The sequence below is a fragment of the Nocardia jiangsuensis genome, assembly GCF_042650385.1.
Classification (GTDB): domain Bacteria; phylum Actinomycetota; class Actinomycetes; order Mycobacteriales; family Mycobacteriaceae; genus Nocardia; species Nocardia jiangsuensis.
The window spans coordinates 223,459-313,909 of the sequence record NZ_JBHSAX010000022.1 but is presented as its reverse complement, the minus strand read 5'-3'; the positions used below and the strand labels follow the sequence as shown (position 1 = coordinate 313,909).

60 protein-coding genes, 3 pseudogenes and 2 riboswitches (1 of these 65 cut by a window edge) are annotated in these 90,451 nt (G+C 72.9%); of the genes and pseudogenes, 37 read left to right on the top strand and 26 right to left on the bottom strand.

What is annotated here, in order from left to right; translation table 11 throughout:
• The 3 genes and pseudogenes from ACFO0B_RS27475 to ACFO0B_RS27465 all read right to left on the bottom strand — a co-directional run.
• A partial coding sequence (locus tag ACFO0B_RS27475) for a type I polyketide synthase (RefSeq protein ID WP_378615862.1) occupies positions 1 to 11,542 on the bottom strand: 11,542 nt, incomplete at its 3' end.
• Between the two features lie 325 nt (positions 11,543 to 11,867).
• Positions 11,868 to 22,604: pseudogene (locus tag ACFO0B_RS27470) on the bottom strand (type I polyketide synthase); the annotation flags it as partial.
• Positions 22,605 to 22,679: 75 nt separating this feature from the next.
• Positions 22,680 to 23,738: pseudogene (locus ACFO0B_RS27465) on the bottom strand (beta-ketoacyl [acyl carrier protein] synthase domain-containing protein); the annotation flags it as partial.
• 1,037 nt (positions 23,739 to 24,775) lie between these two features.
• On the opposite strand from ACFO0B_RS27465, the gene ACFO0B_RS27460 reads away from it, so the two are divergent.
• From ACFO0B_RS27460 to ACFO0B_RS27435, 6 genes are all read left to right on the top strand, one after another.
• The gene (locus ACFO0B_RS27460) at positions 24,776 to 25,375 is read left to right on the top strand and encodes an ABC transporter permease (protein ID WP_378615860.1); all 600 of its coding nucleotides are present in this window, start codon (positions 24,776 to 24,778) and stop codon (positions 25,373 to 25,375) included.
• Positions 25,372 to 26,106, top strand: coding sequence for an ABC transporter ATP-binding protein (locus ACFO0B_RS27455; protein WP_378615858.1), 735 nt, complete (start codon positions 25,372 to 25,374; stop codon positions 26,104 to 26,106). Before ACFO0B_RS27460 ends, ACFO0B_RS27455 begins: the two co-directional genes overlap by 4 nt.
• A gap of 531 nt (positions 26,107 to 26,637) precedes the next feature.
• A complete protein-coding gene (locus tag ACFO0B_RS27450; protein WP_378615856.1) occupies positions 26,638 to 29,304 on the top strand; it encodes a hypothetical protein in 2,667 nt (888 codons plus the stop codon).
• A gap of 10 nt (positions 29,305 to 29,314) precedes the next feature.
• Positions 29,315 to 30,226, top strand: a complete 912-nt coding sequence (locus tag ACFO0B_RS27445) for a phosphotransferase (protein ID WP_378615854.1) — start codon at positions 29,315 to 29,317, stop codon at positions 30,224 to 30,226.
• Positions 30,227 to 30,263: 37 nt separating this feature from the next.
• Positions 30,264 to 30,992, top strand: a complete 729-nt coding sequence (locus tag ACFO0B_RS27440; protein WP_378615852.1) for a 2OG-Fe dioxygenase family protein — start codon at positions 30,264 to 30,266, stop codon at positions 30,990 to 30,992.
• 83 nt (positions 30,993 to 31,075) lie between these two features.
• Complete coding sequence (locus ACFO0B_RS27435; protein ID WP_378615850.1) at positions 31,076 to 32,152, top strand: hypothetical protein; 1,077 nt, start codon at positions 31,076 to 31,078, stop codon at positions 32,150 to 32,152.
• On the opposite strand, the gene ACFO0B_RS27430 is transcribed toward ACFO0B_RS27435, so the two are convergent.
• Positions 32,153 to 32,521: a hypothetical protein gene (locus tag ACFO0B_RS27430; RefSeq protein WP_378615848.1), complete on the bottom strand. Its 369-nt coding sequence runs from the start codon at positions 32,519 to 32,521 to the stop codon at positions 32,153 to 32,155.
• Between the two features lie 91 nt (positions 32,522 to 32,612).
• On the opposite strand from ACFO0B_RS27430, the gene ACFO0B_RS27425 reads away from it, so the two are divergent.
• Complete coding sequence (locus ACFO0B_RS27425; protein ID WP_378615846.1) at positions 32,613 to 33,284, top strand: winged helix-turn-helix transcriptional regulator; 672 nt, start codon at positions 32,613 to 32,615, stop codon at positions 33,282 to 33,284.
• A 93-nt stretch (positions 33,285 to 33,377) separates the two neighbouring features.
• On the opposite strand, the gene ACFO0B_RS27420 is transcribed toward ACFO0B_RS27425, so the two are convergent.
• Positions 33,378 to 34,322 (bottom strand): methylenetetrahydrofolate reductase, encoded by a 945-nt coding sequence (locus ACFO0B_RS27420; RefSeq protein ID WP_378615844.1) that lies wholly within the window; start codon positions 34,320 to 34,322, stop codon positions 33,378 to 33,380.
• 84 nt (positions 34,323 to 34,406) lie between these two features.
• A complete protein-coding gene (gene metE / locus ACFO0B_RS27415) occupies positions 34,407 to 36,665 on the bottom strand; it encodes a 5-methyltetrahydropteroyltriglutamate--homocysteine S-methyltransferase (RefSeq protein WP_378615842.1) in 2,259 nt (752 codons plus the stop codon).
• Positions 36,666 to 36,800: 135 nt separating this feature from the next.
• A riboswitch (cobalamin riboswitch) is annotated at positions 36,801 to 37,006 on the bottom strand.
• A 208-nt stretch (positions 37,007 to 37,214) separates the two neighbouring features.
• On the opposite strand from metE, the gene ACFO0B_RS27410 reads away from it, so the two are divergent.
• The 3 genes from ACFO0B_RS27410 to uca all read left to right on the top strand — a co-directional run bounded on the left by ACFO0B_RS27410 (position 37,215) and on the right by uca (position 42,213).
• The gene (locus ACFO0B_RS27410; protein ID WP_378615840.1) at positions 37,215 to 37,556 is read left to right on the top strand and encodes a hypothetical protein; all 342 of its coding nucleotides are present in this window, start codon (positions 37,215 to 37,217) and stop codon (positions 37,554 to 37,556) included.
• A 337-nt stretch (positions 37,557 to 37,893) separates the two neighbouring features.
• Positions 37,894 to 38,607: a GntR family transcriptional regulator gene (locus ACFO0B_RS27405; RefSeq protein ID WP_378615838.1), complete on the top strand. Its 714-nt coding sequence runs from the start codon at positions 37,894 to 37,896 to the stop codon at positions 38,605 to 38,607.
• 3 nt (positions 38,608 to 38,610) lie between these two features.
• On the top strand, positions 38,611 to 42,213 hold the full coding sequence (gene uca / locus ACFO0B_RS27400; RefSeq protein WP_378615836.1) for an urea carboxylase: 3,603 nt from the start codon (positions 38,611 to 38,613) through the stop codon (positions 42,211 to 42,213).
• A gap of 123 nt (positions 42,214 to 42,336) precedes the next feature.
• Here uca and ACFO0B_RS27395 read toward each other — a convergent pair whose 3' ends face one another.
• Positions 42,337 to 43,293, bottom strand: a complete 957-nt coding sequence (locus ACFO0B_RS27395; RefSeq protein WP_378615834.1) for a DUF808 domain-containing protein — start codon at positions 43,291 to 43,293, stop codon at positions 42,337 to 42,339.
• A gap of 529 nt (positions 43,294 to 43,822) precedes the next feature.
• On the opposite strand from ACFO0B_RS27395, the gene ACFO0B_RS27390 reads away from it, so the two are divergent.
• Positions 43,823 to 44,719 carry a phosphotransferase enzyme family protein gene (locus ACFO0B_RS27390; RefSeq protein WP_378615832.1) on the top strand — a complete coding sequence of 299 codons (897 nt, stop codon included), beginning with the start codon at positions 43,823 to 43,825 and terminating at the stop codon, positions 44,717 to 44,719.
• On the opposite strand, the gene ACFO0B_RS27385 is transcribed toward ACFO0B_RS27390, so the two are convergent.
• On the bottom strand, positions 44,714 to 46,051 hold the full coding sequence (locus ACFO0B_RS27385) for a helix-turn-helix domain-containing protein (RefSeq protein ID WP_378615830.1): 1,338 nt from the start codon (positions 46,049 to 46,051) through the stop codon (positions 44,714 to 44,716). The genes ACFO0B_RS27390 and ACFO0B_RS27385 overlap by 6 nt on opposite strands.
• A 366-nt stretch (positions 46,052 to 46,417) precedes the next feature.
• On the opposite strand from ACFO0B_RS27385, the gene ACFO0B_RS27380 reads away from it, so the two are divergent.
• The 8 genes from ACFO0B_RS27380 (at position 46,418) to ACFO0B_RS27345 (ending at position 52,260) form a co-directional block, all read left to right on the top strand.
• Positions 46,418 to 46,594 carry a hypothetical protein gene (locus tag ACFO0B_RS27380; protein ID WP_378615828.1) on the top strand — a complete coding sequence of 59 codons (177 nt, stop codon included), beginning with the start codon at positions 46,418 to 46,420 and terminating at the stop codon, positions 46,592 to 46,594.
• 2 nt (positions 46,595 to 46,596) lie between these two features.
• Complete coding sequence (locus ACFO0B_RS27375; protein WP_378615826.1) at positions 46,597 to 46,782, top strand: hypothetical protein; 186 nt, start codon at positions 46,597 to 46,599, stop codon at positions 46,780 to 46,782.
• A 90-nt stretch (positions 46,783 to 46,872) separates the two neighbouring features.
• Entirely contained in the window at positions 46,873 to 47,277 is a 405-nt protein-coding gene (locus ACFO0B_RS27370) for an ATP-binding protein (protein ID WP_378615824.1), read from the top strand.
• 649 nt (positions 47,278 to 47,926) lie between these two features.
• Positions 47,927 to 48,529, top strand: coding sequence for a TetR family transcriptional regulator (locus ACFO0B_RS27365; protein ID WP_378615822.1), 603 nt, complete (start codon positions 47,927 to 47,929; stop codon positions 48,527 to 48,529).
• Between the two features lie 154 nt (positions 48,530 to 48,683).
• The gene (locus ACFO0B_RS27360) at positions 48,684 to 50,192 is read left to right on the top strand and encodes a nitric oxide reductase activation protein NorD (RefSeq protein ID WP_378615820.1); all 1,509 of its coding nucleotides are present in this window, start codon (positions 48,684 to 48,686) and stop codon (positions 50,190 to 50,192) included.
• Positions 50,193 to 50,217: 25 nt separating this feature from the next.
• Positions 50,218 to 51,021, top strand: a complete 804-nt coding sequence (locus tag ACFO0B_RS27355) for an AAA family ATPase (RefSeq protein ID WP_378615818.1) — start codon at positions 50,218 to 50,220, stop codon at positions 51,019 to 51,021.
• Between the two features lie 118 nt (positions 51,022 to 51,139).
• Positions 51,140 to 51,847: a hypothetical protein gene (locus ACFO0B_RS27350; RefSeq protein ID WP_378615816.1), complete on the top strand. Its 708-nt coding sequence runs from the start codon at positions 51,140 to 51,142 to the stop codon at positions 51,845 to 51,847.
• Positions 51,848 to 51,861: 14 nt separating this feature from the next.
• Positions 51,862 to 52,260, top strand: a complete 399-nt coding sequence (locus ACFO0B_RS27345) for a hypothetical protein (protein ID WP_378615814.1) — start codon at positions 51,862 to 51,864, stop codon at positions 52,258 to 52,260.
• Positions 52,261 to 52,273: 13 nt separating this feature from the next.
• Here ACFO0B_RS27345 and ACFO0B_RS27340 read toward each other — a convergent pair whose 3' ends face one another.
• The 7 genes from ACFO0B_RS27340 to rnhA all read right to left on the bottom strand — a co-directional run bounded on the left by ACFO0B_RS27340 (position 52,274) and on the right by rnhA (position 57,455).
• A complete protein-coding gene (locus tag ACFO0B_RS27340; RefSeq protein WP_378615812.1) occupies positions 52,274 to 52,873 on the bottom strand; it encodes a DUF6069 family protein in 600 nt (199 codons plus the stop codon).
• Positions 52,874 to 52,999: 126 nt separating this feature from the next.
• Positions 53,000 to 53,773: an ABC transporter ATP-binding protein gene (locus tag ACFO0B_RS27335; RefSeq protein ID WP_378615810.1), complete on the bottom strand. Its 774-nt coding sequence runs from the start codon at positions 53,771 to 53,773 to the stop codon at positions 53,000 to 53,002.
• A complete protein-coding gene (locus ACFO0B_RS27330; protein WP_378615808.1) occupies positions 53,766 to 54,587 on the bottom strand; it encodes an ABC transporter permease in 822 nt (273 codons plus the stop codon). The genes ACFO0B_RS27335 and ACFO0B_RS27330 overlap by 8 nt, the downstream gene beginning before the upstream one ends.
• Positions 54,565 to 55,584, bottom strand: a complete 1,020-nt coding sequence (locus ACFO0B_RS27325; protein ID WP_378615806.1) for an ABC transporter substrate-binding protein — start codon at positions 55,582 to 55,584, stop codon at positions 54,565 to 54,567. Before ACFO0B_RS27325 ends, ACFO0B_RS27330 begins: the two co-directional genes overlap by 23 nt.
• Positions 55,581 to 56,309 (bottom strand): TenA family protein, encoded by a 729-nt coding sequence (locus tag ACFO0B_RS27320; protein ID WP_378615804.1) that lies wholly within the window; start codon positions 56,307 to 56,309, stop codon positions 55,581 to 55,583. The genes ACFO0B_RS27325 and ACFO0B_RS27320 overlap by 4 nt, the downstream gene beginning before the upstream one ends.
• Positions 56,278 to 56,373: riboswitch (TPP riboswitch) on the bottom strand. It overlaps the preceding gene by 32 nt.
• Positions 56,374 to 56,446: 73 nt before the next feature.
• Positions 56,447 to 56,866, bottom strand: coding sequence for a hypothetical protein (locus ACFO0B_RS27315; protein ID WP_378615802.1), 420 nt, complete (start codon positions 56,864 to 56,866; stop codon positions 56,447 to 56,449).
• Positions 56,867 to 56,996: 130 nt separating this feature from the next.
• A complete protein-coding gene (rnhA, locus tag ACFO0B_RS27310; protein ID WP_378615800.1) occupies positions 56,997 to 57,455 on the bottom strand; it encodes a ribonuclease HI in 459 nt (152 codons plus the stop codon).
• A gap of 336 nt (positions 57,456 to 57,791) precedes the next feature.
• Between rnhA and ACFO0B_RS27305 the strand changes: the two genes are divergently transcribed.
• The 3 genes and pseudogenes from ACFO0B_RS27305 to ACFO0B_RS27295 all read left to right on the top strand — a co-directional run.
• Positions 57,792 to 58,238 (top strand): hypothetical protein, encoded by a 447-nt coding sequence (locus tag ACFO0B_RS27305; protein ID WP_378615798.1) that lies wholly within the window; start codon positions 57,792 to 57,794, stop codon positions 58,236 to 58,238.
• A 72-nt stretch (positions 58,239 to 58,310) separates the two neighbouring features.
• Complete coding sequence (locus ACFO0B_RS27300) at positions 58,311 to 58,949, top strand: maleylpyruvate isomerase family mycothiol-dependent enzyme (protein WP_378615796.1); 639 nt, start codon at positions 58,311 to 58,313, stop codon at positions 58,947 to 58,949.
• 61 nt (positions 58,950 to 59,010) lie between these two features.
• Positions 59,011 to 59,277 (top strand): annotated as a pseudogene (locus tag ACFO0B_RS27295) (class I SAM-dependent methyltransferase); the annotation flags it as partial.
• Between the two features lie 38 nt (positions 59,278 to 59,315).
• On the opposite strand, the gene ACFO0B_RS27290 reads toward ACFO0B_RS27295, so the two are convergent.
• Positions 59,316 to 60,035 carry a hypothetical protein gene (locus ACFO0B_RS27290; RefSeq protein WP_378615794.1) on the bottom strand — a complete coding sequence of 240 codons (720 nt, stop codon included), beginning with the start codon at positions 60,033 to 60,035 and terminating at the stop codon, positions 59,316 to 59,318.
• Positions 60,036 to 60,289: 254 nt separating this feature from the next.
• Between ACFO0B_RS27290 and ACFO0B_RS27285 the strand changes: the two genes are divergently transcribed.
• The 8 genes from ACFO0B_RS27285 to ACFO0B_RS27250 all read left to right on the top strand — a co-directional run bounded on the left by ACFO0B_RS27285 (position 60,290) and on the right by ACFO0B_RS27250 (position 73,614).
• Positions 60,290 to 61,261: a FecCD family ABC transporter permease gene (locus ACFO0B_RS27285; protein ID WP_378615792.1), complete on the top strand. Its 972-nt coding sequence runs from the start codon at positions 60,290 to 60,292 to the stop codon at positions 61,259 to 61,261.
• A complete protein-coding gene (locus tag ACFO0B_RS27280; protein WP_378615790.1) occupies positions 61,258 to 62,316 on the top strand; it encodes a FecCD family ABC transporter permease in 1,059 nt (352 codons plus the stop codon). The genes ACFO0B_RS27285 and ACFO0B_RS27280 overlap by 4 nt, the downstream gene beginning before the upstream one ends.
• Positions 62,317 to 62,324: 8 nt before the next feature.
• On the top strand, positions 62,325 to 63,152 hold the full coding sequence (locus ACFO0B_RS27275) for an ABC transporter ATP-binding protein (RefSeq protein ID WP_378615788.1): 828 nt from the start codon (positions 62,325 to 62,327) through the stop codon (positions 63,150 to 63,152).
• Positions 63,153 to 63,283: 131 nt separating this feature from the next.
• Positions 63,284 to 70,285, top strand: a complete 7,002-nt coding sequence (locus ACFO0B_RS27270) for an amino acid adenylation domain-containing protein (RefSeq protein WP_378615786.1) — start codon at positions 63,284 to 63,286, stop codon at positions 70,283 to 70,285.
• Between the two features lie 47 nt (positions 70,286 to 70,332).
• Positions 70,333 to 71,319 carry an ABC transporter substrate-binding protein gene (locus ACFO0B_RS27265; protein WP_378615784.1) on the top strand — a complete coding sequence of 329 codons (987 nt, stop codon included), beginning with the start codon at positions 70,333 to 70,335 and terminating at the stop codon, positions 71,317 to 71,319.
• On the top strand, positions 71,316 to 72,545 hold the full coding sequence (gene entS, locus ACFO0B_RS27260) for an enterobactin transporter EntS (protein ID WP_378615782.1): 1,230 nt from the start codon (positions 71,316 to 71,318) through the stop codon (positions 72,543 to 72,545). The genes ACFO0B_RS27265 and entS overlap by 4 nt, the downstream gene beginning before the upstream one ends.
• The gene (locus tag ACFO0B_RS27255) at positions 72,542 to 73,375 is read left to right on the top strand and encodes a siderophore-interacting protein (RefSeq protein WP_378615780.1); all 834 of its coding nucleotides are present in this window, start codon (positions 72,542 to 72,544) and stop codon (positions 73,373 to 73,375) included. Before entS ends, ACFO0B_RS27255 begins: the two co-directional genes overlap by 4 nt.
• A 2-nt stretch (positions 73,376 to 73,377) precedes the next feature.
• Complete coding sequence (locus tag ACFO0B_RS27250; protein WP_378615778.1) at positions 73,378 to 73,614, top strand: phosphopantetheine-binding protein; 237 nt, start codon at positions 73,378 to 73,380, stop codon at positions 73,612 to 73,614.
• A 46-nt stretch (positions 73,615 to 73,660) separates the two neighbouring features.
• Here ACFO0B_RS27250 and ACFO0B_RS27245 read toward each other — a convergent pair whose 3' ends face one another.
• Positions 73,661 to 75,301 (bottom strand): (2,3-dihydroxybenzoyl)adenylate synthase, encoded by a 1,641-nt coding sequence (locus tag ACFO0B_RS27245; RefSeq protein ID WP_378615776.1) that lies wholly within the window; start codon positions 75,299 to 75,301, stop codon positions 73,661 to 73,663.
• Between the two features lie 98 nt (positions 75,302 to 75,399).
• On the opposite strand from ACFO0B_RS27245, the gene ACFO0B_RS27240 reads away from it, so the two are divergent.
• The 3 genes from ACFO0B_RS27240 to ACFO0B_RS27230 are packed head-to-tail and all read left to right on the top strand — an operon-like array spanning position 75,400 to position 78,051.
• Complete coding sequence (locus tag ACFO0B_RS27240) at positions 75,400 to 76,221, top strand: SDR family oxidoreductase (RefSeq protein WP_378615774.1); 822 nt, start codon at positions 75,400 to 75,402, stop codon at positions 76,219 to 76,221.
• A gap of 18 nt (positions 76,222 to 76,239) precedes the next feature.
• Positions 76,240 to 77,355 (top strand): isochorismate synthase, encoded by a 1,116-nt coding sequence (locus ACFO0B_RS27235; protein WP_378615772.1) that lies wholly within the window; start codon positions 76,240 to 76,242, stop codon positions 77,353 to 77,355.
• Positions 77,356 to 77,400: 45 nt separating this feature from the next.
• Positions 77,401 to 78,051 carry an isochorismatase family protein gene (locus tag ACFO0B_RS27230; RefSeq protein WP_378615769.1) on the top strand — a complete coding sequence of 217 codons (651 nt, stop codon included), beginning with the start codon at positions 77,401 to 77,403 and terminating at the stop codon, positions 78,049 to 78,051.
• A 98-nt stretch (positions 78,052 to 78,149) separates the two neighbouring features.
• On the opposite strand, the gene ACFO0B_RS27225 is transcribed toward ACFO0B_RS27230, so the two are convergent.
• Positions 78,150 to 78,860, bottom strand: coding sequence for a TIGR03943 family putative permease subunit (locus ACFO0B_RS27225; protein ID WP_378615767.1), 711 nt, complete (start codon positions 78,858 to 78,860; stop codon positions 78,150 to 78,152).
• Positions 78,857 to 79,846 (bottom strand): permease, encoded by a 990-nt coding sequence (locus tag ACFO0B_RS27220; RefSeq protein ID WP_378615765.1) that lies wholly within the window; start codon positions 79,844 to 79,846, stop codon positions 78,857 to 78,859. The genes ACFO0B_RS27225 and ACFO0B_RS27220 overlap by 4 nt, the downstream gene beginning before the upstream one ends.
• Positions 79,847 to 79,945: 99 nt before the next feature.
• Between ACFO0B_RS27220 and ACFO0B_RS27215 the strand changes: the two genes are divergently transcribed.
• Positions 79,946 to 80,815 (top strand): class I SAM-dependent methyltransferase, encoded by an 870-nt coding sequence (locus ACFO0B_RS27215; protein WP_378615763.1) that lies wholly within the window; start codon positions 79,946 to 79,948, stop codon positions 80,813 to 80,815.
• On the opposite strand, the gene ACFO0B_RS27210 is transcribed toward ACFO0B_RS27215, so the two are convergent.
• From ACFO0B_RS27210 to ACFO0B_RS27200, 3 genes are read right to left on the bottom strand one after another with little or no spacing between them, the layout of a single operon-like run.
• Entirely contained in the window at positions 80,816 to 82,018 is a 1,203-nt protein-coding gene (locus ACFO0B_RS27210; protein WP_378615761.1) for an aminotransferase class V-fold PLP-dependent enzyme, read from the bottom strand. It abuts the gene before it with no gap.
• Between the two features lie 5 nt (positions 82,019 to 82,023).
• The gene (locus ACFO0B_RS27205; protein WP_378615759.1) at positions 82,024 to 83,343 is read right to left on the bottom strand and encodes a pyridoxal-phosphate dependent enzyme; all 1,320 of its coding nucleotides are present in this window, start codon (positions 83,341 to 83,343) and stop codon (positions 82,024 to 82,026) included.
• On the bottom strand, positions 83,340 to 84,785 hold the full coding sequence (locus tag ACFO0B_RS27200) for a Y4yA family PLP-dependent enzyme (protein WP_378615757.1): 1,446 nt from the start codon (positions 84,783 to 84,785) through the stop codon (positions 83,340 to 83,342). The genes ACFO0B_RS27205 and ACFO0B_RS27200 overlap by 4 nt, the downstream gene beginning before the upstream one ends.
• Positions 84,786 to 84,979: 194 nt before the next feature.
• On the opposite strand from ACFO0B_RS27200, the gene ACFO0B_RS27195 reads away from it, so the two are divergent.
• Positions 84,980 to 85,369, top strand: a complete 390-nt coding sequence (locus tag ACFO0B_RS27195) for a VOC family protein (protein ID WP_378615755.1) — start codon at positions 84,980 to 84,982, stop codon at positions 85,367 to 85,369.
• Between the two features lie 4 nt (positions 85,370 to 85,373).
• Here ACFO0B_RS27195 and ACFO0B_RS27190 read toward each other — a convergent pair whose 3' ends face one another.
• Together ACFO0B_RS27190 and ACFO0B_RS27185 are read right to left on the bottom strand one after the other, a co-directional pair.
• Positions 85,374 to 87,002, bottom strand: coding sequence for a class I adenylate-forming enzyme family protein (locus tag ACFO0B_RS27190; RefSeq protein ID WP_378615753.1), 1,629 nt, complete (start codon positions 87,000 to 87,002; stop codon positions 85,374 to 85,376).
• 52 nt (positions 87,003 to 87,054) lie between these two features.
• The gene (locus tag ACFO0B_RS27185) at positions 87,055 to 87,867 is read right to left on the bottom strand and encodes an acyl-CoA thioesterase (RefSeq protein ID WP_378615751.1); all 813 of its coding nucleotides are present in this window, start codon (positions 87,865 to 87,867) and stop codon (positions 87,055 to 87,057) included.
• A gap of 134 nt (positions 87,868 to 88,001) precedes the next feature.
• Between ACFO0B_RS27185 and ACFO0B_RS27180 the strand changes: the two genes are divergently transcribed.
• The gene (locus tag ACFO0B_RS27180; RefSeq protein ID WP_378615749.1) at positions 88,002 to 88,385 is read left to right on the top strand and encodes a hypothetical protein; all 384 of its coding nucleotides are present in this window, start codon (positions 88,002 to 88,004) and stop codon (positions 88,383 to 88,385) included.
• A 160-nt stretch (positions 88,386 to 88,545) separates the two neighbouring features.
• On the opposite strand, the gene ACFO0B_RS27175 is transcribed toward ACFO0B_RS27180, so the two are convergent.
• Positions 88,546 to 89,064 (bottom strand): MaoC family dehydratase, encoded by a 519-nt coding sequence (locus ACFO0B_RS27175; RefSeq protein ID WP_378615747.1) that lies wholly within the window; start codon positions 89,062 to 89,064, stop codon positions 88,546 to 88,548.
• A gap of 66 nt (positions 89,065 to 89,130) precedes the next feature.
• On the opposite strand from ACFO0B_RS27175, the gene ACFO0B_RS27170 reads away from it, so the two are divergent.
• Complete coding sequence (locus ACFO0B_RS27170) at positions 89,131 to 89,832, top strand: ArsR/SmtB family transcription factor (protein WP_378615745.1); 702 nt, start codon at positions 89,131 to 89,133, stop codon at positions 89,830 to 89,832.
• Between the two features lie 42 nt (positions 89,833 to 89,874).
• Here ACFO0B_RS27170 and ACFO0B_RS27165 read toward each other — a convergent pair whose 3' ends face one another.
• On the bottom strand, positions 89,875 to 90,451 hold the 3' portion of the coding sequence (locus ACFO0B_RS27165; protein ID WP_378615743.1) for a crotonase/enoyl-CoA hydratase family protein. Its footprint extends 185 nt past the window's final position; 577 of the gene's 762 nt are visible here — the last part of the coding sequence; the start codon falls outside the window, past its right edge — the gene reads right to left on this strand; its stop codon occupies positions 89,875 to 89,877.

Genomic DNA, 90,451 nt, shown 5'->3' with positions numbered 1-90,451 from the left:
CCATCCGCGCCGCGAAGACCGGCGACGACACCAGCAGCTCACGCCCCATCCCCGCCCACTGACCACCCTGACCCGGGAAAACAAACACCACACCGGACTCCGGCCCCGCCGAACCGGTCACCACGCCGGGATGCGGTACACCGGCCGCCGCGGCATCGAGCCCGGCCGCGAAATCGGCGCGGTCCGTGCCGATCACGACCGTCCGATTCTCGAACAGCGTCCGGGTCGCCAGCAGGGACCGGCCCACCTCGGCCACGCCGTGTTCCGGATGCGCGCGCGACCAGCCGGCCAGCCGGGCCGCCTGCGCGGCCACGGCGGGTTCGCCGCGGCCGGAGATCACCCAGGCCACCGGGGCGCCCGATTCGGCGCGGCCGGGCCCGGCGTGGTCGTCGGGCGCCTGTTCCAGCACGACGTGCGCATTGGTGCCGCTGATCCCGAAGGAGGAGACCGCCGCCCGGCGCGGATGCCCGTTGACGGGCCACTCCCGCGCGCTCGTCAGCAACTCGACCGCGCCGGACGTCCAGTCGACGTGCGGGGTCGGCTCGTCCGCGTGCAGGGTGGCGGGCAGCACCTCGTGCCGCAGCGCCATGATCATCTTGATCACCCCGGCGACACCGGCGGCGGCCTGGGTGTGGCCGATATTGGACTTCACCGAACCCAGCCACAGCGGGTGCTCCGGCGCGCGGTCCCGGCCGTAGGTGGCGAGCAGGGCCTGCGCCTCGATGGGGTCACCGAGCGCGGTGCCGGTGCCGTGCGCCTCAACCACGTCCACATCGGCCGTGGTCAGCCCGGCGCTCGCCAGCGCCTGCCGGATCACCCGCTGCTGGGACGGCCCGTTCGGCGCGGTCAGGCCGTTGGAGGCACCGTCCTGGTTCACCGCGCTGCCGCGCAGCACCGCCAGCACCCGGTGCCCGTTCGCCCGCGCGTCGGACAAGCGCTCCAGCACCAGCACACCGACGCCTTCGGCGGGGCCGAAGCCGTCCGCTCCGGCACCGAACGCCTTGCAGCGCCCGTCCGCGGCGAGGCCACGCTGCCTGCTGAAGTCGAGGAAGGTGCCCGGGGTCGCCATCACCGTGACGCCACCGGCCAGCGCCAGCGAGCACTCGCCGCGCCGCAGCGCCTGGCCCGCCAGGTGCAGCGCCACCAGCGACGACGAGCACGCCGTGTCCACGGTGACGGCCGGGCCCTCCAGCCCGAGCGCGTAGGCGATGCGCCCGGAGACCACGCTGCTCGCGTTGCCGGTGCCGAGGAATGCCTCGACCCCGTCCGGCACCGCGGTCATCTGCGTGGAGTAGTCGTGGTACATGACTCCCGCGAACACGCCGGTGTCGCTGCCGTGCAATGCCTTCGGGTCCATTCCGGCGTGTTCGATCGCCTCCCAGCCGGTCTCCAGCAGCAGCCGCTGCTGCGGGTCCATCGCCAGCGCCTCGCGCGGCGAGATCCCGAAGAAGCCGGCGTCGAAATGTCCGGCGTCCGGCAGGAATCCGCCCGAGCGCCCGTAGGTCTTCCCGACGGCCTCCGGGTCCGGGTCGTACAGCCCGGCCAGGTCCCAGCCGCGATCGGCGGGGAACGGCGTGATCCCGTCGCCTTCGCCGAGTACCAGCTGCCACAGCTCCTCCGCCGAGCCGACGCCGCCGGGCAGCCTGCACGCCATGCCGACCACCGCCACCGGCTCGTCCGCGGCGAGCACCGGGGTGGCCGGTGCGGCAACGGGTTCGTCCCGGCCGCCGAGCTGATCCAGGATGTGGCCGGTGATGCGCTCCGGGGTCGGGTAGTCGAAGATCAGGGTCGCGGGCAGCCGCAGCCCGGTCGCGGCGCCGAGCCGGTTGCGCAGGTCGATGGCGCTGAGCGAGTCGAATCCCAGCTCCCGGAGGGGCCTGCCGATCGTGATGCCCGCGGGGTCGGCGTGCCCGAGGACGCCGGCCACGTGCCCGGTCACCAGCTCGGTGACGATCCGGTGGCGCTCGGCCGGAGCCAGCCGGGCCAGCCGAGCGCCGAAGTCGTCGCCGCCGGCGTCGGTGCGGGCGCGCCTGCGCGGCACCCGGATCAGATCACGGAAGACGGCGGGCAGCGAGCCGTTCTCGGCGTTCGCGCGCAGGGCACCCCGGTCCAGCTGGACCGGAAGCAGATGCGGCTCGGGCATCGCCGTCGCCGCGTCGAACAGCGCGAGCCCCCGCTCGGTGCCGAGGCCGATCGCGCCGCGGCCGGTCAACCGGGCGCGGCCGCGCCCGCCCATCCGGCCGGTCATGGCGCTGGTCTCGGCCCACAGCCCCCAGCCGAGCGAGATGGCGGGGAGGCCGAGGGCTCGGCGATGGTGGGCGAGCGCGTCCAGGTAGGCATTGGCGGCGCCGTAACCGCTCTGGCCCGCGTTGCCGAGGGCCCCGGTCGCCGAGGAGAAGAGCACGAAGTCGGTGAGCGCTGTCCCGGCTGTGAGCTCGTGCAGGATCCAGGCCGCGTCGGCCTTCGGGGTGAGCACGCCGAGCAGCCGCCGCTCGTCCATGGCCTCGACGGTTCCGTCGTCGAGTACCCCGGCCGCGTGCACGACAGCGGTCAGCGGATGCTCGGCCGGAACGGTGTCCAGCAGCGCCGCCACCGCACCGCGATCCGCCATGTCGCAGGCCACGACGTCCACGTGGGCGCCGAGTGCGCGCAGCCGTTCGGCCAGTTCGCCCGCGCCCGGCGCCTCGATCCCGCGGCGCCCGGTGAGCAGCAGCCGGCGGGCGCCGCCGGCCACGAGGTGCCCGGCCAGCGCGCCGCCGAGCACGCCGGTGCCGCCGGTGATCAGGACGGTGCCGGACAGCGCCCAATCCCGGTCCGGCGCGTCCGGCGCGCGCACCGCCGGGCGGACCCGCGGCACCAGGAGCTGCCCGTCCCGGAACGCGAGCTGCGATTCGCCGCCTGCCGGCAGGTCGGCCGGCAATGCGGCGTCCTCGGTATCCCGATCGGCATCGAGCAGCAGGAAGCGGCCGGGGTGCTCGAGGTCGGCGCTGCGGAGCAGCCCCCACACCGCGGCCGCGGCCGGATCGCGCACCTCGTCGCCCGGGGCTGCGGCGATCGCTCCCCGGGTGAGCACGGCCAGCCGGGTCGCGGCGAGTTCGGGGGTGCGCAGCCACCGTTGCACCAGCGCGAGCACGGGGGCGACGAGGATCGCCGGACGGCCGTGGTGGCCGGTGCCGGAGAGCGGGAGGACCACCAGCTCCGGGGGTGCGGCGAGCAGGGTATCGATATCGGTATGTACCGGCGGGTTGCCCGATGCCGCGCTCAGTTCGGCGGCGAGTGCGGCACCGAACTCCGGAATCGCCAGCAGTGCGATGGAATCGGCGGGGTGGGGCGCGGGGGCAGGGTGTGCTGTCCAGGCCAGGGTGTAGAGGTCGCGGGTGGTGCCGGTGGGCAGCCGGTCGGCATCGATCGGGCGCAGGGTGAGGCTCCCGATCGAGATCACCGGTGCGCCGGAGGGGTCGGTGGCGGTGAGGGCGACGGTGTCGCCGGTGGGATCGGTGCGACGCAGCCGGACCCGCAGCGCGCGGGCGTCGGTGGCGTGCAGCTCGATTCCGGTCCAGGCGAAGGGCAGCAGCGCGGTGCCGCCGCCGATGCCGGTCTCACCGATCGCGTGCAGCGCCGCGTCCAGCAGCGCGGGATGCACGCCGAATCCGGCGGTGTCGCCGGGCAGGGCCACCTCGGCGTAGATGTCCCCGGCGTGCCGCCATGCCGCCCGCAGCCCGCGGAAGGCGGGGCCGTAGCCGAGTCCCGCGCCGTCCAGCCGGTCGTAGAGCTCCGCCGTCGGCACCGGTTCGGCGCCGGGCGGAGGCCAGTCCCCCGCCGGTTCGGGCGCAGCGGCCGGGTCGGCGGCGAGGGTGCCGGTGGCGTGGTGCGTCCACGGCTCGTCCTCGTGCGGCCGGGAGTAGATGTCGACGGCTCGCTCGGCGCCGGGCCGGGTGACGACGACCTGGAGATCGCGGGCGGCGCTCAGCTCCAGCGGGGTGTGGATGATCAGCTCCGCCACCCGTGCGTACCCGATCCGGTCGGCCGCGCAGAGCGCGAGCTCGACGAAGGCGGTGCCGGGCAGCAGGATCGACCCGTTGACCACGTGATCGGCCACCCACGGCTGGGTGCGCGCCGAGATCCGGCCGCTCAGCACCACCGTGCCGGTCTCGGCGAGCTCCGCCGCCGCACCGAGCAGCGGATGCGCCACCGTGCCGAGCCCGAGGCTGCCCGCGTCACCGCCGCCCGCGTCGGTCGACTCCAGCCAGTACCGCTGGTGCCGGAAGGCGTAGGTCGGCAGGGGGACGTACCGTCCGTCGGCGGCCCCCGTTGCCACATCGATCGGCGTACCGGTGACGAACAGCCGCGCCGCCGCCGTGAGCAGTTGCAGCCGTTCGGGTTGATCGCGGCGCAGCGACCCGGTCACCACACCGCCGCCGGGAAGATCGTCGAGGGTCTCCTGGAGAGGCGCCACCAGCACCGGATGCGGCGACACCTCGAGGAAGGTGGTGTGCCCGGCGCCGATCGCGGCGGTCACCGCGGCGTGGAAGGCGACGGTGCCGCGCAGGTTCTCGTACCAGTACCCGGCGTCCATCGCGGTGGTGTCGAGTACCTCCGCCGTCACCGTCGAGTACACGGGGACCCGCCCGGCCTGCGGGGCGATCCCGGCCAGCGCGCCGGCCAGCTCGTCGCGCAGTACCTGCACGGCGGGCGAGTGCGAGGCGTAGTCCACCGGCAGCCAGCGGGTCCGCACCTCGGCGTCGAGCCCCGCCTCCGCCTGCCGCAGGGCATCGGCCGGGCCGGAGAGCACCACCGCCGCCGGGCCGTTCACCGCCGCGACCGAGACCCGCTCGTCGAGGGTCAGCCGCTCGACCGGCAGCGCCACCGAGAGCATCGCACCGGTGCCGCCGAGCGCCCGCAGCGCGGCGCTGCGCACCGCGACCACCCGCGCGCCGTCGGCCAGGCTCAGCGCACCGGCGACCACCGCGGCGGCGATCTCACCCTGGGAGTGCCCGATCACCGCGGCGGGCCGCACGCCCCGCGCCTCCCACACCGCGGCCAGCGAGACCATCAACGCCCACAGCACCGGCTGGACCACGTCCACCCCGGCCAGCAGCTCCGCGTCACCGGACTCGATCACCGCGCGCAGCGACCACTCCACCCACGGCTCCAGCGCCGCCTCGCACTCGGCCATCCGCTCCGCGAAAACCGGGGTGGTGGCGAGCAGTTCGCGCCCCATCCCGGCCCACTGGCCGCCCTGGCCCGGGAAGACGAACACCACGCCGGAGGCGGCGCCGGCCGACCCGGTCAGCACGCCGGGATGCGGCACGCCCGCGGCCGCGGCGTCCAGCCCGGCGAGCAGCGCCGCGCGCTCGTCGCCGACCACCACCGCGCGGTCCTCGAAGAGCGATCGGGTGCCGAGCAGCGACCGCGCCACCTCGGCCGTCCCGGACTCCGGATGCTCCCGCAACCACTCGGCCAGCCGCCCGGCCTGCGCGGCGACGGCATCCCGGCCGCGCCCGGAGACCACCCAGGCCACCGGCTCCCCCGCGTCGGCGGGGTGCTCGGGAACAACCTCGTCGGGCGCCTGTTCCAGCACGAGATGCGCATTGGTGCCGCTGATCCCGAACGACGACACCGCCGCGCGCCGGGGCCGGTCACCGTCCGGCCACGCCCGCGCCGCCGTGAGCAGCTCGACCGCGCCGGAGGCCCAATCCACGTGTGGCGTCGGCTCGTCCACGTGCAGCGTCGCGGGCAACACCCGGTGCCGCAGCGCCAGCACCATCTTGATCACCCCCGCCACCCCGGCGGCGGCCTGGGTGTGGCCGATATTGGACTTCACCGACCCCAGCCACAGCGGGGCCACCCGGTCCCGGCCGTAGGTGGCCAGCAACGCCTGCGCCTCGATCGGATCACCCAGCGCGGTCCCGGTGCCGTGCGCCTCGACCACATCCACATCCGCGGTGGTGAGCCCGGCCGCCGCGAGCGCCTGCCGGATCACCCGCTGCTGGGACGGGCCGTTCGGCGCCGTCAGCCCATTGGACGCACCGTCCTGGTTCACCGCGCTACCGCGCAGCACCGCCAGCACCCGATGCCCCTTCGCCTGCGCGTCCGACAGCCGTTCCAGCACGACCACCCCGACGCCCTCGCCCCAGCCGGTGCCGTCCGCGGCGCCGGCGAAGGACTTGCAGCGGCCGTCCGCGGCCAGCCCGCGCTGCCGGGAGAATTCGACGAACATCTCCGGTGTCGACATGACAGTGACGCCGCCGGCCAGCGCCATCGAGCACTCGCCCCGGCGCAGCGCCTGCCCGGCCAGGTGCAGCGCCACCAGCGACGAGGAGCACGCGGTGTCCACCGTGAGCGCAGGCCCCTCCAGCCCGAGCACGTAGGCGAGGCGCCCGGAGACCACGCTGCCCGCGTTGCCGGTGCCCAGGTATCCCTCGACCTCCGGCGGAACGGCGTCCAGCCGGGTGGCGTAGTCGTGGTAGCTGGCCCCGGCGAAGACGCCGGTGTCGCTGCCGCGCAGCGATTTCGGGTCGATCCCCGCGTTCTCCAGCGCCTCCCAGCCGGTCTCCAGCAGCAGCCGCTGCTGCGGATCCATCGCCAGCGCCTCGCGCGGCGAGATCCCGAAGAATCCGGCGTCGAAGCGTCCGGCGTCGTGCAGGAATCCGCCGTCGCGCGCGTAGGTGGTGCCCGCGGTCTCCGGGTCGGGGTCGTAGAGCGCGTCCAGATCCCAGCCGCGATCCTCGGGGAACCCGCCGATGGCGTCGCCGCCCTCGGCGATCAGCCGCCAGAACTGTTCCGGCGATGCCACGCCGCCCGGCAGCCGACAGGCCATGCCGACCAGCGCGAGCGGCTCGTCGGAGGCGGTGCGGTGCCGCGGGCCGGGTTCGTCGCTCTCGATGTCCGGGAACAGCTTCCGCACGATGAAGCCCGCGGTGGCGGTCACCGTCGGATAGTCGAAGACCAGCGTCGACGGCACGGCCACCCCGGCCGCCCGGCTCAGCTCGCCCGCGAGCTCGATCGCGGTGAGCGAGTCGATGCCCAGCTCCCGGAAGGTGCGGTCGGCGCCGACGGAATCGGGGCTCCGGTGTCCCAGAACCCGGGCGGCGGCCGCGCGCACCAGGTCGAGCACGGCCCCGTGCCGATCCGGGGCGGAGGCTCCGGCCAGGTGCGCGAGCTGTTCCGAGCCGCCCGCTCCGGGGTCGCGATCCGCTCCGGCGGGGATCGCCGCCACCTCCGGGATGCCGCCGAGCAGGGGTGCGGGCCGCAGCGCGGTGAAGTGCGGGTGGAATCGCCGCCAGTCGACATCGGCGACGGTCACGGTGACGTCCCCGCCGTCGACGGCGTGTCCGAGGGCGCGCAGCGCGGATTCCGGCGGCAGCGGCGTCAGCCCGTGGCGATCCAGTCTGTCGCCGAGATCGCCTGCGGCCATGCCCGTTTCGGCCCACGGACCCCAGGCGATGGCGGTCGCGGGCAGCCCACTGTGGTGGCGGTACTCGGCGAGCGCGTCCAGGTAGGCATTGGCGGCGGCATAGCCGCCCTGCCCGCCCGACCCCCAGACGCCCGCGGCGGAGGAGAACAGCACGAAGGCCGAGAGCGGCAGCTCCGCGGTGAGTTCGTGCAGGTGCCACGCCCCGGTGCGCTTGACCGTCAGCACGGTCGCCAGGCGCTCCGGGGTCAGCGCGTCGACCGTGCCGTCGTCCAGCACCCCGGCGGTGTGCACCACGGTGGTGAGCGGATGGTCGCCGGGCACGGCCCCGAGCACCGAAGCCAGGGCGAGGCGATCGGTGATGTCGCAGGCCACGATCTGGACCGGCACGGTGGGCGCGATGGTGTGCAGCTCGGCGCGCAGGTCGTCGGCGCCGGGGGCGGCCGGGCCGCGGCGGGAGAGCAGCACGAGCCGTTCCGCGCCGTGCGCGGCGGCCCAGCGGGCGACGTGTGCGCCAAGCGCGCCGGTGCCGCCGGTGATCAGGACCGTGCCGCGCAGGTCGGTGGCCGGGGCGGTCGCGGCCGGTGCGGGGGTCAGGCGGCGCAGGAAGACCCCCGCCGAGCGGATCGCGACCTGGTCCTCACCCGCGCTGCCCGCGAGCACCGTGGCCAGCGCCTGCTCGGCGCGGGTGTCGAGCACCTCCGGCAGGTCGATGCTGCCACCCCAGCGCTCGGGGTGCTCGAGCGCCACCACCCGGCCGAGGCCGCTCACCATGGCCTGCACCGGCGCGACGACCTCGGCCGGGGCGACCGCCGCCGCGCCCCGGGTCAGCGACCACAGCGGCGCGCCCACTCCCGCGTCTCCCAGCCCCTGCACCAGGGCCACGGTGCTCGCGAGCCCCGCCGAGACACCGCTCGCGGAATCGGTTCCCGGCGCCGGATTTTCGAGTACTCCGAGCAGGGACAGCACCCCGGCGGGCCGATCCTGCACCGCGTCGCCCAGGCGGGCGGCCCAGGCGTGCCGGTCGGCCGCCGGGTCGGCGTCGAGCACGAGCGCGCTCGCACCGTGCCCGGCGACAGCCCGCGCGCACGCCGCCGCGAGATCACCGTGCTCGGGTGCGGCGACGATCAACCATGTTCCGCGGAGCCGGGCGGGCCCGGCCGGAGCCGGGGCGGGCTGCCACCGCACCCGGTAGCGCCAGGCGTCGAGCCGCGACCGCGCGCGGCGGGCGGTTCGCCACTCGGTCAGTGCCCGCAGGACCGGATTCCACTGCGCCGCATCGTGCTCGGTGTCCGGTGCCAGCTCACCGACGGCACCGGCTTCGACCAGCCGCCAGAAGTCCGCGTCGACCCCCGGCTCGGCCGGAGCGCTGTCGGGTTCGAGCCAGTACCGCTGCCGCTGGAAGGCGTAGCTCGGCAGCGCGACGCGCTCCGGCGCCGACCCGGAATACAGCGCGGCCCAGTCGACATCGACGCCGGCGGTGAAGAGCCGGGCGACGCCGAGCAACACCGCCTCCGCCTCGCGCTCGCCGCGCAGCAGCGCCACCCCGGCCGCGCCGGTCAGGCTCGCGAGGCCACCGTCACCGAGCTCGAGGAAGTGGCCGGTGCCGCGCTCGGCGAGCCCGGCCAGCGCGTCGGCGAAGAGCACGGTCGCGCGGACGTGCCGGACCCAGTACTCGGGCGAGGTCGCCTGCTCGGCGGTCAGCGGCTCGCCGGTGCTGTCGGAGATCACCGGGATGGCGGGCGGCCGCAGCTCGACCGCGGCCAGCACGGCGCGGAACTCGTCGAGCATCGGCTCCATGCGCTGCGAGTGGAAGGCGTGCGACACCGTCAGCCGCCGGGTGCGGCGCCCCGCCGCCGACCAGTGCTCGGTGATGGCGGTGACCGCGTCCAGATCGCCGGAGATCACGACCGCGTCCGGGGCATTGACCGCCGCGATCGACACACGGTCACCGACATCGCCCGCGGCGGAGAGTGATTCGAGTACCTCGCGGTGCCCGGCCCGGATGGACGCCATCGCGCCACCGGCGGGCAGCCGCTGCATGAGCCTGCCGCGTTCGGCGACCACGCGGGCCGCGTCCGGCAGCGACAGCACCCCGGCCACGTGCGCTGCGGCCAGCCCGCCGATCGAATGGCCGAGCAGGTGATCGGGGGTGACCGACCAGGATTCCAGCAGCCGGAAGAGCGCGACCTCGACCGCGAAGAGCGCGGGCTGGGTGTAGCCGGTGTCGTGCAGCAGCGCGGCGTCGGGCGAGCCCGGCTCGGCGAACAGCACCTCCCGCAGCGGCCGCGGCAACCAGCGGTCGAGCTGCAGGCACGCCTGCTCGAGCGCGTCGGCGAAGACCGGGAAGGTGGCGGCGAGCGCCTTTCCCATCCCGGCGCGCTGGGCGCCCTGTCCGGCGAACAGGAAGCCGATCCCGCTCCGCGCGCCGGCGGGGAGCACGGCGTTCGGGTGCGGCACGCCCGTGGCCACGGCGTCCAGCCCGGCCAGCAGCGTCGCGCGGTCGTGGCCGATCACCACCGCGCGATCCTCGAAGACCGCGCGGGTCGACACCAGCGACCAGCCGAGATCGGCGGCGCCGCGGGAATCCGCGGCGAGCTCGGGGCGCGCCAGCAGCCGGTCGCGCAGCCGCGCGGCCTGCCCGGCCACCGCGTCCCGGCCGCGTCCGGAGATCACCAAGGACACCGGGCCGTCGAAGCCGGGCCGGTCGGTCTGCTCGGTGTCTTCGCGGGGCGCCTGCTCCAGGATCACGTGCGCGTTGGTGCCGCTGATCCCGAACGAGGAGACCGCGGCCCGGCGCGGCTGCCCGTTCGCCGGCCACTCGGTGGCCTCGGTGAGCAGCTCGACCCCGCCCGCGCGCCAATCGACGTGCGGGGTCGGCCGATCCACGTGCAGGGTCCGCGGCATCAGCCCGTGCCGCATGGCCTGCACCATCTTGATGACGCCCGCGACGCCCGCGGCGGCCTGGGTGTGGCCGATGTTCGACTTGATCGAGCCGAGCCGCAGCGGATTACCCGGCTCCCGGTCCCGGCCGTAGGTGTCGAGCAACGCCCGTGCCTCGATGGGATCACCGAGCGCGGTGCCGGTGCCGTGCGCCTCGACCACATCGATATCCCGGGTGGTCAGCCCGCTCGCGGCCAGGGCCCGGCGGATCACCCGCCGCTGCGAGGGGCCGTGCGGCGCGGTGAGGCCGTTGGAGGCGCCGTCCTGGTTGACCGCGCTGCCGCGCAGCACCGCCAGCACGGTGTGGCCGTTGGCGGTGGCGTCGGCGAGCCGCTCCAGCACCACCACCCCGACGCCCTCGCTCCAGCCGGTGCCGTCGGCGGCCGCCGCGAACGATTTGCAGCGCCCGTCCGCGGCCAGGCCGCGCTGGCGGGCGAACTCCACGAAACCGGTCGGGGTCGACATGATCGCGACCCCGCCCGCCAGCGCCATCGAGCACTCGCCCCGGCGCAGCGCCTGCCCGGCCCAGTGCAGCGCGACCAGCGACGACGAGCACGCGGTGTCGACGGTCACCGCCGGGCCCTCCAGCCCCAGCGCGTACGCGACCCGGCCGGACAGCACGCTGCCCGCGGTTCCGGTCAGCAGGTAGCCGTCGGCGCTGTCCGCCGCGCGCTGCGCGACCGCCTCGTAGTCCTGGGCATTGCTGCCCAGGAACACCCCGGTATCGCTGCCGCGCAGCACCGCCGGATCGATACCGGCGTCCTCCAGCGCTTCCCAGCTCGTCTCCAGCAGCAGCCGCTGCTGCGGATCCATCGCCAGCGCCTCGCGCGGCGAGATCCCGAAGAAGGCTGGGTCGAATTCCGCGGCGTCGTGCAGGAATCCGCCCTCGCGGGTGTACGTCGTCCCCGCCCGGCCCGGTTCCGGGTGATAGATGGCGTCGATATCCCAGCCGCGGTCGGCCGGAAATCCGGTGACGGCGTCGCCGCCGTCGACCACGAGCTGCCACAGTTCTTCCGCCGAACGCACGCCGCCCGGGTACCGGCACGCCATGCCGACCAGGGCGAGCGGCTCGGTGTCGCGCCCCTCCAGCTCCGCCACCCTGCGGTTGCTCTCGCGCAGGTCGGAGGTCACCTTCCGGAGGAAGTACCGCAGTTTTTCTTCGTTCGACTTCTCGTCGTTCGACATCGGGAAACTACTTTCGATAGCGCGCCACGAAAGCGCGGCCGGGTCGCCCCGGCTGCCGTGCGGATGTCCGTGGCTAGGAGATGTCGAATTCGTCGGCCAGGATGTCGAAGACCTCGTCGTCGGTGGCCGCCATCAGGTCGGCGGGGTCCGCGTCCGGTTTCGGTGCGCGGGATCGGTGCGGTAGCAGCAGCTGCTCGAGCCGGGCCAGCGCCCCGTCGAAGAGCTCGCGGTCCTGGGAGAGCGACGCGAGTTCCCGTTCCAGTGTCGTCACTATCGTCATGACGTGCTCCTTTCCACTCCGGAGCTGCTCCCCGATGTAGTCGGCGAAAACCTGCGGAGTGGGGTGGTCGAACACGACCGTGGGTTCGAGTTCGAGTCCGGTGATCGAGTTGATGCGGTTGCGGAGCTCCACCGCGGCGAGTGAATCGAAGCCGAGGTCGCGGAAGGCGCGCTCCGGCCGGATTCCCCCGGTCCCGGTGTGCCCGAGCACCGTGCCCGCTTCGGTGCGGACGAGGTCGATCAGTACGGCGCGGCGGTCGCTGCCGGTCGCGGTGCCGAGCCGGTCGAGGAACGGCGTCCGGACCTCCGGCGGTGCCGGTTCGCTCCCGGCCGCGGCGATGGCGGCGACGGCCGGGATCTCGTGCAGGAACGGCCGGGGCCGGGCGATCGCGTAGGCGGGGTAGAAGCGTGACCAGTCCATGTCCGCGATGGTGATCGCGGTGTCACCGAACGCCTCGGCCAGTGCCGGGACGGCGGATTCCGGTGGCATCGAGCGCAGGCCGCGCCGATCCATGGTCTCGCCGACCTCGCCCGCGGCCATGCCGCCCTCGGCCCACGGCCCCCAGGCGACGGCGGTCGTCGGGAGCCCGAGCCCGGAGCGGTGTTCGGCGAGCGCGTCCAGGTAGGCGTTGGCGGCCGAGTACGCGGCCTGCCCGCCACCGCCCCACACCCCCGCCGCCGAGGAGAACAGCACCAGCCGCGCGGCCGGGCCCTCGGCGCCGAGCAGCCGGTGCAGCACCGTGGCGCCACCCACCTTCGCCGCCGTCACCGCGGCCAGGGCCGTGGCGTCGAGCTCGGCGACGGTGCCCATGGTGCCGACCCCCGCGGTGTGCACCACCGCGGTCAGCGGGTGCTCGGCCGGGATCGCGGCGAGCACGGCGGCGACGGCGTCGAGATCGGTGATGTCGCAGGCGATCGCCTCCGCCCCGACCTCCGGTGCCAGCGCCCGCAGCTCGGCGATCAGAGCGCCCGCACCCGGCGCGGCGGGGCCGCCGCGGGAGAGCAGCAGCAGCCGCGCGGCCCCTTCGCCCACGGCCCACCGGGCGACGTGCGCGCCGAGCGCGCCGGTGCCGCCGGTGATCAGGACCGTGCCGCCGGTGAGCGCGAGGGCGCCGTCGGCAGCCGCCGGTGCGGGCACCAGCCTGCGCAGGAACGTCCCGGCCGAGCGGATCGCGACCTGATCCTCCGCGCCGGTGCCGGACAGCACCTCGCACAGGGCCCGCGCGGCGCGGGCATCCAGCGTTCCGGGCAGGTCGACGAGCCCGCCCCAGTTCTCGGGATGCTCGAGCGCCACCACCCGGCCCAGCCCCCAGACCATGGCCTGCAGCGGCGCGGTCACCGCGTCCGACGGCCCGACCGCGACCGCGCCCCTGGTGGCCGACCACAGCGGTGCCCGGATCCCGGCGGCGCCGAGCCCCTGCACCAGCGCCGCCGTCGCCGCCGTGCCGAGTTCGGTGTCGAGCAGCCCGAGCAGCGACAGCACGCCGGAGACCGGCGCGGTGAGCTGTCGCTCCCACGCCTCGCGGTCGGCGATCCGGTCGAGTTCGGGCGCGAGCACGACGGTGTTCGCGCCGTGCCCGGCCAGCGCCTCCGCGCAGGCGGCGACGAGCCGCTCGTGCCCGGGTGCCGCCGCGATCAGCCAGGTGCCGGTGAGCCTGCCCTCACCGAGCGGTGCGGTCGTTGGCCGCCACCGCACCCGGTAGCGCCAGGAGCCGGTGACGGGCGGAGGCGGTGGCCCGGAGTCGAGCCAGTAGCGCCTGCGCCGGAAGGCGTAGGTGGGCAACGCCACCCGCGTGACGTCGCGGCCGGCGTAGACCGCGCGCCAGTCGACGTCGACCCCGGCGGTGAACAGCCGGGCCACACCGGTCAGCATCGCCTCGGCCTCGTTCTCACCCCGCAACAGCGCCACCCCGGCACCGCCGGCCAGACTCGCCAGGGCACCCTCGCCCAGCTCGACGTAGTGCGTCACGTCCTGCTCGGCCAGGTAGGCCAGCGCACCGGCGAACCGGACCGTGTCGCGCACGTGCCGCACCCAGTACTCGGGCGAGGTCGCCTGCTCGGCGGTGAGCAGCGCGCCGGTGCTGTCCGAGACCACCTCGAGCAGCGGCGCCCGCAGCTCGATCCGCTCCAGCACGGTGCGGAATTCGTCGAGCATCGGATCCATCCGGTGTGAATGGAACGCGTGCGACACCGTCAGCGGCTTGGTGCGGTACCCCGCCGCCGACCAGTGCTCGGCGACCGCCGTCACCGCGTCCAGATCGCCGGAGATCACCACCGCGTCCGGGGCGTTCACCGCGGCGAGCGCCACCCGGCCCGCATCGGCTCCGAGCACCGCAGGCAGCGACGCCGCGACCTCGGCTTCGTCGGCGCGGATGGAGACCATCGCGCCGCCCGCAGGCAGCCGCTGCATGAGCCGCCCGCGCTCGGCGACGACCCGCGCCGCGTCCGGCAGCGACATCACCCCGGCCACGTGGGCCGCGGCGAGCCCGCCGATCGAATGTCCCAGCAGCAGATCGGGGGTGAGGGCGAACGATTCGAGCAGCCGGAACAGCGCCACCTCGACCGCGAACAACCCCGCCTGGGTGTAGTGGGTCTCGTTCAGCAGCAGGGCGTCCGGGGAGTCGGGCGCGGCGAACAGCACCTCCCGCAGCGGGCGCGGCAGCCACCCGTCCAGGTGCGCGCAGACCTCGTCCACGGCGGCGGCGAAGGCCGGGAAGGCGTCGGCCAGCTCGCGGCCCATGCCGATCCGCTGCGAGCCCTGCCCGCCGAACAGGTACGCCACCCGGCGGTCGGCCCCGGTCACCGACCCCGCGACCACCGCGGGATGCGGTGTGCCCGCGGCGGCGGCGTCCAGCGCGGCAGGCAGTTGCCCGGCGTCGCGGCCGAGCAGCACGATCCGGTCCGGCAGCATCGACCGGGTGGTCACCGAGGACCACCCCACGTCGGCGGGGTCCTGCCCGGGATGCTCGCGCAGCCAGGCGGCCAACCGGCCCGCCTGGCCGGCCGCCGCGTGCTCGCCGCGCCCGGAGAGCACCCAGACCACCGGCCGATCGGTGCGGTCCGGTGTCGCGGCGGGCTCGGCGGGGAGCGGGGGTGCCGCCTCCAGGACGAGGTGGGCATTGGTGCCGCTGATCCCGAACGACGACACCGCCGCACGCCGGGGGCGGCCGTGCTCCGGCCAGTCCCGTGCGGTGGTCAGCAGCCGCACCGCTCCGGACTCCCAGTCCACGTGCGGGCTCGGCTGGTGCACGTGCAGCGTCGCGGGCAGCACCCCGTACCGTAGCGCCGAGACCATCTTGATCACGCCGGTCACCCCGGCGGCGGCCTGGGTGTGGCCGATATTGGACTTCACCGACCCCAGCCACAGCGGGGTCTCCCGATCCCGGCCGTAGGTGGCAAGGAGCGCCTGCGCCTCGATGGGGTCACCCAGCGCGGTCCCGGTGCCGTGCGCCTCGACGACGTCCACGTCCGCGGTGGTCAGCCCCGCGGCGGCGAGCGCACGGCGGATCACCCGCTGCTGGGCGGGGCCGTTCGGCGCGGTCAGGCCGTTGGAGGCGCCGTCCTGGTTCACCGCGCTGCCGCGCAGCACCGCCAGCACCGGATGGCCGTTGGCCCGCGCCTCCGAGAGCCGTTCCAGCACAACAACACCCGCGCCCTCGGCGGGGCCGAAGCCGTCCGCGGCGGCGTCGAAGGCCTTGCAGCGGCCGTCCGCGGCGAGACCCCGCTGCCTGCTGAGATCGATGAACGGCCCCGGCGTCGCCATCACGGTGACGCCGCCGGCGAGCGCCATCGAGCACTCCCCCGAGCGCAGCGCCTGGCCCGCCAGGTGCAGCGCCACCAGCGAGGACGAGCACGCCGTATCCACCGTCACCGCCGGGCCCTCCAGCCCGAGCACGTAGGACAGCCGTCCCGACACCACGCTGCCGGAGGTGCCGGTGAGCAGGTACCCCTCGACCTGTTCCGATACCCCCGCGGTGCCGAGCCGCGGACCGTAGTCCTCCGGCATGGCGCCGACGAACACGCCGACATCGCTGCCGCGCACCGATTCCGGGGCGATACCGGCGTTCTCCAGCGCCTCCCAGCCGGTCTCCAGCAGCAGCCGCTGCTGCGGATCCATCGCCAGCGCCTCGCGCGGCGAGATCCCGAAGAACTCGGCGTCGAAATCGGCGGCGTCGTGCAGGAATCCGCCTTCCCTCGCGTAGGACTTGCCCGTGGCGTCCGGGTCGGGGTCGAACAGGTTCGCCAGGTCCCAGCCGCGGTCGGCGGGGAAGGCCGTGACGGCGTCGCCGCCGTCGAGCACCAGCTGCCACAGCTGCTCGGGGGTGCTGATCCCGCCGGGCAACCGGCAGGCCATGCCGATCACGGCCAGCGGTTCGTCGTCCGGCCCGGCCCGCCGCACGGGCTCCGGCTCGGCGGGGTCCTCGGTACGGACGAGCCGCAGCAGGTGAGCGGCGACGGCCGCGGGCGTCGGGTGGTCCAGCGCGATCGTGGTCGCCAGTTCGAGGCCGGTGATCTCGATGAGTTTCGCGCGCAGCTCGACCAGGGTCAGCGAATCGAAGCCCAGATCGCGGAAGGCGCGATCGGCGCCGATGCTGCCTGCGTCCGGCTCGCCGACGACGGCCGCGGCCCCGGCGCGGACCAGGGCGAGCACCCGCCGGTCCTGTTCGGCGCGCGGCAGCCCCGCGAGCCGTTCCGCGAGCACCGATCCCGATCCGTCCGGCCGCTCGTTCGCGGGCTCGGGCCGCACGCCGGGCAGGTCGTGCAGCAGCGGCCGCGGGCGTGCCAGCGCGAAGGTGGAATGGAACCGGGGCCAGTCGGCGTCGACCACGGTGACCGTGCGCTCCCGGTGGTCGACGACCTGCTGCAGCGCCTCCACCGCGAGTTCGGGCGGCATCGCCGTCAAGCCGCTGCGCGCGAGCCTGCCGCCCAGCGCACCGGCGGCCATGCCCCGCTCCGCCCACGGCCCCCAGGCGATCGCCGTGGCCGGCAGCCCCGCTGCGCCGCGCTGTTCGGCCAGGGCGTCCAGGTAGGCGTTCGCGGCGGCGTACGCGCCCTGCCCGGCACCACCCCAGATGCCCGCGCCCGAGGAGAACAGGACGAACAGGCGCAGCTCGGGGCGGCCGGTGAGGAGTTCGTCGAGCACCGAGGCGCCGAATGCCTTGGCACCGAGGGTATGCGCGAGGGCTTCGAGATCGGTGTCGGCCAGCGGCAGGTCGCAGTCGGTGCCCGCGGCGTGCAGCACGGCGGAGATCGGGATATCGGCCAGCACCGCGGTGAGGGCGGCGCGGTCGGCGGTGTCGCAGGCCAGGATCCGGACCTCGCAGCCCGCGTCCCGCAGCTCGGCACCGAGTTCCGCGGCGCCGGGGGCACCCTGGCCGCGGCGGCTGAGCAGCACCAGGTGCCGCGCACCCCGGCGCACGGCCCAGCGCGCGAGGTGCGCGCCGAGCGCGCCGGTGCCACCGGTGATCACCACCGTCGCCGCCGTCCAGCCGTCGTCGGCGACCGGATCGGCCAGCGGCGGAGCCTGCACGAGCCGCCGCACCAGGATTCCGGCGCGGCGCACCGCGATCTGGTCCTCACCGGTGCCCGACGCCATGGCGGCGCAGACCCGATCCCAGCTCGCGGCGTCCGGCTCGGCCGGCAGGTCGATCGATCCGCCCCATCCCCCGGGGTTCTCCAGGGCGGCGACCCGCCCCAGACCCCACACCGCGGCCTGCGCCGGATGCCGGACCGGGTCGGACGGGCCGGTGCCGACGGCTCCGCCGGTGAGGCACCACAGCGGAGCCGCGATTCCGGCATCGCCGAGCCCGTGCAGCAGCGCCAGCGTGGCGGCCGATCCGGCCGGGACCGCCGGGTATCCGGGATGCGGATGCTCGTCCAGCCCGAGCAGCGAGACGACGCCGGCGATGTCGCCGCCGAGCGCGTCCACGGCGGCGCGCCAGTCGTCGCGCTCCGCCCCGGGCGGGCGCAGGCGTTCGACCGTGGCGCCGTGCCGTTCGAGCGCGGCGACGCACTGCTCGGTCCACGAAGCGTGCTCTCCGGCGACCAGCCACCGCCCGGTGAGCGCCGCCGCCGGGAAGCCGTCCGGGGCGGGCTTCCAGACGACCCGGTGCCGCCAGGAATCGATCCGCGAGCGCCGCCGGTGGGTCTGCCGCCAGGCGGCCAGGCCGGGCAGCACCGCGGCCCAGGCGGCGGTGCCCGCGTCCGCGGGGGCGATCGTCTCGTTCAGCTCGCGGACGTCGCCGCGGTCGATCAGCTCCCAGAACCGGGCGTCGTCAGCGGCTCGGACGGTGGCGGGGGTCGTTTCGAGCCAGTACCTCCGGTGCTGGAAGGCGTAGGTCGGCAGCTCCACCCGATGCCCGCCGCGCTGCTCACCCGTGGTCAGGTCGACCGGTGTGCCGGTGACGAACAACTGCGCGGCGGCGGTCCGCAGTTGCCGCTGTTCGGGCTGGTCGCGCCGCAGCGATCCGACCACGACGCCGGTGCCGGCGAGGGTCTCCCCGATGGCGGTGGTGAGCACCGGATGCGGCGAGACCTCGACGAACCGGGTGAACCCGGCATCAATGGCCGCGCCGACCGCGCCGTGGAACGCGACGGTGGCGCGCAGGTTCTCGTACCAGTACTCGCCGCTCACCGCGTCCGGATCGAGCACGCTCGCGGTCACCGTCGAGTACACCGGCACCCGGCCGCGCGCCGGGACGATTCCGGCCATGGCCCGCACCAGTTCGGTGCGCAGCACCTCGACCGCGGGTGAGTGCGACGGGTAGTCCACCGGCAGCCACCGGGTCCGCACCTCCGCGCCCAGCCCCGCGACGACCCGCTCCAGCGCGGCGCCGGAGCCGGAGAGTACCACCGACGCCGGGCCGTTCACCGCGGCGAGGGCGACGCGCCCGTCGGCCAGCTCACCGGCGAACCGCTCGCGCACCTCGGCCACCGGGACACCGGCCGAGAGCATCGTCCCGGTACCGGCCAGCGTCCGCAGCGCGGCGCTGCGCAGCGCCACCACCCGCGCGCCGTCCTCCAGGCTCAGCACCCCGGCCACCGCCATCGCGGCGATCTCGCCCTGCGAGTGCCCGATCACCGCCGCGGGCCGCACGCCGCCCGCCTCCCACACCGCCGCGAGCGAGACCATGACCGCCCACAGCACCGGCTGCACGACGTCCACCCTGGCCAGCAGTTCCTCGTCCCCGATGGCAGCGCGCAACGACCACGAAACATAGGGTGCGAGTGCGCTTTCGCACTCGGCCATCCGCTCCGCGAACACCGGGGAGGTGGCGAGCAGCTCCCGGCCCATACCGAGCCACTGGCCGCCCTGCCCCGGAAAGACGAACACGACACCGGAATCCGCGGCCACGGCGCCGGACACCACGCCCGGGTGCGGCACCTCGGTGGCGGCGGCGTCGAGCGCCGCCAGCAGTTCGGCGCGGTCGGCGCCGAGCACGACCGTCCGGTTCTCGAACAGCGACCGCGATTCGAGCAGCGCGCGGCCCGCGTCGGCCAGCCACGCCCGCGTCGTCACCGTCTCCGGTTGTGCTCGCAGCCATCCGGCGATCCGCTCCGCCTGCGCGGTGGCCGCCCGGCGGCCACGACCGGACACCACCCATGCCAGCGGGGTCTCGACCGGTCCGGGATCGGCGCCCGGCGGCTCCGGGATGTCCGGCGCCTGCTCCACGATGACGTGCGCGTTCGTCCCGCTGATCCCGAACGACGACACCGCCGCCCGGCGGGGGCGGCCGGTCTCCGGCCAGTCCCGCGCCGCCGTCACCAGCTCGACCGCGCCGGCGGCCCAGTCCACCTCCGGCGTCGGTTCGTCCACGTGCAGGGTCGCCGGCATCACCCCGTGCCGCAGCGCCAGCACCGCCTTGATCACCCCGGTCACCCCGGCGGCGGCCTGGGTGTGGCCGATATTCGACTTCACCGAGCCCAGCCGTACCGGCTCGCCGCCGTGCCTGTCCTGCCCATAGGTGGCGAGCAGCGCCTGGGCCTCGATGGGATCGCCGAGCGCCGTTCCGGTGCCGTGTGCCTCGACCAGATCCACATCGGCGGTGGTCAATCCGGCCGCGGCCAGCGCGCGGCGGATCACCCGCTGCTGCGCGGGGCCGTTCGGCGCCGTCAGCCCGTTCGAGGCGCCGTCCTGGTTCACCGCGCTGCCGCGCAGCACCGCCAGCACCCGATGCCCGTTCGCCCGCGCCGCCGACAACCGCTCCAGCACGAGGACGCCGACGCCCTCGGCCCACCCGGTGCCGTCGGCGGCGCCGGCGAAGGACTTGCACCGCCCGTCCGGGGCCAGCCCGCGCTGCCGCGCGAAATCCACGAAGATGCCGGGGGTGCCGAGCACGGTCACCCCGCCGGCCACCGCCAGCGAGCATTCCCCCGAGCGCAGCGCCTGCCCCGCCAGGTGCAGGGCGACCAGCGACGACGAGCACGCGGTATCCACCGTCACCGCCGGGCCGTGCAGCCCCAGCGCGTACGCCACCCGGCCGGACACCACGCTGCCGGCCGAGCCGGTCAGCAGATACCCCTCGACACCGTCCGCGGCGTCCTGGCTTCCCAGCCGAGGGCCGTAGTCCTCCGGCATCACTCCGACGAAGACGCCGGTATCGCTGCCGCGCAACGATACCGGGTCGACGCCGGCGCGCTCCAGCGCCTCCCAGCTCGTCTCCAGCATCAGCCGCTGCTGCGGGTCCATCGCCAGCGCCTCACGCGGCGAGATCCCGAAGAAACCCGCATCGAAATCGCCCGCACCGTCCAGGAATCCGCCCTCGCGGGCGTAGGACTTGCCCGCGGCGTCCGGATCGGAGTCGAACAGGTTCGCCAGATCCCAGCCGCGGTCGGCCGGGAAGGTGGTCACCGCGTCGCCCTCGTCCAGCAGGAACTGCCAGAACCGGTCGGGGTCGGAGATTCCGCCGGGCAGCCTGCACGCCATGCCGACCACCGCGAGCGGTTCGGCGGCGGGCATCGGCGGTGCGGTGTGCTCGGTACCGAGGTCGGCGCCGCCGCGCAGGAATTCCGCCACCGCGAGCGGGGTCGGGTGGTCGAAGACGAGGGTCGCGGGCACCGCCGCGCCCGTGGCCTCCGCGAGCGCGCGTTGCAGCCGCGTCGCCATGATCGAGTCGAAGCCGAGGTCGCGGAAGGTCAGGTCGACGGCGACACCGCTCGGGTCGGTGTGGCCGAGTACGACCGCCGTGTGCTTGCGTACGAGCTCGAGTGCGTCGCCGGCTCCGGCGATCGGGGCTACAGGCCGCGGATCGGCCGCTGCCGCGGGCGCCGGAATCGGACCAGGCTCGGCGCCGACAGTCTCCGCCCAGAAGGACCGGCGCTGGAAGGCGTAGGTCGGCAGCCGCACCCGCCGCACGTCCGGGCCGTACACGGCGGCCCAGTCGATCACGGTGCCGGTGACGAAGAGCTGGGCCGCCGCGAGCAGCAGCTGCGCGCGCTCGGGCTGATCGCGTCGCAGCGACCCCACCACCACCCCGGTGCCGCCGAGTGTCTCCTCGAGGGCCCCGGCCAGCACGGGATGCGGCGAGACCTCGACGAACCTGGTGAATCCGTCGGCGGCGGCCGCGGTCACCGCATCGTGGAAAGCGACCGTGCCACGCAGGTTCTCGTACCAGTATCCGGTGTCCATGCGGGTGGTGTCGAGTACACGGGCGGTAACCGTCGAGTACACCGGCACCCGGCTCGCTACGGGCGTGAGCCCGGTCAGGGTCCGGGTCAGTTCGTCGCGCAGGATCTCGACGCCGGCGGAGTGCGAAGGGTAGTCCACGGGAAGCCACCGGGTCCGCACCTCGGCTCCGAGGCCGTCCACGACCTGCTGGAGTTCGGGCTCGGGGCCGGAGAGCACCACCGAGGCGGGGCCGTTGACCGCCGCGATCGCCACCCGGCCCCCGGTCAGCGGGTCGGCGCAGTGTTCGCGTATCCGGTCGAGCGGCAGCGCGATCGAGAGCATGGTTCCGGTACCGCGCAGAACACGCAATGCGGTACTGCGCGAAGCCACCACCCGGGCGGCATCCGGAAGGCTGAGCGCACCGGCGACGACCGCCGCGGCGATCTCGCCCTGCGAGTGCCCGATGACAGCGGCAGGGCGCACGCCGTGCGCCTCCCACACGGCCGCCACGGAGACCATGACCGCCCACAGCAACGGCTGCAGCACATCCACCGGCCGCACGGTCGCTTCGTCACCGGATGCGAGCACCTCGGACAGCGACCACGGCACCCAGGGCGCGAGCGCCGCCTCGCATTCGGCCAGCCGGCGGGCGAAAACCGTCGAGGTGGCGAGCAATTCCCGGCCCATGCCGAGCCACTGCCCGCCCTGCCCCGGAAAGACGAATACCGCACCGCGCTCGCCCGGCGCCACCACACCGGTGACCACCGCCGGGTGCGGCTCGCCCGCGGCCAGCGCCGCGACGCCGGACCACAGCGTTGCATGATCACCGCCGACCACAACGGCCCGATTCTCGAACCGCGTGCGCGTCGAGGCCAGGGACCATCCGGTGTCCCGAATATCGGTGCCGGGATTTTCCCCTGCCCATTCCGACAGCGCCGCCGCCTGGGCGTGCAGCGCGGCCTGCCCCCGTGCGGAGAACACCCACGGCACGGGCCCCTCCGGCTCGGGGCGTACGACCGGTTTCCGCGCCCGGGTGCCGGGTGCGCCGGACAGCACGACGTGGCAGTTGACACCGCCGAAGCCGAACGATGACACGCCGCCGTGAACAGGGGTGTCACCATCGCCGAGCGCGACAGCCGAACGCGCGACCGCAATGCCGGATCCCGCCAGATCCATGCTGGGATTCGGTTTCTCGAAATTAAGGCTCGCGGGATACTTGCTGTTCTCGATACTCAGCGTCGCTTTGATGAATCCGGCTATTCCGGCGGCACCGTCGAGGTGGCCGATATTGGTTTTCACCGAGCCGACCAGCAAAGGTTCGGCACGTCGCGGAAAATCTCTCGATACCGCCCCGAGCGCGGCCGCTTCGACGACGTCCCCGATTGCGGTCCCGGTACCGTGCAATTCGATGAAATCGATATCCGCAGCGGTGACACCGGCGCGCAGGAGCGCATTCCGGATAACTTTCTCCTGCCGTTCGGCACTCGGTGCCGTCAACCCGAAAGTGGCACCATCGTTGTTCACGGCACTGCCGCGGACAACGGCATAGATATGGTCACCGGATTCGAGCGCCGCATGGAGACTTTTCAGAACGACGACACCGGCGCCTTCACCGGGCACGAAACCGTTCGCGCGGGAATCGAATGTGAAACATCTGCGGTCGGGTGAGATGACACCGAGTTCGTTCAGCAGTCGATGTCGCCGAGTGGTCAGGTCGATGTTCACCCCGCCGGCGACGGCGGTGTCGGATTCGCCGGTGCGAATGCTCTCGCACGCCATGTGCACGGCCACCAGCGACGAGGACTGGGCCGTGTCGACGAGCAGGCTGGGCCCGGTGAGGTCGAGGAAATACGACAGCCGGTTCGCGACGACAGCCCGGCTACCACCGGTTATGGCGTAGTGACCGTGCCTGGCGACGTAGTCGTCACCGGAAACGCCGAGGAAGACGCCGACCGGTTCCCCGGCCAGTGCCCCGGGAACGATACCCGCGTCCTCGAAGGCCTCCCAGGCGGTCTCCAGCATCAACCGTTGCCGCGGATCCATCGCCGCGGCTTCGTTGGGCGAAATACCGAAGAACTCCGGATCGAAAGTATCGACCCGCTTCAGATAACCCCCGTCCGGTAATACCGAATCGGTGAGATTACAGAGCAGAGTGCGCGAATCCGACGGTGGACCCACCCCACTCGACGCCGTCGTCAACATTTTCCATAGAGCAGCAACACTATCGGCGCCGGGGAATCGGCAAGATATTCCGACTACAGCGACAGGGTCTGAGTCGAGCAATATAGAAACTCCTCCACCGCTGCACACAGTCGACAGACCGCAGCAATTCCCGTAAATACTGTCCCGATCCCCCTCTCGCACTTCGACGGTAACCCCCGTCTACGGGGCTGTCAACCGGAGAGGCAATCATGCAGCAGACGTGAAAGATGGCTTTCCGTTACGGGTGTCACCGAACGGGGTTTGCCTTCAGCGCACCTCGCTCGGGATTGCGAAAAAATAGCCCTATGATTCCGCTGGCTCCCGAGCGCGGCGTGGCACCCGCCCCCAGCTACCTCCAGCTCATCGAACGGCGCACTCGACCAATTTGAAGGTAAAGTCACCTGCAAATTTATATGCACGGCAGTTACCGGGCGAGCACCCTCCTCGCCCGCGAAGGTTTACCCACTCGGAACGCGCGCCCGAGCCGGGACGCCCGCGGTGGTGGCAGCGGGATGCCGATCATTCTCGGGGCAGAGCCATAGCTCACGGATTGCGGATCGCCGGTCGGCCATCCCGGAGGACTCCGCGCCGCCGAGTCAATCGGCATCCTCCCGCGATGAACCGTTCACAGCAGATTGATTCCTGTCCGTGGTGCCGCCTCCGCTCGACGTACCAGCCACCGACGTCCCGGTGATCGGGATCCACGGCCCGAGCTCGGTCACGGATCACGGGCGTGGCGATGCGAATCGTCGCCTCGCGAGACGACCGGAAACCGGTCGCGGCCGACGCGCTACGTGGATCCTCGCGGGAGGTGCTGCTGCGCTCGACACTGAGCGCGGCGGGTATCGACCCGGACCGCGGCCTCACCCTGATCGACCTGACCTTCGCCGACATGACCAATGCCTACGCGGGTAGGCAGATCGACGCCTTCTCCTCGGCCGAACTCGGCCCGTCGGTCGCCGAGCAGCGCGGCGCGCACGACATCGTGAGCCCGGGCGACACCCCCCGTCGGGAAGGTCGATATCGGGCTGGCGACCACGCAGCGGGTGATCGACACCGACCCCGCACTGGTGAGCGCCGTGGTCGCCACGTACCGGGAAGCCCTGCGGCACATGGACACCGACCGCGAGTAGCGGCGGCAACGGGTGGTCGGACATTTCGGCCACGACTGGGCCGTCGCCACGACCGCCGTCGCCAGCACCTGGCCACCCGCGGACCTCGCCGAGCAGTACGTCACCCCGCTGCCGCGCCGGCTCCGACCGGCAAATGCCTGGTCAGCCCGCTCTATTGCGGTCGCCGATCTCGCGGTGGGTTCCGGCGAGGCGACCAGCGGCACGCTGTGGCGGCACTACGCGGCCAGCGCACTGCGGGTGCTCAACGGGTTCCTGATCGCAGCCGCACTGGCGATCCCGCTGGGGCTGCTCATCGGCCGAATCCGGGTGGTGGAGCGGCTGCTCGACTCCACGGCCGGGCTGCTGCGCCCCATCCCGGTGACCGCGTGGGCGCCGCTGGTGCTGCTGCCGATCGGCTTCGGCGACCGCTCCACCATCTTCCTGATCGTGCTCGCCGCGTTCTTCCCGATCCTGGTCAACACCATCGCGGGCGCTTCCACGGTCTCGCCGCGGCTGCTGGAGGCCGCCGCCATGCTCGGCACCCCCGCCTGGAAGAGCTTGACCCTCACCTGCGCGCGGCCACCCGCAACCGCCCCGGGCTCGTCTGAGCCCCGCGGAGGAGCACCCTCATGACCAGCACCGTCCGCCTCGGCGCGCCGATCACCATCGCCGCGCTCGGCAAGCAGTTCCCTTCCGAACAGGGCCCGGTCACCGCCGTCGCGGACCTGGACCTCGATATCGCGGCGGGCGAGTTCATCGCCGTGGTCGGCGCCAGCGGCTGTGGCAAGTCCACCGTGCTGCGCATGCTCGCCGGCTTCGAGACCCCGACCTCGGGGCGGCTCGAGGTCGCAGGCGCGCCCGTGCGCGGGCCGGGCCCGGACCGCGGCGTCGTGTTCCAGGACTACGGCCTGTTCCCGTGGCTGACCGTGCAGGAGAACGTCGCCTACGGGCCGAGGCAGACCGGCGCCTCCCGCCGCGACGCCGCCGCGCGGGCCGCCCGCTACATCGAGCTCGTCGGCCTCACCCGGGTCGCGAAACGCTTCCCGGAGCAGCTCTCCGGCGGAATGCAGCAGCTCATGGGCGAGCCGTTCGGCGCGCTCGACGCCCTCACCCGCGGTTCGATGCAGCGCGAGCTCGAGCGGATCCATCGCGAGACCGGGACCACCACGTTGTTCGTCACGCACAGCGTTGAGGAGGCGGTGTACCTGGCGGATCGGGTGGTGGTGATGAGCGGCGGGATCTCGCACGGGACGCCGGGGCACGTCAAGGCGGTGGTTCCGGTGGAGCTGGATCGGCCGCGGGATGTGAACGATGCGGCGTTCACCGATCATCGGCGGCGGATCAGCGCGCTGATCGAGCACTGAGCGGTCCCGCAGGGTCGCACCGCTCCGGCGTGCCGGACTCCAGTAGTGTTCGCCGGTTCTGTCCGAATCTGTTGTGGGAGCATACCTGTCGGTGTACGCGCTCGCCGTGAACCTGCCGGCGCGCGCCGCTCGTTCCGAACTCCGCCTGATCCGGTGGCGCCTCCGCAGGGCGGAGCATCTCCTGCTGCAACTTGCAGTTCGTTGTCACGCCCCGGTTCCGCGCTGCCGCTCTGTCGTCCAATTCCTTTCCGCCGTCGAAAGCGGCAATCGGACACGTTGACCAATTCGGTTCGGCCGAGCCGGAGTCGACAGGGTGGCTGCGCCGCAGCTGAAGGCACGCAGCGTGCGCGAACGTCGAAGATCGCCACCTGGAGCCTCCAGCGGACCGCACCTTCGGAGCATGCTCGCAGCTACTTTGCGGCGAGTCCGAAGAGACTGAGCAGCAACAGTATTCGCCGTATTATTCGGGGTTGTCCCAGCACTCTGTTCGCGCTGACGCGGGCGGACTCGCCCCCGAGGATTCGGAGCCCGATGCCACGTCGAGACCTGCACGCCGTTTTCCGGTCGAACGATCCGGACTTGCGGGCGGTCGATGTGTTCACCAACCGGGAGAGCGAATACGAGGCGGTCGTCCGCAGCATCAGGACCGTCCGCGCGGAAACGGACTCGCAGTCGTTCGATGTCGAGGACATGGAACAGCCGCGGCGCAACGTTCTGGTCTTCTACGGCGTAGGCGGAATCGGCAAGACGACGCTGTCGAAAACGCTGACCGCCTGGCTGGCCGACCCCCGGACCGGGCCGTCCCAGTGGCAGCCCCCCGAGCAGGCGTTACCCCGCACCGTGCCGATCCGGGTCGATCTGGCTCGGAGCCGCGCCGTCGACATCGAATCGATCGTGCTCACGGTGCGCGCGGAACTCTCGGTCCTCGGACGCCCGATGCCCGCGTTCGATCTGGCTCTGCAGCGCTACTGGGAGCACAACCGGCCGGGTGAGTCGCTGCAGGCGCACCTGGCGAGCCACTCCGGACTGCGCCGATTCGCTGATTCGCTCCCGGCGCAGATCGATTCGGCGATCGGCGATGCCGCGCAACTTCTCGGACTTCCCGGCACCGTGGGCCTGCTGGCCGGCCGGGGCATCGCGGCCGCGATCCGCGGGCTGCGTCAACGCCGCCGCAGGCACCACGCGCTGGCGTGCCGTCGCCTGCCCGACCTGCTCGATGCCGACCCGGACATCGAAGCCCTGAGCTTCTACCCGCATCTGCTGGCCTGGGATCTGGCGCACCTGCCCGGCGGGCGCTCGGCGCTCCCGGTCATCATGCTCGACACCTTCGAAGACGTCGGTGACCGCACCGACCGTGAACGGGAACGCCTGCTCCAGCGCCTGGTCTGGCTGATGCCCAACGCCGTGTTCGTCATCACCGGCCGGAACCGCCTGCAGTGGGACGACGAACGCTTGAACGACGTGCTGGACTGGGCCGGCACCCGCTGTTGGCCACAGCTGGGCACCCAGGCCGACGGTGAGCCGCGGCAGCATTTGGTCGGGTACCTGTCGCCGCAGGACTGCCACGACTACCTGGCCCGGCGCATCACCCACCTCGACGAACCCCTCATTCCGCCGCATATCCGGGCGATCATCGCCACCCGGTCGGAGGGATTGCCGCTCTATCTCGACCTGGCGGTCACGCGCTACCTCACGCTGTATCGCAGGCTGGGTACGATGCCCGCCATGCGCGAGATCGATCACGACTTTGCCGCGCTGGTCGACCGGATCTTCCGCGATCTCACCACCGAAGAACGCCATATGGCTCGGGCGGTCAGTTTGTTCGACTCGTTCTCGGTGGACCTCGCAACCGCTACGGCGGGGCTCGAACGCGACGGGGTCGCCCTGCGTCTGATCGACCGGCCGTTCATCGAACATGATTCGACCGGACTGTGGCCCTACCGGCTGCACAATCCGGTGCGTTCGGCACTGCGCGACGCCGACCACCGCGGCGAGGACAGCTGGAGCGCCGCCGACTGGCGGCGCGCTGCCCAGCGCGCCTTCGACGCCCTCGGCACCGGCCGGGATCGCACCGCCGCTCGCGGGGACCGCCGCATTCTGGTCAACTGTCTGACCCAGGGGCTGCGGCTGGCTCGCGATTTCGACCTTCCGTTGGATTGGCTCATCGATGCCGCCTTCGCCTACGTCGGCGATTCGGTGTGGGACTCGCTCGAGGTCGGCGATCCCCTGCTGCCGAGGGGCTTCCCGCCACCGACCGGCGGCGCGGCGACAGCACTGATCACCACCCTCGGAATCATCGCCCGACGCAACCGCGTTCCCCGGCACCGGACCGCCGACGAACTGCGCGCGGTGCTGGATGCCGGGCATCTGCCCCCTGACCTCGTCGAGCTTCCGCGCTACTACCTGGCGATGTGCGAACGCGACCTCGGGCATCTGGCCGCCTCCATGAACGGTATGCGGCTCGTCGCCGACGCCGGCGGGCGGTTGTCCGCAGACGCCGCACGCGGACTGTTCCACCTGGCCCGGCGGCTCGGGCGCTTCCGCGATGCGCTCACCACCGTGGAAACCCTCGGCGACGACGGCAAACAACATCGCGCCCGCGGTGAACTCTGGTGGTCGCAGGGCGATATATCCATGGCGTGCGCCTGCCTCGCCCGTGCCCGTGACGACGCCTTCCGAGCCGGGTTCAGCGGAGAAGCCGCGCTGTGCCAGGCCTACCTGTCGTTCTCCGCCGCTTTCGAGGACCGGCCACGCGCGCTGGAGCAGATCGACCACGCGACGAACCTGCTCGGCGCCGCGCCCGTCGGCTGGGCCACACTGCAGGTCGAGGTCGCCCGCCTGGTGGCCGACGCGGGCCACGATCCCGAGTTACCCGGCCGCGCCCGTGCGGTCGCCGCCACCACGCGGGCAGCCGGGTTGAGCTCGCTGTGCGCCTACGCGTCCCTCGCCGCCTGCTTCCATGCCGCCGTCCTCGAGTCCGATACGCTGACCGAGCAGGCCCGTAGCTGGTTGTACGACTGCGTTCACGGTGACGAGTTCGCCTATCTCATCGAGATCGCGCACATGTTCACCGGCTCGAATCTCCCCCCTGATGTCGCACGAGCCGACTGGATCGAAGGGCAACCAGCTGCCCGAAATCGCTGGCGCCTGCTCGTCTCGGAACGGCGCAGGCAACTCATGACAACCGAAAGGACGTGACTCGCAGCCGATGGCCGACTACACCACGATCGACGACGTGGACCTCGCACGTGTCAGCACCGACTACGGTCTGCACAACCCGTCGATCCGTGTTCTACCCGGTGGCGCCGCCAACTCGAGCTTCACCGTCGGCACCGACACCGACACCTACGTGCTGACCGTCCTGGACAACCACGACCCGGTCACGGCTCACCGACTCGTCCAGGTCACCACGGCACTGTTCGAGCACGGCCTTCCGACTGCCGAGATCGTGCCCGCTCGCGACGGCCGGACGGTGACCGAGGCGAACGCCCGCCCGGCCGTCCTGAAACGGTGGATCGAAGGTACTGTTCACGATTCGCTGCCGGTCCCGCTGCTCGGTGACGCCGGCGCCACACTGGCCTCGCTGCACCGCGCGCCCGTCGACCTGCCCAGCCTGCCGCGACACACTCGGCGTCTTTCGGAGCAGCAGGAAGCCGAGATCTCCCGGTTCACCGACCACGAGTTCGCCGATTGGCTGCGGACCCGCCTGGATCGGTTGCGCGGCGATCACGGTACCCGGCCCGACACCATCACGCACGGAGATCTGTTCGCCGACAACCTGATCGAGCGGCCCGACCACACCCTGGCGGTCATCGACTGGGAGACCGCGTCGCTGGACGACCCGCTGCTCGACCTCGGAATGGCCGTCGTCGGACTTGCCCGCCTCGACGACCACATCGACATCGAACGGACGGAGCGCCTCGTCGAGGGCTACCACGCCGTGCTGCCGCTGACCGAGGACGACCGCGCGATCCTGCCGCGTCTGGCCGAGTACGCCGCCCTGGTGATCGCCTTCCACCGCTACTACCGACACAACGTCCGTTTCCCGAATCCGGCACGCGCACAGAGTCATCGGCCGATGATGCGCCTGGTCGACAACATGCGGGCGATCCGGGTCTGACCCGCTCGGGGATTCGCTGGCAGAGGGTGGGGCGACGATGTCGGTGTTCTCCGGTACCGAACGGGACAGCGCGGCCGACATCGCGAGAATCGCCCGCAAGGTTCAGCACGACGGATTCGCCTTCGAAGAATCGGCGACCATCCTGCGTCACGTCGGAGCCGGTCCCGGATGGGACCGGCTCCACCGCGCCTGGGACGACCTCCCGCTCGACCACTATCTCCATTCCGGTCACCGCTTCCGGCGACGCCGCTACGGCCGATTCCACACCACCCAGGGCGGCGACCTGCGGCCACGCCCGCACGGGCCCTATTTCCAGACACCGGAGACCAACCCCTACGCAGGTGGGATCGATCGGCACTACCAGCCGATCATGACTCCGACCTGGCAGAGCGGGCTGTTCCAGGCGCTCGTCGCGCTCGACACCGAGATCGTGTCCACCGCACTGGCAGAGCCCAGCGCCTGGAACGCCGATGTCCATCTGTTCCGCATCGAGGCATCCGAAGGCGAACCCGCCTCTCCCACACCGGAGGGGATCCATCGCGACGGTAACGTCGCGTTCGCCGTCCACCTGTTCGACTACCGCTGCCGCGGCGGCCGCACCTCGTTGTACCGGGGTGACGAGGTCATCACCACAACTCTCGCCGAGCGCGGCGACACCCTGATCGTCGATGATCGCCGCCTCCTGCACTGCGTCTCCGACATCCTGCCCGCGAGCAACCAGGTCAGCGGTTCCCGCGACGTGATGATCGTCGACTTCTACCGTTGAGTGTGTTCTCCTCGAGGTCCGGAAGTGGTCCCTACGACTTCCGGTTTGGTTCGGACCCGACAGCACGTCTTGAATGTCTCGACGTGACGACAGACGAAGCGCCGAGCGGCGTCGATCAGGAGCACGGCGAGCCGCGGGTCGTTCTCGGCGTGGTGGCGGCACCCGGCCCGGCAATCGAACTGGCCCGCCGGCACCTGGGCGACCCCGCCTTCGCCACCGGACTCGGCACCCGCCTGGCCGGAGCCGAGTGGGAGGTCGACCTGGTCGAAGACCGCCTGGTCACGCCCCCGGCCGGCGACGGCGAGATCGTGGCGGCCGCGCGAGAGATGATGCTGGCCCGCGGCTGGGACGTGGTCCTCGACGTCACCGACCTCCCGCTGCACGAACGCCGGCGCCCGGTGCTGGCCCACGCCAGCCCGCTGCACGGCGTCGCGGTGATCTCGATCCCCGCGCTCGGCCCCCGCGGCCGCGGCAGGCGCCTGAACGAGATCGCGGCCGAACTCGTGGCGCGCCTGCTCGGCGACGACCCGGACGATCCCACCGAACTGACCCACCGGGTGCGCGAACTCGGCACCGACACCGAGCCGGGCGCCTCGGCCTTCACCGCCCGCGTCCTGACCGGCAATCTGCGGCTGATCACCGGCATGGTGCGGGCCAATCAGCCGTGGCGGCTCACCCTGCGGCTCTCGCGGGCGCTGGCGGCGGCCGCGGCGGCAGGGGTGTTCGCGCTGATCACGTCGGATATCTGGCGGATGGCGGACACCTTCGGCGCGGTGCGGTCGTCCTTGGCGACGGTCGGGTCGATCGTGGCCATCGCGGCCACCCTGGTGATCGGGGCCGACCTGTGGGAGCGGGCGCCGCAGCGGCGGATGCGGGAGCAGGTGGCGATGTTCAACATCGCGACCATCGCCACCGTGCTGATCGGGGTCGGCGCCTTCTACCTGGCGCTGTTCGGGTTGGCGGTGCTGGCGGCGGCGTTCCTGGTGGTGCCCGCCGGGTTCGCCGAGGCGCTGGGGCATCCGGTCGGGATCGGGGACTACCTGGAGCTGGCCTGGCTGACGTGTTCGCTCGCCACGGTGGGCGGCGCGCTCGGGGCGGGGCTGGAGGACGACGACACCGTCCGCGAAGCGGCGTACGCCAGGCACAGCGACGCCGGATAGCTATCGCACGCTCAGCCGAATCGCCTCGGCTACGGCGTATGCGCCGGTCAAGGCGACCAGGGGCCACGCCGTCCGCGGCGAGATATCCCCCCGCCGCACGTTCCCGAGACCGGCCACGGTGTCGCTGACGTCGATCAGCAACCCGAGCCGCAGCCACCGCGCCCGCTCCCGCGGACCGGCGGTGAGATAGCCGAAACCCATGGCCAGCGCCCGGATCCCGTACACGCGCATCAGATACAGCGACTCCGGCGTACTGCGCGCCCCGAAGGCGCGGTTCAGCGCGTGCGGCGCACCCAGCGAGGCGGCACCGAGCAGTACCCGGCCCACCGCCAGCGCGACCGGAACGGTCGTGCCCTCGTTCGACACCATGAGCGAACTCCCCTCTCGACTGTTCTGAATTGAGAAGTTAGCACTTACGATTTCTGAAGTACAGGGTTCGGAAGGTTAAGCTTCCGGAACCATGGCCAAGCGCTCCTACAACCAGTACTGCGGCATCGCCCACGCTCTCGACCTGCTCGGCGAGCGCTGGTCGATGCTCATCCTGCGCAACCTGCTGCTCGGCCCCAAGCGCTACACCGACCTGATCGACGGCCTCCCCGGCATCGGAACCGGCCTGCTCAGCCAGCGCCTGAAGGAACTCGACGCCGCGGGCGTCATCACCAGGACCACCCTGCCGCCCCCCGCTGCGTCGACCGTCTACCAGCTGACCCCCGACGGTGAGGCGCTGCGCCCGGTCTTCCACTCGCTCTCCCGCTGGGGCCTGCCCAGGCTGGGCGCCCCCGAGCCGACGCAGCACCTCGATCCCGAGCTGGTCGCCCTTGCCATGGAGGCCAGGTTCCGATCGGCGCCGGGGGCCGACGGCGTCTACGAACTCCGCACGAGCGGAGCGGCTTTCCGCTTCACGATCACCCAGGAGCGGATCGAGTTCCGCGCACTGCCCGCCGAATCGCCGCGCGCGGTGCTCGCCGCCGACATCGCCGTCCTCACCGAGCTCGCCAACGGCACGCTCGCACTCGGCACCGCCATCGAGACGGGCGCGCTCGGCATCACCGGCGACCTCGCCGCCGCGGCCCCGCTCGCCGCCGCCTTCGGCCTCGTCGCAGACCGGATCCCCCGAGCTCAGAGCTCGTAGCCGAACCGGCCGCGCAGATCGGCGGTACGGCGCACTTCACGGAGTGCCGGTGATCTCCGGACCGGCCGGCTGGACCGATCGGGTGCGGGCAGATTACGGCCCGGCGGTCGCCCGGTAGCCGAAGTTGGCGAGCACCTCGGTCGTGGCCTTGGCGAAGTTGAGGGTGACGAAGTGCAGGCACGGCGCACCCTCGTCGATGAGCCGCTGCGCCAGCTCGGTGGCGATCTCGATGCCTGCCGCGCGCACGGCGGCACGGTTCTCCTCCGGGCCGTCGCCCGCGGCCCCGTGCAGCCGGTCCAGGACCGGCGCGGGCAGGTCGCGCCCGCACAGCTCCACCGCGCGGCGCACGGTGCGCAGCGAGGTGATCGGCATGAGCTCGGGGATGATCGGTTTCGCGCCCTCGACCGGGTCGTGCGCGGCGAGCCGGTCGCGCAGCCGCAGGTAGTGCTCGACGCCGAAGAACATCTGGGTGATCGAGTACTCCGCTCCGGCCCTGAGTTTCGCGGCCGGATACGCCGTGTCGGTCTCCAGGTCCGGTGAGCGGTGGTGGCCCTGCGGGAAGGAGGCCACCCCGACGTCGAAGTCGCCGAGGTCGCGGACCATGCGGACCAACTCCTCGGCGTACGTGACCCCGGCGGGGTGCCGGTGCCAGTCGCCGAGCGGGTCGCCCGGCGGGTCGCCGCGCAGGACGAGGATGTCGCGGATGCCGCTGTCGGCGTAGGTGCCGACCAGCGCGCGCAGCTCGGCGCGGCTGTGCCCGACGGCGGTCAGGTGCGCCACCGGGAGCAGCGTGGTCTGCTGGGCCAGCTGCCCGGTGATACGGGCGGTGCGGTCCTTGGTGGAGCCGCCCGCGCCGTAGGTCATCGAGACGAAAGCCGGGTGCAGGCGCTCGAATTGCCGGACGGCGCGCCACAGCCGGGTTTCGCCTTCGGCGTCGCGCGGCGGGTTGAACTCCACGGAGAACGGGACGGGGGCGGTGGCGTCGGTACGCAGGTTCGCCACGACCGAGCGGGCGGCGGGCGTGGTTCGGACGGTCATCGTGCCGCCCGCGGGAGGTTACGCATAGTGGCCTCGGGGCTGGAAGGGACACCCCGGGGCGGCAAGGAGCCGCCCCGGGGCGGGTCAGCGCAGCGCCTGCGCCGCCGCGACGAGGTTGCGCAGCGAGGCGGTCACCTCGGCGGTGCTGCGGGTCTTGAGCCCGCAGTCCGGGTTGACCCACAGCCGTTCGGCCGGAACGGCTTTCAGCGCCAGCTCCAGCGACTTCCGTACCTCCTCCGCGCCGGGAACCCGCGGCGAGTGGATGTCGTAGACACCAGGGCCGACGCCGAGGTCGAAGCCGATCGCATTGAGGTCGTCGAGCACCTCCATGTGCGAGCGCGCCGCCTCGATCGAGGTGACGTCGGCGTCCAGGCCGTGGATCGCCCCGATGACCTCGCCGAACTCCGAGTAGCAGAGGTGGGTGTGGATCTGGGTGGCGTCGGCGACGCCGGCGGTGGCGAGCCGGAACGCCTCGACCGCCCAGTCCAGGTAGGCGGCCTGGTCGGCCCGGCGCAGCGGCAGCAGTTCGCGCAGCGCGGGCTCGTCCACCTGGACGACACCGATGCCCGCCGCCTCCAGATCCACCGTCTCGTCCCGGATGGCCAGTGCGATCTGCCGCGCGGTGTCGGCGAGCGGCTGGTCGTCGCGGATGAACGACCAGGCCAGGATGGTGACCGGGCCGGTCAGCATGCCCTTGACCGGCTTGGCGGTCAGCGACTGGGCGTAGGTGATCCACTCGACGGTCATCACCGCCGGGCGCGCCACGTCGCCGTAGACGATCGGCGGGCGCACGCAGCGGGTGCCGTAGGACTGCACCCAGCCGTTGACCGTCGCGGCGAAGCCGTCGAGCTGCTCGGCGAAGTACTGCACCATGTCGTTGCGCTCCGGCTCGCCGTGCACGAGCACGTCCAGCCCGATCTCCTCCTGCAGCGCGATGACCTCGGCGATCTCGGCGCGCATGCGGGTGTCGTACTCGGCCCGGTCGATCTCGCCGCGGCGGAATTCGGCGCGGGCCACCCGGATCCGGCCGGTCTGCGGGTAGGAGCCGATGGTGGTGGTCGGCAGCAGCGGCAGGTTCAGCCGCTCCTGCTGCAGGACGCGGCGCTCGTCGGCGGGGGCGCGACGGGTCGCGGCCGCGTCCAGGTCGTCGAGGCGCTCGCGCACCGAGTCCACGCGCAGGCGCGGGTCGGCCCCGCGGTCGGCCACCGCGGTGCGCGCGATCTCGAGCTGGTCGGCGACCGCGCTCTCGCCCTCGGTGAGCGCGGTGGCGAGCACCCGGATCTCGGCGAGCTTCTCGTCGCCGAAGGCGAGCCAGCCGCGCAGCCGCTGGTCCAGGTCGGTCTCCGGGGCCAGGCCGTAGGGGACGTGCAGCAGCGAGCACGAGCTGGAGACGGCGACGGCCACCCCGGCGTCGCGCAGCTCGGTCAGCCGCGGCAGCGCGTGGTCGGGGTCGGCCCGCCAGATGTTGTGGCCGTCGATCACGCCGGCGACGATCAGCTTGTCGGTGATCGACCGGGCCGCGGCGACATCCGCGTCCCCGCCCGCGACCAGGTCGACGGCGATGCCATCGATCCCGGTCTCCGCCAGCGCGGGCAGCGCCACGCCGAGGCGGCCGAAGTAGGCGGCCACCAGGATCGCCGGACGCACCGTGACCTCCGAGAGCCGCCGGTAGGTGCCGCGCACCGCCGCCAGCTCGGCCTCGGTGAGATCGGTGACCAGCGAGGGCTCGTCCAGCTGGACCCACTCCGCCCCGGCCTCGGCGAGCAGCCCGAGCAGCCGCTCGTACAGCGGGATCAGGTCGGGCAGCCGGTCGAGCAGGTCGCTGCCGTCCACCGACTTGGCCAGCTTCAGGAAGGTGACCGGCCCGACGACCACCGGCCGAGCGGGCACGCCGAGCGCCAGCGCCTCCTGCAACTCGGCCAGCGGCTTCTCCGGGTGCAGCGCGAAGGCGGTGTCCGCGGCGAGTTCGGGCACCAGGTAGTGGTAGTTCGTGTCGAACCACTTGGTCATCTCGAGCGGGGCGACCTCGGCATTGCCGCGGGCGGCGGCGAAGTACCGGTCCAGCTCGTCGGCGATCCCGGATACCCGCTGCGGCAGCGCGCCGAGCAGGACGGCGGTGTCGAGCACCTGGTCGTAGTAGGAGAAGGTGCCCACCGGCACCGAATCGAGCCCGGCGTCGAGGGCCGCCGTCAGCTGCGCGGTGCGCAGCTCCTTCGCGACGGCGTGCAGGGCCTGGGCGTTGGTGCGACCCGCCCAGTAGGACTCCGTGGCGCGCTTGAGTTCCCGGTTGGGGCCGACGCGCGGGAACCCCAGCACGGTCGCGGTAAAGGTGGTGTTCGACATCGATGAGCTCCATCAGCAGCAGCCAGGACCGCCGCCCATTCGAAGCGCACGCAGGTGGAGCCCGTGAGCATTGTTCCCGTGCCCGGGTCCACTCGGCGTAGCGCCCGATCCACGAGGCGACGACCACCGGGGACGGCGTCCCCGGTACAACGGGCAGGTCTTCGGACTCGTGGGCGTCGACCCGAGATCGGGTCGGCCCCGGGGGCCCGGGGCTGGTCCTACCGACCGTCGCTTCCCAGGCGGGTGCCCAGTGCGGGTGACGGCTGTCGTTCCCACTCACCGCTGCGGGACAGTCCCGGATTTCCACCGGGTTCCCTCTCACCCGGGGAATCGCTCTCCGGGCTTCGACGCAGGCGGGCGGGTCAGGGGCTCCTTCGACTCCGCCGCCGGCGAACCAGCTGCACCGACGAATATAGCGGATCACCGGGGAACGGGTGCCCGCGCACGACACTCACGGTCCACAGATCAGTGAACATTGATGTTCGCAGCAGTTATGGTCGTTCCACGAGGCTTCGAACGCTCCTCGCCGCCGCCCTCGCCGTGCCGGGGATGCAGGCCGCCGCCGCGCAACCGGGCGACAGCACCGTGTATTTCAGTTACGGCGGGTCCAACTGCGCGATCCGAGCCAACGGGGATGTCGGCTGCGATATCCCGGGCGGCACGAACCTCTTCGGCTTCACCGTCTACGACCTCGCCATCGACCTTCCCTTCCTGCCCGCTCACCCGACCTTCGGGCTCTTCGGCCCGCACGGGCGCGCGGGCAGCCCGCCCATCGACGGCACCCTGAGCAACGGCGGCGCCAGCTGCATCGGCGGCGGCAGGGGCGCGCTGCTCTGCACTGCCAAGGGCCACAGCTTCAGCTTCGGCTGGTCCGGAACCCAGATCAGCTGACCGACCGGACGTCACCCGGCCGGGTGTGCGCAGGTGTCGACCGGGTAGCGTCGGGCAGGTCGGCGTAGCGCCCGTCCGGGAGGCGACGGCCGCCGGACACGGCGTGTCCGGCACCGCGGGCAGGTCTGCGGGACAGTCCCGAATTCCCACCGGGTTCCCTCTCGCCCGCCGCACGATGTCGCCCGGCGGGCTACGACGTCCTGCGGCCGCGAAACGAACCATCTGCACAGGTCGGACTCCGCGCCCCGCGGCAAGGTCGCCGGGGTCCGGAATTCGCTTACCCGGCGGTTACGCGCGGTGATCTCGCGGAAACCGCGGATTCCTAGCGTATACAGCCATGGCGACACCGGTGCGCACCCGCACGTCCACCCCGCCCGGCTCACTCCGCGACACCGTCTACGCGGCGCTGCGCGACGACCTCATGAACGGCCGCATCGGCTTCGAGCAGCGGCTGACCGAGCCGAAGGTCTCCGCGCGCTTCGGCATCTCGCGCACCCCGGCCAGGGAGGCGCTGGCCATGCTCTGCGCCGATGGTCTGCTGCGCCGCGAGGAGGTCGGCTTCGCGCCGGTGCGGCCGAGCATTCCGGTGGTTCGCGACCTCTACGAGCTGCGGCTCACGCTGGAACTCTCCGGCATCCAGCGCGCCATCACCAACCCCGCCGTGGTGCACGACCGCGACGCCCTGCTGGCGGAGCGGGAGCGCTGGCGGGTGCTGCGGGCCGACCCGCCCGAGCAGCAGCCCGGCTTCGTGGTGGTCGACGAGGAGTTCCACGTCGCCCTGCTCACCGCCGCGGGCAACGGTGAACTGGTGCGCGCGCTGACCGCGGTGAACGCGCGGATCCGGCACGTCCGGATGTTCGACTTCATGGTCAACAACCGGATCGAGGTGACCATCGCCGAGCACCTGGCGATCCTCGACGCCGTGCTCGCCGGTGAGCTCACGCAGGCGCACGGACTGCTGCACCGGCACATCGGCGAGTCGCTCGATGTCGTCCTCGACCGCGTCACCCGCGCCGTCGTCGCCATGTCCATGGCAAGCGAACAGGAGTAACCGGTGACCTCGAGTTTCGACACCGTACTGATCGCCAATCGCGGCGAGATCGCGGTGCGGATCATCCGCAGCGCCCGCGACCTCGGCCTGAAGTCGGTGGCGGTCCATTCCGACGCCGACCTCGGGGCCGCGCACGTGCGGATGGCCGATGCCGCGGTCCGGCTCGGCCCCGGCCCTGCCGCGGAGTCGTATCTGCGCGCCGACGCGGTGATCGAGGCCGCGCTCGCCACCGGCGCGGGCGCGATCCATCCCGGGTACGGATTCCTCTCCGAGAACGCGGATTTCGCGACTGCGGTGGCCGATGCGGGGCTGGTCTTCGTCGGGCCGACGCCGGAGCAGCTGCGGGTCTTCGGCGACAAGCACACCGCCCGCGAGGCCGCGCGCGCCGTCGGCGTCCCGCTGGTGGCGGGCAGCGGCATCCTGGAGTCGGCCGCGCACGCGGTCGCCGAGGCCGACCGGATCGGCTACCCGGTGATGGTCAAGGCGGTCGGTGGCGGCGGCGGTATCGGCATGCAGGCGTGCTTCGACGCCGACGCGGTGCGCGCCGCTTTCGACCGGGTGCAGCGGCTGGCGGTGGCGAACTTCTCCTCGGCGGGGGTCTTCCTGGAGCGGTTCGTGGCGCGGGCGCGCCATATCGAGGTGCAGGTCTTCGGGGACGGTCAGGGCCGGGTGATCAGCCTCGGCACCCGCGACTGCTCGCTGCAAAGGCGCAACCAGAAGGTGATCGAGGAGGCGCCAGCCCCCGGCCTGCCCGCAGCGCTCACCGAGGAGCTGCTGGCGACCTCACGCGCCCTGGCGGGCTCGGTCGGCTACCGCTCGGCCGGCACCGTCGAATTCGTCTACGACACCGAGCGCGGTGCGGCGTCGTTCCTGGAGATGAACACCAGGCTGCAGGTGGAGCACCCGGTCACCGAGGCCGTCACCGGCGTCGACCTGGTCGCCTGGATGCTGCGGCTGGCCGGTGGCGACGCGACCGTGCTCGACGCCGTGCCGGACGCGGGCCCGCCGCTGCGCGGCTGGGCGGTCGAGGCGCGCGTCTACGCCGAGGATCCGGCGCACGACTACCGGCCCAGCGCCGGGCTGATCACCGAGGCGCGCTTCCCCGCCGATATCCGGGTCGACAGCTGGGTCGAGACCGGCACCGAGGTCAGCCCGCACTACGACCCCATGCTGTCCAAGCTGATCACCCACGCCCCGACCCGCGCCGAGGCGTTCGACGCGCTGGAGACCGCGCTGACGAGCACGCGCATCCACGGCGTGCGGACCAATCTGGCGCAGCTGCGGGCCGCCGCGGCGGCACCGGTGGTACGGGACGGCGCGCACATCACCGCGACCATGGCCACGCTCGCCGCCGACGAGCCGCGGCTGGATGTCCTGCGGGCGGGGACGATGACGACCGTGCAGGACCACCCGGGCCGAATCGGGCTGTGGGAGGTGGGTATTCCGCCGTCCGGGCCGATGGACGACCTGTCGTTCACCCTGGCCAACACCGCGGTCGGCAACGCGCCGGGGGCGCCGGGACTGGAGTGCACCCTGCAGGGGCCGCGCATCCGGTTCTCCGATCCGGCGGTCGTCTGCGTCACCGGGGCTCCGGCCCCGGTCACCGTCGACGGCGAGCCCGCGCCGATGTGGGAGCCGGTCACCCTGGCCGCGGGCGCGGTGCTCGATATCGGCGCGCCCGCCGACGCGGGGCTGCGCACCTACCTGGCGATCCGCGGCGGCATCGACGCCCCGGAGTATCACGGCAGCGCCGCGACCTTCACCCTCGGCGGGTTCGGCGGCGTCACCGGCCGGGCGGTCGCCGACGGCGACGTTCTCACCCTCGCGGGTGCGGCACCGGCCGGGCCGCCCACGGCGGTACCGATCGGTGACCGGCCGGCGTTCACCCACGAGTGGCGGCTGGCGGTCGGCGAGGGCCCGCACACCGCGCCCGCCTACTTCACCGATGCCGACATGGCGCAGTTCTACCGGCACCCCTGGCGGGTCGGCGCGCACGCCAACCGCACCGGTATCCGCCTCGAGGGGCCGAAGCCCGAGTGGTCGCGCGCCGACGGCGGCGACGCCGGGCTGCACCCGTCCAACCTGCACGACACCCCCTACAGCGTCGGCGCGCTCAATGTCTCCGGCGACACCCCGATCCTGCTCGGCCCCGACGGCCCCAGCCTCGGCGGCTTCGCCTGCCCGCTCACCGTGATCTCGGCGCAGCGGTGGAAGCTGGGGCAGCTGCGGCCCGGCGACACGCTCCGGTTCGTCCCGGTGGCCGACGGCACCGCCACCGCGCTGCGCACCTCACCCGCCGCGCGGGCGGGCAGCGTCGATGTCATTGCGGCACCCAGTGATCGAGGAGTTCTCGCCACGCTGGAAGCGGAGGGCGATCGTCCCGCGGTGGTGTACCTGCGCGGCGGCGACGACAACATCCTCGTCGAGTACGGCGACATGGTGCTCGACCTCGGGCTGCGCATGCGCGTGCACGCCCTGGCGCAGGCGCTCGCCGAAGCAGCCCCGGCCGGGCTCGTCGACGTGACCCCCGGCGTCCGCTCCCTGCACCTGCACTTCGACCCCGACATACTCGACCAGCACCGGCTGCTCGGCCTGCTCACCGACCTCGAACAGCAACTCCCCGCCACCGGCGACCTGGTGGTGCCGAGCCGCACCATCCGGCTGCCGCTCTCCTTCGACGACCCGTCCATCGCCGAGGCGATCGACCGCTACCGCAGCGGGGTCCGCGACTCCGCGCCGTGGCTGCCGTCGAACGTCGAGTTCATCCGCCGGATCAACGGCCTGGACAGCGTCGAGCAGGTGCGCAGCGCGGTCTTCGACGCCGAGTACCTGGTACTCGGGCTCGGCGACGTGTACCTGGGTGCGCCGCTGGCCGTTCCGCTGGACCCGCGGCACCGGCTGGTCACGACGAAGTACAACCCGGCCCGCACCTGGACCCCCGCCGACGCCGTCGGGATCGGCGGCAAGTACCTGTGCGTCTACGGCATGGCCTCCCCCGGCGGCTATCAGCTGATCGGGCGCACCGTCCCGATCTGGTCCGGGTATCGCCAGCACCCGCCGTTCGAGCCGGGCACGCCGTGGCTGTTCCGGTTCTTCGACCGGATCGTCTGGGAGCCGGTCAGTCCCGAGCAGTTGCTCGAGTATCGGGCTGCCGCCAGGGCCGGACGGTTCGACGCCGAGATCGCCGATGGGACGTTCGCGCTCGCCGAGCATCGGAAGATGCTGCGCGACAACGCTGCCGCGATTGCCGACTTCGAGACCAGGCAGAGCGCCGCCTTCGAGGCGGAGAAGCGCGCGTGGCACGCCGCGGGCGAGTTCGACCGGACCGTCGCCGCCGCGCCGCCGGTCGAGGAGTCCGACGATGTGCTCGCGGGCTTGCCGCCGAACGCCACGGTCGTCACCGCGCCGATGGCGGGCAATGTGTGGCGAATCGACATCAGTCCCGGCACGGTCCTGCGCGAGGGCGAGACGGTGGCCGTGCTCGAGGCGATGAAGCTCGAGCTGCCCGTCCCGAGTCCGGCCGCTGGCACGGTGCTTCGGGTGTTGGCCGCACCCGGGAGCGCCGTGCGCGCCGGAACCCCGATCGCGGTGCTCGGGGCACGATGAGCCACCCGGCCACCGGGCCTCGTGATCACGTCGAACCGGTCAGACCACACATACGGCCCAGCGCCCCGATCCGGGGCTCCGTGCTACGCCGGCAACGGCCGCGGCAGCGGCACCTTGCGCGGGTCAGTGCGCAGTATCTTCCTTCGCTTTTCGCTTCGGAACGACGTGCATGATGAGCACGACCAGAGCTCCGACGACCAGCCCGGCGAGTGCGGAGGCGACCGTCCCCGCGGTCCAGGACAGGACACCTCCGAACCCGCCGTGAATGAGGTCTCCGGCCCAGTGTTCGAGGTCGTGGAGGCGGTCGGCGGGCCAGTGGAATCCGGCTTCGCCGACGTTGACGAGCAGGATGTGGCCGCCGACCCACAGCATCGCGGCGATCCCGACGACGGTGAGAACGGACATCACCTTCGGCATCGCGGTGACGAGTCCGCGACCGAACCGCTGACTGAACGACGACTTGCGCGCGGCGAGGGCGAGTCCGACGTCGTCCATCTTCACGATCGCCGCGACGACGCCGTAGACCAGGGCGGTGATGAGGAACGCTACGGCGATCAGCACCAGCAGCCGGGTCACGAAAGGTTCGGTCTCGACCGAGGAGAGGGCGATCACCATGATCTCGGCGGAGAGGATGAGGTCGGTGCGGATCGCACCGCTCACCATGGCCTTCTCGTGTTCGGGTCCGCTCGATGCCGTGGGTGCGTCGCCGGCGTCGTGGTGACCGCCGGTGAGCGCCTCGTACACCTTCTCCGCGCCCTCGTAGCACAGGAACAGGCCGCCCGCGATGAGCAGGTAGGGCAGCGCCTGCGGCAGAAACTCGCTCAACAGCATCGCCACCGGCAGGATGACGAGGAGCTTGTTGCGGATCGACCCGATCGCGATCTTGCGGATGATCGGGAGTTCGCGTTTGGGCGAGAACCCGTGCACGTAGCGGGGGGTGACCGCGGTGTCGTCGACCACCACGCCCGCGGCCTTGACACCGGCCCTACCCGCCGCGGCGCCGATGTCGTCGATCGACGCCGCGGCTACCTTCGCGATCGCCGCGACGTCGTCCAGCAGGGCGACGAGACCACCAGCCACGGAAACCTCCACTTCGAACGGACCGAGCAGATCGAACAGTACGCGTATCGAGCGGTGCCAGCCCTGTTGTGGTCGGTTCACCGTTCTGGGTTTACGTTGATCTCGGCGAGCTGAAGCGGGCCGAAGCCGCAGACGCGATCATCGCGCGGATCAACCGGGACCCGTTCTTCCCGACCTACCTGCCGCACGGGAACCCGGAGTTCGAGTACGTCCACATCAGCCAGGACACTTCAATCCACGGCGGTCCTTCACAGCCTCGCAGGACTCACGGGACAGCGTTCACGCACCGTGCGGCGGCAGGAAACGCAAGGCAACCGTCTGGCCCGCGGCGGTGCGCTCGCGTGTGATCACCGGTCCTGGCGCCGCGCCAGGTCGATCATGGTGGCGCTGCGTCGATGGCGATGACGTGCGCGCCGCGGGCGAGCAGTTCGGTGACACAGAGACCGGGCTCAGGGCCCGCCGTCCAGCGTTGGTTCGCCCAGGCCATTCGGACCAGTCTGTGTCCTTCGGCCGGATCTATGGTGGTCGTGTGGCCGGATCTCCGACGTTTCTGCCCAGTACGGCCGAGGCTGTACTGGATGCGGCATGCCGGTCGGCGGGACTGGACTCGTCCGGCGCGACGATGATGCGGGTCGGGGAGAACATTCTCTACCGGCTGTCGTCAACGCCTGTGGTGGTCCGCATCGGCCGCGACGCGGGGCACAGGCCGGACGCCTGCAAGGAGCTCGCGGTGTCCGGCTGGTTGGCGGCGCAGGGCTTCCCCGCAGCACGGGTCTTCGAGGTCGATTGCCCTCAGCCGCTGGATGTCGGCGGTCATCCGGTGACCTTCTGGCGCTTTCTTCCCGGCCGTCCCGCCACCACCGATGAAGCAGGTGTCCTCGGTGCTCTGGTGCGTCGATTGCACCAGTTGCCCCGGCCCGCGATCGATCTGCCGCCGGTGCGTGCGTTCGATCATGTCGCGGCGAGGCTGGCGGTGGCACCCATCGCACCTGCTGACCGGGAATTGCTGCACGAGCGCGTAGAGGTGCTGTCGGGGCAGTTACTCGCCGTCGAGTTCGCCCTCCCGGAGGTCGCGCTGCACGGGGACGCGCACATCGCGAATGTGATGATCGACGACGGTGCGCCGACCCTGATCGATTTCGAGGCATTCGCCTGGGGTCCGGCCGAGTGGGACCTGGCCAAGACCGCCGCCGAGGCAAGCATGGGTATGGTGCCCGATGCCGACTACCGGGCCTTCGCCGATGCCTACGGCCGCGATGTCACCGAGTGGTCGGGCTGGCCCGTCCTGCGCGGCATCCAGCAGCTCAAGATGGTCAGCTGGCTCGCGCAGAACGTCGACCATTCGAGCAGGATCCGCGCCGAGTACGACAAGCGGATCGCCACGATCCGCACCGGGGTCCTGACCGAGCCTTGGCGGGGACTATGAGCGTGATCCGGTCAGCGATGCATCATGTGCGCGCAACAGGTCGTGGTATTCCGCGAAGGCGGGATGCTGCGCGGCCGTCGAGGGCAGCCGGTCGTGGAAGTCGCGCACGTAGCATACGAAGCGCGCGGACCGCAGGTCCGCGCCATTGGTCAGTGCCGAGGTCGCCAGCGACGCGGCCTGTTCGAAGTCGCCGGCGATAAGGGCGGCGTCACCGGCCACCATCTGGATGAACGCGGCGGTGCGGGCCGGTGTGGCCGGTGTGAGAGCCGTGTCGATGAACTCGCGTGCCTGCGCGGCGTCGTCCAGGTCGCGGAAGCAGTGCGCGGCGTCGCCGGCGAGTTCGGCGCCGTCGTAATAGCCGATCCAGGTCGGCTCGGCGTCGGTGCGACGCTCGAATGAGGTTTCCGCGCGCCGGATCGCCGCCGTCGTGCCCGCGCGGTCGGCTCGGCCGGCCAGGCCGCGGGCCTCCATCATCACGCACATCGTCTCCACGGCAGGGGTGCCGTGCCCGCGCAGCGCGGACTGGGCGGCGCGGGCGTACATCACGGCGTCGCCGAAGCGGCCGGTGAAGTTCGCCTGGTGTGACAGGTTCGCGAGTAGTCGCGCGCCCATGAGGTGATCGCGGGCCTCCTGCGCGAGTCGCAGGCCCTGGACGAAGTACCGCCCGGCCGCGGCGTGGCGTCCCGCGTCGTAGGCGCTCCATCCGAGCAGCTGCGCGGCTTCGGCCGCAGCGGAGAAGATCTCACGTCTGGCGAGTCCGGGATGTACGGCGTGCAGTTGCGGCACGACCTCGGTTCGGACGTAGCGAAGCAGGGTTCGGCGGACGTGCCCGCCGCCGCGCTGGAAGTCCATCGACATCATCGACGCGACGGTCGCACGGATCTGCTCGGCCAGCGCGACACCGAAGACCGGCTCCCCGGCGACGGGAAGTACCGACGTGTCCCCGAACAGGTAGCTGGTGACCACCTGCGCGACGAGCGGACTCGGAAGCGCATCGACGGCGCTCAGCGCCGCGACATCATCGTGGTCCTGCTCGGCGAGGGCATCGATCATCGCGATCGCGGCGCCGATATCCTGCTGGAACTCGAGGCCGCGCTCTACCGGGTCTCCGCCATAGGGGAGGCACAGCACTCCGGCCAGCAACGTGGCATGGAAGTCGTCCGGGCGCACCTTTCCGTTCTCCCACCGCGAGATCGCGACCCGCAAGCTGGCGGCTCCCATGACCGTTCGCCCCTCGCGGGCCGCAGCCTCGGTCAATGCCGCGATCAGCGTGGGCGCGGACCAACCGCGCGCTTTCCGGGCCGCCCGGATGTCCTCGCCTTTCACGCCCACCTCGACTTCCGTCGTGCCCCGCCCCACCCGCGTGCCGGTGCTACCAGCTGCTACCTGGCGACACGCCGGACTGCTCCACCACGGTGATGCCGTAACCGTACCCGCCTCGCACATGATTCGGAGTAGTGCCGCAATGATCAGTGCCGCTGCTGATTTCACCCGGCAACATCGAGCGGAGACCAGCGTCGACGCTGGAATACGCGCGGCCACGGACCAGCCGGATCCGCTGAATCCGCACATTGACCGCGGAAGGCCATGCAGGACGCCTCCAAGACCCGTGATGCACTCGCCGCGCGACCCGAGAAGACCGCTCACCGGCTCGCCGGTCCGTCCCTCATCCGACAACGCACAGGGCAGGGGCGCGTCTTGGTGACAGTGGACGAGCGATGGCTCGATTGCGGCTTCGATCCCGACCACCTGACCCCACAAGCCGCCGAGCTCATCCTCCGCTGGCACCGGCACGCCCCCGGCCACCACTGCATCCCGGAAATCGCAGCACTCGCCTTCCTCTCCGAACCCGCCGCCGGGTACGACTGGGAGTAGCCGTGGACAGGCACATACGGATCGCGTTCGCAGCCGGGCCGACCTTCGACTACCGGGTCAGCGACACCGCAGCCGAACACCTCGAGCGCACCCTGCGGGACTGGGCCCCGGATGCCGAGATCACCGTGGACGACCACGTGACCCACACGCTGCCCGCGATCCCCTGCGCATCCCTCTGGGAGCCGTGACGTGGTGGGAGCAGTACCCAGCCGGGTGTGGACCGACTACGGTCGGGTACCACCCCCGCACACCCGCGGTGAGGTCCGGAAGGTCAGGCGATGAACGCTACCGGCGATACCCCCAGCGCCCTGCGGCAGGAGTTCCCCGCCGCGGCCGAAGAGCTGGCCGGGGTCCGCACCAGGCTGCGCGAGTGGCTGGCCGGTGTGCTCACCGACCCCGCACACGCCTACGACCTGCTGCTGGCCGCCATCGAAGCGTGCACCAATGCGGTCGAGCACGGGCACCATGAGGACCGGCGGCCCATCCTGCTCGAGGCGCGGGTGCAGCGGGACATGGTCCGGGTGACCATCACCGATCACGGGACGTGGAAGACACCGGCCACGGGCGCCACGCATCGGGGCCGGGGGCTGGCGCTGATCGGCGCCCTCGTTCCCGAGTCCCGCATCACCTCGGGCGACACCGGCACCGTCGTCGAACTCGCCGCACCCCTGCTCGCCACCTGAACCGGGGGCCGAGTCATTCAGCGTTCCGGGGGTCAGGTCGACTTCATCGGCCCCGTCGCGGGTGCCTGCACCGCCGTACTCGCGGCCGGACTGGTAGCCGCCGGGCCGGTCATCGCACTGACCAGCGATTCGCTGTGGGACGCGCTGTGCCCGGCCCTTGTCACCTTCCCGATCGGCCTCGCCCTCGCGGTCCAGACCTACCGCTGGCGCCGCACCGCCCGGCGCTTCGACACCGCCGCCGTCCCGGCCGAGGCCGAGATCCTCGCGGTGCGGATCCGGGCGGGCGGCGAGAACCCCGATGTGGCCGAACTGCGGGTCACATCAGCGGCCCCGGCTTCGACGCCTTCGAGGCGGCGTGCGAGATACCGACCGGCGTGCCGCACCCGCGCATCGGCGACCGCCGCCGGGTGCTGGTCGACCCCGCGGACCTGAGCTTCGCCATCGGGTACGACCACCTGTTCGACGAACAGTAAATCGGCCGATACACATCCCGTTACCCTTTCGGTAAACAACCCATTGACGAATGTCGATGACATATGTCAGTCTGATTCCGCAGTCGGCAGCGCGGAGAAGCTGCCGCCCAACCTCTTCCACTCGCCACCCCCACCCGCCGTCGACGCACGTCAGCGGTACTGCTGGGATCGAGGTCATGACCGATGCATCCGGAAAACCCCAGGGGCGCGAAGCCCAGCGGTTGCGCACGCGGGACCGCGTGCTCGACGCCGCGATCACCGAGTTCGCGCGCACCGGCTCGGCGGAGGCCGATATCGCGGCCATCGCCGAGGCCGCAGGCGTCGCGCGCGGCACCTTCTACTTCCACTTCCCCACCAAGGAGCACGTCCTGCTGGAGCTGGAGCGCCGCGAGGAGACCCTGCTCGCGCAGAAACTCGGCCGCTTCCTGCGCGGCGAGCACGATCTGCGCGCCGCGCTCGCCGAGACCGTCCGGCTGGTGCTCGCCCTGGAGCGCAGGCTCGGCAACACCCTGTTCCGCGAGCTGCTCGCGGTGCACTTCTCCCCCAACCGCGGCGACGGCGACCCCAGGGACTTCCCGATGATCGCCACCGTCGCCACCGAGATCGAGAACGCCCGCGACCGCGGCGAGACCAGGGACGGCATCGACCCCTACCACGCCGCGCTGTTCTTCCTGCTCGGGCTGTACGCGCTGCTCGCGACCACCCCGGACAACCGGGCCATGCGGGCCGCGATGCTCGACAGCTACCTCACCACCGCGCTGCACAGCATGGAGCGCTGATGACCCTTCTCGAACGGAGCGAACCTCATGTGGCTGGATCTCGTGCGCATCATCGCGGCCTGGGTGCTCGTCTGCGGCATCATCGGCTTCTGGTACTGGGTCATGAAGAACATCGGCACTTTCTGATCGGCCGCCCGCCCGACGGAGCCCTCCCGTGAACCCCCGCGCGCTGGAGCGCGGCTGCGCGCTCACCGCGGTCGCCTTCTCCGCGCGCCGCCGCGCGAACGCCCGCCTGCTCACCGGCGCGCACCGCGGGTTCGGGCTGAACGCGGCGGGCACCGTCGTCCAGGTGCCCTACCCGCCCGCCCCCGGTTGGACCCGCACCACCCTGACCTGCGGCGTCGCCCTGCAGTGCGCGCCGTCCAAGGACGCACTCGCCCGCTACGCCCTGCACGAGCTCTCCCCCCGCGAACGCGGCGCGCTCACCCTGATCGAGGGCGGCGTCGCGGCGGGCTGGATCGCCGACCGGCTCCCCGGCCTGATCCCGGAGCTGCGCCTGCGCCTGCCCGACCTCCCCTTCGAACCCGACCTCGACGTCCCCGCCATGCTGGAGCGCGCCGACCGCTTGGCCCGCTCCGGCACCCCGCTCCCCGCCCATCCGCTGCTCGGCACCCTCCCGCTGAGCGCCCCCGGCCGCAGCGCCCTCGCCGCGGCGGTGCACCGCACCTACGGCCGCATGCCGTGGACCAGCAGGCGCAGCGACGCGAAGCGCGTGCTCTCGATACCGGTCGGCGGTGACGGCGGCGCCCGCACGAGCAACCTGCCGCCCCCGAGCCACCCGGACAACGAGGACCTCGACCTCCGCGCCGACCGGCGCGCGGGCATCCCGTACCCGGAGTGGAACATGTGGACCGAGAGTTTCCTCCCGGACCACGTCGCGGTCCTCGAACGCACCGACCCCACCCGCGGCGGACCGGCCCGACCGGTCGGTGCCGACCTGCGGCGCTGGTTCGAGCAGCGCACCCATCGCGCCCTGCGTGGCGGGCTCCCCGACGGCGCCGACCTGGACGTGGACCGCTACGTCGCGCACCGCCTGGACGCACTCGGCGGCCCGGTGCCGGAGCCGCGCGTCTTCCGCGACCTGCTGCCGACGACCCGCGACGTCACCACCGCGGTCCTGCTCGACGGCAGCTCCTCGCTCGGCAGCAACGGCGGCCGTGCCTTCCGGCTCGAACTCGCCTGCGCCGACGCGCTCTCTCGCGCCATGGCGCTGGCCGGCGAGCGGCACGGCCTCTTCGTCTTCACCGGCAACACCAGGCACCGGGTGGAGGTGCGCTGTCTCAGAGACTTCGACGACCGGCACTCCGTCGACCCGGGCGGACTCGGGCTCATGGCAGGCGGCTACACCCGGCTCGGCGCGCCGCTGCGGCACCTGACGCACCGGCTCGCCGAGCGCCCCGCCGAGCGCAGGCTGCTGCTGGTGATCGGCGACGGCCTGATGTCCGACGAGGGCTACGAGGGCCGCTACGCCTGGGCCGACGTGGCGCACGCGCTCACCGAGGCGGACGAGGCCGGGATCACCGTCTACTACATCGGCGTCGGCCCGGTCCGCGTCGATCCGCTGCCCGAGGTGTTCGGGCCGCGCCGGTCCTGCCGGATCCACCGGGTCGAGCAGCTCCCCCGGGTCCTCGGTGCCGTGCACCGGACCCTGGTCGCCGCCTGACCCCAGCACAGCGAGGAGCACCCCGGTGCGAGATCTCTACCACGCCACCGGCGACGAGGTGCGGCTGTTCGAACAGGCGCACCGGCAACGACTTCCGGTCATGCTGACCGGCCCGACGGGCTGCGGCAAGACCCGCCTGGTCGAGCACATGGGCGCGCTGCTCGGCCGCCCGGTGCTCACCATCAGCTGCCACGACGACCTGACCAGCGCCGACCTGGTCGGCCGGTTCCTGGTCGCAGGCGGCGACGTGGTCTGGCAGGACGGCCCGCTCACCCGCGCCGTGCGCACGGGTGCCATCTGCTACCTGGACGAGGTGGTCGAGGCCCGCCACGACTCGCTGGCCGTGCTGCACTCGCTCACCGACCACCGCCGCACCCTCTACCTGGACCGCTCCGGCGAAGAGCTCACCGCGCCACCGGAATTCCAGCTGGTGTGCTCCTACAACCCCGCCTACCGCAGCTCGCTCAAGGAGCTCAAGCCCTCGTTCCGGCAGCGCTTCGTCACCCTCGGGCTGGACTACCTGCCGCCCGAGCACGAGATCGCCGTGATCGCCACCGAATCCGGCGTCGATACCGCCGTCGCCGGGCGGCTGGTCGGCTGCGCGGGCATGATCCGCCAGGCCGACGCGGCCTTCCACTTCGAGCCGCCCTCCACCCGGGTACTGGTCACCGCCGCCCGCATGATCGCCGCGGGCGCCGCCGAGCTCGCCGCCGTGCAGGCCGCGGTGCTCGCGCCGCTCTCCGGTGACGGCGCCCTCTCCGACGGCCTGCGCGAGATCGCGGCCGCCGCCCTGCTTCCCCATCCCGCTACCGAGAGGACGGCTCCGTGAACGACCAGGACCGCAGACGAAAGCGCGCGCTCATCGTCTTCCAGCTCACCATCTACGGCTTTCTGCTCGCCATGTTCCTCATCCAGCTCAGCATGTGCGCGACCAGGGACTGGTAGCCGTGAACCTTCCCACCTTCCGCCGCGCCGCCGCCCCGGCGGGCTCGGCCTACGACGAGCACCACGAGCAGAGCAGGCAGGCCCAGCGCCGCGCCGACGTCTGGCTCACCGCGGGCACCGCGCTCATGGGCACCTTCATCTTCGGCTTCGCCGGGCTGCCGATCTTCCTGCGCGGGGTCTGGCTGCAGCGGAAGGCCCAGCGCGACGGGCTCTCGGTGCGGCCCATCATCGTCACCCTGATCGGCTACCTGGTCATCCTGGACGCCTTCCTCAACAGCATCGGCTGGGTGCTCGACATGCTCGCCAGCCACACCCTGGTGACCCGGGTCTTCTTCACCGCCTGGGGCAACTTCGTCGACAACGGCTACTTCTGGCACTACAACGAGCTCTTCATCGGCGGCGCGGGCGCACCCGGCGAGAAGGGCTGGGAGGTCGCGCTCATCCTGGTCGTCTTCCCGATGCGGGTCGCCGCCGCCATCGCCTTCCTGCAGATGAAGCGCTGGGGGCACCAGTGGCTCATCGTCACCTGCTGGTTCGGAGTCGTGATCTGGGTCGGCTACGTCGTGAACATGACGGTCTACGCCGACATCCGCTTCGACGGCACCGTGCTCCCGGTCATCGGCTGGTGGCTCTACGACATCTTCTACATCACGCCGTTCCTCGCGATCCCGTACCTGCACACGGTGAACCGCGAGATCTTCTCCGACTGAGCCTGGAGCACCGCATGACGACCACCGAACTTCCCCCCGGAACCACCCCCGCCTTCGCCGGCATGCACAAGTGGCTGCGCCGCGGCATCTTCGTCTGCCTCTTCGCCCTGGTCATCGAGGGTGCCTTCACCGTGCCCGCGCTGGCCGTGTGGTACGGCTGGCCGACGCTCTCGCTCACCGAGATCTGCAGCGAGCTCATGAAGGTCCGCTACAGCGACGACACCCTGGAGTGCGAGCACCCCGCGCCCTTCAACGCCCCGCCGCTGGGCGGGCAGGCCGAGGGCGCGGGGCAGCAGACCGCCCGCGACCAGTGGGGCGTGCAGCCCAAACCGGACTACGGGCGGATCGGCTTCCGCGAGCTGATCCGCATCCACGAGGACCGGATCGCGCGGGAGGAGGCAGCCGGACGCTGATCGCCCGGCGGCCTCAGTACTGCTGCTGGGGCCGCCGGATGATCGCGCTCGCGCCGACGCCGCCGAGCAGCGAGATGATGCAGAGCCCGGCGATCAAGTTGATCGCGGCCGTCGCGATCTTCGCGTCCACCCCGGCGACCAAGGTGAACGGCACCAGGGTCGCGAGCGCGGTGAGCAGCCCGGTGATCCAGTAGAAGAACTGCATCGGGCTCGGCATGAGCGCGAGCAGCAGGTTCAGCAGACCAGCGGCGGCGATCGCGGCGGCGGCGCCGGCCACGGCGTACGAGGTGGTCGAGACCGTCCCGTAGGCGCCCGCACCCTCGGGCGAGAGCACGGCGATCTTCAGGATGCCGCGGATCAGCATGATCAGCACCACGATCACCAGCGCGACCACCGCGGCGGTGCCGACGGCGCCTGCCCACAGCCTGCCGAGGTTGATCTTGGGCTCGCGCCGCTGCTGCTGGGGCCGCTCGGCCTCGCGGTAGTCGTCCGCCTGGTACTCGTACCCGGGCTGCCCGGCATACCCCTGCTGCTGCTGGGGGTAGGCCTGGGTGCGCGGGTACTCGCGGCCCTGCGGGTCCTGGCGACCGTAGTTGTACGACGGATCCGTCATAGGCAGAAAGTACCCGCTCCGGGCGGAACGACCCACTCGAATCGAGGGCATGTCCATCCGGGTGGCACATCCGGTCCGCCCGGCGCGCCCGGTGCGACCCGTACTCGGCGCGGGAATCGCATCGGCTCAGCCGCCGTGCAGTACGTCGAGCAGTTCCTGTTCGACCGCGACGAACTCGGGTGCAGCGAGCATCGACAGGTCGCGCGGGCGCGGGAGGTCGACGCGGACCTCCCGGCGCACGGTGGCCGGGCGCGGCGAGAGCACGACGACGCGGTCCGAGAGGTAGACCGCCTCGCGGATGTCGTGGGTGATCATCAGCACCGTCCACCGGTACCGCTGCCAGACCTCCTGCAGCCAGGACTGCATCTCGGTGCGGGTCAGCGAGTCGAGGGCGCCGAACGGTTCGTCCAGCAGCAGCAGGTCGCGTTCCTGGACCACCGTCCGCAGCAGCGCCGCCCGCTGCCGCATCCCGCCGGAGAGCTGCGCGGGGCGGGCGTCCTCGAAGCCGGAGAGCCCGAAGACGGGGAACAGCTCGCGGGCCCGGCGCCTGGCCTCCGGCCGCGGCACGCCGCGGACCAGCAGCCCGAGGGTGGTGTTGTCGAGCACGGTGCGCCACGGGAACAGCAGGTCCTTCTGCGGCATGTAGGCGCAGTGCGGACCGGCGGGTCGGCCGTCGTGCCTGCCGAAATGGACACTGCCGGAGTCCGGGGTGTCCAGCCCGGCGAGCATCGAGAAGACGGTGCTCTTGCCGCAGCCGCTCGGGCCGATGACGGAGACGAACTCGCCGCGCCGCGCGGTGAACGACACCCCGGCCAGCACGTTCCGGGGCGGCAGGCCGCCGGGGAGCGGGAAGGACTTGGTGAGCGAATCGACGACGATCACGCCGCCGGGGTCAGCCATGGTCGCTCCTGCTCGCCCACGGGGCGACGACCCGTTCGATCGCGAAGGTCAGCAGGTAGAGCCCGATGCTGAGCGCTGCGGTGACCAGCACCGCGGCCAGCACCAGATCGGTGCGGAACGAGTTCTTCTGCAGGCTCATGTAGATGCCGAGCCCCTCCTTCGCGCCGACGTACTCCGCGAAGACCGCGCCGACGACCGCGTAGGTGACCCCGATCCGCAGGGCCGTGAAGAACCGGGGCAGCGCCGACGGCAGCCGGACATAGCGGAAGACCTGTCCCCGGGAGGCGCCCATGCTGCGCAGCAGCGCGCCCGCGTCCCGGTCGGCCGCCGCGAAACCCTCGATCAGCCCGATCGCCATCGGGAAGAAGGTGACCAGCGCGACCACGAGCACCTTGGGCAGCAGCCCGAAACCGAACCAGATCACCATCAGCGGCGCGATGGCGATGATCGGCAGGGTCTGCGAGGCGACGAACAGCGGGACGAAGGCGCGGCGCAGCCACGGCGAGAAATCCACCAGCACGGCCAGTGCCCAGGCCAGGGTCAGCGAGACCGCGAAACCGACCAGGGTCACCTGGAGGGTGGCGGCCGCATGGTCGTAGATCTCGCCGCGGTGCGCCCAGCCCTGCTGCGCGACCCGCAACGGGGACGGCAGCAGCTGCGGGCGGATACCGCTGACCTCGACGTAGCCCTGCCAGAGCGCCACCAGCACCGCGACCGTGACGACCGCGGGCAGCAGCCGCCGGAGTCCCGCCCCGCGCGGGCTCTCCGGCGGCTTCGGAACTCCCGAGAGGTCAAGCGGGAGCGAGGTAGTCATTGGTGAAGTACCGCGACCAGTCGGGCTCCTCGATCAGCGGCTTGCCGTCGGGGCCGGCGAGCAGCCCCTTCCGGTAGAGGAAGCCGGAGTTCGCGGCCCACTGGTCGAGCGCCTGCGGGCCCACCCGGCCGTCGGCGCCCTTCATGAACTGGCTCGCGAGCATCCGCTGGCTCTCGAAGACCAGGCTCTCGTCGTTGAAGGCACCGGGGTTGGCGGCGATGAGGTCGCGGGCGGCGGCATCCGGGTCGTCGGCGGCGGCCTGGTATCCGCGCTGCAGCGCCTGCACGAACTTCGCCGCGCGCTCCGGGTTCGCCGTCAGCCAGTCCTCGTTGCCGTCGATCAGGATGGCGTAGGAGTCGGGGAAGCCGAAATCGGTGTACCGGAGGTACTTCATCGGGGTGCCGTGGTGTTCGGCCTCGATCCCCTCCCAGGCCAGGTAGGAGACGGTGAAGTCGGCCTGCCCGGAGTAGACGGCCTCGTAGGCCGAGGTGCCGAGGGTGACCGCGGTGAAGTCGCCGGTGCCGCCGTCGTTGCGGATCACCTGCTGCAGGATCTCGATCTCGCCGGGTTCGCCGAATCCGGCGTAGGTCTTGCCGTCGAGATCGCGCGGGCCGGTGATGTCGGCGCGATCGGCCCGCACCCCGATCCCCGTCGCCCAGTGCCGCAGCGGCGCGAGGACCGAGACGGTGTGCGCGCCGGACGCCCGCGCGAAGGTCGACTGCCCCTGGGTGCTGATCCCGAACTCGGCGTTCCCGGCGTCGACGACGGTGCCGACGGCGGTGTTGGTGTACGGCAGCACCTCGACGTCGAGCCCGGCGTCGGCGAAGTAGCCGCGCTGCAGCGCGACGTACAGCCCGGTGTGGTTGGTGTTCGGTGTCCAGTCCAGGGCGAATCGGATGGTCTGCCCCTGGTCGGCGCTCGAGCAGGCGGTGAGCGCGGACAGCGCCGCCACGGCGGCGACGGCGCAGGCGAGGGCGCGGCGCAGGCGGCCGCTCATCCGGCGGGCCAGGGCTGCGGGTGCAGGGCGGTGTCCCAGAACATCAGTTCGTAGCGGGTGGCGATGACGAATGCCGTCTCCATCGCCGCCAGGTCTTTCGCGCCCGCGGTCGCGGCGGCCGCGTCGACCAGTGATCGGGCCGTGGCGGCGGACTCCTGGAACTCCGCCGCACCGTAGGTGGAGACCCACTGCGCGTACGGGTGCTCGGGGTCGGCGGCGAGCACCTCGGCCGCCGTCGCGGCCAGGTCGCGGCCCACCTCGGCATAGATCCAGAAGCACGGCAGTGCCGCCGCCGCGCCGACGGCGTAGGACTCGGTGGCGGCGGTGGCGATCAGGTAGGAGACGTAGGCCAGGCAGGCCGTCGAGTGCTCCGGCTCGTCCGTCCGCTCCGGGATGCGCCCGCCGGTGAGCAGATCCTGGTGCAGCGCGGTCTCCACCGCCACCGCCGACCCGGCGGACTGCGCCCAGAACCGCGCGGTCTCCGGATCGGGCGATTTCGCCGCCAGCAGGGACAGCGTCTTCGAGTAGCCGGCCAGATACAGCGAATCCTGCTCCACGTAGGTGCGGAAGACCTCGAGCGGCAGCGTGCCGTCGCCGAGGCGGCGCAGGAATTCGAGCTCGTCGATGGCGCCGCGCAGTTCTTTCGTCCGATCCCACAGGTGGTCGGTGAAGCGTGCGGTCTCGGATGGTCGCGTGCGCAAACCAGGACATCCCTTCGTCAGCATTACCTGAACAGGTTCTCGGGTCTCATCTCAGCCCCGCTCGCGCGAAGCACCCCGTGTCGTACGGTTTCCGACCTTAGCAGCGAAGGATCCCCCGGTGGGAGGGCTCCTTCGCGACCAGCGGTTCCTCGGTGCCCGGCTCACTCCGCCGGGGGCAGGTCGCCGTCGCGCTTCTCGATCCGGCGCGGCCGGGCGATGCGCGGCGCGTTCGGGCGCCTGCGCTGGCGGGCGCCGAACTCCACGATCTGCGCGTCCCGCCCGGCCTCGCCCGGCTCAGGGGCGGGCGGCGGGGGCGGCCAGGCGCCGGTCTCGGCCTGCAGCTCCGAGCGGGTGACCGGGCGGGTGGGGGGCGGGTCGCCGGCGCGGCTGTTCTCCGGGCGCCACGGTCTGGGGTGCTGGCCACCGGGTTCGTCGGGTACGCGCCGGGGGCGGCGCGGAAGCCGGACGACGTTCGATGAGCCGTCGTCGTCGCGGGCGGGCTTGATGCCGTCGAGCTTGCGGCGCAACTGGTCGCGCATGCTGCGCTTGCCGCCGCCGCCCGGCGCTTCGTCGTCCGACATGCCGCTAGGGGTCGAGCTGAGGGCTGATCATGTCACTCACGCCCGTATTGTCCCTCGAGATGGCCGCCGGCGTTCCCTCCCGGAACAGTGCGGATCGGTCACGGTGCCGCCATGGCCCGGGTCGGTAGCGCTACCCGCCCGGCTGGCGGGCCGCACCGCCCGCTTCGCGGGCGCCGCGCACGGCGAGCTTGTCGGCGCGCTCGTTCTCCGGGTGCCCGGCGTGGCCCTTCACCCATTCCCAGGCGACCTCGTGGCCCGCGCACGCCTCGGAGAGCCGCTGCCACAGGTCGGCGTTCTTGACCGGCTCCCGCTTCTGGGTGAGCCAGCCGTTCGCCTTCCACTTCGGGATCCAGGAGAGGATGCCGTTGCGGACGTAGGTGCTGTCGGTGTAGACGCGGACGGCCGAGCGCCTGGTCAGCGTCTCCAGCGCGCGGATCGGGGCCATGAGCTCCATCCGGTTGTTGGTGGTGGGGCCGGGATCGCTGCCGTAGAGCTCGCGCTCGTGCGCGCCGTAGCGCAGCACCGCGCCCCAGCCGCCCGGGCCGGGGTTCGGGGCGCACGCGCCGTCGGTGTAGATCTCGACCTCCACGCGGTGAGACTACTGGCTCACCCGACGAGCCGGCCGGCGGCTGCCTGCCGCCGGTCAGGGGTGCGAGCCGCCCGGCCACGGACCGCGACCATCTCCGGCGGCCACGTCGACGACCGCGCTCTCGACGCGGTGCCACCGGTCTTCGCCCGCACCGAGCTGTGGTCGACGCCCGCAACCCGCCCCCCTGCACAATCGTGCCCGCATCGACACCGGAACCCCTGTGTCCCGGGCGATTTCACGGCAGATCGGTGTAGTAAGCTGCACTCCTACGCTGGGGGGCGGGCCGGTTGCCGGTTCGGTGGGGTCGCGCTTCCCGGCTCGATCAGGAAGACGACCGTGCCGGACCCGCACTCCCCGCAGCAGCCGTACAACGCCTCTACCGTGCCCGGCGCGCCGCCGCCGTTCTACCGGCCGTACCCGGTCGCACCGCCGCGCATGCCGGGATCGGTGCGGGCCGCGCAGATCATCGCGTTGCTCATGGGTATCGCCGGGGTCGTCGCGATCGGCGCGGCGATCGCGGTCGGCCGGGCCGAGCTCGCCGGTCAGCTGACGGCCGGTTTCCTGCTGCCGATCGTGCTCGCGGCGATGGCGTTCGCCTTCGGCTCCGCCGGGAACGGCCTGCGGGTCACCGCGATCGTGCTCGCGAGCCTGCAGGCCCTGCTGAGCTTCGGGGCGGCGGCGAGCAGGCAGCCGCCCGGATTGCTCGGCGTGATCTCCGGCGGCGCGGTCCTCTGCCTGCTCGCGCAGCAGACGGCCAAGCACTGGTTCGAACGTCCCCGGTGAATCCCGTGCGCCGATGATTTCGGTCGGCGGGCGCCGTCTTCCCTGGAAGACATCGACGACAGGAGCGCAACCATGCCCGCCCCCGCGAACAGAACGGTGCTCTGGGCCATGATCCACGCCGAGCGCCGCGCGCTCGCCGACGACCTGGCCGAGTTGAGCGCGGCGCAGTGGGCGGCGCGATCGCTGTGCTCGGCGTGGACGGTCGAGGAGGTCGTCGCACACCTCACCGCCGCCGCGAGCACCGGCCCGGTGCGCTGGATCCGCAGCATGGCGGGCGCCCGCTTCGACCCCGCCGTGCACAACGCCCGGCTGATCGCCGGGCACCGCGGCACCGGCCCGGCCGCCACCCTGGCGCGATTCCGGGAGGTGCTGGACAGCACAACGGCGGCCAGCGGCCACACCCCCGCCTGGCTGGGCGAGATCGTGGTGCACGCCCAGGACATCCGGCAGCCGCTCGGCCTCCCCACCCGGCCCGGGCTGGAGGCCTGCACCGAGGTGGCGCGCTTCTTCGCGTCCCGCAATTTCGCGGTGAACAGCAAGGACGCGGTGGCGGGGTTGCGGTTGGAGGCCACCGATGGACCGTTCACGGCCGGTGCGGGCGCACAGGTGACCGGGCCCACCCTCGCGCTCGTCATGGCCATGGCGGGCCGCACCGCCTACTACACCGAACTCGCCGGACCCGGGGTGGCGGAACTGCGCGGCCGCCGGTGATCGGCGTGCCGGGGCGCCCCGCTCAGTGGAACACCGACGGCGCGATCACCTCCGGAAGGTGATGCACGAAGGGGGAATCACCGTGCACGACGACGCCATCGCCGACAACCGGGCGAACTGGGACGACCGAGCCGACGTCCACGCCCGATCCGAGCTCTGCGACGTGGCGGGGTTCCTGGCCGATCCGGCCCGCATCTCGTCGGTCGTCGGCAACGACCTGTCGACCCTTCAGGGGCACCTGCCGCCCTCCGGCGTTCGTGGCCGATCACTGCTGCACCTGCAGTGCCACATCGGAATCGACACGATCTCCTGGTCCCGCGCGGGCGCCGACGCCGTTCCACCAGTGGTGGAACGGCGTCCGCCGGCCTACTTCGGCGCCTGCCCCTGCCTGTTCGGTAGCGGCTCGTTGATCGTGGTGAAGTACTGCACCGCGGCCGCGATGGCGACCGGTGCGGTGACCAGGATCTGCCCCGCCAGGGTGCCGAGCGCGCCGACGGCGAGGATGCCGCCGGCACACCCGACCGCAGCGGCCGGGATGAACGGACCGAAGAGCCCGACGATGCTCGCCGAGGCGACGGTGGCGCCGGCGATCCCGCCGAGCACACAGCCGACGGCGCCGCCGCCGATGCCGCCGACCAGGGTGCCGATTCCGGCGCCGAAGCTGATGGTGCCGGTCATCCGGGACCAGGCGGCCTGCTCCCGGTCGTACTCGTTCTTCCACGGCGCCTGATCCTGGAAGGGCAGTGCGACCGGCTGGTAGACGGCGTGTTCCAGGTCGAACCGCGGGGTCAGCGTGGCCGTGCGGCCGGTGATCTCGGCGGCGATGGGGAACACGAAATCGTCGACCCGGAAGGACAGCTCGGTTCCGGCGAGGGTGCTGCCGTCGGGCGCCTTGATGGCGAAGACACCGTTCTCCGCGGTCATCGAACCGGCATCGGTGCTGATCACCGTCGCTCTCTCGGTGGGTGTCGCGGTGTAGTTCACCGCGTTCTCCGGGGCTGCCGGGGCAGCGCTGACCGTCCCCGCCGCGAGGCCGACAGCGGTGGTGACGGTGGTCGCCAGGAGCGCGAACTTCGTGAAATGCACGGTGGATGAACCTTTCTGGGCGCGACAAGCTACCGGCAGCCCGACGTTTTTCGGCTACCGGCTGCTGGGTGAGTTTTCAATCCCCTTGTACAGCAGTGTGATTCGCGAGATATCTGCACCCTTTTCGGTCAGGGGCTTGCGAACCGGACACGTCGTCACAGTAGGGTAAGTAAGGCAAGGCTTTCAATACCTAGGTAAGCCTAAGTTAATTATCTGGACGGGGGTTTCGAGTGGCGCGATCGCGGGTAGCGAGGTTGCTGATCACGACATCAGCGCTGGTCAGCGCCTGTGTGCTGAGTTTGCTCGTCGGCACGAAGGCGATCCCCGTCCTCGACGTGTGGCAGGCCCTGTGGGGCGGAGCCGCCCCCGACGATCGGCTCACCGTCGTCGGCTACCGGCTGCCGCGCACCCTCGTCGGCCTGCTGGCGGGCGCCGCGCTCGGCGTGGCCGGCTGCCTCATGCAGGGGCTCACCCGCAATCCACTGGCCGACCCCGGGCTGCTCGGGGTGAATGCGGGTGCCGCGTTCGCGATCGCCCTCGCGATCGCCTTCCTCGGAGCGTCGGGGGTGGGTCAGTACGTCTGGTTCGGCTTCGCCGGCGCCGCGGCGGTCTCGCTGGCGGTGTACCGGATCGGCACGGCGGGGCGCGCCGGCTCGGACCCGGTGCGGCTCACCCTGGCGGGGGTGGCGGCAACCGCGGTCCTCACCGGGCTGACCAAGGGGCTGATCCTGCTGCACGCGAACGCCTTCGACGCGCTGCGCCACTGGGACTCCGGCGCGCTCACCGGCCGCGGCTACGACGTGATCGGGGAGACCGCGCCGTTCGTGGCGGCCGGGCTGCTCGCCGCGCTGGTGGCGGCACGTTCGCTCAACGCGCTGGCGCTCGGCGACGACCTGGCCCGCGCACTCGGGGTGCACGTCGGGCGGGCCAGGCTGCTCACCGCCGGGGCGCTGGTGCTGCTGTGCGGCACCGCCACCGCCGCGATCGGGCCGATCACCTTCGTCGGGCTCGCCGTACCGCACATCGCCCGCAGGCTGGCGGGCCCGGACCAGCGCTGGATCGTGGGCTTCTCGATGCTCCTGGCGCCGGCCCTGGTGCTCGCCGCCGACGTGCTGGGACGCATCGTGCTGCGGCCGGGGGAGATACCGGCCGGGCTGATCACGGCGTTCCTCGGCGCGCCGGTGCTGATCTGGCTGGCCCGGCGGCCCCGGGTGGGTGCGGTGTGAGCGCGGGCATCGACTTCGGCCGCCGGGTGTTCGCCGTGCGGAGCCGGGGCGGGCGGGTCTCGACGTTGGTCGGGCTGCGCCCGGTGCTGGTCTGCGCGGTGCTGATCGCGGCCGCGCTGGCGGTGGCGGTGCTGGTGCTCGGCAGCGGCGACTACCCGATCCCGCCGCTTCGGGTGCTGCGCGCGCTGAGCGTCGGCGATATCCGCTTCGACCGGCTGGTGGTGTGGGAGTGGCGGGCGCCGCGGGTGCTGCTGGCGCTGGCGCTCGGCGCCGCGCTCGGGGTGAGCGGGGCGATCCTGCAGACGGTAACCGGCAATCCGCTGGGCAGCCCGGACCTGATCGGGTTCAATACCGGCGCCTACACCGGGGCGCTGATCGTCATCCTGCTGCTCGGCGGCGGGCACTACCCCACTGCGGCGGGTGCGCTGGCCGGCGGGCTGGCCACCGCGGCCGTCGTGCAGCTGCTGGCGCTGCGGGACGGGCTGAGCGGGCTGCGGCTGATCATCGTCGGCATCGGAGTGAGCGCCATGCTCGCCGCGGTCAACACCTGGCTCGTGCTGCGCGCCGACCTGGCCGCCGCCATGTCCGCGGCGGCCTGGGGCGCGGGCACCCTCGACGGCCTGAGCTGGGCGCACGTCACCCCCGCGCTGGTCGTGCTCGCCGTGGCGGCGCTGGGGTTGATCCCGGCGGCGCCCTGGCTGCGCGCGCTCGAACTCGGTGACGACACCGCCCGCGCGCTCGGGGTCCGGGTGGACCGCGCGCGGCTGCTGCTGGTCGGGCTGAGCGTGGCGTTCACCGCGCTGGCCACCGCGGTGGCCGGGCCGATCGCGTTCGTCGCCCTCGCCGCTCCGCACATCGGCCGCAGACTGGCCAGGGCCCCGGCCACCGCACTCGGCCCGGCGGCCGTGACCGGCGCGCTGCTCCTGGCGACCTGCGACTGGCTCGCGCAACGGGTCTTCGCCCCCACCGCGCTCCCGGTCGGTGTCGTCACCGTATCGGTCGGCGGGCTCTACCTGGCCTACCTGCTCATCCTCGAAACCCGGCGGACCGGATAGGAGCGACCGTGCCCGAGAAACCCGAAATTCAACCGCCTTCCGCGCGGCTGCGGGCCGTGAGGGCGCGGCTCGGCTACCGCGGCCGCACGATCAGCGACGAGCTCTCGGTGGACCTCCCGGACGGGGCGTTCACGGTGATCATCGGCCCGAACGCGTGCGGCAAGTCGACGCTGCTGCGCGCGCTGGCCCGGCTGCTCGCCCCGGAAGGCGGCGCGGTGCTGCTCGACGGCCGCGAGATCGGCACGTATCCGGCCAAGGAGGTGGCGCGCCGGATCGGGCTGCTGCCACAGAGCTCGGTGGCGCCGGAGGGCATCCGGGTCGCGGATCTGGTGGCGCGCGGGCGGTTTCCGCACCAATCGCTGCTGCGGCAGTGGTCGGACGCCGACGCCGAGGCGGTCGCCGCGGCCATGGCGGCCACCGGGGTCACCGAGCTGTCGGCCCGGGCGGTGGACGAGCTCTCCGGCGGCCAGCGCCAGCGGGTCTGGATCGCGATGGTGCTGGCCCAGCAGACCCCGGTGATCCTGCTGGACGAGCCGACGACCTACCTCGACATCGCCCACCAGATCCAGGTGCTCGAGCTGTGCCGGGAGCTGAACCGGGAATCCGGGCGCACCATCGTGGCGGTGCTGCACGACCTGCAGCACGCCGCGCGCTACGCCGACCATCTGATCGCGATGCGCGCGGGCCGGATCGTGGCCACCGGAGCGCCCGCGCGGGTCGTCACCGCGGAGCTGGTCCGGGAGGTCTTCGCGCTGGACTCCCGGGTGATCGCCGATCCCGAGACCGGCACTCCGCTGGTAATCCCTTTGGCGCACAACGCCGCTCGAATGCGGTAATCGCTCAGGGAAGCATCCCCGATCGGATGCTTGTTATGTTAGCCTAAGCTTGCTTTACCCCCTGGAGGACCTCCACGCCGCGGCCGGGCAACCGGCCGACGCCGAACGCCCCCGAAGGTGAAGGAGTCGCCGTGCCAACGGCCCCACCGGCCCGCCCGTCGGCCGAAGATCCCGCCCTACCCCTGACCGGTCCGCAGCAGGGCATCTGGAACGCCCAGCGTTTCGACCCGGACTCCGGCCGCTACCTGGTCGGCGAGGTCATGGAGATCACCGGCCCCGACCCCATCGACACCGGCCTGCTGGCCGAGGCCATCCGGCGCACCGTCGCCGAGGCGGAGAACATGCGGCTGCGCTTCCACGACCGCGAATCCGGGCCGGTGCAGGTGGTGACCGAGGCCGCGGCCGAGCTGCGGCCCCCGATCGACCTGCGCGGCACCGCCGATCCGCGGGCGCTGGCGCACGAGGCCGTCGCGCTGGAGCGGCACGCCGCCACCGAACGCTGCCGCGGCATGGTCGATCGCCAGCTCTACAGCTACACCCTGATCCGGCTGACCGACCGCGAGGTGTGGTGCGTGCAGCTGTACCACCACCTGATCGTCGACGGCTACAGCGCGGCCATGCTCTCCCGCCGGGTGGCCGCGCACTACACCGCGCTGCGCCGCGGAAAGCCCGCGCCGAAGCGGGTATTCGGCACCGTGGCGGCGCTGGTGGATGAGGAGCGCGGCTACCGGGGCGGCCCCGAGTTCGACCGGGACCGGGCGTTCTGGCGGGACCGGCTCTCCCCGTGGCCGAACCTCGACGGCCGCGGCAGCCACGTCGGTGGCGCGGTGGAGCGCACGGTGCGCGCGGAGGCGACGCTGCCCGCGAGCGCGGTGGCGACGCTGCGCGACTGCGCCGAGCGCTACGGCATCACCTGGGCCGACGTGCTCGTCGCCTGCTACGCCGCCTTCCTGCAGCGCCGGCTCGGCAGCGACGACGTGGTGCTCTCGGTGCTGCTGATGAACCGCATGGGCCGTGCGGCGCTGACCACCCCGGCGATGGCGGTCAACGTGCTGCCGCTGCGGATCCCGGTGCGCTCCGGCGACCGGATCGGCGAGCTCGGGCCGCGCACCGCGGCGGCGCTCACCGAACTCCGCGAGCACCAGCGCTACAGCGGCAACGACCTGGCCCGCGACTTCCCCGGCTACGGCGCCGCCGAGCTGCTGCACGGCGCGGGCATCAACCTCAAGATCTTCGATGTGGCGCTGAACTTCGACGGCGCCCGCGGCGTGCTGCGCAATGTGGCCGGTGGGCCGCCGGAGGATCTCGGGCTCACCGTCACCCCGCTGCCGGGGGACCGGCTGCTGCTCGGCTTCGAATGCGACGCCCGCACCAACGAACCCGAGGCCGCGCACCGGCGGATCGCCGCACTCGTCCGGGTGATCGCGGATTTCACCGGAAGCGACGAGGTGGCGGTCGGCGCGCTCACCCTGCTCGAGCGCGGGGAGGCCGATCGGATTCTGGCGCGGCGCGCCGGGCCGCCGGCTCCGGAGCCCATCGGAGTGCCCGCGGCGCTGGAGCGGCTGGTCACCGAGCGGCCCGCGACGGTCGTGCTCACCGACGGTGCGGCGAGCTGGACAGCCGCGGAACTCGGCGGCCGGGTGGCGCGGCTCGCGCGCTGGCTGCGCACGCGCGGCGTGCGCTCCGGTGCCGTGGTCGGGATCGCGCTGCCGCCCACCCCTGAGTTCGTGGCCGCGCTGTTCGCGGTCTGGCGGGCCGGGGCGGTCGCGCTGCCGCTCGACCCGGAGTACCCGCTCTCGCGGTTGCGCGCCACGGTGCGCGATGCCGCACCGGCCCTGCTGCTCGGCACCGGGAGCGTAGCCGCCGAGCTCGGCGCGATCGATCTGCACAGCGAGGTGGTCGGTACCGAGCTCGGCGGCTGCTCCGACGCTCCCCCGGACGATCCGCTGCCCGCCCCGGCCCTGGCCGCGCACCTCGTCTACACCTCCGGCTCCACCGGCGTGCCCAAGGGTGTGCTGGTCACCCACGGTGCGCTGGCCGCGCTGCTCGCCGCGCACCGCGCGGAGCTGTTCGCCGACGCGGCGCGGCCGCGGACGGTCGCGCACACGACCTCGTTCGCCTTCGACGCCGCACTGGACCCGCTGTTCTGGCTGCTCGACGGGCACCGGGTGCAGCTGTACGACAGCGTGCTGCGCCGCGATCCGCGCGCGCTGGTCGCCGCGTTCGGCCGCGACGGTGTGGACGTGGTGGACGGCACCCCGGCGCTGATCGGCACGCTCCTGGAGCACGGCTTGGCCGCGGTGGCGCCGCGGCTGGTCGTCCTGGGCGGTGAGGCCTGCTCCCCCGCGCTGTGGCGCGAGCTCTGCGCGGCCGGGATCCCGGCCCGGAATCTGTACGGCCCGACCGAGGCCACCGTCGACGTGCTGGGCGCGCCGCTGGACGGCGAGCAGCCGCACATCGGCGGGCCGCTGTCGGGCAACCGGGTGTACCTGCTGGACAACGGATTGCAGCCGGTGCCGGACGACACCGTCGGCGAGCTCTACCTGGCCGGGCCCCAGCTCGCGCTCGGCTATCGCGGCCGCGCCGCCGCCACCGCGGACCGCTTCGTCCCCGACCCGTTCGGCCCGCCCGGCACCCGCATGTACCGCACCGGCGACCGGGCCCGCTGGCTCCCCGGCCGCGGCTACGCCTACCTCGGCCGCGCCGACGGCCAGGTGAAGATCAGGGGGCACCGGGTGGAGCTGGGCGAGGTCGAGGCGGCGCTGGGCGCGCTGCCCGGCGTGCGTGCCGCCGCGGCGGACATCCGCGAACTGGCGGGGCGGCCCGCGCTGGTCGGCTGGGTGCTGCCCGCCCGGTCCGCGGGCGCCCTCCCGGGCGGCTCCCCCGCGCCGGATGCCGCGGCGCTGCGCGCGCTGCTGGCCGAGCGGGTGCCCGATGCCCTGGTTCCGGCCCGGCTGGTCCTCGTCGAGGCGCTGCCGCGCACGGTCAACGGCAAACTCGACCGAGCCGCGCTGCCCGCGCCACCTGCCGAGTCCGGCGGCCGCGCACCGGCCACCGGGGCCGAGCACCTCGTGTGCGCGGTCGTCACCGAGGTGCTCGGCGCCGACGCCGATCCCGACGACGACTTCTTCGGCGCGGGCGGTGACAGCATCGGAGCCATCACGGTCTGCGCCCGGCTGCGGGCGCGCGGGCTGATCCTCACCCCGCAGCAATTGCTCACCCGGCGCAGCCTGGCCGCGCTGGCCGCCGCGGCCGAACCGGCCGCGGCCGCCGAGCCCGAGCGCCCCGCCGAGCGCCCCCCGGTCCCGGTGCCCGCCGCGCTCACCGAGATCCACGGCCCGGTGGCCGCCGTGCTGCGGCTCTCCCCGCTGCAGGAGGGGCTGCTGTTCCACGCCCTGCGCGACGGCGACGACGACATCTACACCATGACAGCGCGTTTCGGGCTCACCGGGATCGTCGACGCCGACCGGCTCGGCACCGCCTTCGCCCGGGTGATCACCCGGCACCCGAACCTGGGCGCCGGCTTCCACCACGCCGAGTTCGACCATCCGGTGCAGGCGGTGCCGCACACGCCGCGGGTCTCGTGGCGGGTACTCGACCTGCGCGGCAACGCCGCCGCGGCCGACGCCGCCGAGCGCGCCGCCGCGGCCGAGCCCTTCGACATCGCCCGCCCGCCCCTGCTGCGCGCACTCCTGATCCGCACCGGCGACACCGCGCAGCGGCTGGTCCTGGTCGCGCACCACCTGCTGGCCGACGGCTGGTCGGTGCCGCTCATCCTGCGCGAGACCCTGGCGCTCTACCACGGTGATCCGCTGCCCGAACCGGCCCCCTACGCCGCCTACACCCACTGGCTGGCGGACCGCGACACCGACGGCGCGCGCCGGCGCTGGCAGCGGTACCTGGCCGGGCTCACGGCGCCGAGCCTGGTGGGGACGGCCGGGAAGCGGGCGCCCACCCTCGGCCGGGAGATCGCGCTCGGCGCCGAGCTCCCCGGTGCGCTCGAAGCGCTGGGCCGCGCACACGGGCTGACGCTGAACACCCTGGTCCAGGCGGCATGGGCACTGGTGCTCGCCGATCACCTCGGCCGCCCCGACGTGGTATTCGGGGCGGTGGTGTCCGGGCGTCCGGCCGAGCTGCCCGAGGTCGAGCGCATGGTGGGGCTGTTCAGCAACACCGTGCCCGCCCGCCCCGAGCTGCGCCCGGAGCGGCCGCTGCTCGCGCAACTCGCCGCCTTCCAGGACACCGCGCTGGATCTCCAGCAGCACGGCTACCTCGACCTGGCCACCGTCGAGCGCGCGGCCGGGCTCGGCAGGCTCTTCGACACCCTCGTGGTGTTCGAGAACTTCCCGAGAACCGGTATCAGGCAACCGGATTCGCACGAGTTGCGGGTGGACGCGGTGGCCGTGCACAGCCGGACCCACTTCCCGATCACCGTCACCGCGCTGCCCGGCGAGCGGTTCGCGCTGCTGCTGCACCACGACCCCGCCGCCGTGCCCGCCGCGACCGCCACCCGGCTCGCCGAGCGGCTGGCGGCGACCATGGCGGTGCTCGCCACGGCCGGACCGGAGAGCACCGTCGCCGAGCTGACCGCGGCGGCGCTGCCCGCGGAGTTGCGCGGCACGACACTCGCCGACTGGGGCACCGCCGTCGACCCGGCGACCCCCGCGCTCACCGGGGACGGAACCACCCTCGACTACCAGCGCTTCGACGCCGATGCGCACCGGCTGGCGCGCTGGCTGATCGGGCGCGGCGTCGGCCCCGAGGTGGTGGTGGCGGTCGCCATGGAGCGCGGAATCGACGCGGTGCTGGCGGCGCACGCGGTGAGCCGGGCAGGCGGGGTGTACCTGCCGATCGATCCGGCCCAACCGGCCGCCCGGGTCGGCGCCGTCCTGGATGCCGCGGCCCCCGCGCTCGTGCTGACCACGGCCGCCGATGGTTTCACGACCGACCGCGCGCCGGTGATCACGGTGGCGGAGCTGGATCTCACCGGCTTCGCCACCACCGCGATCACGGACGCCGAGCGGAACGCGCCGCTGCGCCCGGCCAACGCCGCCTACCTGCTGTTCACCTCCGGCTCCACCGGGGTGCCGAAGGGGGTCGCGGTCTCGCACGCCGCGATCGTGGCGACCTTCGCCTGGCTGTACCACCGGCACCGGTTCGGCCCGGACGACACCGTGCTCTACCGCACGCCGGCGACCTTCGACGCCTCGCTGCTGGAGCTGTACCTGCCGCTGCTGGTCGGCGCCCGGGTGGTGCTCGCCCGCCGCGACGGCCACCGCGACCCCTTCTACCAGGCCGCGCTCATCCGCACCGAGCGGGTGACCACGGTGCAGTTCACCGCCTCCATGCTCACCGCGCTCGCCGAGGAGGGCGACCTCACCGGCTGCGAGTCGCTGCGCTGCGTGCTCACCGGCGGCGAGCCGCTGCCGCCGGGCACCGCCGAGCGCATGCGGTCGCGAACCGGCACCCAGGTGAACAATCTCTACGGCCCCACCGAAGCCGCGGTCTGCATCACCTACCACGAAACGGTCGACGCCGATATCACCGCGGTGCCGATCGGGCGCCCCGCCACCGGCTCCGGGGTCCGGGTGCTCGACGACGACCTGCGCCCGGTCGAGCCGGGCGTGCTCGGCGCGCTGTACCTCACCGGTGCCCAGCTGGCGCGCGGCTACCTGGGCAGGCCGGGGCAGACCGCGGGCACCTTCGTCGCCGACCCGGACGGCTCCGGCGAGCGCATGTACCGCACCGGCGATCTGGTGCGCTGGAACAGCAACGGCGAGCTCGACTACATCGGGCGGGCGGACAGCCAGATCAAGCTGCGCGGGCAGCGGATCGAGCTCGGCGAGATCGAGACGGCGCTCACCGGGTGCGCCGGGGTCGCGCAGGCGGCGGTGCTGTTGCGCGAGGACACGCCGGGCGATCAGCGGCTGGTGGCGTACCTCATCGCCGCCGCGGGCGCGACGCTGGACAGCGCGCTGGTGCGCGCGCAGCTCAGCGGGTTGCTGCCCGCGTACATGGTGCCCGCTGCCTTCGTCGTGCTCGACCGGATTCCGCGGACCGCCAGCGAGAAGATCGATCGCAAGGCGCTGCCCGCCCCGGAGACCGCCCCGGGAACGACGAGTGGCGCGGCACAGCAGCTCGCGGAGCAGCGTCCCGCACCGCGGGTGACCGGTGACAGCGCGGATCCCGAGCGGGTCGAGCGGGTGCGCGCCGCCATCGCGGCGGTTCTGTCCCGCCCCGAACTCGGCCCGGACGAGGACTTCTTCGCCGCGGGCGGCCACTCGCTCACCGCGGTCCGCCTGGTCGGCCGGCTGCGCCGCGACGACCTGCCGATCGCCCTCGACGACGTCTTCGCCGCACCCACCGCGCGCGGGCTCGCCACCCGGGTCCGCGCCGACGGCGGCGGCACCGGGTTCGGCTCCCGGCTCGGCCACGTGCTGCCGCTGCGCGAGCGGGGCCGCGCCGAACCGCTGTTCTGCGTGCACCCGGTCGGCGGCACCGCCTGGCAGTTCACCCCGCTCGCCCGCGAACTGCGCGCCGACCGCCCGCTGATCGGGCTGCAGCTGCCCGGGCTCGGCGCGGACGGCCCGGCCGCCGCCGATCTCGACCAGCTGGCCGCGCAGTACGTGCGCACCGTCCGCGAGATCCAGCCGCACGGCCCGTACCACCTGCTCGGCTACTCGCTGGGCGGCAATATCGTGCACGCCATGGCGGCCGCGCTCACCGCGGCCGGGGAGCGGATCGCGTACGCGGGGCTGATCGACGCGCACCCGCTCGCCCACCTGACCGAGCAGGCAGGCGGCTCACTGGCCGACCCCGCCGCGCTGGCCGAGCTGCTGCCCGAGATCCCCGAGGACGCACCCGAACTGGCCGCCGTGGTGCACACCGCGGCGACGACGCTGCTCGGCCTGGTCACCGCCTCCACACCCCCGGCACACCGCGGGCCGTTCGCGCTCTACGCGGCGGGCGCACCGGAGGACGGCCGCGCCGACCAGCAGCTCGCCGGGTGGCGCGCGGCCGGAGTACAGGTCACCGCGCGCCGCCTGCCGTACAGCCACGTCGGCATGGTCTCCGCCGACGGCTGGCGCGAGGTGGCGGCGCTGCTCGACGCCGACCCCGCGCTGCGCGCGTGACCGCCGGCGCCCCGATGTCCCCGACCGAGAAGAGGTTCACCGTTCCCATGCACAGATCGATCGCACGCACCCTGCTCGCCCTGCTGGCGGCCGCGCTGCTGGCCCTGTCGGCCGGTTGCGGCGGCGGGGCGGGCACCGGATCCGGCTCCGGCACCCGCGATATCGCCACCGAGCGTGGCACGGTCGCGGTCCCGGCCGACCCGCAGCGGGTGGTGGTGCTCAACGGCGCGCTCGCCGGGTACCTCTACGACCTCGACGTCCCGGTGACCGCCGCCGACCCCCGGCTGCTCGGGGTGAACAACCGCACCGGCGAGTTCCCGGAGGCCTGGGCCGCTGATGCCCGCGCGCAGGGCACCACCGCGCTGCCGATCGGCCAGAGCATCAACCTGGAGCTGATCGTCGCGCAGCAGCCCGACCTGATCATCGGCGGCGGGCAGGGTTTCACCGCGCAGCAGTCCATCGATGCCTACGACCAGCTCAGCGCCATCGCGCCGACGGTGCTGGTGCCCGCGTCGGCGAGCGGCTGGCAGGAGCAGCTCCGGCTGCTCGCCGACGTCGCAGGCCGCGGTGACCGGGTGGACGGGCTGGTCGCCGCCTACCGCGACAAGGTGGGCGAGGTGCGGGCGCGCATCCGCCCGCCGCAGGGCGCGGCGGCCTACCTCCAGTCGCGCCGGGACAACACACCGACCGTCGTGCTGCCCGGAGCCGCGCTGCCGAGCCTGCTCGCCGAGGTCGGCATCCGGGCCGACGACGCGGTCGCGGCCAAGGCGGGCAACCCCGCGCGCAGCGGAGCCGCCGCCGACTGGCTCGAGTTCAGCCCCGAGCTGCTGACCAGAGTGGTCGACGCGCCGGTGGTGTTCGTCGTCCCGCTCAACGACGGCCGCGACGCCACCGCGCTCGGCGCCGACCCGGTCTATGCCCAGCTGCCCGCCTTCCGCGGCGGCACCGTGTTCGACCTGCCCGCCACCTCGCTGCGCCCGGACTACCGCGGCGTCATGCGGACCCTCGACCTGATCGCGGAGCGGTTCTCGTGACCGCCGTCGGCGGACTGCTGCTCGACGTCTCGCCGCTGCGCACCAGCCGCGCCTTCCGCTGCGCCTTCGCCGCCCGGCTGGTCTCGGTGCTCGGCATCGGGCTGCTCATGGTGGCGCTGCCGGTGCAGGTGTACGGGCTCACCGGCTCCTCGCTGCACGTCGCCGGCGTCGCCACCACCACCGCGGTGGCGCTGTTCGCGGGCAGCATCGCGGGCGGCGTGATCGCCGACCGCTACGACCGCCGCGACGTCATCCAGTGGTCGCGCACCACCGCCGGGCTCGGCTTCCTCGCGCTCGGGATCAACGCGCTGCTGGAGAACCCGCTGCTCGGCGTCGTCTACGCGGCCTCCGCGCTGGACGGGCTCGCCGGCGGCGTCAGCGGCACCGCCCTGATGGCGCTGGTGCCGCTGCTGGTGGGGCGGGAGAAGATGGCCGCCGCGGGCGCGCTCACCGCGCTCACCTCCGATATCGGCACCATGATCGCGCCCGCGCTCGGCGGGTTGCTGATCGCGGGCACGGGGCTGTGGGCGGCCTACTTCCTGGCCGCCGCGGCGACCGTGGCCACCGTGACCCTGATCCGAGCCATCGGCCCGGCCCCGCCGCCGCGCCGCGAGCTGCAGAATCCGCTGCGCGAGCTGGCGATCGGCGTCGGCTTCGCGCTGCGGCACCGGGTGATCCGGCTGGTGCTGCTGATCGGCTTGGTGGCCATGCTGGTCAGCGGCCCGCTGGTGCTCTTACCCGCGCTCGCCGACACCGAACTCGGCGTCGGCGCGACCACGCTGGGGCTGCTCTACGCGGCACCGGGCGCCGGCGCCGTGCTCGGCTCGCTGACCAGCGGCTGGATGGGGCGCACCGGGTATCCCGGCCGGGCCCTGCTGCTCTCGCTGGTGGCGCTGCCGATCGGGGTGATCGTGGCCGGGCTCTGGGCGCACCCGCTGGTGGTGCTGCTCGGCTTCGCCGGATTCGGCGTCGCGCGCGCGGTGAACCTGGTGCTGCGCTTCACGGTGCTGCAGCTGCACGCCCCCGACGAGCTGCGCGGGCGGATGTCCGGGCTGCTCATGGTGCAGTCGGTCGCAGGCACCGCGGTCGGCTCGATCGTGGCCGGGCTGGCCGGGCAGTTCTTCGCCCCCGGCACCGCGCTGGTGATCTACGGCGCCGCGGTCCTCGTGCTCGCCCTGATGCTCACCGCGGCCGCCGCACCGCTCTGTCGAAAGGACCCGCGATGAGGGATCGAGCCGCCTACGCCGAGCACATCGCCGAGGTGCTCGCCGGGCCACACGGCGCCAAGGTCGGATATCCGATCGGGCTGCGCGAACTCCGGGTGCTGCGGCGCGCGGCGCTGAGCTCCGCGCTGCTGCGGCTGACCTTCGGCGGTCCCGAACTCGACGGCTTCCACAGCTACGTCCCCGACGAGCACATCCGGCTGATCTTCCCGTGCGCCGACGGCGTGCTGCGGCTACCCCGCCGCGACGGGCTCTCGCTGGAGTGGGGCGACCCGCGCCCGGTCTCGCGCGAGTACACCGTGCGCCGCTACGAGCACGGTGAGCTGGACGTGGATTTCGCGATCCACCCCGGCGGGCTCGCGTCGGAGTGGGCGCTGGCCGCCGAGCCCGGCGCCCGGATCCACATCGCGGGCCCGCCCGGCGGGGTGGTGGTACCGCCCGGCTACGACCGCTACCTGTTCGCCGGCGACATCACCGCGCTGCCCGCCATCGCCCGCTGGCTGGAATCGCTGGCGCCGACGGCCCGCGGCTGGGCCGTCGTCGAGGTGCGCGACGAGAGCGAGCGGATTCCGCTGCCCGCCCCGCCCGGGATCGAGGTGCGCTGGGCCTACCGGGGCGGCATCGCGCCCGGCTCCGGGGACGCCCTCGAGCGGGCGGTGCGCACGGTGCGGCCGCCCGCGGGCGAACGGATCTACGTGTGGATGGCCGCCGAGGCCGGTGTGCTGCGCCCGCTGCGCCGCTGGGTGCGCGGCACCCTCGGCGTCGGCCCGAAGGACTGTCTGATCGCCGGCTACTGGAAGCGCGGCGTTGCCGATTTCGATCGCGAGGAGTGAGCATGACGAACGAGACGACGGTGAGCGCGCGCGAGCGGGTCACCGGGGACGTGGCCGCCGCGCTCGGTATCGGCCCCGGTGAACTCACCGACGACACCAACCTGCTCGACGCCGGACTGGATTCGGTGCGGATCATGGCGCTGATCGAGAAGTGGCGCCGCGCCGGGCACGAGGACCTGGATCTGCCGGTGCTCGCCGAGGACCCCGTGCTCGGGTCGTGGATCGCGCTGCTGGAGTAGCGCGGCCGCGAATCCGGGGTGGCGCGGTGCGCGCCACCCCGGGCCGTCAGTTCCGAAGCTCCCCGTCGACCAGTGCCCGCCGCAGCTCGCGGCGGCTGGTCTTGCCGACTCCCGTCTCCGGGAAGCGGTCGACGACCACCACGGTGTCCGGCATCTTCCACGCGGCCACGCCGCGTTCGCGCACGAACGCGCGGACCGTGGCCAGGCTCGGCCGGACCTCTGGGTCGGCGGGCTGAACGAAAGCGCAGATACGTTGTCCGAGAACAGGATCGGGCGTGCCGACGATGACCGCGTCGCGCACGTCCGGATGAGCGAGCAGGTGCCCCTCCAACTCCTCGGCGGAGACCTTCTCCCCGCCCCGGTTCACCCAGTCGCCGCCGCGGCCGTGCACCACCAGGTTGCCGTCCGGGCGCACCGACACCACATCGCCGGTGCGGTACCAGCCGTCCGCGGTGAAGCTGCGCGCGTCGGCCTCCGGGTTGCCGTGGTAGCCGCGAATCGTGTACGGCCCCTCGGTGATCAGGTTGCCGACGGCGCCGGGCGGCAGCCGGTTGCCGTCGTCGTCGACGACCGCGATCCGGTCGTGCTCCGACATCGGCCTGCCCTGCGTGCCGACCACCACCTCGAGCGGATCGTCGAGCCGGGTGTAGCAGACCAGCCCCTCGGCCATGCCGAACACCTGCTGCAGGGTGGCACCGAGCGCGGGGCCCGCGCGGCGGGCGAGCTCGTCGGGGCAGCGCGCCCCGCCGACCTGCACCACCCGCAGGCTCGCCAGCTCCGGCGCGGGGCCCGCTTCCGCGCGCTCGACCCACATGCGCAGCAGCGGCGGCACCAGCCCGGTGATGGTGACCCCGAATCGCTCGATCGCGCGGAACGCGGCCGACGGTGTGGGGTCCGGGGTGAGCGCCACGGTGCCGCCCGCCCAGAGCGCGCCGAGGATGCCGGGCGAGCTCATCGGGAAGTTGTGCGCCACCGGCAACGCCGCGAGATACACGGTGTCGCTGCCGAGTTCGCAGAGCTCGGCGCTGCGGCGCACGCTGTAGAGGTAGTCGTCGTGGGTGCGCGGGATGAGCTTCGGCACCCCGGTGCTGCCGCCGGAGAGCTGCAGGAAGGCGACCGCGGCCGGGTCGGTGCGTGGCAGCGGGCCGGGCTCGTCCCGGAAGTCGTCGAGTGCCAGTGTGCCGTCGGCGAACTCGCCCGGATCGACGACCAGCACCCGCCGCACCGACGCGACCCGCTCGCGCACGGTGCGCGCCAGCGCCGCGTAGTCGAAGCGGGCGTGCGTGCCGCAGGTGATGATCGCGGTGGCGCTCGCGGATTCGGCGATCGGCACCAGCTCGGCCTGCCGGTGCGCGGGCAGGCAGAAGACCGGAAGCGCGCCGATGCGGAACAGCGCGAAGATCACCTCCACGAACTCGGCGCGGTTCGGCAGCTGCACCAGGACCCGGTCGCGCTCGCGCAGGCCGAGCCGCAGCAGCCCGGTGGCCAGCGCATGGGAACGCCGGTCGAGTTCGGCGTAGCTCCAGCGGTGCCGTTCGTCGACCACCGCGAGGGCATGCGGACTTTCGGCGGCGCCGCGGTCGAGCAGATCGGCGAAGGTCTCGCCGCGCCAGAGGTTTTCGGCTCGGTACGCGGCGGCCTGCGCGGGCGGCCACGCGGCGGTGCCCGGAAGCGGAGCAGAGGACATCGGACATACCTCTTTCGGGGAGTTCGGGGTCGGGTGCTCGGGCCGGGAGCCGTGGGCGTGCCCACCGAACCAGGCCCTAATAAGGTTAGGCTAACCTTATGTCTTTGAGCCAGCCGGGGCCCGGCACAGTCCTCGTGACCGGCGCCGCCGGCGGTATCGGCGCCGCCGTCGCCACCGCGCTCGCACCCGGCGCCGCGGTACTCGCGCTCTGGGATCGCGATCCGCGCGTGCGCGAGGTGGCCGCGGCGCTCACCGCGGCTCCGCCGCACCGAGCCTCCGCCCGCCCGCTGATCACCGCCGCCGAGGTGGACGTGGCCGATCCGGACGCCGTCGCAACGGCATTCGACGCGCTGACCGCCGCGCACGGCGCCCCGGACGTGGTCGTGCACGCCGCAGGCGTGCACAACGGCGAGTCCGCGCTCGAGGTCACCGCGGCGGCGTGGCAGCACACGCTGGCGGTGAACGCCTCCGGCACGATGCACGTCGCCCAGCGGGCCGCCCGCGCCATGGTGACCGCCGGACGCGGCGCCCTGGTCGTGGTGACCTCGAACTCCGCGGCGACCCCCCGCGTCGGCATGGCCGCCTACGGCGCGGCCAAGGCGGCCGCCGCCGCCTACACCAAGGCGCTCGCGCTGCAGGTCGCCCCGCACGGGGTCCGGGTCAACCTGGTCTCCCCCGGCTCCACCGACACCGCCATGCTGCGCGGCATGCTCGCCGACGGCGCGCCCCCGCTCGACGACACCGCCCGGCGCGGGCTGCTCGACGGCGATCCCGACGCCTACCGGCTGGGAATCCCGCTGCGCCGCATCGCCGACCCCGGCGACATCGCCGCCGCCGTCCGCTTCCTGGTGTCCGACGACGCCCGCCACATCACCATGCACGACCTGCGGGTCGACGGTGGCGCCACGCTCGACATGTGAAACGAAAGGGTGACCACGATGATCGACTCCCCCGCACCGAGCTTCGCCCTGTGCCGCCCGGACCGCACCGTCGTCGCACACGGCGGCGGCGCGGTCTTCCGCAGCGCCGCCGAGGCCGCCGCGGCACTGCGCTCCGGCCGGGTCGGGTACGTGGTGGGCGCCCTGCCCTTCGCCCCCGGCGCCCCGGCCGCGCTCTGGGCACCGCGGTACGTGACGATCAGCGACGACGCGCACCGCCCCGCGCGACCGGAGCTGCCCCGCTTCGAATTCGCCGCCGCGCTGCCCGCCCCCGAGACCCATGTGCGCCGGGTCGCCGAGGCGATCCGGGTGCTCGCCGATCCGGCGGAACGGCTGCGCAAGGTGGTGCTCGCGCGCGCGGTCCTGGCCCGCGCCGAGCGCCGGGTGGCACCCGCGGAGCTGCTGGACCTGCTGGTCGCCACCGACCCGCTCGGCAACGGGTTCCGCACCGAGCTCTCCGCCGCGGGCGGCGCCTACCGCGGCAGGCATCTGATCGGCTCCAGCCCGGAGATCCTGGTGCGCCGCGACGGCGCCACCGTGCTGAGTCACCCGCTGGCCGGCTCGGCCCGCCGCGTGCCCGACGACCCGGCCACCGACCGCGCCGCCGGGCGAAACCTGCTCGGATCGGCCAAGGATCACCACGAGCACCGCTTCGTGGTGGATCACGTCGGCGCGGTCCTGCGCCGCCTCTGCGGCACCGTGCACGTGCCGGACGGACCGGAACTCACCGGCACCCCGGAGATGTGGCACCTCGGCACCCCGATCACCGCCACCGGCGGCCCGTCCGCGCTCGAACTCGCCGCCGCGCTGCACCCGACCCCGGCGATCTGCGGCACCCCGACCGAGGACGCGGCCCGGCTCATCGCGCGGCTCGAAGGCGACCGCGGCTTCTACGCGGGCGCCGTCGGCTGGTGCGACGCCGCGGGCGACGGCGAGTGGATGGTCGCCATCCGCTGCGCCGAACTCGCCGCCGACCACCGCACCCTGCTCGCCCACGCGGGGGGCGGCATCGTCGCCGAATCCGACCCCGCCGCCGAGCTCGCCGAGACCACCGGAAAGTTCCAGCGCGTACTCGGCCCGCTCGGCCTCGCCGATACACCCGTCCCCGTCTCCTGACCCGGAACCCTGCCACACCCACCTCGACGACCTGGGAGTACCGAGATGCCCATCCCCCCGATCGCCCCGTACCCGATGCCGCTACCGAGCGAGGTCACCGACAACCGGGTGTCCTGGACGGTCGAGCCGCACCGCGCCGCCCTGCTCGTACACGACATGCAGCGCTACTTCCTCTCCGCCTACGACACCGACCGCGATCCGGCCGCCACGCTCATCAGCAATATCGCGCGGCTGCGCGCCCACTGCCACGAACTCGGCATCCCGGTCGTCTACACCCGCCAGCCCGGCGACCAGCACCCCTCCCGGCGCGGCATCCTCGCCGACCTCTGGGGCACCGGCATGTCCTCCGGCCCGGACACCGAGGTGGTCGCCGAGCTGGAACCCGACGCCCGCGACATCCAGGTCACCAAGTGGCGCTACTCCGCCTTCCAGCGCACCGACCTCCGCGAACTGCTCGGCTTCCACCAGCGTGATCAACTCCTGGTCACCGGCGTCTACGCGCACATGGGCTGCATGCTCAGCGCCGCCGACGCCTTCATGAGCGACGTATGCCCCTTCCTCGTCCTCGACGCCACCGCCGACTTCAGCCGGGACGAACATCTCATGGCGCTCAATTACACCGCCCGCCGCTGCGGGGCGGTGCTGTCCACCGACCAACTGGTCGAGCAGCTGGACCGGGCGACCGAACCCTGTTGAGCGCAGGTCCATGCCCCGCACGCTCCGCACCGACCCCGTCACACTCGACGGCGCGGTGACCGTGCTCGTCGACGACATCGCGCAGTGGTGCCGAAGTATCAGCGGGCGTACTCGTAGCGCATCTCCGGTACCTCGATGCGGTGGAACCCCGCCACCCGCACGGTCGGGGCGAGCTCCGGATCGCGGCGGGCACTCCCCGGCTCGACGAACCCCCGCACCTCGATCCAGGCGTCGTCCTCGACCGCCTCCGGCAGCCCGGCCAGGTGGACGTACACATAGCGCGCGTCGGCGACGCAGCAGCTGATGACGACCCGCACGAGGTCGACCTCGGGGCCGCCGGGGCGGGCGACGAAACCGCTGATCCGCACCTCCCGCCCGGCGAGCGACCCGGAGGTGTCCCACACCGCCCGGTGCACCAGATCCACGATCTGCAACCGCGGCGCCTCCCCCGCTCGCAGCGGCGGCAGGGCACGCTGGGCGGCGCCATCCCCCGGTCCGGCGGGCCGCACCGCGGAACCGGTCACCAGCACCTCGGAGCCGAGCGCCGGCGGCGCGATCAGCAGCAGCGCGGCCACGGGGACGAGCAGCAGCCAGGGGGCGCGGCCGTGGCCGTGCGGCACGTCGCGACCGCCGCGCCGGATATCGCGGCCGATGGCGATCAGCGCGAGCAGGACGAAACCGGCCCCGGCGGCCAGCAGGAACGGATACAGCCCGGCCTTGACGTAACGCAGGTAACTGCCGTTGAGCGTGATCACCAGGACGGTCGCGCCGACGAGCAGGAGCAGCAGATTCTCGGTCTCGCGCCTCATCGCGCGCCGCCGAGGAAAACCAGCCCGGCCACCGTGCCGCACACCACCGCGACCGCGAAGGTCAGCGGCGCGAACCGGATCGCGAAGGCGCGGCCGAAGGTGCCTGCCTGCATGGCGAAGAGTTTGACGTCGACGGCCGGACCGACCACCAGAAAGACGAGCCGGGGCAGCAGCGGCAGCGCGGACATGCTCGCCGCCACGAAGGCGTCGGCCTCCGAGCACAGCGCCAGCAGCACCGCGAGAACCGCGAGCACGAGCACGGCGAGCGCGAGCTGCCCGGCGAGGTGGGCGTACCAGTCCGGCGGGACGGCGACGTGCAGCAGCGCCGCCGCGGCGGCCCCGACCACGAGGAAGGCGGCGGCCTGCACCAGATCGTGCCGCGCCGCCTCGGTGAAGGTCTCCCACCGGGTGCGCCCCGCGGTGTGGTGCGGGTGCGCGGGGGCGGGCGTCATCCAGCCGGGCTGCCCGAGCCGGGACCACAGCAGCCCCATCAGCAGCGCCGTCGCCAGCGAACCCGCGAACCGCGCCGCCACCATCCCGGGCTCGCCGGGGAACGCGACCGCCGTCGCGATCAGCACCATCGGGTTGATCGCGGGCGCCGACAGCATGAAGGCCAGTGCCACCGCGCCCGGCGCGCCCTGATCGGTGAGCCGCCGGGCCACCGGCACCACCCCGCACTCGCAGCCGGGCACCGCCGCCCCGGCCAGCCCCGCGACGCCGATCGCGGCGGTCTCGTTGCGCGGCAGGATCTTCCCGAGCACGCGCGGCGAGACGAACGCGGCGACGAGCCCGCTCAGCACCACCCCGAGCACCAGGAACGGCACCGCCTGCACGAAGATCCCGGCGAAGACGGTGAACGCGGCCCGCGCCCGCACCGACCCGGCGACCGCCTCCGCCAGCAGCCCCTGCGCGAGCACTCCGGCGACGACCAGCCCGGCCAGCAGCCAGGTCGACGACACCCGGCGCGCGTCATCCCGCACGACCACGGCGCACCCCCTCCGGAAGATCGACTCGCCGAACACTATCGGACCGGCGACCCGCGAGCCGCCGACACACTGAAAATCATATTCAGTAATATTCCGACCGTGACGACCAGTCAGCAGCAGCGGCCCGGCAAGCCGGGCACCGGTACCTCGACCGACGATCCAGCGGCGGCCGAGGCGGTCTACCTCGACGCGACCAGGCAGCTGCTGGAGCCGCTCGGCGTGCGCGACGGCGATGTCGTGGTCGACGTCGGCCCCGGCGCCGGCTCGGCGACCCTCGCGCTGGCGCGGGCGGTGGGCGAGCGCGGGCGCGTCTACGCGGTCGATCTCGACCACGCGATGCTCGAGGCGACGCTGGCGGTCGCCGAGAGCGCCGGGGTGGCCGACCGAATCCGCCCGGTCTGCCACGACATCGAGGACGGGGTCCCACCGCTACCCGAGCGAGCCGATGCGGTCTGGTCGTCGTGGTGCGTACACCACGCCCGCGACTGGGACGCCGCCGCCCGCGCGCTGCTCGGCCTCCTGCGCCCGGGCGGAGTGCTGTGCCTGGCCGAGGGCGGGCTGCCGGCCCGCTGCCTGCCCTGGGACACCGGCATCGGACGCCCCGGACTCGAGATCAGGCTGGACGAGGCGCACGACCGGCACTTCACCCAGTGGTTCTTCGGCAGGCCGGGCGCCCGGCGACCCGCGCGCGGCTGGGCCGAGATCCTCACCGGCGCCGGGCTTTCCGAGGTCACCGCGTTCACCGCGCTGGTCGACATCCCGGCCCCGCTGAACGCCGAGGTCCGCGCGGTGGTGCTGGCCGAGCTGGCGGCCCGGGTGCGCCGGGCCGGGCCGTTCCTCACCCCCGACGACGCCGCCGCCTGGGCCGAGCTGCTCGACCCGGGCGCACCGGCCTGGCTCGGCCACCGCGCCGACCTCACCCTGCTCACCGCGCGCACCGGATTCCGCGGCCGCAGACCGCAGCGCTGATCAGCTCGGCATCGCCGCGCAGCGCCGGACCACCGCGAGCACCCGGTCGATCTCGTCCGGGGTGTTGTAGACGTGCACGCTCACCCGCACCGCATGGTCGCGGGCGTCCCGCCCGGCCTGGCAGTGGCTGTCGGCGCGGACCATGATCCCCTCGTCGGCGAGCACGAAGCCGAGGTCGTCGGAGCGGACCCGGGCGTGCCGGAAGGTCACGATGCCCTCCCTGCGCTGCACGGGCGAATCGGCGGCGAGGCTGTCCCGGCAGCCGAGCACCTCGATGTCGGGGAACCGGCGCAGCCCGTCGGTGAGCCGGGTGGTGAGCGCCGTCGTCCAGGCGAGAATCTCGGGCAGCCCGGCGGCGTCGAGCCAGTCCAGCGCCGCCGCGAGGCTCACGATCCCCGCGGTGTTCGGGGTGCCGCGCCACCCGCCGAGCTCGAACCGCGGGCCGAGCCGGTTGCGCGCCCAGACCGCGCCGACCCCGGGCAGCGCCAGCGTCTTGTGCCCGGAGAACACCACGAAATCGGCGTCGAGCTCGGCGACCGAGACCGGCCGGTGCCCGACGGCCTGCGCGGCGTCCACGCAGATCGGCACCTCGGGCCCGACCGCGGCCCGCACCCGGTGCAGGTTCATGTCCGCACCGAACACGTGGTGCACGTGGGTGGCCGCGACGAACCGGGTGCGCGGGCCGACGAGGGCGGGCAGCGCGCGGTGGTCGTAGTCGCCGGAGGCCGGGTCGACCGGCAGCGCCAGCACCCGGATCCGGATTCCGCTGCGCTCCAGCCGGTCCCGCAGATCGAGCCAGGGCCGCAGGTTCGCCTCGTGGTCGCCGAAGGGGACGATGATCTCGTCGCCGTCGCGCAGCTGCCCGGCGAGCCAGTCCCCCGCCACCGCGCGCAGCCCGCCGCTGGTGCCGTCGACGAACTCGACGGTTGATCCGGTTCCGTTGTCGCCCAGCGCTTTGCGCACCCGGTCCTGAGCGGCCTCGATCCGGGCGGTGGTGGCGGTGCCCCACGGGTAGGCGCCGCGTGCGGCATTGGCATTGCCGGTGGTCAGGTACTCGGTGACGGCGTCGAGCACCGCGGCGGGTTTCTGGGTGGTCGCGGCATTGTCCAGGTAGGCGAGATCGGGGTTTCCGGCGATGATCGGGAACTGCGCGCGCAGACCGCGCTGCCACTGCGCCAACCGGGTCAGGGTCGGATCCGACACGGCGATCAGTCCCTGACCAGCGGTGCGCCCGCGTCCCGCCAGGCGACGACGCCGCCGCGCAGGCTGCGCGCGTCACGGTGCCCCATCCGGGCCAGCAGGGCGGCGTAGCGCGCGGATTGTTCCCCGACGGGGCAGACCAGGAGCACCGGCCGGGTTGCGCCGAACGGCAACCCGCCGCGGGTGAGCTCGCCGAAGAGCTCGTCGACGATATTGATCGAGTCCGGGATGTGCCGCGCGGTGTAGGCGAAGGAGCCGCGCAGGTCGACCACGAGCGGGTGCTCCGCGGCAATCCACTCCCGGGCGGCGGCGACGTCGGGCTGCGGCACGGCGGCGAGCTCCGCAGCGGTGACGGTGCCGACCGAGTCGGCGCGCTCCGGCTGGTTGAACAGGTCGGGGCGGCGTTTCCGGATGTAGCTCAGGTAGCTCTCGACCCGGTCGCACACGATGAAGACGGCGGTGCGGCGCTCGGTGAGCGTGGCGTCCAGCGCGGTCAGGTGGCGCAGCGCGCCCGCGTAGGCGGCGCCGGAGGTGGGGCCGCCGAGGATGCCGCAGCGGCGGTTCAGCACGAGCATGCCCTCGATCGCCTCCTCGGCGGTGACCGCGTCGATGCTGTCGTAGTTCGCGGGGTCGAAGAGCCCGACCTCGTTGACCTCGTCGATGGTGCGGATGCCAGGGATGAAATCGCTCTTGGCCGCGACCAACCCGAGCACGGAGACCGCCGGGTTGCGCTCCCGCAGCACCCCGGCCACCCCGGTCGACGAGCCCGCGGTGCCGACGCAGGCGATGAAGACATCGGGGCCGTTGCCGTCCAGATCCTCGATGATCTCCGGCGCGGTGCCGACCCGGTGCGCGTCCCGGTTGCGCGGGTTGAAGTACTGGTCGGTGTGCAGGTAGCCGGTGCCGTCCGCGGCGAGCGAGCGGTACATGCGGGTCAGCGGGTCCTCGGTGTCGGTGGGGTCGAGGCACTCGGTGCGGCCGGGCAGCTCCTCGATCTGCGCGCCGAGCAGCAGCAGCAACTCCTTGACCTCGGGCACCCGCATCCGATTGGTCACGCTCTTGAACGGCAGCCCGTGCATGGCCGCGATCACCGCCAGCGCCTTGGCGGTATTGCCGCTGGAGAGCTCGACCACCGCGTCGCCGCGCTCGACGGCGCCGGGCAGCGCGTCGCGCACCATGTTCCAGGCGGGCCGGTCCTTCACCGAGCCGAACGGGTTGAGCATCTCCAGCTTGGCGTAGAGGTCGATGGTGGTCAGCCCGTGCACCTCCGGCGCGATCCGTACCAGCGGCGTATCGCCGACGACATCGAGAATGCTCTCGAACCTCACGATCGGTCACCTTTCCCCGGCCAATACTGCTCGTCGAGACACCAGCCCCAGCCACCCGCCGCGGGGTAGACCGCCACCGTGCGGGCCTGGGGCTGCATCAGCGCGGGGCCCGCGGCGAAATCCATGAAGTAGCCAGCCGTGTTCACGAAGGCGAGCAGGTCGCCCGGCGCGGGCAGCTGCGGCAGCAGCACCGCGCGGCGGGTCAGGAAGTCGTCCTCCAGGCAGAGGTTGCCGCCGAGGTACACCGCGGCCGGTGCGCCGGGCTCGCGGCGCACCGGCAGCAGCAGCGGATCCATCAGCACGGCATGGTCTTCGATGCTGATGTCGCGCGAATTGGCGGCGAGCCGGACCAGGACGTCGCCGGTGTGCAGGGTGCGGACCTCGGCGACGCGGGCGAGGGTCAGCCCGCACTGGTCGGTGAGCGCGCGCCCGGGTTCGATGTGCAGGTCGTAGAGGTTCTCCAGCAGCAGGGTGGCCAGCGGCCTGCCCAGCGCGGCGGATTCGTGTGCGAGCAGCTCCGCCAGGTAGTCGGCGCCCGCCAGCCTGCGGTGCGCCGGGTAGAGGCCGAGTGCGCCGCGCAGCGTTCCGCCCTCCGCGCGCAGCCCGTAGCCGTGGTTCTGCCAGGTCAGGGGCGGGCGCTGACCGAGAGCGGCGCGGCCGAGCTCGGTGGTGTAGCGCTCCCAGTCCTGGCGCGCGGCCAGGTAGTTCACGCCGAAGCCGCCGCCGATATCGATCGCGGTCGGGGCGAAGCCGCGGGCGAGGGCGGCGCTCATCGCCACCAGGCAGCCCTCCAGTGCGAGCGCCTTCTCCTCGATGCCCGTGGTGTCGAGGTGGAAGGCGGTGCCGAGCAACCGCAGCTCCTTCCGGTGGTTCTCGAGGAGGTCGAGTACGCCGGGCAGTTCGCCGGAGTGCACCCCGAAGCGGCTCGGCCTGCTCAGGATCGGCACGCCGGGGGAATCGAAACCGCCGAAACGGATCATCACCCGCACCGGGTCGAGGCCGAATCGCGCGACGATCCCGGCCAGCGCGGACAGCTCCTGCGCGGAGTCCGCGCTCACCACCGCGCCGACCCGGGCCGCGAGCCACAGGAACTCGGTGTCCTTGGGGCCGGTCGCCATGATCCGATCGCCGGTGAACCCGGCCGCGAGCGCGTGCCGCAGCTCCCCCAGCGAGGCGACGTCGATGCCGCAGCCGGTCGCCGCGAGTTCCCGGACCAGCGCGCTCGACCGGTTCGCCTTGTGCGCGAAGTAGATCGTGCCGCTCAGCCGATGTCGCTCGTAGACCGCGTCGAACGCCGCCGCGTTCTCGGCCAGCCGCTGCGGGAGGACCAGGTTCAGCGGCGAGCCGAGCGCCTGGACCAGCTCGCTGAGCCGTCCCGGGTCGGCGAGCACCTCGGTCAGCAAACCGTCCACCCGTGGTCTCAGGACCAGATCCGCGTCCACGGCACCCCCTTCGAGCTCCACCGTCACGCCGCGGTTCAGGTGCAAATGGTTGTCGTTCGTAACAACGATGTCTCGATTGCCACCCGCACCGCAAGTGCAAGAGGCAAACATCCAGCTCAGAGCTGCGGTCGGATACCGCCTCCGGCAACGGGTTCGAGGCTCGGCGGTGCGGCGCGGGCTATGCTCGGTGCGTCATGATCACGCTGCTCGGCATCAACCACCGCACGCTCGCCACCACCGAACTCGACCGCCTCGTCGCCTTCTACACCGAGGTGCTCGGCGCGCGTGCAGCCTTCGCGCGGGCGGCGACCGCCGACACGCCGCGCATCGCCGTTCTCGATGTCGGCGGGGCCGATCATCTGATGATCGTCGAGACCGAGGACGCCGCACCGGACGGCCTCGATCCGCTCGGGAACGCGGGGTGGGGGTTGCGGGTGGGATCACACGAGCAGCTGTGCACGGCGCGTGCGCGCATCCTGGACGCCGGGCGGCCGGTGGGGCGGATCGAGACGTTACCGACGCAGTGGACGATGACGGCCTACGACCCGGACGGGCGGGCCGTCGACATCCGGGCCCACCGGTGAGCGCTCAGCCGAGCGTTCCGTCCGCGATCAGCGCGCGCAGCCCGCGGCGGTCGAGTTTGCCGCTCGGCAGGGTGGGGACCCGCTCCCCGGTGGTGCGGATCCAGCGGGTCGGGACCTTGTAGGCGGAGAGTTCGCGCCGGGTGTGCGCGGCGACGGCGTCGACATCGACGGTGTCGGGGACGACGACCGCGCAGACCTGCTCGCCCCGGTCGGGGTCGTCCACGCCGACCACGAGGCACTGCTGGACGCCGTCGAACCCCTCGACCACGGCCTCGACCTCGCGCGGCGAGACATTGGCCCCGGCCACCTTGATGAGTTCGCTGGTGCGGCCGACGTAGAACAGCCGCGGGTCGTCGACGAGGCGGTAGACGCGGTCGCCGGTGTGGTACCAGCCGTCCGGGTCGAAGACGTCGTGCCGCTCGCGCTTGTTGTAGCCGGACATGACGCCGATCCCGCGGATGTGCAGCTCGCCGGTGGTGCCCTCGGGGACGGGGTGCCCCTCGTCGTCGACGATGCGGATGTCGGTGTGCAGGAAGCTGCCCGCGGTCTCGGAGAGGCTGCGGTGCACCGGGAACTCGTCGGGCACGTTGTACAGGGCGACGTCGAGCGGGCCGTCGCGCAGCAGGGGCGCGGCGCTCAGGTCGCGCTCGGCGAAGGTCGGGTGCTCGCGGAGGCGCCGGGTGAAGGCGGGCCAGCCGACGATGCCCTCGCCGCGCTCGCGCTCGATGAGGTCGAGCGCGGCGCCGGGCTCCGGGCGCGGCATGACCAGCAGGGTGACCCGCTCGTGCAGCGCGCCGGTCGCGGCGAGGACGCCGCCGATCCAGAAGAACGGCATCGAGGAGAAGACGCGGGGCGCCGCCGAGCCGCCGCAGAGCGCACTGATCGCCGCGGGCCAGCCCGCCGTCTGGCGGACCAGGGTGCCGTGCGTGTGCAGCACGCCCTTGGGGTCGGCGGTGGAGCCGGAGGTGTGGATCATGATGGCGAGATCGGCGGCGGTGACCTCGTTCTCGACGGCGGCGAGGAGTTCCGGGGGCAGTGCGGCGTTCTCGTCGAGAGCGGTGGTGTCCGCCCAGAGCCTCGGGGCGGCGCCGAGCGGCGCGGTGGTGGCAGCCGAGGGCTCGGTTGCGTCGGCGGGCAGCGCGGTGGTGGCAGCCGAGGGCTCGGCGGCTGCGCCGGGCAGCGCGATGCGGCGCAGGTACGGTGCGGCGGGCAGGGACAGCAGGGGTGTCGGCGTCTCGGCGAGCCCGGGAAGTGCGGCCTCGAGGCGGTCGGCGGTGGGGGTGCCGAGGATGTCCGGCGGGGCGACGAGGACATTGATGTCGGCGAGCCGGATCACCTTGCCGAGCTCGGCCGGCGGGTAGAGCGTGCTCAGCGGGACCGCCAGGGCGCCGATCCGGGAGACGGCCAGCCACCAGACGATCCAGTCGACGTCGTTCGGGAACAGCAGCCCGACCCTGGTGCCCTTGCCGACGCCGTCGCGCAGCAGCCGCCGCGCGGCGAGCGCGGAGCGGCGCTCGGCCTCGGCGTAGGTCAGCCGGGCGGTCGGCGAGGCCAGATAGGTGTGCTCGCCGTGCTCCGCGGCGGCGCGAGCGAGTAGCCGACCGATCGAGAGGTCGGTTTCCGAAAGCGGCATATCAGATTCTCCGTTCGACTCGGCCAGTCTGGCACGCATCGAACGGACGGGGTCAGTCCTTGAAGTAGACGAGCTGGTGGCTGGTGGCCAGCACGACTCCGTCCGGGCTCCACACCGTCGCGGTCTGGTCGAAGAATCCGGCGCCGAAGTGCTGGGCGCGGGCGGTGCCGAGCACCGGGCGATCGGCAACGGCGGCGAGCAGCTCGGCGTCGGCGTGGAAGTAGACGGTCAGCGAGACGGTGCCCGCGGGGACGAGCCGGCCGGTGCGGACCATCGCGCGCGGGATGAACACGTCGCAGAGCGCGGTCAGGGCGGCGCGGTCCAGCGGGCGGGGCGGAGTGTCGCGCACCCAGACGGTGGTGACCGAGTCCGGCCGCGGGCCGGCCTCGGCGGCGAGCGGGCCCGCGCCCTCGACGAAGTGCTGCTCGTAGTTGCTCATCCAGACCGGGAACTCGGGCGGCACGAACGGCGCCGCCTCCGCGAACGGCGGGACCCGCGGGGGCGCGATCTCGGAGTCGGTCCAGGTTGGGCGGCGGACCGCGGTCACCGCCGTGGCGGTGGTGGTGACGGCGCCGTCCTGGACGAGCTCGAGGGTCCAGTGCTGGGTGCTGCGGTTGGTCCGCGCGGGGTCGGCGCGCACGGTGAACGGGCCGTCGGCGATCGGGCCGGCGAAGTTGACGGTGATGGCGACCGGCTCGCCGAGGCGGCGCGGGTCGTCGAGCACCGCGCGCACGAGCGTCGCCGCGGTGATGCCGCCGAACGGGCCGACCATATTGCTGTACTCGGGCGCGGTGTGGCCGCGGAACTCGCCCTCGGCCACCCGGTCGAGTGCGGTGGCGGCGTCGAACGGGTGGCGCGGTTCCACGGGGTGGGCTCCTTCGGTGCGGTGGTCGTCCGCTCACCGTAGCCGTCGGGTTGCCGCCGGCGGACAGCACGTTCGCGGAAGCGGGTGGGCGGTGTCCTTGCCGACGATGGGGCATGCGAAAGATCAGGGAACGGGTGGCTACGGTGTTGTTCGTCGCGGCCGGGGTGGTGACGGTGGCGCCCGCGGCAGGCGTCGGTTCGGCCGAATGGATCAGCGGCGCTTACGGTCTGAAGCCGCTGGATGCCGATCTCGCGCTGCTGCTGCGGCATCGCGCGGTGTTGTTCGGGGTGCTGGGGACGGGGCTGATCGTGGCGGCGGTGCGGCCGCGGTGGCGTCCGGCGGCGGTGCCCGCGGGCGCGGTGGCACTGCTCTGCTTCCCGCTGCTCGCCGTGGCGGGCGGGCCGGTGAGCGCCGAGCTGACGCGGGTCGCGGCGGTGGATGTGGCGGCGGTCGCCGCGCTGGGCGCGGGTGTGGTGCTGGCTCCGCGCAGGTCGGCGCGGCGGCTCGGGCGTGCCTGATCGAACCGGGCAGTTCGGCCCCGTCGATTGCTGGCCACCGGCCGCGGCTTTCGCCGGCCCGGCCGGTCAGGAACAGCGCGGGGATCAGGCCCGCCGCGTGGATCCCGGACAGCGCCGCGAAGGTCGCGTCGGATATCGGCCGGGCCGGCGCCGCCGGTAGCTACTTGTTCGGGTAGCGCGGACGGCACCGGAGAATGTTCATGAAAACGAGGTCGACCACGCTGCTTCCATCCTGTTTCAGCAGCTCCGCGCGAGTACTCACGAGCCCCCGGCCGGGTTTACTGCGCGATCGCCGGGATTCGCTCACCGTGGCGCGCAGCCGTACGGAGTCACCCGGTCGCAGCGGATTGGCCCAGCGCAGTCCATCTATTCCGGGAGAGGCGAGGCTCGCCACCCGCGAGAGGTAGTGATCCGCGTAGATTCGCATCAATATGCTGCCGGAATGCCACCCGCTCGCGATCAGTCCGCCGAAGGGGCCGCCGGCGGCGGATGCGGCATCGACATGAAAGGGCTGCGGATCGAAATCCGCCGCGAAATCGAGGATTTCCCTTTCGGTAACCGTCCGGTAGCCGTACTCGAAGGTGGACCCTGGGACATAGTCCTCGAACCACCGGTCGGTAATCGGTGCGGAGAAGTCGGTATCGAGCAGGGAGCGGACAGTGGACTCGGTGTCGGTCATGATCGACATGGTCCCACCGCGATACTTCAGCCCCCGGTGAACAATTCACCGCATATTCTTGCGAGGGTGTATGCCGACTATGATCTGGCGACGACCGGGCGGGTGATCTCGGACCCGGCGCGGGCCGCGATGCTGCTGCGGATGATGGACGGACAGGCGCACACCGCGTCCGATCTGGCCCGGTGCGCCGGGGTCTCGGCCTCCGCCGCGAGCGCCCACCTGCGCCGGCTCGTGGATTCCCGGCTGGTGACGGTCACGGTGGCCGGGCGGCGGCGGCTGCACACCCTGTCCTCGGCCGAGGTGGCGAGCGCGATCGAAGCGCTGGCACTGGTGTCGCCGCTGCTGCCGGTCGAGAGCCTGCGCCAGGCCGGAACCGGCAGCCGCCTGCAGATCGCGCGGGCGTGCTACAGCCACCTGGGCGGGCAACTGGCCGTCGCGATCACGACCGAACTCGTCGGCGCGGGGGTGGTGCGGGCGGTCGCGTGCGGGGAGCAGAGCGCGATCGGGTCGCTCGAGCATCCGCTGCTGCGCGCGCTGCACATCACGGCGCTGCCGCGCGGCTCGGCCCCGGCGGCCCGCGGCTGCCAGGACTGGACCGAGCGCACCCCGCACCTCGCCGGGCGGCTCGGCTCCGCGCTGATGGCGGCCATGCTGGAGCACGGCTGGCTCAGCCGCCGCCCCCGCGACCGCGCCCTGACCATCACCGAGCGCGGCACCGATCAGCTCGGCGGCATCGGCGTCTGGCCCGGCCGGATCGCCGCATCCTGATCTGCGGAGCGAGCCGCGCGGCGAAGGGACGTGCCGGGCCGGCTACGTCCCGGTCCACTCCGGGGCCCGCTTCTCGGCGAACGCCCTCGCGCCCTCGGCGGCGTCGTCGGTGCCGAAGACCGGGCCGATGAGCTCCATCTGCTTCTGCCACCGGTCCGCCGCACTCCATTCGGCGGATTCCACCATGACCCGCTTGGTCACCGCGACCGCGATCGGGCCGTTCGCCGTGATCCGCTCGGCCAGAGCGAGCGCGCCTGCCAGCGCCTCGCCGGGCTCGGTGAGCGCGTTGACGAAGCCGAACCCCGCACCCTCCTCGGCGGTGAACGAGTCGCCGGTGAGCGCGAGTTCGAGCGCCTTCTGGTACGGGATGCGGTGCTGCAGCCGCAGCAGCCCGCCGCTCCCGGCGACCAGCCCGCGCTTGACCTCGGGAATCCCGAAGGTCGCCGTCCGCGCGGCGACGATCAGGTCGGCGGCGAGGACCAGCTCGGTGCCGCCCGCGAGCGCGAACCCCTCGACCGCGGCGATCAGCGGCTTGACCGGCGGCTTCTCGGTGAAGCCGAGACCACGACCCGGGATGTAGGGGAACTCCCCCGCTGCGAACGCCTTGAGGTCCATGCCC

Excerpts from the sequence above, each read along its gene's own strand:
- ACFO0B_RS27455 (WP_378615858.1), top strand. The coding sequence starts at position 25,372 with ATGACCAGCACCGTCCGCCTCGGCGCGCCGATCACCATCGCCGCGCTC.
- ACFO0B_RS27450 (WP_378615856.1), top strand. The coding sequence starts at position 26,638 with ATGCCACGTCGAGACCTGCACGCCGTTTTCCGGTCGAACGATCCGGAC.
- ACFO0B_RS27445 (WP_378615854.1), top strand. The coding sequence starts at position 29,315 with ATGGCCGACTACACCACGATCGACGACGTGGACCTCGCACGTGTCAGC.
- ACFO0B_RS27440 (WP_378615852.1), top strand. The coding sequence starts at position 30,264 with ATGTCGGTGTTCTCCGGTACCGAACGGGACAGCGCGGCCGACATCGCG.
- ACFO0B_RS27430 (WP_378615848.1), bottom strand. The coding sequence starts at position 32,521 with ATGGTGTCGAACGAGGGCACGACCGTTCCGGTCGCGCTGGCGGTGGGC.
- ACFO0B_RS27425 (WP_378615846.1), top strand. The coding sequence starts at position 32,613 with ATGGCCAAGCGCTCCTACAACCAGTACTGCGGCATCGCCCACGCTCTC.
- ACFO0B_RS27420 (WP_378615844.1), bottom strand. The coding sequence starts at position 34,322 with ATGACCGTCCGAACCACGCCCGCCGCCCGCTCGGTCGTGGCGAACCTG.
- metE (WP_378615842.1), bottom strand. The coding sequence starts at position 36,665 with ATGTCGAACACCACCTTTACCGCGACCGTGCTGGGGTTCCCGCGCGTC.
- ACFO0B_RS27410 (WP_378615840.1), top strand. The coding sequence starts at position 37,215 with ATGCAGGCCGCCGCCGCGCAACCGGGCGACAGCACCGTGTATTTCAGT.
- ACFO0B_RS27405 (WP_378615838.1), top strand. The coding sequence starts at position 37,894 with ATGGCGACACCGGTGCGCACCCGCACGTCCACCCCGCCCGGCTCACTC.
- ACFO0B_RS27370 (WP_378615824.1), top strand. The coding sequence starts at position 46,873 with ATGAACGCTACCGGCGATACCCCCAGCGCCCTGCGGCAGGAGTTCCCC.
- ACFO0B_RS27365 (WP_378615822.1), top strand. The coding sequence starts at position 47,927 with ATGACCGATGCATCCGGAAAACCCCAGGGGCGCGAAGCCCAGCGGTTG.
- ACFO0B_RS27345 (WP_378615814.1), top strand. The coding sequence starts at position 51,862 with ATGACGACCACCGAACTTCCCCCCGGAACCACCCCCGCCTTCGCCGGC.
- ACFO0B_RS27340 (WP_378615812.1), bottom strand. The coding sequence starts at position 52,873 with ATGACGGATCCGTCGTACAACTACGGTCGCCAGGACCCGCAGGGCCGC.
- ACFO0B_RS27335 (WP_378615810.1), bottom strand. The coding sequence starts at position 53,773 with ATGGCTGACCCCGGCGGCGTGATCGTCGTCGATTCGCTCACCAAGTCC.
- ACFO0B_RS27330 (WP_378615808.1), bottom strand. The coding sequence starts at position 54,587 with ATGACTACCTCGCTCCCGCTTGACCTCTCGGGAGTTCCGAAGCCGCCG.
- ACFO0B_RS27325 (WP_378615806.1), bottom strand. The coding sequence starts at position 55,584 with ATGAGCGGCCGCCTGCGCCGCGCCCTCGCCTGCGCCGTCGCCGCCGTG.
- ACFO0B_RS27320 (WP_378615804.1), bottom strand. The coding sequence starts at position 56,309 with ATGCTGACGAAGGGATGTCCTGGTTTGCGCACGCGACCATCCGAGACC.
- ACFO0B_RS27315 (WP_378615802.1), bottom strand. The coding sequence starts at position 56,866 with ATGTCGGACGACGAAGCGCCGGGCGGCGGCGGCAAGCGCAGCATGCGC.
- ACFO0B_RS27300 (WP_378615796.1), top strand. The coding sequence starts at position 58,311 with ATGCCCGCCCCCGCGAACAGAACGGTGCTCTGGGCCATGATCCACGCC.
- ACFO0B_RS27265 (WP_378615784.1), top strand. The coding sequence starts at position 70,333 with ATGCACAGATCGATCGCACGCACCCTGCTCGCCCTGCTGGCGGCCGCG.
- ACFO0B_RS27255 (WP_378615780.1), top strand. The coding sequence starts at position 72,542 with ATGAGGGATCGAGCCGCCTACGCCGAGCACATCGCCGAGGTGCTCGCC.
- ACFO0B_RS27250 (WP_378615778.1), top strand. The coding sequence starts at position 73,378 with ATGACGAACGAGACGACGGTGAGCGCGCGCGAGCGGGTCACCGGGGAC.
- ACFO0B_RS27245 (WP_378615776.1), bottom strand. The coding sequence starts at position 75,301 with ATGTCCTCTGCTCCGCTTCCGGGCACCGCCGCGTGGCCGCCCGCGCAG.
- ACFO0B_RS27240 (WP_378615774.1), top strand. The coding sequence starts at position 75,400 with ATGTCTTTGAGCCAGCCGGGGCCCGGCACAGTCCTCGTGACCGGCGCC.
- ACFO0B_RS27235 (WP_378615772.1), top strand. The coding sequence starts at position 76,240 with ATGATCGACTCCCCCGCACCGAGCTTCGCCCTGTGCCGCCCGGACCGC.
- ACFO0B_RS27230 (WP_378615769.1), top strand. The coding sequence starts at position 77,401 with ATGCCCATCCCCCCGATCGCCCCGTACCCGATGCCGCTACCGAGCGAG.
- ACFO0B_RS27225 (WP_378615767.1), bottom strand. The coding sequence starts at position 78,860 with ATGAGGCGCGAGACCGAGAATCTGCTGCTCCTGCTCGTCGGCGCGACC.
- ACFO0B_RS27195 (WP_378615755.1), top strand. The coding sequence starts at position 84,980 with ATGATCACGCTGCTCGGCATCAACCACCGCACGCTCGCCACCACCGAA.
- ACFO0B_RS27190 (WP_378615753.1), bottom strand. The coding sequence starts at position 87,002 with ATGCCGCTTTCGGAAACCGACCTCTCGATCGGTCGGCTACTCGCTCGC.
- ACFO0B_RS27175 (WP_378615747.1), bottom strand. The coding sequence starts at position 89,064 with ATGACCGACACCGAGTCCACTGTCCGCTCCCTGCTCGATACCGACTTC.